At 70.3% G+C, this 83,954-nt stretch carries 61 protein-coding genes and 1 tRNA gene; 35 read left to right on the top strand and 27 right to left on the bottom strand.

Translation table 11 applies throughout. The features are described 5' to 3' along the window. Window positions 1-229: 229 nt before the first annotated feature. From WG209_RS11720 to WG209_RS11695, 6 genes are all read left to right on the top strand, one after another. Window positions 230-1,582 (top strand): hypothetical protein, encoded by a 1,353-nt coding sequence (locus WG209_RS11720; protein ID WP_337175228.1) that lies wholly within the window; start codon window positions 230-232, stop codon window positions 1,580-1,582. 240 nt (window positions 1,583-1,822) lie between these two features. Continuing rightward, a complete protein-coding gene (locus WG209_RS11715; protein ID WP_337175227.1) occupies window positions 1,823-2,269 on the top strand; it encodes a hypothetical protein in 447 nt (148 codons plus the stop codon). A gap of 377 nt (window positions 2,270-2,646) precedes the next feature. Next, window positions 2,647-4,365, top strand: a complete 1,719-nt coding sequence (locus tag WG209_RS11710; RefSeq protein WP_337175226.1) for a DNA repair helicase XPB — start codon at window positions 2,647-2,649, stop codon at window positions 4,363-4,365. A 50-nt stretch (window positions 4,366-4,415) separates the two neighbouring features. Continuing rightward, window positions 4,416-4,640 (top strand): hypothetical protein, encoded by a 225-nt coding sequence (locus tag WG209_RS11705; protein WP_337175225.1) that lies wholly within the window; start codon window positions 4,416-4,418, stop codon window positions 4,638-4,640. 19 nt (window positions 4,641-4,659) lie between these two features. Then, complete coding sequence (locus WG209_RS11700; protein WP_337175224.1) at window positions 4,660-6,924, top strand: helicase-associated domain-containing protein; 2,265 nt, start codon at window positions 4,660-4,662, stop codon at window positions 6,922-6,924. A gap of 107 nt (window positions 6,925-7,031) precedes the next feature. Continuing rightward, the gene (locus tag WG209_RS11695) at window positions 7,032-7,214 is read left to right on the top strand and encodes a hypothetical protein (protein WP_337175223.1); all 183 of its coding nucleotides are present in this window, start codon (window positions 7,032-7,034) and stop codon (window positions 7,212-7,214) included. 386 nt (window positions 7,215-7,600) lie between these two features. On the opposite strand, the gene WG209_RS11690 is transcribed toward WG209_RS11695, so the two are convergent. Further along, a complete protein-coding gene (locus WG209_RS11690) occupies window positions 7,601-10,090 on the bottom strand; it encodes an MMPL family transporter (RefSeq protein WP_337175222.1) in 2,490 nt (829 codons plus the stop codon). Window positions 10,091-10,397: 307 nt separating this feature from the next. On the opposite strand from WG209_RS11690, the gene WG209_RS11685 reads away from it, so the two are divergent. Next, complete coding sequence (locus WG209_RS11685) at window positions 10,398-10,787, top strand: hypothetical protein (protein ID WP_337175221.1); 390 nt, start codon at window positions 10,398-10,400, stop codon at window positions 10,785-10,787. A gap of 83 nt (window positions 10,788-10,870) precedes the next feature. On the opposite strand, the gene WG209_RS11680 is transcribed toward WG209_RS11685, so the two are convergent. The 3 genes from WG209_RS11680 to WG209_RS11670 all read right to left on the bottom strand — a co-directional run bounded on the left by WG209_RS11680 (window position 10,871) and on the right by WG209_RS11670 (window position 13,927). Next, entirely contained in the window at window positions 10,871-11,773 is a 903-nt protein-coding gene (locus WG209_RS11680; protein ID WP_337175220.1) for a reverse transcriptase domain-containing protein, read from the bottom strand. Next, window positions 11,770-12,486 carry a slipin family protein gene (locus WG209_RS11675; protein ID WP_337175219.1) on the bottom strand — a complete coding sequence of 239 codons (717 nt, stop codon included), beginning with the start codon at window positions 12,484-12,486 and terminating at the stop codon, window positions 11,770-11,772. Before WG209_RS11675 ends, WG209_RS11680 begins: the two co-directional genes overlap by 4 nt. Before the next feature lie 403 nt (window positions 12,487-12,889). Beyond that, on the bottom strand, window positions 12,890-13,927 hold the full coding sequence (locus WG209_RS11670; protein ID WP_337175218.1) for a radical SAM protein: 1,038 nt from the start codon (window positions 13,925-13,927) through the stop codon (window positions 12,890-12,892). A gap of 333 nt (window positions 13,928-14,260) precedes the next feature. Here WG209_RS11670 and WG209_RS11665 point away from each other — a divergent pair, with 333 nt between their 5' ends. From WG209_RS11665 to WG209_RS11655, 3 genes are all read left to right on the top strand, one after another. Next, window positions 14,261-15,823 carry a trypsin-like peptidase domain-containing protein gene (locus WG209_RS11665; protein ID WP_337175217.1) on the top strand — a complete coding sequence of 521 codons (1,563 nt, stop codon included), beginning with the start codon at window positions 14,261-14,263 and terminating at the stop codon, window positions 15,821-15,823. 484 nt (window positions 15,824-16,307) lie between these two features. Then, complete coding sequence (locus tag WG209_RS11660; RefSeq protein ID WP_337175216.1) at window positions 16,308-17,558, top strand: aminotransferase class I/II-fold pyridoxal phosphate-dependent enzyme; 1,251 nt, start codon at window positions 16,308-16,310, stop codon at window positions 17,556-17,558. A 141-nt stretch (window positions 17,559-17,699) separates the two neighbouring features. Next, the gene (locus WG209_RS11655) at window positions 17,700-18,665 is read left to right on the top strand and encodes a class I SAM-dependent methyltransferase (RefSeq protein ID WP_337175215.1); all 966 of its coding nucleotides are present in this window, start codon (window positions 17,700-17,702) and stop codon (window positions 18,663-18,665) included. A 30-nt stretch (window positions 18,666-18,695) separates the two neighbouring features. Here WG209_RS11655 and WG209_RS11650 read toward each other — a convergent pair whose 3' ends face one another. The 6 genes from WG209_RS11650 to WG209_RS11625 all read right to left on the bottom strand — a co-directional run bounded on the left by WG209_RS11650 (window position 18,696) and on the right by WG209_RS11625 (window position 25,419). Beyond that, window positions 18,696-19,787, bottom strand: coding sequence for a PIN domain-containing protein (locus WG209_RS11650; RefSeq protein ID WP_337175214.1), 1,092 nt, complete (start codon window positions 19,785-19,787; stop codon window positions 18,696-18,698). A 91-nt stretch (window positions 19,788-19,878) separates the two neighbouring features. Beyond that, the gene (locus WG209_RS11645; protein ID WP_337175213.1) at window positions 19,879-20,397 is read right to left on the bottom strand and encodes an HIT domain-containing protein; all 519 of its coding nucleotides are present in this window, start codon (window positions 20,395-20,397) and stop codon (window positions 19,879-19,881) included. Window positions 20,398-20,587: 190 nt separating this feature from the next. Beyond that, entirely contained in the window at window positions 20,588-21,220 is a 633-nt protein-coding gene (locus WG209_RS11640; RefSeq protein ID WP_337175212.1) for a hypothetical protein, read from the bottom strand. 343 nt (window positions 21,221-21,563) lie between these two features. After that, window positions 21,564-22,391, bottom strand: coding sequence for a polysaccharide deacetylase family protein (locus tag WG209_RS11635; RefSeq protein ID WP_337175211.1), 828 nt, complete (start codon window positions 22,389-22,391; stop codon window positions 21,564-21,566). A gap of 15 nt (window positions 22,392-22,406) precedes the next feature. Next, on the bottom strand, window positions 22,407-25,010 hold the full coding sequence (locus WG209_RS11630) for a DUF4132 domain-containing protein (protein WP_337175210.1): 2,604 nt from the start codon (window positions 25,008-25,010) through the stop codon (window positions 22,407-22,409). A gap of 4 nt (window positions 25,011-25,014) precedes the next feature. Then, window positions 25,015-25,419, bottom strand: coding sequence for a hypothetical protein (locus WG209_RS11625; RefSeq protein WP_337175209.1), 405 nt, complete (start codon window positions 25,417-25,419; stop codon window positions 25,015-25,017). A 382-nt stretch (window positions 25,420-25,801) separates the two neighbouring features. Here WG209_RS11625 and fusA point away from each other — a divergent pair, with 382 nt between their 5' ends. The 6 genes from fusA (at window position 25,802) to WG209_RS11595 (ending at window position 36,468) form a co-directional block, all read left to right on the top strand. Beyond that, complete coding sequence (fusA, locus tag WG209_RS11620; RefSeq protein ID WP_337175208.1) at window positions 25,802-27,880, top strand: elongation factor G; 2,079 nt, start codon at window positions 25,802-25,804, stop codon at window positions 27,878-27,880. A gap of 772 nt (window positions 27,881-28,652) precedes the next feature. Continuing rightward, the gene (locus WG209_RS11615) at window positions 28,653-29,546 is read left to right on the top strand and encodes a DUF3179 domain-containing (seleno)protein (RefSeq protein ID WP_337175207.1); all 894 of its coding nucleotides are present in this window, start codon (window positions 28,653-28,655) and stop codon (window positions 29,544-29,546) included. A gap of 327 nt (window positions 29,547-29,873) precedes the next feature. After that, window positions 29,874-32,558, top strand: coding sequence for a pyruvate, phosphate dikinase (gene ppdK / locus WG209_RS11610; protein WP_337175206.1), 2,685 nt, complete (start codon window positions 29,874-29,876; stop codon window positions 32,556-32,558). Window positions 32,559-32,755: 197 nt separating this feature from the next. Then, entirely contained in the window at window positions 32,756-34,072 is a 1,317-nt protein-coding gene (locus WG209_RS11605; RefSeq protein ID WP_337175205.1) for a sorbosone dehydrogenase family protein, read from the top strand. Next, window positions 34,056-35,063 carry a DUF1559 domain-containing protein gene (locus WG209_RS11600; protein WP_337175204.1) on the top strand — a complete coding sequence of 336 codons (1,008 nt, stop codon included), beginning with the start codon at window positions 34,056-34,058 and terminating at the stop codon, window positions 35,061-35,063. Before WG209_RS11605 ends, WG209_RS11600 begins: the two co-directional genes overlap by 17 nt. A gap of 91 nt (window positions 35,064-35,154) precedes the next feature. Beyond that, the gene (locus WG209_RS11595) at window positions 35,155-36,468 is read left to right on the top strand and encodes an MFS transporter (protein WP_337175203.1); all 1,314 of its coding nucleotides are present in this window, start codon (window positions 35,155-35,157) and stop codon (window positions 36,466-36,468) included. Here the strand turns inward: WG209_RS11595 and glpK are convergent. Further along, window positions 36,447-37,952: a glycerol kinase GlpK gene (gene glpK / locus WG209_RS11590; RefSeq protein ID WP_337175202.1), complete on the bottom strand. Its 1,506-nt coding sequence runs from the start codon at window positions 37,950-37,952 to the stop codon at window positions 36,447-36,449. The two genes, WG209_RS11595 and glpK, sit on opposite strands and share 22 nt — an antisense overlap. A gap of 121 nt (window positions 37,953-38,073) precedes the next feature. Here glpK and WG209_RS11585 point away from each other — a divergent pair, with 121 nt between their 5' ends. Next, a complete protein-coding gene (locus WG209_RS11585) occupies window positions 38,074-38,520 on the top strand; it encodes a hypothetical protein (RefSeq protein ID WP_337175201.1) in 447 nt (148 codons plus the stop codon). Here WG209_RS11585 and WG209_RS11580 read toward each other — a convergent pair. Beyond that, on the bottom strand, window positions 38,464-39,834 hold the full coding sequence (locus WG209_RS11580) for a hypothetical protein (protein WP_337175200.1): 1,371 nt from the start codon (window positions 39,832-39,834) through the stop codon (window positions 38,464-38,466). The two genes, WG209_RS11585 and WG209_RS11580, sit on opposite strands and share 57 nt — an antisense overlap. Window positions 39,835-40,175: 341 nt before the next feature. On the opposite strand from WG209_RS11580, the gene WG209_RS11575 reads away from it, so the two are divergent. The 4 genes from WG209_RS11575 (at window position 40,176) to eno (ending at window position 47,202) form a co-directional block, all read left to right on the top strand. Next, window positions 40,176-43,940 (top strand): hypothetical protein, encoded by a 3,765-nt coding sequence (locus WG209_RS11575; protein ID WP_337175199.1) that lies wholly within the window; start codon window positions 40,176-40,178, stop codon window positions 43,938-43,940. Between the two features lie 109 nt (window positions 43,941-44,049). Continuing rightward, window positions 44,050-44,814 carry a sugar phosphate isomerase/epimerase gene (locus tag WG209_RS11570; RefSeq protein WP_337175198.1) on the top strand — a complete coding sequence of 255 codons (765 nt, stop codon included), beginning with the start codon at window positions 44,050-44,052 and terminating at the stop codon, window positions 44,812-44,814. Window positions 44,815-44,824: 10 nt separating this feature from the next. After that, entirely contained in the window at window positions 44,825-45,850 is a 1,026-nt protein-coding gene (locus WG209_RS11565; RefSeq protein WP_337175197.1) for an aminoglycoside phosphotransferase family protein, read from the top strand. Window positions 45,851-45,879: 29 nt separating this feature from the next. Further along, the gene (gene eno, locus WG209_RS11560; RefSeq protein ID WP_337175196.1) at window positions 45,880-47,202 is read left to right on the top strand and encodes a phosphopyruvate hydratase; all 1,323 of its coding nucleotides are present in this window, start codon (window positions 45,880-45,882) and stop codon (window positions 47,200-47,202) included. Between the two features lie 7 nt (window positions 47,203-47,209). Here eno and WG209_RS11555 read toward each other — a convergent pair whose 3' ends face one another. Continuing rightward, entirely contained in the window at window positions 47,210-48,841 is a 1,632-nt protein-coding gene (locus WG209_RS11555) for a fumarate hydratase (RefSeq protein WP_337175195.1), read from the bottom strand. Window positions 48,842-49,542: 701 nt separating this feature from the next. Here WG209_RS11555 and WG209_RS11550 point away from each other — a divergent pair. The 7 genes from WG209_RS11550 (at window position 49,543) to WG209_RS11520 (ending at window position 58,090) form a co-directional block, all read left to right on the top strand. Then, the gene (locus tag WG209_RS11550) at window positions 49,543-51,462 is read left to right on the top strand and encodes an ABC-F family ATP-binding cassette domain-containing protein (RefSeq protein WP_337175194.1); all 1,920 of its coding nucleotides are present in this window, start codon (window positions 49,543-49,545) and stop codon (window positions 51,460-51,462) included. 7 nt (window positions 51,463-51,469) lie between these two features. After that, on the top strand, window positions 51,470-52,324 hold the full coding sequence (locus tag WG209_RS11545; protein WP_337175193.1) for a metallophosphoesterase: 855 nt from the start codon (window positions 51,470-51,472) through the stop codon (window positions 52,322-52,324). A gap of 81 nt (window positions 52,325-52,405) precedes the next feature. Continuing rightward, a complete protein-coding gene (locus WG209_RS11540) occupies window positions 52,406-52,735 on the top strand; it encodes a transposase (protein WP_337175192.1) in 330 nt (109 codons plus the stop codon). 654 nt (window positions 52,736-53,389) lie between these two features. Further along, window positions 53,390-54,352 (top strand): hypothetical protein, encoded by a 963-nt coding sequence (locus WG209_RS11535; protein ID WP_337175191.1) that lies wholly within the window; start codon window positions 53,390-53,392, stop codon window positions 54,350-54,352. A 210-nt stretch (window positions 54,353-54,562) separates the two neighbouring features. Continuing rightward, window positions 54,563-54,793 (top strand): hypothetical protein, encoded by a 231-nt coding sequence (locus WG209_RS11530; protein ID WP_337175190.1) that lies wholly within the window; start codon window positions 54,563-54,565, stop codon window positions 54,791-54,793. A 361-nt stretch (window positions 54,794-55,154) separates the two neighbouring features. Further along, complete coding sequence (locus tag WG209_RS11525) at window positions 55,155-56,711, top strand: oligosaccharide flippase family protein (protein WP_337175189.1); 1,557 nt, start codon at window positions 55,155-55,157, stop codon at window positions 56,709-56,711. A 59-nt stretch (window positions 56,712-56,770) separates the two neighbouring features. Then, window positions 56,771-58,090, top strand: coding sequence for a glycosyltransferase family 4 protein (locus WG209_RS11520; protein ID WP_337175188.1), 1,320 nt, complete (start codon window positions 56,771-56,773; stop codon window positions 58,088-58,090). Between the two features lie 7 nt (window positions 58,091-58,097). Here the strand turns inward: WG209_RS11520 and WG209_RS11515 are convergent, their stop codons facing one another. The 4 genes from WG209_RS11515 to WG209_RS11500 all read right to left on the bottom strand — a co-directional run bounded on the left by WG209_RS11515 (window position 58,098) and on the right by WG209_RS11500 (window position 62,065). Next, window positions 58,098-58,739, bottom strand: coding sequence for a hypothetical protein (locus WG209_RS11515; protein WP_337175187.1), 642 nt, complete (start codon window positions 58,737-58,739; stop codon window positions 58,098-58,100). A 70-nt stretch (window positions 58,740-58,809) separates the two neighbouring features. Next, window positions 58,810-60,543 (bottom strand): hypothetical protein, encoded by a 1,734-nt coding sequence (locus WG209_RS11510; RefSeq protein WP_337175186.1) that lies wholly within the window; start codon window positions 60,541-60,543, stop codon window positions 58,810-58,812. A 191-nt stretch (window positions 60,544-60,734) separates the two neighbouring features. Then, entirely contained in the window at window positions 60,735-61,502 is a 768-nt protein-coding gene (locus tag WG209_RS11505; RefSeq protein WP_337175185.1) for an SDR family oxidoreductase, read from the bottom strand. Further along, on the bottom strand, window positions 61,484-62,065 hold the full coding sequence (locus WG209_RS11500; RefSeq protein ID WP_337175184.1) for a cob(I)yrinic acid a,c-diamide adenosyltransferase: 582 nt from the start codon (window positions 62,063-62,065) through the stop codon (window positions 61,484-61,486). The genes WG209_RS11505 and WG209_RS11500 overlap by 19 nt, the downstream gene beginning before the upstream one ends. Window positions 62,066-62,134: 69 nt before the next feature. Between WG209_RS11500 and WG209_RS11495 the strand changes: the two genes are divergently transcribed. The 4 genes from WG209_RS11495 to WG209_RS11480 all read left to right on the top strand — a co-directional run bounded on the left by WG209_RS11495 (window position 62,135) and on the right by WG209_RS11480 (window position 65,927). Continuing rightward, on the top strand, window positions 62,135-63,214 hold the full coding sequence (locus WG209_RS11495; protein ID WP_337175183.1) for a hypothetical protein: 1,080 nt from the start codon (window positions 62,135-62,137) through the stop codon (window positions 63,212-63,214). Continuing rightward, window positions 63,211-63,699: a DinB family protein gene (locus WG209_RS11490; RefSeq protein WP_337175182.1), complete on the top strand. Its 489-nt coding sequence runs from the start codon at window positions 63,211-63,213 to the stop codon at window positions 63,697-63,699. The genes WG209_RS11495 and WG209_RS11490 overlap by 4 nt, the downstream gene beginning before the upstream one ends. A 77-nt stretch (window positions 63,700-63,776) precedes the next feature. Beyond that, window positions 63,777-64,844, top strand: coding sequence for a Gfo/Idh/MocA family oxidoreductase (locus WG209_RS11485; RefSeq protein WP_337175181.1), 1,068 nt, complete (start codon window positions 63,777-63,779; stop codon window positions 64,842-64,844). Between the two features lie 96 nt (window positions 64,845-64,940). Continuing rightward, on the top strand, window positions 64,941-65,927 hold the full coding sequence (locus WG209_RS11480; RefSeq protein WP_337175180.1) for an endonuclease/exonuclease/phosphatase family protein: 987 nt from the start codon (window positions 64,941-64,943) through the stop codon (window positions 65,925-65,927). Between the two features lie 103 nt (window positions 65,928-66,030). Here WG209_RS11480 and WG209_RS11475 read toward each other — a convergent pair whose 3' ends face one another. The 3 genes from WG209_RS11475 to rbsD are packed head-to-tail and all read right to left on the bottom strand — an operon-like array spanning window position 66,031 to window position 67,137. Then, window positions 66,031-66,450, bottom strand: coding sequence for a PIN domain-containing protein (locus WG209_RS11475; protein WP_337175179.1), 420 nt, complete (start codon window positions 66,448-66,450; stop codon window positions 66,031-66,033). Then, window positions 66,443-66,682 (bottom strand): hypothetical protein, encoded by a 240-nt coding sequence (locus tag WG209_RS11470; RefSeq protein ID WP_337175178.1) that lies wholly within the window; start codon window positions 66,680-66,682, stop codon window positions 66,443-66,445. Before WG209_RS11470 ends, WG209_RS11475 begins: the two co-directional genes overlap by 8 nt. A 59-nt stretch (window positions 66,683-66,741) precedes the next feature. Then, window positions 66,742-67,137, bottom strand: coding sequence for a D-ribose pyranase (rbsD, locus tag WG209_RS11465; protein WP_337175177.1), 396 nt, complete (start codon window positions 67,135-67,137; stop codon window positions 66,742-66,744). A gap of 206 nt (window positions 67,138-67,343) precedes the next feature. On the opposite strand from rbsD, the gene WG209_RS11460 reads away from it, so the two are divergent. Next, window positions 67,344-69,488: a hypothetical protein gene (locus WG209_RS11460; protein ID WP_337175176.1), complete on the top strand. Its 2,145-nt coding sequence runs from the start codon at window positions 67,344-67,346 to the stop codon at window positions 69,486-69,488. A 120-nt stretch (window positions 69,489-69,608) separates the two neighbouring features. Next, a tRNA-Cys gene (locus WG209_RS11455) sits at window positions 69,609-69,679 on the top strand. Between the two features lie 257 nt (window positions 69,680-69,936). Here WG209_RS11455 and WG209_RS11450 read toward each other — a convergent pair. The 7 genes from WG209_RS11450 to WG209_RS11420 all read right to left on the bottom strand — a co-directional run bounded on the left by WG209_RS11450 (window position 69,937) and on the right by WG209_RS11420 (window position 78,360). Then, the gene (locus tag WG209_RS11450; protein ID WP_337175175.1) at window positions 69,937-72,228 is read right to left on the bottom strand and encodes a DUF4340 domain-containing protein; all 2,292 of its coding nucleotides are present in this window, start codon (window positions 72,226-72,228) and stop codon (window positions 69,937-69,939) included. A gap of 27 nt (window positions 72,229-72,255) precedes the next feature. Then, the gene (locus WG209_RS11445) at window positions 72,256-74,076 is read right to left on the bottom strand and encodes a GldG family protein (RefSeq protein WP_337175174.1); all 1,821 of its coding nucleotides are present in this window, start codon (window positions 74,074-74,076) and stop codon (window positions 72,256-72,258) included. Between the two features lie 28 nt (window positions 74,077-74,104). Beyond that, window positions 74,105-74,872: an ABC transporter permease subunit gene (locus tag WG209_RS11440; RefSeq protein WP_337175173.1), complete on the bottom strand. Its 768-nt coding sequence runs from the start codon at window positions 74,870-74,872 to the stop codon at window positions 74,105-74,107. 3 nt (window positions 74,873-74,875) lie between these two features. Further along, complete coding sequence (locus WG209_RS11435; RefSeq protein ID WP_337175172.1) at window positions 74,876-75,826, bottom strand: ATP-binding cassette domain-containing protein; 951 nt, start codon at window positions 75,824-75,826, stop codon at window positions 74,876-74,878. A 12-nt stretch (window positions 75,827-75,838) separates the two neighbouring features. Next, window positions 75,839-76,585 (bottom strand): polyprenol monophosphomannose synthase, encoded by a 747-nt coding sequence (locus WG209_RS11430; protein ID WP_337175171.1) that lies wholly within the window; start codon window positions 76,583-76,585, stop codon window positions 75,839-75,841. Between the two features lie 130 nt (window positions 76,586-76,715). Next, on the bottom strand, window positions 76,716-77,681 hold the full coding sequence (locus tag WG209_RS11425) for a hypothetical protein (RefSeq protein WP_337175170.1): 966 nt from the start codon (window positions 77,679-77,681) through the stop codon (window positions 76,716-76,718). A 55-nt stretch (window positions 77,682-77,736) separates the two neighbouring features. Continuing rightward, window positions 77,737-78,360, bottom strand: a complete 624-nt coding sequence (locus WG209_RS11420; protein WP_337175169.1) for a sigma-70 family RNA polymerase sigma factor — start codon at window positions 78,358-78,360, stop codon at window positions 77,737-77,739. A gap of 397 nt (window positions 78,361-78,757) precedes the next feature. On the opposite strand from WG209_RS11420, the gene WG209_RS11415 reads away from it, so the two are divergent. Then, on the top strand, window positions 78,758-83,954 hold a 5,197-nt coding region (locus WG209_RS11415), incomplete at its 3' end, for an NPCBM/NEW2 domain-containing protein (RefSeq protein ID WP_337175168.1).

Raw genomic sequence — 83,954 nt, 5'->3', positions numbered from 1 at the left:
GTGGGAGAAGGTGCCCCGGAGGGGCGGATGAGGGGGCGCGCGACCGAGGGCCGTGGGCCCGTCTCTCGTGGCGCGGGCCTTGCCCGAGGGACGCCGCCGGTCGCCCCCTCATCCGGCCTTCGGCCACCTTCTCCCACGAGGGGTGAAGGGGGGAGATTCGTGGCGGGAACCCGCTTCGCGTCCATGGCGGAAAAAGTGTCGGGTCGTCAGGCCGACGTGAGGGGGACGGATGGCCGCTCCGTGGCGCGTCTTCTGGCTGTTCGCCCTGCTCGCCCACGCCTCGGCCGCGGCCGGGTGGTGGTGGCTGTCGCCGGGCGGATTCGCGGTCGCGAGCCCGCGATTCTGGACGAACCGCGTCGCCCCTCCGCTCGTGCTCGTGGCCATGGCGACGGCGCTCTGGGCGGCCCGTGCCGACCGCCGATCCCTGTTTGTGGCGGTCCTCGCCGGGCTCCCCGCCGCATGGATCTCGGGGACGGCGACGGCCGTCCTGGCGTTCCCGGTCACCTTCGCGCGGCTTTCGATCGTCACGCTCCTGGGCGCGTCGGCGATGGTCGCGGGCGTCCCGGCCGCTTTCCGGGGAGGAGCCGGACCCCCGCGTCGATCCCTCGCGATCGGGGCGCTCGTGGGATTCCTGATCGGCGGGGCGATCCCGATCGGCTTCAGGCCCCCTCCCGCCGCGACCGTCCCGTCGGGTGCCGTGGCGATCACCGCCATCGACGCCCTCGCGGAGCCTCCCCGGGTGCTAGGCGACCGCGTCTTCATCAGCCCAGGCGACGGCTCGACGACGATCCGGGCGAAGCCGCTCCGGATCACGGTGCAACCGCTGCTGCGTTTCCTGGCCCGCTCCCCCGACGGCGCGCCGACGGTCCTGGTGCCGGCGGTGCTCCGCGAAGGCCCGAGGCCGCGGCTCGTCGGGGCGGCGACCATCCCGGACGGGCTCGACCTCCGGTATCGGGCCGACTACGAGGCCGCGCTTCGAGTCGAGGGAGTCGATGGCGAGGTGTCCATGGAGTCGAGGGCCGACCTGCCGGCGACCGTCTGGTCTCACCTCAACAGCTTCTGCGACGTCGACGTTTCGGGGCATCGACGGCTGGCGCTGGGGTTCTCGCCCTGTCCGGACGCGCGTGTCGAGGTGGTGCCGGCGGATTATCCCGTCGGCCGCCCCCTGCGCTTCGCCTTCATGGACGCCTCGGGGCGATTCCGCGTGGTCGAGGCGACGGACGGCGAGAAAGGGCCTTTCCGGGAGCTTGCGTCCGGTCCCCTGAGACGCGGCGACCCGTTGACGATCGAGCTGTTCGACGAGGACCGGGCCGTCGCTCGGATCGTCCTGGAGGACTGGTCGGCCCAGGCTGACGTCCAGCCTTCACCGACCGCCGGGTGGGGCGTCCCCGCCAACTCGATCGAGTTCAGCCTGTCTGGCGACCGACCATCCTCCGCCGCTTTCATCTATATTTCGCTCGCGTCGACATCCGTCGGCCGTGGCTGGGACTGTCTCGGGCATCGCCCCGGGGTCTATCGCAACCGCGTCCGGGTGATACCGAGTCGAGAGAGCGGCGAAACGTCCCCGACGCCCAAGGATTAGCCCCCCTGGAGGCGTCCATGTCGGGCCCCCGGGGATTTTTGCCTCGGCCGGGAGATTTGTGAAATCGCGAGGAGTCGCCCGCGGAGTCTACCGAAGATCGATGGCCGCGCTCCTTGGCAACTCGATTTCGGACATGGCCGGACGGCCTACGGTCCGCCGCCGGCTCGACACGCCGGACCGTGGCTCGGAGCGTTTAGGGCGGTCGAGCGTCGAGTGTCGGCGACGAGGACGGTGGGTCACATGAGGCGCGTTCTGGCGGTTTCGATCACCCTCGGCTCGCTGACTTCCTGCGTCAGCATCATCCATCACGACCAGGACATGGCGGCCGAGGCGGCAAGGGCCTTCGCGCAAGCCGCGTTCGTCGATCGCGACGAAGCGAAGGCGCGCGAGCTCCTGTCGCCGACGTTGGCCCAGGAGTTCACGCCCGAAAAGCTGCCCGGGGCGATCGCCCGCCTGCACCCTGAGTCGTTCCCCACGCGGGTCAGGGCGACCGACTACGAGCCCATGATGGGGCAAAGGGCGATGATGATCTATCTGAAGGGGGCGAACGACGGGGAGGACTTCCATTACCGTTTCGTCATGGAGGGAGACTCCACCTCGGGCTATCGCGTCGCCGGGCTGTTTCGCGGCGTCGGCCCCCATCCACCGAGCAGCCGGCGGCCCCTGGGCCATGCGTCTGGCCCCTGAGAATCATCCGCGTCCGTCCGGGGCGCGGGCGGCTCGCGATTTCCTCGATCCCCTGGCGATTGAGGAACCACATCGAATACGACGAACGAAGCCAACTTCGACGCGGCGCAACCCCTTGATGAAGTGACGTTTAGGCGTGAATCGCCGGGATGGGGACGCGACGAACGAAGCCAAGTTCGGGCGGTCGGTCGGTATACTTGGGCCATGGGGGAGTTCGACGGGCCGCCGCCCGCGCCGTCGGCGGTTCGTGACCTTGCGAGTCCGGAAAGGGGCGTCTACCATGGAGCGTTCGCGGTGGTAGGTCCCGGTCTCGATTCACGACGGACGGCCCGCTCGACTCGCCTGGATCCGATTCGATACGAACCGGCAAGGAGCCCATGCAGTACAACCCGGCCAACCCGCTGATCGTCCAGGGGGACAAGACGATCCTCCTGGAGGTGGACAACCCGCTGCACGCCGAGGCCCGCGACGCCGTCGCGCCGTTCGCCGAGCTGGAGAAGAGCCCCGAGCACATCCATACGTATCGCCTCTCCGCCCTGTCGCTCTGGAACGCCGCCGCGGCGGGGATGTCGGCCGACGAGATGGTCGAGCGGCTGGAGAAGTACTCCAAGTTCCCGCTGCCGACGAGTCTGCCGGCCGACCTGCGCGACCTCGTGGGCCGCTACGGGCGGGTGAAGCTCCGGCGCGTCGACGGCAGCCTCCGGCTGGTCGCCTCCGACAAGCCGCTCATCGAGGAGCTGGCCCGCCAGAAGGGCGTGCGCGAGTATCTCGGCGAGCGCCTGGACGACGTCAGCTTCGCCGTCGAGGCCCTGGATCGCGGGGTGCTGAAGCAGGGGCTCATCGCCGTCGGCTACCCGGCGGAAGACCTCGCCGGCTACGCCCAGGGGGCGGCGCTCGCGGTCAACCTGCGCGAGACGGCCAAATCGGGCCGCCCGTTCCAGGTCCGCGACTACCAGCGCGGGGCGGTCGACACCTTCCACGCCGGCGGCGACGTGAAGGGGGGCTCGGGCGTCATCGTCCTCCCCTGCGGCGCGGGCAAGACCATCGTGGGGATCGCGGCCCTGGCCCAGATCAAGACCGAGACGCTGGTCCTGACCACCAGCACCACGTCGGTCGAGCAGTGGCGCCGCGAGATCCTCGACAAGACCGACCTGGACGAGTCGATGGTCGCCACCTACACCGGCGACTCCAAGGCCATCGCCCCGGTCACGCTGGCGACCTACCAGATCGTCACCTACCGCCCCAAGAAGAACGGCGACTTCCCCCACTTCGGCCTGTTCAACAGCCGCGACTGGGGCCTCATCATCTATGATGAAGTCCACCTGCTGCCGGCCCCGGTCTTCCGCGTCACGGCCGACATCCAGGCCCGGCGAAGGCTCGGCCTGACCGCCACGCTCGTCCGCGAGGACCACCGCGAGGAGGACGTCTTCAGCCTCATCGGGCCGAAGAAGTACGACGTCCCCTGGCGCGTGCTGGAGTCCAGGGGCTGGATCGCCGAGGCCCAGTGCCACGAGATCCGCCTCGGCCTCGACCCCAACCGTCGGATGGAATACGCCGTCGCCGAGTGGCGCGACAAGTTCCGCCTCGCCAGCGAGAACCCCGGCAAGGATGACGTCGTCGAACGCCTCCTGGAGCGTCACGACCACCCCGAGGATCGCGTCCTCATCATCGGCCAGTACCTCAAGCAGCTCAGGCGGATCGCCGATCGCTTCGACCTCCCCCTCATCACCGGGTCCACCGGCAACGCCGAGCGCGAGGAGCTCTACGCCCGGTTCCGCCGCGGCGAGCTGCGCCGGATGGTGCTGTCGAAGGTGGGGAACTTCGCGATCGACCTCCCGGACGCCAACGTCATGGTCCAGGTCTCCGGGACGTTCGGCAGCCGCCAGGAGGAGGCCCAGCGCCTGGGGCGGATCCTCCGGCCGAAGGAGGGGGAGCGCCCCGCCTGCTTCTACACCCTGGTCACGCGCGACACCCGCGAGACCGATTTCGCCCACCACCGCCAGCTCTTCCTGACGGAGCAGGGGTATAGTTACGAGATCCTCGACGAGGCCGACGTAATCGCCGAGGTCCACGAGTCGTCGAAGTCCGCCGGCTGACGCCGAGGCCCGGCCCCGCCCGATCCGATCCGCACCCTTGAGAGACCCCGATGTCGCGAGCGAACGCCCGGATTCCCGTCAAGATGCACCGCAACGTGACGTTGATCCGGACGTCCGAGCCAGTGATCGCGGAGGAGCTGCTGGCGCGGAAGTCGCTGTCCCGGCTGATCCTGGCGCGGCTGTCGGACACCGTGCTGCTGGTCAAGCCCGACGAGGCCGACGGCGCCGTCGAGGAGCTTCGGAAGATGGGCCACACCCCGCGGATCGCGCGCTGAGGCGAGGGACGACGCAGACATGGCCTCGACGCCCAGCCCCGCCGCCGGCCCCCCGGCCCCACGACCCGCCAGCCCGTTCGCGGACGACGCCGACCCCCGGTTCGTCTTCCGCACCCTGCTGGGGCGGCTCCCGCTCGCCACGCTCCGACTCGTCGCCCAGGCGCGCGGCCACGAGTCCGAAGCCGCGCGCGCGCCGACGCTCGCCGGCGAGTTGACCGACCTGCTCGACGACCCCCTGGGGAGCCGCGAGGCGCGTCGGGAGCTCTCCGACGCCGACCGCGCTGCGCTCGGGCTGTTCGGGCTGACCGAGGCGAGGTCCTGGCCGCTGGCCGGGCTCCGCCTGGCCCTCGCCATGCTGGGGGTCGACGCCGACGCCACGCTCGCCGGCCTGGCCCGTCGCGGGCTGCTGGCCGTGGAGATCCCGCCCGACCGCGAGGCGACCGACATGGCGGCGCTCGTCGTGTCCGACGCGGACGGAGAGCTGGAGGTCTGGGCCCACCCGGCGCTGACGCAAGGGGGGCGGCTCCCCATCGCGGCGGCGGCGCCGGAGGTCGCGGGGACGGTCTCGCGGGCCCGCGAGTCCGACGGCCTGGAGCCGGTCATCCGGCTGGCGGCCCTCTGGCAGCGCGCCGGCGCGGGGCCGCTGCGGCGGACCCAGCAGGGCGTCCTGTACAAGCGCGACCGCGAGCGGATCGAGGAAGGCGGGCTGCTGGCGGCGCCGGTCGACGACGCCCTCGCCGAGCTGCCGGACCTGCCGTCGCTCTGGATGGGCCTGGCCCGTCGCGTCGGCCTCCTCGCGGTCGACCGCTCCGACGATTCGCTGCGGGCCGCCCCCGCCGAGTTCTGGGCCGAGAACGCCCTGCACCTCCCCCAGATGCTCGCCTCGGCCTGGCTCGGGCTGCGTTCCTGGGACGAGCGCGGCGAGCCGTCGCCGGAATCGCCCCCGACGTCCGACCCGCCGTCGGCCTGCCTGCGGCCCGCCGTGCTGCTTCGCCTGGCGGCCCTCGACCCCGAAGCCTGGACCACCATCGACGCCCTCTTCCAGTCGCTCAACGCCGACGCCCCCGGCTGGGATCGCCTCGGCGCGCCGGACGAAGCGGCGACGGGCGGCCGGCGGGCCAGGGGGGGGGCGAGGAAAGGCCAGGGGCACGCGCGAGCGGCCCAGATCCTGGAGCGGATCGTCCTGGGCGGGGCCTATGCCCTCGGCCTGGTCCGCGCGGGGGAGGAGGAGGGCACGCGACGTCGCGCGGTCCAGCTCACCCCGCTGGGCCGATACGTGCTGGCGACGGGGCCGCCGCCTCCCCCCCGGCCTTCGTTCGACCAGTTCCTGTTCGTCCAGCCCAACCTGGAGGTCATCGCCTACCGACAGGGGCTCACCCCGCCGATCGTCGGCCTGCTCAGCCGCTTCGCCTGGTGGTCGCGGATCGGCGCGGCGGTCGAGCTGAAGCTCACGCAGGAGTCGGTGGCTCTCGGCCTGGAGTCGGGGATGACGGCCGCGGACATCCAGGAAGTCCTGGCGAGGCATGGCCAGCGCGCCCTGCCGGGGAGCGTGAAGGACGCCGTCGACCGCTGGGCCGGCCGCCGCGAGCAGGTGACGTTCCACCCGGCCGCCACGCTCGTCGAGTTCAGCTCTCGCGAGGATCGAGACCGGGCGCTGGAGTCGTGGATGGCCGAGGCGTCGACGCGACGACCGTTCCTGGCCGTGGCCGACCGCTACATCCTAGCCGAGGACGCCCAGGACGTCCCGACCGCCCGGATCAGCACCACGGCCGCCCGCGACTACCGCCTCCCCCCGGATCGCTGCGTCGCCGTCGAGGACGACGGCGTCACGCTGACCCTGGAGCCATCGCGATCCGACCTCCTGGCCGAGGCCGAGTTGGGGAGCTTCGCCGACGAGGACCGCGCGACGGCCGGCAGGGGGGGGCGTCGCCGGTTCATCGTCACTTCCGCCTCGCTGGACCGGGCCCTGGACGCCGGGCTGACCCCCGCCGCCATGGCCGACTGGTTCCGCCGCCGCACGGGGCAGGAACTCTCGCCGGCGATCCGGCTCATGCTCCGGTCGACGACCGACCTCGACCCGCGTCCCGATCCCTGGCCCGCGCGACGGCTCCTGGTGCTGGCCGCCCCGTCCGCCGAGACGCTCGACGGCGTGATCCAGCACCCCGACACCCGGGATTTGCTGGGCGAACGCCTGGGACCCACGACGGTCGTGGTCCCCGAATCCGGTGTGGAGGTCCTGCGCCAACGACTGGCGCGGTTCGGCATCGCGTTCACCCTACCCTGAATTTCGCCCCCGTCGCGGCGGCCCGATCCCTCGCCCCGGGCGAGAATTGTGGTAAGTTGTATGCGACGAGGGCCGTTTACCATCCCGACCGAGCGGAGCGTGGCGTCATGGAGCTAGAGAAGGTCATCACCTATTGCGCGGTCGCCGTGGCGGCGATCATCGTCCTGATCTTCTCCCTGGATCTGGCGGCCGGGATCTTCGGCCGCTTCATCGCGATGGACGTCCTGTTCATCCTCGGCGGCGGCTTCCTGCTCTGGCAGGGGATCGAGACGCTTCTCGAACTGCGCTGAGGCGGGGAGCGACGGCCGCCGACGTGGGCGCGCCGACGGATCGATCGCGCGGCCGACGTGGACCCGCGCCAAGCCTACCCAGCCAGCATGAGCCGGAGGCCCGGAGTCGTCCAGCGACGCCCTACGCTCAGCGTCCGTGCAACGCGCCTCCGTCTCCCGCCGGGCCGACGTCCCGAGCCCGCGTCGGCGGTGGTCGCGAGACGCGCCGACGTCCGACTCGGCTCATGGTTCACGCGCTCCTGCTCTCGTGAGGCAGGGGGACGCGTGCGTGGCTCCGCTCGGTGGGCCCACGCGACCATCGCCGCCGCGGAGCCGTCGCCGGCATGGCGTCGGTCCCCGTCGGCTCGCCAGGAAATGGGACCGGGATCGAGCCGGCCCGGGCATCCTTAGTCCTCGTAGAACTCTCCCAGGCAGGAGTCGACGGCATCCGGCACGAGCGCCGCGTCGGTCTCCTGGTGGTCTCGCGCCTTGCCGTTGGCGGAGGGGTCGAGCAGGGCGGCCGGAGCGGCTTTCGCCCTGTCCGGGCCGACGTCGTTCCAGAGCTTGCCCGCGACGACGACGAACGCGGGCACGAGGATCGGGCGGACGAGGAAGGTGTCCAGCAGCACGCCCAGCCCCAGCGAAAAGCCCAGCTCCCGCAGCGAGGTCAGGCTGCCGGTGAGCATCGAGCCGAACGTGCCGGCCATGATGAGCCCGCACGAGCTGATGATGCCGCCGGTGTGCGCGACCGCCCGGCGCGTCCCCTCGACGACGCCGTGCTTGGCCTCCTCCTCGATCACGCGGGCCATCAGCAGGATGTTGTAGTCCTCGCCCACGGCCACCAGGATCACGAACAGGAAGAAGCCGACCGTCCAGTCCAGCCCTCCCCACGGCTCGGGCCCGCGGTGCAGGTTGCTGAAGACCAACTCCGTGATCCCCAGCGACGCCAGATAGCCAACAACGACCGTGAAGATGAGGTAGAGGCAGGTCCCCGGGCGCCGCAGCAGGCCCACGAGGATGATGTAGACCCCCAACGTCACCAGGACGTACATCCTGCGCTCGTCGCCCGTGGTGACGCGCATCAGGTCGTTGACGGCGGAGGTCGACCCGGCAAGGCCGATCGCCGCGGCGCCATGGATCGGCCCGCCGGGCATGGCGGCGGTCTCCAGCGACTCCCGGACGGCCGAGAGCGCGTCCATGCTCGGCTTGGAGAACGGATCGCTGCCGAAGACGACGTCGAACCGCGTGATGTGGTTCGGGGTTTCGTCCTCCTTCGGCTTCACGCTGACGTATCGGCCGTCGGCGGCGACGCGGAGGGCGCGGTCGGCCATCTTCTGGAGGAGGTTCATCTCCGACTCGGGGATCGGCGGCTGGCCGAGCGGCTGGCTCAGCGAACGCACCTCGTCCACGCCGGGGACCGCGAGCAGCCGCTTCGTGACCTCGGCCACCTTCTCGCGCCCCTCGGGCGAGCGGAAATCGACCTTCGCGTGCTCGACGACGGCGATCGTCGGGCTCAGCTCCCCCACCGCGAAGTAGCGACGGATCACCGACGCCCCGACGACGCTCGGCCGGTCGGGCGCGAGGTCGGCGAGCTGGCTGTAGTTGGACGTCGTTTGGGCGCCGATCACCGCCAGGGGCGTCAGCGCCGCCAGGCTGATGGCCAGGATCCAGAGGGGATGCTTCACGACCAGCGTCGACACGCCCACCCAGAAGCGGGACGTCGGCGATTCCTCCAGGCCGTCCATCTCCCCGTCCTCGCCCGTCGCGCGCCGCGGGGGTCGAAAAGGCCAGAAGATCACCCCCCCCAGCCACGAGAGCATCAGCGGCGCCAGCGTTAGGGCCGCGATCAGGGCGATGCTCAGGCTCATGGCGATCGCCGGGCCGGTGTAGCGGATCTTGGCGAAGCTGGAGAAGATCAGCATCCCCAGGCCGATGATCACCGTCCCCGCGCTGGCCACCAACGCACCGCCGACCTGCTCGATCGCCTCGCGGAGCGCGTCCTTGCGGGTCCTGCCTCGGTTCAGCTCCTCGCGGTAGCGGGCGATCAGGAACAGGCAGTAGTCGGTCCCGGCGCCGAAGAGGACCACCACCACGAAGACGCGGGTGATGTTGATGACCTGGAACGACATCCACGGGGCGTCGAACTTCTCGGCGAAGTGGGTGGAGACCGCCGCGAGCGACGCGATGGCCTTCATCGAGAAGACGACCGAGAAGGCGATCGTCAGCAGCGGGACCATCGCCAGCAGGGGCGACCGGTAGACGATCAGCAGGATCGCCACGACCAGGATGATCGTGGCCGTGGTGGTGTTCTCGACGCTCTCGTTGGCCGCCGTGTTCATGTCGTGGCCGACGACCGCCGACCCCGAGACCGCGCGGACCAGCCCCGACGGCGGGGCGGGCTGGCGGTCGAGGTACTCGAGGATCTCGTCGACGGCGATCCGCGTCCTGCGCGAGAGGTACGTCCCGTGCAGCGAGGCGATCGACAGCACCGCCTGGCCGGGGCCGTCGTGCGCCCGTCCCACGAGCCGGGGGCCGATCACCGGCGAGCGATGGGTGTCGATCTTCTTGACGCCCAGCGTCGGGACCGTCTCGCTCCACCGATAGAAGTCGGCGGCGTGCTTCTCGACGTAAGCCAGGTCGTCCGGCGTCAGCGGTCCGTCGGCGCGTTCGAAGACGAATACCACCTGCGAGCTGGACGCGTCTCGGGGGAACCCCCGCTCCAGCAGCTCCTGGCCGACGACGCTCGAGTAATCCCTGGGGAAGAACCGGACGTCGTCGTCCTTGGTCACATCGTCCCAGCGCGGTGCGTAAAGAAACAGCAGGGCTGTCGCTGAAATCCAGAGCAGCAGGACGATCCAGGATCGGCGCTGCACCAGGCCGGCGAGGAAAGGGAACATGGTCGAACCGGTGTCCTGTTCGGGGACCGACGGACGACTTCCGCCCTGAAGTCGCCGACCGGGAGGCCGTCGGCCGCCCCCAAGTCGTCCAGCGGCAAGCTGTTTCGTGGGATTTCGCGAGTGTATCCGGCTGCCGTCCGGCTGTCAAAGCGAAACGAAGCGGCCGAGCCCGCGGGGCCCTCGGGGGTTTTCGGCGAGAACCGCCCCGGGACTTGGCCTGAAACTTGCCCTGAGCACTCCGATCCTTTAGAAATTGAGAAGGGGCCGTCGAAACCGGCCCCTTCATGCGTCACCGAGGAAACCTCTCTTGTCCGCCCCATCGCCTCGCGAAATTGCCACCTTCTGGAACGGCCGCCTGGCCCACTACAACGCGCATCGCAATGACGAGCACCTGAACGCGCTTTACGAAGAGACCCTCCGCTTCGTCGGCATGCACCTGGAGAACGACCTCTGTCGCTCCGACTACTGGTCGAGGGTCCCGCTGCAACGCCGCCTCGTCGTCTTCCTCTACCTCGTCGACCAGGGCGTCGTCGAAATGAAGGCCCGCCTGGGCCGCCACCAGTACGTCGTCGCGCCGGACGCCGACGAGTGGGTCGCCCAGACCTCCGCCATGCGTCCGTTCGCCAAGGCCACGCTGGAGCTGATCGCCGCGGTCCGCCACCACGCCGCCCGCCTCGCGCGTCCCCGCAAGGGTTGATCGCCGGGCCGACAGGCCGAGCAACGTCCCGGAGGCGTCGGCGCCACAGCCCGACGCCTCGTCGCGTTTCGAAGCCCCCGGGCTCAACGGAATCGCGACATCCGGTCCACCATCTTGATATAGGCGTCGAGCCCCCGCGCCCTCGCCGCGACGGCGGCGTCGCCTCCGAGCCTCGCATTCCAGCGGAGCAGCGTGGCACGCCAACGCGACGACCGGGGGACGCGAATCCGGCCGTCGCCGTGGACCGTCAGCCCCACCAACTCGAATCCGTCGCGGGCCGTCCCCACCCGCCATCCCTTGCGGGGTTGGACCTCGTAGCCCGACCTCGCAAGGATGTCCTCCACCGCGGCCGTGAAGCCGCCCGGCGGGGCACTGTCCGGCCAGGAGAACGCCAGGTCATCCCCATATCGGGTGTAGACTCCGCCGGTTCTCCCCGTCAGCGTCTCGATTCGCTCGTCGAGCCGGTAATTGACGAGGTTGCTCAGGCAGGGGCTGGTCGGCGCGCCTTGCGGCAGGCCGTCGCGGAAGACGCAGAGGCGCATCAGGATGCGTCGAGTGTCCGGGGCCCATCCCTCGGCCGCCAGCCATCGCGCCACGCGACTCCCCCGGGTCGATTCGAAGAAATCGCGGAGGTCCACCGCGGCGATAGTCCGGTTCCGGGCGTGCGGCAGGACGTGCGCCAGGGTCGAACCTCCAGGTCGGAATGCCGTCGCCGCCGGGTGGACCTGATTATGGGCGAGTTGGGCGTCGAGGAACCGGCGCTGGAGCGTCTTCAACGCCGGCGACGGGGCCAGGATTCGGCGCTCGCGGCCGTCGGGCTTGGCGGCGGCGATTGGCCGATAATAATAGCGCGAGCCCATCCGGATCGCGTCCAGCTCGCTCGTCTCGACCCCTAGTAGGCCCGCCAGGAATTCGCGATGCATGCCCTCCCAGACGACGTGTCTCCGGCCCGAGAACAGGCCGGCGAGCCGCTCGGCCGGGGTCATGACGACGAGCCCGGATCCGACGCGGGCGGCCCGCCGAAGAGACGATCCAGGCCGGGGATCACCACGACGTTCCCCGACTTGGACGCGAGCTGCGACAGCGTCTCCAACTCCTGGAGCCGGAGCATGATCGGGTTTTCCTGCACGAGCTTCGCCGTGTTCGCCCGGGCCCGCGCCGCGGCGACCTCGTGCCGGGCGGCGGCCAGGCCGGCCCGCCCTTTCAGGTCGGCCTCGACTTCCTGGAGGAAGACCGCGCGGACCGTCCCCGGCAGGATCATGTCCTTCACCCCCACTCGCGCCAGCTCGACGCCGTAGGCGAGGGCGCGCGGGGCGACTTCCTCGCGGAGTTGCTTCGAGAGGGCGTAGCGCTCCTTCAGCAGGTCTTCCAGCGTCCGGCCGGTGATGGCCTCGCGCAGCGTAAGCTGGAGGTCCTGGTAGAGCTGAGAGCGAAAGTCGCTGACCTGATGGCGAGCGGCGACGGGGTCGACCACGCGGAACTGGGCGATCAGCGTGACGCGCACGCCGATCTTGTCGGCGGTCAGGATCTCCTGGCCCTCGACGGTCTGGCTGACCTCGCGGACGTCCACGACGTCGACCTTCCAGTCCTTCCACCGCCAGTATCGATACCGACCGGGCGGGAGCACGCCCGCGAAGCGGCCGTCTTGATAGTGCAGGCCGCGCTCGTACTCGCGGACGACCACTTTCTCGCGGAACATGATCGGACGCCTCCCGGTCGGAGGAAGGGAGCTTCGCGATTATTGATGGATCGTATGATGGCGAGTCGGGGGACTGGTGCCGGACGGATCGACGACCACGGGACGATCATTGACGCCGATCGGCCGAGGACGCGAGGCCCTCGGCGAGACCGGCGGGTATCCTGACCGTCGCAAGGCGGTCGCGGACCGCGGTTTCCCGCGGCCGGCGGCGAGGTCGCGTCGCCCGAAGGCGATGGCCCCGCGTCCGCCCCCCGACGTTGGTCCGCGCCGCTCGCGGCGTGGACCATAATGAAGCCCCGACCGCGGTACGCTCGTCCCCAACAGGGGGAGCGCCGCCTGGGCATGGGCGAGGATGAGTGTACGGATTCTCAGGCCAGTGTCAAGGCCCCGCTTCCCGCCCGCGTCATCCCGCCCCGGCCAGCGTCCCGCAGGCGGCCTGGATGTCCTTCCCGCCGGAATATCGGCGCACGATCGGCTGGCCGACGTGCCGCGTCAGGGCGTCGCGGAACGCCTGCAATTCCTCGGTCGAAGGGGGCTTGTAGCGCCCGGTGGGGTCAGTCACCTCGATGAGGTCGACGCGGACCCGGGTGTCGCCGATCAGCTCGCCGAGCGCGCGGGCGTCGTCCTCGTCCATGTTGACGCCGGAGATGCAGACGTAGGCCAGCGTGACGCGCGTGCGACGGGCGATGGCATGCCGCCGCGCCGCGGCGACCACGTCGGCGACCGGCCACCGCGCGGCAACCGGGACCAATTCCTTGCGCTTGGCGTCGGTGGCCGCGCCCAGGCTGATCGCCAGGCGGTAGCGCTGGCCCTCCTCGGTGAAGCGGTCGATCTCCGGCACCAGGCCGACGGTGCTGATCGTGATCGCCTTCGCGGCGACCGCCCCGGCAGACGAGCATCGCAGCAGATCGGCCGCGGCCATCACGTTGTCGTAATTCAGGAACGGCTCGCCCATCCCCATGAAGACGACGCCCGTCACGCGCCGGCCCTGCTCCTGCACGATCGCGCGGGCCTGGAGGAACTGGTCGATGATCTCCCAGGTCCGCAGGTTCCGACGCATCGTCATCCGCGCCGTGGCGCAGAACGTGCAGCCCATCGCGCAGCCGATTTGCGATGACAGGCAGAGGCTCACCGCGCCTTCCTTGTGGAGCGGGATGAGGACCGTCTCCAGCGCCAGGCCCTCGGCGGCGCGGAAGCGGAGCTTCTGGAAACCGTCGACGGGGGACGACACGGAATCGTCGAGCTTCAGCCGGGGCAGGGGGGTGGGAGCGACCTCGCGGCTCAGCCGCTTCGGGATCCGCGACTCCGCCGTCCAGCGATCGGGGTCCAGCACGCCTTCCTTGAAGACAGTCGACAGCAGCCGACGGACGACCCCCGCGTCGCATCCTCGTTCCGCCGCCCAGGCTTCCAGCTCGCCCGGCCGGGCGTCCCTCGGATCCATCGTCGCGCGTTCCCCCGCTGGTGCATGACCCAGAATCAGCCGGTCCAGGATACCGAATCGCCCCCGGTCGGGCGATATTCAAACGCTTGCGCGCGGAGGCCGCGCGCGATCACGAGCCGGGCGAGGCGGCGGCGCGTCCTCGCCGAATTCGAACGAGATGAAGAAACCAAAATCCGGAGAACAAACCTTTGGCGCGGGGGCGTCGTAGGAATCCAAGGATCGCGAGTTGGCGAGCCGACGGGCGCGATCCCGTCGAAATGCATGCTGGATCAGGAGTTGAGGCGTCGCGATTTCCGCGGTCGCATTCCAGTAAAGTGTGAGGAGAAGTCGAGGATGAAGCGAAACCCAGTCGCCTGGGCGGCCCTCGTGGTCTCGACGGCCGCGTTGGTCAACTCGTCGGGCGTTCTCAGGCCGATGCCGGCGGCCCCCAAGCTGCCCCCCAAGAGCCAGGAGGTCGCCCAGGCGCTGTCCCAGGCCTACGAGGCCGTCGCGGAGTTCGTGAAGCCGTCGGCCGTGCAGATCAGCGTCCAGAAGAAGGCCGCGGCCGGCCCCGACATGCGGAACTTCCGGTTCCCGATGCCGGGCAATCCCCGGAACGGCCCGCAAACGCCGAACGACATGAAGGACCTCGAGGAGATGCTGAAGAAATTCTTCGGCCCCGAGGGGAGGGTTCGGCCCAACCAGTTCGGCGGCCGCGGCGGCGGCGTGGGCTCCGGGTTCGTCTATGACGACAAGGGGCACATCCTGACGAACTACCACGTCGTCGAGGGCGCCGAGAAGATCGTCGTCGCCTTCAGCGACGGGGTCGAGTTGCCCGCCACGGTGGTCGGCACCGACGACAAGTCGGACGTCGCCGTCATCAAGGTGGAGAGCACCAACTACCCGCCCCTGCCGCGTGGGAACAGCTCCAGTGTGAAGGTGGGCGACCTGGTCATGGCCGTCGGCTCGCCGTTCGAACTGAGCCAGAGCGTGACGACCGGGATCATCTCGGCGACCGAGCGGAACAACGTCCGCATCAATGAGTACGAGTCGTTCATCCAGACCGACGCGGCGATCAACCCGGGCAACTCGGGCGGGCCGCTCGTCAACATGGCCGGCGAGGTGGTCGGCGTGAACTCGGCGATCGTCACCGGCAGCCGCGGCAACGACGGCATCGGCTTCGCGATCCCGATCGACATGGCCGCCGAGGTCGCCGATCAGCTCATCGCCAGCGGCAAGGTCCAGCGCTCGCGGATCGGCATCCAGCTCGCGCCGCTGACCCCGATCCTCGCCAAGCAGCTCGGCGTGGAGGACGCCAAGGGCGTGCTGGCCGAGCAGGTCCTCCCAGGCAGCCCGGCGGAGAAGGCCGGCCTGAAGCCGGGCGACGTCATCGTCGGCTTCGGCGGCGAGAAGGTCGACAGCGTCCCGATCTTCCGGCTGAAGGTCGCCTCCAGCAAGGCGGGCCAGGAGTTCCCCATCGAGTACTTCCGCGAGGGCAAGCGCCAGCAGGGGACCATCGTCCCCGCGCCTTCCGAGGAGGTGGTCTTCAACATCGAGCGCGAGCGGAAGGAGGCCGAGGAGGAAGGCTCGACGGCCAAGGAGTCCGAGAAGTCGCCCATCGCCGACTTCGGGATCGACGTCCAGCCGCTGACCCCCGAGCTGGCCGAGTCGCTGGGCATCCCCAAGGACGTGAACGGCCTGCTCGTGGCCTCCGTCAAGGAAGGGAGCCCGGCCGAGGCCGAGCAGATCCGCGAGGGGGACGTCATCACGAAGGTCGTCCGCGACAAGAGCGTCCAGCCCGTCGGCGACGTGAAGTCGTTCCAGGAGCTGGCCGCCAGCGTCGACACCCTGTCGATCTACGTCCAGTCCGGCCAGGGGCCCGGACGCTTCGTCTCGCTGGCGAAGCCGACGAAGTAAGCCGGCCTCGGCCCCTAGCGGGCGGGCCGCCAGGCTAGGTGGAAAAGGAGAAAGGGCGTCCAGGCGCGAACCTGGACGCCCTTTCCACATCTATCAATGATCCAGAGTGACCTGGGCTCGCGGGGTCAATCAGGAGGCGCGTGCGACGTTGTCGGCGGGTCGCCTGGTGGTAGGAGTATTGATCGGCGCGCGGGCCGGCCGCGCTCACCGAAAGTTCGCCCGACCGCCGGATTCAGGGCGACGTCGCCGATCGCCGAAACATCCTCCGGTCCCGACGGCCCGCCGGGCCCCCCGGACGCTCCCGGCGGAACCGGGGAAAAAGGGCCTGCCGGATTCGCCGCCTCTGAAGTATTGTAAATGCGGCATCGGGCCGACGCGTGGCGACGGCCCGACGGCCGGTATCACGCAGCGAGAGCCCGCCGGGGGGTCCGATGGACGGCGGGTGCTCGCCACTTTCCACCGCGGGCCGAAGGCGAAGTTCTCGATGATCGATCCGACAACCAATCCCGGTTCCGAAGAGCATGAATCGACCGAACGGTACGACATCGAGGCGGCCCCCCGGGTGCGCAACCTCCCGCCGTACCTCTTCGGCAAGATCAACGAGCTGAAGTACCGCAAGCGCAGGGCCGGGATCGACGTCATCGACCTCGGCATGGGCAACCCGACCGACCCTCCCCAGGACTGGGTCATCGACAAGCTCTGCGAGGCCGCCCGCGACGAGCGGAACCATCGCTACAGCGTCGCCAACGGCGTCTACAACCTCAGGCGCGAGGTCGCGGCCAAGTACGAGAACCGCTTCGGCGTGACCCTCGACCCCGACCACGAGGTCGTCGCCACCATCGGTTCCAAGGAGGGGTTCAGCCACATGTGCCTGGCCCTCCTGGGCCCCGGCGACACGGCGCTCGCCCCCGCCCCCACGTTCCCCATCCACATCCACTCGATCGCCCTGGCCTCGGCGAACGTGATCTCGCTGGACGTTCGCGACGAGCGCGCCTTGCTGGCGAACATCGCCCGCGTGTGCGAGAGCCTCCACCCCCGGCCCAAGATCCTGGTCCTGAACTACCCCCACAACCCGACCGCCACGGTGGTCGAGCCGGCCTTCTTCGAGGAGATCGTCGGCCTGGCGAAGAAGTACCGCTTCTTCGTCATCCACGACTTCGCCTACGGCGACATCGGCTTCGACGGCTACCAGCCGCCGAGCTTCCTCTCGGTGAAGGACGCGATCAAGGTGGGCTGCGAGTTCACCACCATGTCCAAGGGCTACAACATGGCCGGATGGCGCGTCGGCTTCGCCGCCGGCAACCGCGACATGCTCGGCGCCCTCAAGGCCATCAAGGGCTACTACGACTACGGGCTCTTCCAGGCCGTCCAGATCGCCTCGATCGTCGCCCTTCGCCACGGCGAGGAGGCCCGCGCCGCCCAGGTCGCCGAGTATCAGGAGCGCCGGGACGTGGTCGTCCGCGGCCTCCGGCGGCTGGGATGGGAGATCGAGTCCCCTCGCGCCGGGATGTTCGTCTGGGCGGACATGCCCGAGCCCTGGCGGAGCCAGATGGGATCGATCGACTTCGCCATGAAGCTGCTGGAGGAGGCGAACGTCGCCGTCAGCCCCGGACGCGGCTTCGGCGAGCCGGGCGAGGGCTCGCTCCGCCTGGCCCTCGTCGAGAACGATCAGCGCCTCCGCCAGGCGGTCCGCCAGATCGGCCGCTGCCTCCGACCGGAACACGCCGCGAGTTAAGTTCGCTGCCGAATCGGCCGGTAGCGATTTTACAACATCCTGTTTTGCGATGGAATCATTTTCAGCAGGAGGGGTGTCGCCTGATAAAATGCCGGAGTTCGCCCCAAAAGGGCGCTCTCCGCGGCATTCCTCGAGGCGACAATGCGAAACTGCCCGATTTGCGCCCATGCCTCCGCCGAACCATGGCTCCTCGTCCCGGACATCGTCACCTCCTCCCCTTCGAGGGGGGCGTACGAGCTCTTTCGGTGTCGGGACTGCGATTACGGCTTCGTCGATCCGCGGCCGACGCCGGAGGAAGCTCGCGGCTTTTATCCGGACAACTACTACACGCACGCGCCGAACGGGAGGCCCGCGGGGGGTCGCCTCCCGTTTCCCGATCGCCTCCTGCACAACCTGGCGTGGCGGTTCGACCGGAGCGTCCCGATGACCGACGCCCTCGGGCGATACTGCGCGGGCCGCCCTCGCGTCTGCGACATCGGGTGCGGTTCGGGAAAGTTGCTTGGCTTGATGCGCGACGCGGGCGCGGACGTGGTGGGCGTCGAGATTGACGAGAAGGCCCGAAACACCGCCCGGTCTCTCGGCCTTGAGGTGTATGCCGGGACCGCGGAGCAACTCCCCCCGGAGGTGGAGCCGGGGACGTTCGACCTGGTCTGGATGTGCCACGTCCTGGAGCACTGCATCGATCCGGTCGCCGGGCTCGCGAGTGTCTCAGGACTGCTGAAGCCCTCGGGCCGACTGGTCGTCGAGGTCCCGAACAACGAGTGCCTCGGCATGCAAAGGTCGGGCATCGCCTGGCGGTGGCTGGACGTCCCCAGGCATCTGAACTTTTTCACGCGAAAAAGCCTGACCGGGGTTTGCCGCCTGGCCGGCCTGGAGGTCGAGACGGTCGAGTTCTCGGGCTACGGCCGCCAGTTCCATCCCGTCTGGGCCGCGGCGGAGGAAAGGCTGCGGCTCGCCTTCGCCGCCGCCAACGCCGCCGCGAGCACGGGGGCCTCCACGCGGGGCGTCGGCGCCCCGTCCCGCTGGTCGCTGCTGCTGGCCACGGCGGGTGCCCAGGCCGGGAGGAAATACGACTCGGTGCGCGTGACGGTCCGTCGGCCGGCGTAGTTCGACCGCCGGCCGTCAGGGCCCCGGAGATCAGGCGTCGCGATGCCCGCGGCCGTGGGGCGGCTCGTGGTGGGCCTGCTGGTTCGGCCCGGGCGCTTTCGGCGGGGGGGGGGAATCTAGCCGGCCGAAGATCATCCGCCCGGCGCTCGTCTGGAGGACGCTCGTCACCGTCAGGCGGACGATCTCCCCGAGGTGGTACGCCCCCTGCTCGGCGACGACCATCGTGCCGTCGTCGAGGTAGCCGACCCCCTGGCCGGACTCCTCCCCGCGCTTGATGAGCTTGACGTTGAGGTTCTCGCCCGGCAGGACGATCGGCTTCATCGCGTTGGCCAGGTCGTTGAGGTTGATGACCTCGACCCCCTGGAGGCGGGCGATCTTGTTCAGGTTGTAGTCGTTGGTGACGACCTTCCCCCCCAGGTGCTTCGCCAGGATCACCAGCCGCTGGTCGACCTCGCGCACGCCGGCCAGCTCGGGGATCTCCGCGTCGTCGATCCGGACCTCGACCCCCGGCGACTTCTGGAGCCGGTTCAGGATGTCCAGCCCGCGTCGGCCGCGGTTGCGCCGAAGCTTGTCGGAGCTGTCGGCGATGCCCTGCAACTCCTGGAGGACGAACCGGGGGACGACCATCGGCTGGTCGATCACCTTGGTCTCGGCCACGTCGGCGATCCGGCCGTCGATGACGACGGAGGTGTCCAGCACCAGCGGCCTGGCCCCCTTGACCTCCTTGGAGAACTCGACGTAGGGGATGATGAACCGGAAGTCGTCCTTGGTCTGGAGCAGCGTCGACATGCAGATGTAGGTGATGAACAGCGTCAGGACGCTGGCGATGGTCGGGTGCGTCTTCGGGTTGATGTACTGCTGGAGCGCCGGCTGGATCGCCTCGCTGACGAGGTTGCTCAGGAAGATGCCGACGATGACGCCGAAATAGATGGCGGAAATCGTCTGGATCCGCTTGCGAGGGGTGAGCCAGTCCGCCACGACGAACGCGATGGCCGCCAGCATCAGGCCGGTGAAGAAGACGTAGGGGCGGCCCAGGTCGTTCTCGCCCACGACGCCGGCGATCCGCACGCCCAGCGCCGCGACCACGAGCAAGAAGATGATCCGGATCAATACGAGCAGCATCGACGACCTCGCGGGAGGGAAGGAGGGGGCGGGATGATCCGATGATCGGCCGCGAGACGGCCGGTTGCAAGACTAGGCCTAACGAATTCCTTCATGGAAGCGCCCCGGCCGCCGCGTCGGCCTCGATTTCGGCCCGCAGTCGCTCTCGGAATCGGTCGAGGCTCTCGGTGACGACCTTGGTCTCGGCCAGGACGGGCATGAAGTTGGCGTCGCCGTCCCAGCGGGGCACGACGTGCCAGTGCAAATGCCCCGGGAGTCCCGCGCCGGCCGCCCGGCCCTGGTTGAGCCCGACGTTGTAGCCCTGCGGTCGCATCATCCGGTCGAGGATCGCGGTCATCCACCGGATCGTCTCGATCGGCTCGACGAGGTCCGCCCCCCGGAAGTCCTGGAGGGTCCCCAGGTGCCGCATCGGGGCGATCAGGAGGTGCCCATTGTTGTACGGATAACGGTTCAGGACGACGACAGTGGACCGACCCCGCCAGGCGATGAGGTTCTCGGCGTCGCGATCCTCGGCCAGCCCACGGCAGAGGAAGCACGAGGGGCCGTCGCCGCGATCGAGCTCGCCGGAGACATATTGCGCGCGCCAGGGCGCCCAGATTCGATCGATCACGATAGGGAGTCTCCGACCGGCCATCGCGCGCGAGGAGGACGCGTCCCGAGGGGGCGATCCAGGGCGCGGGGACGCGCCGCGGGCGGGCGCGCCGCTTCGGTACGGATCCGCGCCGTCCGATGATGGATCATACCAGCCGCGGGGGCGGCGTGTCTCGCGGTGAGCCGGCGGAATTCCCGATCGGATCAGGTCAGAGGAGGCGACCCTCCCAAAGCGGGCTTCGCGCCCAGACCCTACCCGTGATGTGCCCGCTCTCCACCATGATGAGCTGGGCGCGGTCCTCGCCGGGGCGGGCGCGGGTCTCCGGGTCGATCAAGACGTGGTTGCCGGGGACCCGGAAGCTGAATGGGCGGGGATAGACGGGCTGCCCCGCGGACGGCCCGAGCGCGGCGGGCTCGCCGTCGACCAGCCACCGTCGACCGGTCCACTGGACCTCCTGTCCCCCCACGGCCACGACCCTCGCGGCGCTCTGGATGCCCGTGACCGAGCCGTCGAGCCAGACCCACTGGCCGCGCTCGGGCAGGCTCTCCTTGTAGGCCAGCCGGTTGACCAGGTATGAGCCCTCGTCGGGATCCGGCCCGTAGCTAGGCCAGGCCACCAGCGAGAGCAGGCCGAAGAGGGGGGCGTGCAGGGCCAGGCCGAACCCCACGCCGGTCGCCGCGAGGACGGGCGTCGGGGTCATGCCGCAGAACGGGTTCAGCCGCGCCGCGTCGACCCATCCGAGCGTCTGCACGGCGATCGCGGCGACGAGGAGGAACCACATCGACGGGGTCCCCCACAGCACCACGGCACCGGCCGCCGCGCCGACGTAGGCCGCCGCCATCGTCGCGCCGCGGGAGCGTCGCCCCGCCGACCATTGCGCGAGGCCCGGGACGAGGGCCCACGGGCTCGGCACGTTCGTGGAAAAAGCCGGAGTCGTCGCGATGCGACGACCTGACCTCGCGGGGGGTTCGGCGGACTTCATTCCGGGGCCTGGGACTGCGGGGAGGATGGAGCCCCCGAATCGCGGCTCGCGGGGGACGCGACCCGGCTCGGGGCGGACTTTCTTCGAGATCCTCGCCGTGGGTCCGGCAAGGGGGCGGATACAGAAAGAGTACACAATCCCCCCCAAATTTCGCCCCCGATTTCCGGAATTCCTGAAATCGTCGATCCGCGCTCCCGGGGACTCACCGGCCGGCGGCCTCGCCGGGGGCGAGCAACTCGTCCACCCGGGCGAAGGCGTAGCCGCGATCCGCGAGGCGGTCTAGCAGCTCCCCGAAGCGGGCGGAGAACTTATCGGTTCGCTTCGGACTGGTCCCGACGTGGAGGAGCAGCAGGAAGCCGTTCAGGCCATGCGGATCGTCCCGCTCGCGACGGAGGATGCTTTCGAAAATCTCCCGCGACGGCACGAAGTTCCGGGCGTCGTCCTCGGTGTAGTCGGCGTTGGAGCGGGTGCCGGTCGTGAAGTTAACCAGGCGCATCCCCCTCGCGGAGGTCCAGCGCGCGATCTCCGCGTCATAATGCTCGTAGGGAGGGAGGAAATAGACGGGGGGCTCGGGCGCGAAGCGGGCGACCTTCGCCAGGTTGGCCGATAGATCGGCGTCGAACGTCTCGCGCGACACCAGCCGCTTACGGTCCGGACCCCAGTCGCAATAGAGGAGATGCTTGTCCGAGTGCGGGCCCAGGTAGTGCCCCTCGGCCACGATGCGCTTGACCAGCGGCTCGAACCTCGGGTTCGCCAGGAAATCGCCGGTGAGGAAAAACGACCCCCGGGCGCGGTGCCGGGCCAACTCGTCGAGGATCGTCTCGCATCCCTCGGCGAACTCATGCCCGGTGAAGACCAACGCGAGCCGCTTCGCCGAAGTCGGCCCGCGCGTGATGCCGCCGTGGGCGATCGCGCAGCCATCCGCGACCGCCGGCCCATCGCCGTCGCCGGGGGCGAGGCCCGTCGTCGCCAGGCAGGCGCACGCGACGATCGATAAAAGTCGAGCCTTCCGCCCCGTCCAGGTCGTCATGTCGTCGCGGCCTCGTTATCGCTTGATCTGGCTGACGATGGTCGGGTCGGCGATCTTGCGATCGTCGGCGAGCATCATCGCCTTGCTGAGGATGATGGAGAGGGTGGCGTCCCCCTCGAACGGGAGGAAGACGCCGCCGTCCGGCTCGGCGGCCGAGCGCTTGGGGACGATGCAGAGGTACTGGTCGTTGGGCTCCATCAGGATGTTGCCGCTGCCGAGGTGGATCTTGTACGTCCGCAGGTCCCCCTTGACGACCAGGAACCTGTCGCTGAACGAGCATCGCGGGCCGATCTTGAGCCGGGGGATCAGTCGCTCCAGGACGGCCTTGCGGGTCTGGCCGTTGGCTGTCAAGTCGCCGAAGCTGTAGCGTTGCCAGTAGTCGACGTGACGCCCTCCGGGGCCGCCGTCGGCCCAGGTCGGGTCGTTGCCGACGCTCGCCACGCCGACGAACAGGTCGACGTCCCGCAGGACTTCCGACAGCACCAGCGGCGGCACGCGTTCCAGCGGCACGGGCTCGGCGTCGTCCCGGCCGTTCCAGCCCGTCGAATACCCGCCTCCCCCCGCGTGCGCTTGACGCTGGGGGGCGGCGATCTCGTAGAACCGGACCTGATCGGTCGACAGGTGCAGATAGGCGCCGGACTCGGTCGAGTCGCGGCCGTATTCCTCGCCGATCCCCTCCACCCAGAACTCGGCGCGCAGGCCCCACTCGGGGAGATCCTTGCTGGTCGCCGGGTAGGAGTCGTCGACCATAAGCCGCAGGCGGTTCTTCCAACCCCGGTTGGCGCAGAGGGCGTGGTACTGATGCTGCCGCAGGACGTGCGCGGCGAAGCGGTTGGAGTAGACGCGCGTGTTGCGCTCCGCGTCGGTCAGGACGTAGACCTCGCGGTGGGCCTGCTTGAACGGCTGGCGGATCTGGTGGCGGTCGAGCCAGTCGCGCCAGGCCGTGACCTCCTCGATCGTCCGGCCGATCGGGTGCCACAGGCCGACCGTCGACGCTTCCAGGCCGTCCAGCGGCCAATCATGCGCGTCGACCATCCGGCCGTCGAGCCAGGCCCCGTCGACCGTCCGGTCGTCGGATTCAAACCGCCAGATCAGCCGCCGGGCGATCACGCCGACGAGCGGGTGATCCCGGTAGCGTCCCCGCCACGCCTCGAACGGCCAGGGCTTGCGGACCAGGAACAGGCCGTCGATCCGCTCGCGCTGGGCGGTCAGCATCTTGCCGATGTCCTTGACCGCCCCCTGTAGCTCCTTCAAATCGTCGGCGTGCTCCTTCTTGACCGCGGCGGGGACCGACTTGAGGGGCTTGCCGTCGGCCGCCTTCGACCACCTCAGCGAGGCGTCGCGCCCCTCGGCCAAGATCTCGGCGACGTATTCCCCGAGTTCCTCCCGACGCCGCCCGACCTCCTCCATGCCGTACGCGGGGACGGCCATCTCCTCGACCTCGTCCCGCGGCAGCCCCTCGCGCCTCGCGGCGGCGTCCAGCGCCTTCTCGACCTCCTTCTGGGCGGTGCCGAACTTGATCTTCACCTTCAGCAAGGCGAGCTGCCCGACGGCGTCCAGCCCAGGCATCATCCCGAGCGCGGCGACGGCCGCGTTCCCCAGCGAGACCAGCCGCGGCCCCTTGCCCGGAACCTTGCGGTAGCTGGAGAGCGCCAGCCCGGCGAGCGACCGCGCAAGATCGCGGTCGGCGGACATCGCGGCGCACCAGGCCAGGCCCTTGAGCATATTGACATGATGGGGCTCGATCAGGTCGTCATGGGACGGTTCCCATGCCTGCCCGCGCGGCCTCGATTGAGTCCGGGGCCGATCGACCAGCGGCAGCCACGTCAGGAGCCGCCCCTTGAAGTCGTCGAAGCCCACGGCCTCGACCAGCGCGGGGACGCCCTTCAACCATCTGGCGGTCGGCTTGCCTCCCCCGGCTTCCTGGCAGGAGATCAGGAGCGACGACCATCTCTGGCGACGCTCGGGCTCCATCGCGGCCAGGTCGGCGATGGCGACGTCGGACCAGGCCTCGCCCAGGATGAGACGCGCCCCGGGCTCTCGCCCGGTCAACCTGGCCAACCGGTCGGCGGCCTTGCGGCAGCCGGCGTCGCGCGTGTCGGCGGACAGTTTGGCGATCGCCGTCTCGACAGCGTCGGCCAGTTCGTCCCCCAACGGCCCGGCGGCGGCCCGATCCTCGAAGGCCGACGCGATGCCTGCCAGCGGGATCCAGTAGGAGTTCACCGCGTAGGACGTGGTCAGCCAGCCCAGGATCGCCTTCAGCGTCCCGTCCGAGAGCGGCAGCTTGCGCCGGAGCAGGGCCCTCAAGGCGACCTCGGCGAGCTGACGACGGATCAAGGCCGGCCCCCAGCGCGCGTCCGAGTGCGGATTGCGCGGGTTGCCGGCACCGGCCCGAATCTCCTCCAGGCTTCGGTCGGCCTCGGCCAGCCGCTCCAGGAGGCGGCCGACGGCCGCGGCCTGCGTGTCCCTGTCGAGGGCCAATAGCCCCGGCCCGACCTGGGTGTCCTTCAACTCGATCCCGTATGTGTACCCGTACTTCCCTCTGCACTCCTCGGCGAGCAGAGCGTCGATCAGCCCCTCCACGACCTCTTCCGGGGCGGTCGCCTGGTCCTGGCCCATCGGCTCAGCCCCCCACCAGCAGGGTGAGGCGGAGGAAGGTGACGACGGACTTCGGTCCGATGGTGAAGGTCTGGTCGAGCGATTCGGCCTGGCGGTCGTCGATCAGGATCAAGATCTGGTTCGCGTCGAACGCCCCGAGCGCCCGCTCGTATTGTTTCTTCCAGTCGATCGGGCGGGGCTTGCCGCCGGCCCTCGGGCCGTTGAGGGCCTGCTCATACCCCTCGGGCTGGACCAGGCCCCGGTAGGGGCCGGCGGCTCGCTCGCGGGCGTTGTGATCCTGGACCTCCTGATAGACTCTTTCGCGGATCAGGTCGCGGACGGTGATCGTCTCGTTCAGGAATTCCAGGGACCATTCTTGCGAGACGCCCCCGGCGGGGGTCTCGTCGCGGACTGTCAAGGTCGCGGGCATCGGCGTGGCCTCCCGAAATGGGGACCGGGGCGGCGAACGGAGTGAATCGGGCCTCCATGCACGGTAACGGGGCGACGGGCCGTTCGCCAGGATCGAATGATTCGAATCGTCCGCGCGTCGTGAATCCGCCTTGACGACCCCGGAGACGTTGATAGGATTGTTCGTCTTGAGCGCTCGACCTCCCCGGATCCCACCCGATCCCGTATCAGGCGGCCTCGGCCTACCGTGCCTGGTGCGCCTTGCTTTCCCCCGGCTGGCCGCCGCTTCGTTGCTGGAACAGACGAATCGGACCGGTCCCGTCTCGATGAGAACGATGTGTGGTTAAACAGGTCGCGGGACGGGCGTTCCACCCATCCCGCGACCGTTGAGACGTAATCGGACCATGGAAAATCTGCGAAGCCTGCGGAACATCGGCATCTCGGCCCACATCGATTCGGGCAAGACCACACTCACCGAGCGGATGCTGTATTACACCGGCCGGACCCACGTGCTCAAGGAGGTCAAGGGCGAAGGCGCGGTGATGGACCACATGGAGCTGGAGAAGGAGCGCGGGATCACGATCTCGTCGGCGGCCACCACGGTCCGCTGGCACGACAACGTGATCAACATCATCGACACGCCCGGCCACGTCGACTTCACCGTCGAGGTGGAGCGGTCGCTGCGCGTGCTCGACGGCGCCGTCCTGGTCCTCTGCTCCGTCGCCGGCGTGCAGTCGCAGTCGATCACGGTCGACCGCCAGATGAAGCGGTACAACGTGCCGCGGCTGGCGTTCATCAACAAGATGGACCGCACCGGGGCCAACCCCTCCAACGTGATCGGCCAGCTCGAGTCGAAGCTCGGCCTGACGACGCTGCCGCTGCAGCTCCCGATGGGCGCCGAGTCCAACTTCCAGGGCGTGATCGACCTGATCAATCGCAAGGCCCTGTACTTCGACGGCGAGAAGGGCGAGGAGGTCCGCTCGGAGGAGATCCCGGCCGAGTTCGCCGCCGAGGCCGCCCGCGCCCGCCAGGGGATGCTGGAGGCCCTCTCGATGATCTCCGACGAGATCATGGAGCTGCTCCTGGAGGAGCAGGAGGTCCCTCTCGAGCTGATCCACGACACGATCCGCGCCGGCACCATCGCCCAGCAGCTCTGCCCGGTCCTGGTCGGGACCGCGTACCGCAACAAGGGGATCCAGCCCCTGCTGGACGCCGTCTGCCGCTACCTCCCCAGCCCGCTGGACCGCGAGGTCAGCGCCAAGGACAACGACAACGAGATGCAGGAGGTCCCGCTCACCACGGACCCCGAGGCCCCTCTCGTCGCCATGGCGTTCAAGCTGGTCGAGGAGGCGTTCGGCCAGGTCACGTACATGCGGATCTATCAGGGCACGCTGAAGAAGGGGACGTTCTACTACAACTCCCGCCAGAAGAAGCGCGCCCGCATCAGCCGCATCCTCCGCGTCCACGCCGACGAGAAGGAAGACATCGACGCCGCCACCGCCGGCGACATCGTCGCCGTCATGGGGCTCGAGTGCGCCACCGGCGACACGTACTGCGCCGAGGGGTCGAACCTCTCGCTGGAGAGCATCTACGCCGCCGAGCCGGTCATCGACCTGTCGATCCAGCCCCACAAGCGGGGCGACTACGACAAGCTCTCCAAGGCCCTCAACCGCTTCATGCGAGAGGACCCCACGTTCCGCGTCCATGTCGACCCGGAGACCAGCGAGACGATCATCTCCGGCATGGGCGAGCTGCACCTGGAGATCTACGTCGAGCGCATCCGCCGCGAGTACAAGGTCGACTGCACCGTCGGCATGCCGAAGGTGAGCTATCGCGAGGCCCCGACCCGCGAGACCCCGTTCAACTACAAGCACAAGAAGCAGACCGGCGGCTCCGGCCAGTACGCCCACGTCGTCGGCAAGCTCGTGCCGCTCGACCCGCAGAACCCCGAGCCCTTCGTCTTCGAGAACAAGGTCACCGGCGGCCGGATCCCGAACGAGTACATCCCCTCGGTCGAGAAGGGCTTCCGCGAGTCGATGCGCAAGGGCCCCGTCGCCGGCTACGAGGTCATGGGCGTCCAGATGACCCTGGACGACGGCTCGTACCACGACGTCGACTCCTCGACCATGGCCTTCGAGATCTGCGCCCGCGACTGCTTCCGCGAGACGTTCCGCAAGGCCGAGCCGGTCCTGCTGGAGCCGATCATGATCGTCGAGGTCGAGATCCCGACGGAGTTCCAGGGCCCCGTCACCGGCGCCCTCTCCTCCAAGCGGGGCGTCATCCTCGGCACCGAGAGCCGCTCGGGCTACACCGTCATCTCGGCCGAAGTCCCGCTCAGCGAGATGTTCGGCTACTCCAACGACCTCCGCAGCATGACCCAGGGGAAGGGGGGCTTCAGCATGGAGTTCCTCAAGTACCAGAAGCTCCCCTCGCGGCTCCAGGAAGAGGTCGTCAAGAAGGTGCAGGCCGAGGCCAAGGCCTGAGCCTCGCCCCGATCCTTTCCGAAATCTCGACCCATCGCGAGGCCGCCGGCACCCCCGGCGGCCTCGTCGCGCGTCTGGAGCGTTCCCGGAGCGATGAATCCGTCTCGTCTCGCTCTTTATATCAAATTCCGGGGAATTCTCGAAGTCGTAAGCCACGGTCCGGCAATTATTTAGGTCGATCGGGCTGGATCGCGGATTTTCTCCTCCCCATTCGTATGCATGGACAAGGTGGAGAGCTTCACTCCGCGGATCCTTGGCAATTCGAATGAAGGGAATCGACAAGCCGAAGCCGCGCGCCATGTCGGCCCTCGGCCGTGATCGGGCTGTCCGCGATGGCCTCGATGGTCTTTCGGGTCGCGACGCGTGGCCCCGACCCGGCTGGCGACGACGACCGCTCCTGAGGGCGGGGGAGGATTTCGGGCCGGTTGAGTGACATTGCGAGGGAGCCGTGGCGACCATTCCCCGCCCCGCGCGACCGGCGACGGTCGCCGGAAAACATGTTCGAAATCGACGAACGAAGCCAAGCCGACACGCAGGTCAAAGGTTTGAGGATTAAGGAGTTAGGTCCGACGCTGCGCGAAGCTCGTCCCGACGAACAAAGCCACCGAGCCTCGTCGCGGACGGGCGCGATCAACGGAGGCGCGTTCGGATTCCTGGCATCGAAATGCGTTCGATCATTGACGCCGAGGGGGCGAGTCTGGGATAACGACGCGGCTCATCTCTCTCCAAACGCGGCGAATGCTCGTCCGGAAGGCTTCGGAGGGCTCCTGTCATGCGACCGCACGCATCGGCCTCGTCTCCCCTCGACCCGCGACACACCCTGGGCGCGACGGCGCCCCCCCGGAACCTGGCGCGATCCGCCCTGGCGGCCGTGCTGATCGTCGCCCTGACCGCGACGGCCGCGACCCTCGGCCGGCGAGTCTGGCACGAGTGGTCGATGTTGATGGAGGAGGAACGCTACGTCGCCTCGAGCGCGGTGATCGGCTTCCGCAACATCTACCCGGCGATCTCCAAGGCCATGCCTCCCGATCCATGGCGTCGGACGGAGGGCACCAACCTCTTCGTCTGGGCGGGGTGGAAGGGGGCCCAGGGACACCAGTGGTTCAAGCTGGCGGTGGGGGACTGCGACCCGGCGGCGCTGGGGCTCCCGATCGGCCGGGACGTGGCCCGCGCCATCGACGATCCCGACGTCGAGGCCGACGGCGGCGAGATCTGGGCCCGCATGCCCGAGGAGGCCGACGTGGCGGGGCTGACGATCGGGAAGAGCGCCCGCGCCTACCCCAGGATCGTGCTGGGGAAGGTGCTGGTCGTCAACGACGTCATCGACGGCGTCCCGCGGCTCGTCCACCACGACCCATTCCGGGGCGCGGAGGGGGCGGCGGACGTCTCCGTGTACGACGCGAGCGTCGACGGCGGCCGGATCCTGCTGGCGTCCAGCGGGTTCTCGCTGGGCCGTCGGCACGTCCTGTACGACCGCGGCACGGAGAGCCTGTGGGTGGAGCGAGGCGATGCCCTGGCCGCGTTCAGCGGCAAGCTCAAGGGGAAGACCCTCCCGCTGGTCCAACGGCTCCCCACCACGTCGTGGAGCGACTGGCGATCCGACAACCCCGAGACCCGGCTCCTCGTCGGGGCGAGGATGGGCCCGGCGAGGCTTGCGGGCCGGTGAAGGGGGGAGCGAGGGACCGACCGGCGGTCGGGCCGGATCGCCGGGGGTCCCCGCTTGACGGGCCGGGCTCGGGACGCTAACTTGGATTTTGACAAGACGATACGATCCTGAACGTCCCCGGTGGCGGGCGGGCGCGGCCTCGTGCCCGCGGTTCGCCGTCGTTTCCTCGTTCAGCGGCCCCACCCGAGTCGGCGTCCCCGCCGGACGGATCCGGCTCCTTCCTTCTCGACGTCGAGGCGATCAAGCGGGCTCCGAGGCCCCGGCTTCGGCCTCGTCCACGGCCGTTGGGCGCCCTTGTCTGGCCCAGTCCAGGAGTCTCCCAGTCCGATGTCCACGTCTACGTCCACGCCCAAATCCAAGTACGTCTATTCCTTCGGCGGCGGCAAGGCCGAGGGCAAGTCCGACATGAAGGAGCTGCTCGGCGGCAAGGGCGCCAACCTCGCCGAGATGAGCTCGATCGGCATCCCCGTCCCGCCGGGGTTCACGATCACCACCGAGGTCTGCCACGAATACTACGAGACCGGCAAGAAGCTGCCGGAGGCCGTCCGGCCGCAGGTCGAGGACGCGCTGAGGCAGGTCGAGTCGCTGACGGGCAAGAAGTTCGGCGACCAGTCCGACCCGCTGCTGCTGAGCGTGCGATCCGGCGCCGCGCTGTCGATGCCGGGCATGATGAACACGATCCTCAACCTGGGCCTGACCGACGTCTCGGTCGAGGGCCTGGCGAAGAAGACCTCGAACCCGCGGTTCGCCTACGACGGCTACCGCCGGCTGATCGACATGTTCGGCTCGACGGCGATGGGCGTGGACCACGAGCACTTCGAGCACGAGCTGACCGCGCTGAAGGAAGAGAAGGGCGTCAAGCTCGACACCGACCTCTCGGCCGACGACCTGAAGGAGCTGGTGAAGCGGTACAAGGCCGTCTACACCAAGCACGTCGGCGAGGAGTTCCCGCAGGACGCCAAGGACCAGCTGTGGAAGGCCATCATGGCCGTCTTCAACAGCTGGATGGGGAACAAGGCCGTCCAGTACCGGCGGATCGAGCGGATCACCGGGCTGAAGGGGACGGCGGTCAACGTCCAGGCGATGGTCTTCGGCAACACCGGGCAGAACTCCGGCACGGGCGTCGCGTTCACCCGCGACCCGAACACCGGCGAGAACGTCTTCTACGGCGACTACCTGATCAACGCCCAGGGCGAGGACGTGGTGGCCGGCATCCGGACCCCCGAGCCGATCTCCCAGCTCAACGACGAGATGCCCAAGGTCTACGGGCAGCTCATGGAGATCCGCGAGAAGCTCGAGCGGCACTACAAGGAGATGCAGGACGTCGAGTTCACGGTGGAGGAGGGCGTCCTCTACATGCTGCAGACCCGGACCGGCAAGCGGACCGGCTCCGCCGCGGTGCGGATCGCCGTGGAGATGCTGAAGGAGGGGCTGATCGACGAGAAGACGGCCCTGAAGCGCGTCAACCCGGACAGCCTGAACCACCTGCTGCTGCCGCAGCTCGACCCCAAGTCGAAGGTCAAGCCGGTCGCCCAGGGGATCGCCGCCAGCCCCGGCGCCGCCAGCGGCGTCGTGATCCTGTCGGCCGAGGCGGCCGTCGCCCACCACGAGGCCAACCCGGGCGTCCCGATCATGCTGGTCCGCCGCGAGACCAGCCCGGAGGACGTCGCCGGCATGCACGTCGCCAACGGCATCCTGACGTCGACCGGCGGCAAGGCCAGCCACGCGGCGGTCGTCGCCCGCGGCTGGGGCAAGCCCTGCGTCGTCGGCTGCGAGTCCGTGGCGATCGACGAGAAGGGCGGCAAGATCACCATCGGCGAGACCGTCGTGAAGGTCGGTGACTACCTGACCATCAACGGCACGACCGGCGACGTGATGGTCGGCCAGGTGGAGACCGTCGACCCCAGCATGTCCGGCCACTTCGCCGAGCTGATGGGCCTGGCCGACAAGCACCGGACCATGAAGATCCGGACCAACGCCGACGCCCCGGCGGACGCCCTGAAGGCCCGCGAGTTCGGCGCCGAGGGGATCGGCCTCTGCCGCACCGAGCACATGTTCTTCGAGGGCCAGCGCATCGTCGACATGCGCAAGATGATCCTCGCCGACGACCTCGCCGGCCGCCAGAAGGCCCTCGCCGCCCTGGAGCCCTACCAGCGCGAGGACTTCATCGGCATCTTCGAGGCGATGGACGGCCTGCCGGTCACCATCCGCCTGCTCGACCCGCCGCTGCACGAGTTCCTGCCGCACGACGAGGCCGGCCAGTCCGAGGTCGCCAGGCAGCTCGGCATCCCGGTCGAGAAGATCAAGCGCCGGGTCGAGCAGCTCCACGAGGCCAACCCGATGCTGGGCCTCCGCGGCTGCCGCCTGCCGATCAAGTTCCCCGAGATCGGCGACATGCAGGTCCGCGCCATCCTCGAGGCGGCCGTCGAGGTCGTCAAGCGTGGCAAGAAGGTCCTGCCGGAGATCATGATCCCGCTCATCGGCACGGTCGAGGAGCTGTCGATCCTGAAGAAGCGGGCCCTGGAGGTCGCCGAGCAGGTCTTCGAGAAGGCCGGGACCCGGGTCGAGTTCCTCATCGGGACGATGATCGAGATCCCCCGCGCCGCCATCACCGCCGACCAGGTCGCCGAGGAGGCCGAGTTCTTCTCCTTCGGCACCAACGACCTGACGCAGCTCACCTTCGGGTTCAGCCGCGACGACATCGGTTCGTTCATGCCGACCTACGTCGAGCAGAAGATCCTCCCGGTCGACCCGTTCCAGACGCTCGACCAGTCGGGCGTCGGCGTGCTGGTCGAGATGGGGACCCAGAAGGGCCGCGCCGCCCGCAAGGAGAAGCACGGCCAGCACCTGAAGGTCGGCATCTGCGGCGAGCACGGCGGCGACCCGGAGAGCGTCGCGTTCTGCCACAAGATCGGCCTGGACTACGTCTCCTGCTCGCCGTTCCGCGTCCCGATCGCCCGCCTGGCCGCCGCCCAGGCCGCCCTGGGCGCCATCGGCCAGCGCGACAAGTGACGACATGACGCCGGGCCGCCGGCGACCCTGAAACCGTGACGACCACGAGGGCCGTCGGACCCACCGTCCGGCGGCCCTCGCGCGTTCCCGGGCCGACGGGACCCTGGAAATCGGCCCGCGATTCGCACACGATGGACCCCGTCCACCCTCGCCGTTCAACGCCGTTCACACCCTCACGACCCCGACGGGACGACCCCATGACGACCCGCCTCCGCGACGTGCTCCCGCTCGCCATCGCAGCCTGGATCCTCGCCGGCCCCGGTGCCCTCGCCTTCGACGAGCCGCCGGTCCTCGCGGGCAAGGACGCCCTCGGCGACTGGACCACCGACGCCCCCGGCGTCCGCCGCAAGATCACGCTCGACGACCTGGCCACCCCCTACGACACCCCGTCGGCCCAGAACGGCCCGAAGGTCGTGAAGCAGCCCGAGGGGGCCTGGCCCAAGGCCCCGGAAGGCTTCGAGGTCACGAAGTTCGCGACCGGGCTGAGCGAGCCCCGCGTCATCGTAACCGCCCCGAATGGCGACCTGTTCGTGGCCGAGAGCCGCGCCGGCCGCGTCCGCGTCCTCCGCGACGCCGACGGCGACGGCCAGCCCGAGGTGAACGAAACCTTCGCCACCGGCCTGACCCGTCCCTTCGGCATCGCCTTCCACCCCGTTGGCGCGGAGCCGGAGCACGTCTACGTCGGCAACACGGATTCCGTCGTCCGCTTCCCCTACAAGAACGGGGACCTCAAGGCGACTGGCGAGGCCGAGACGATCGTCGCCGACATTCCCAGCGGCAACGAGTCCGTCGGCGGTGGCGGCCACTGGACCCGCGACCTCCAGTTCTCCCCCGACGGCAAGACCCTCTTCGTCTCGGTCGGCTCTCGATCGAACGTCACCGACGACGAGACCGAGAAGCGTCGGGCCATGATCCTCGCGTTCGACCCCGACGGCAAGAACGAGCGGGTCTACGCCTGGGGCATCCGCAACCCGGTCGGCCTGGCGATCGACCCCGCCACCGGCACGCTCTGGACCTCGGTGAACGAGCGCGACGGCCTGGGCGACGACCTCGTGCCCGACTACATCACCCACGTCAAGGAAGGGGGCTTCTACGGGTGGCCGTGGTACTACCTGACCGGCGACCATCAGGACCCGCGACACGAGGGGAAGCGGCCGGAGCTGAAGGACAAGGTCATCACGCCCGACGTGCTGGTCCAATCTCACTCCGCCTCGCTCGACCTGGCCTTCTACGAGGGCGACGCGTTCCCCGAGGGTTATCGCGGCGACATCTTCGCCGCCGAGCACGGCTCGTGGAACCGCGCCAGGCGCACGGGGTACAAGGTCATCCGCGTCCCCGTCGAGGACGGCAAGGCGACGGGCGTTTACGAGGATTTCCTGGTCGGCTTCGTCACCCCCGAGGGGAACGTCTGGGGCCGTCCGGTGGGCGTCGCCACGGCGAAGGACGGCTCGCTCATGGTGACCGACGACGGCTCGGGGACCATCTGGAGAGTCGCGTATGTCGGCGCGAAGTGACCGGCGCGCCGGCTTCACGCTCATCGAACTGCTGGTGGTCATCGCGATCATCGCGATCCTGATCGCGCTTCTCCTCCCCGCGGTCCAGGCCGCGCGGGAGGCGGCGCGTCGCGCGACCTGCGTCAGCCAGCTGAAGCAGGTCGGGATCGCGCTGCACAATTACCACGACGCCATGGGCGGCTTCCCGGTCGGCTTCCTGGTCCCCTCGCGGCCCGTCCCGGCGACGACATCGACGTCGCAATACCGCTGGTCGGTCCTGGCGCAGCTCACGCCGTTCCTGGAGCAGCGGGCGCTGTTCGACGCGCTGAACTTCGAGTTCGCGGTCGGCTATCGGCCGTCGGGGGCGTCGGCGTTCTGGCCGTTCCACCCGGCGAACGCCACGGCCATGGCGACGCAAGTCGCGCTTTTCCTCTGCCCCAGCGACGGCGCGCCGCCGCCGATGCCGGACTCGGGGCCGACGAACTATGCCTTCTGCTCGGGGGACGGGGGCAACGGCGGCGACGCGGCCGGGGCGAACGGCATGTTCGTGATGGGGCCGTCGCTCTCGATCCGCGACGTCCTGGACGGGACGAGTTCCACGGCGGCGGCCTCGGAGCACCTGCTGGGGATCGCCGGGCCGTACACGCAGGCGACGCCCACCCCCCGGCCGTCGGAACCCGGGCGGGCCTTCGCGCGGGCGTCGGCGCCGCTGACCGACGAGGCCTGCGCCGCGGCCCCGCTGGGGTGGCTGTTCAACAAGGGGGCGGGGTGGTGGGACGGCAACTACTTGAACACCCTCTATAATCACCACGAGACGCCCAACGGCCGGGGCCTGGACTGCATCACGTATCACAACCCCGGCTGGATGGCCGCCAGGAGCAAGCACCCGGGGGGCGTGAACCTCCTGTTCGGCGACGGCCACGTCGGCTTCATCGGCGACCCCGTCGATCGGGCGGTGTGGCGCGCGATCTCGACCAGAGCCGGCGGCGAGATCGTCCCGTCGTCCCCCTGATCTCGGGCCCGCGCGAGAACCTCGCCCGCCGTCTCGGGTCTGTCGTGGCGGGGCGGGGGTGGGACCGGTAGGGGCCGAGGGGTAATTCCGAATGGATGGCGTCGCGACGGAGCGGGGGGCGGGTTCGATCGCCTCCGAGGCGGGCCGGGATGGCGGGTTCGGGGACCAGCCGGGGGGAGGGCGTCGAGAGCTGGCGCTGATCCTCATGCTGGCGTCCGTGCAGTTCACCAGCATCGTCGACTTCATGCTGGTGATGCCGCTGGGTCCGCAGTTGGAGCGGGTGCTGGGGCTCTCGCCGCATCAGTTCGGGCGGATCGTGTCGTCCTATACGATCGCGGCGGGGGTGGCCGGATTCGTGGCGTCGTTCCTCATGGATCGATACGGGCGGAAGGCGGCGTTCCTCACGCTCTACGCCGGGTTCCTCCTGGGGACGTTGCTCTGCGGGCTGGCGTGGAACTACCCCACGCTCCTCGCCGCGAGGGTGGCGACGGGCGTCTTCGGCGGCATCCTCGGCGGCCTGGCGCTGGCGATCGTCGGCGACGTGGTGCCGGAACATCGCCGGGGCTGGGCGACGGGCGTCCTCATGACGGCGTTCGCGCTGGCGTCGGCCCTGGGGGTGCCGGTCGGCTTGAAGCTCGGGACCGATCACGGCTGGCAGACGCCGTTCCTGGTCCTCGCGGCTCTCGGGACGCCGGTGTTCTTCGTGGCGATGGCCGTCCTGCCGCCGCTGCGCGGGCACGTCGCCAGGGTCGAGGGGGTCTCGCTGATCCGTCGCCTGGTGGACATGTTCGGCCATTCCGACCACATCCCGGCCTTCCTGCTGACGGTCGGCCTGATGTTCGGCGGCTTCACCGTCTTCCCGTATATCAGCGTGTATCTCGTGGCGAACGCCGGGCTCCGCGAGGAGCAATTGTTCTGGATCTACATGGTCGGCGGGCTGCTGACGCTGTTCGGGATGCCGGCGATCGGCCGGGCGGCCGACCGCTTCGGCAAGCTGCGCGTGTTCCGGCTGATGTCGCTGTGCACGATGGTGATGCTGCTGGTGGTCACGAACCTGGGGCCCATGCCGCTGTGGATCGTGGCGGCGGTGTTCGGCGTGATGATGCTCGTCAGTTCGAGCCGATCGGTGCCGGCGATGGCGATGATCACCTCCAGCGTGGAGGCATCCCGGCGCGGGGGATTCATGAGCGCGAACTCGGCGGTGCAGCACCTGGCCGCCGGTGTCGCGGCGGACGTCGGCGGCCGGATGCTGGCGAACGGGCCGCGGGGAACGATCCTCCACTTCGACCGCGTGGGGTGGCTGGCGGCGGCGAGCACGGTCCTGTGCCTTTGGCTGGCGGGCCGCCTTCGCGCGGCCCGTCGAGTCCCGGCGGTGGTGGCGGTTCAGCGGCCTCCGAGCCGGTAGTGACCCCGGGTCGTCTCGACGGCCCGCCTCCAGCGTCCCAGCGCGACGGATCGCCAAGCGGCGTCTCGAGTGGGCTTGAACGTCCGTCCCCCCGAGGCCAGGAGCGCCAGCGCGGATTCGCGATCGGGCCAGAGGCCCACCCCCAGCCCGGCGAGGAGCGCCGCCCCCAGCGCGGTCGACTCGACCTCGGCGCTCCGGACGACGGGGCGACCCAGCACGTCGGCCTGGAAGCCGAGGAAGGCGTCGGATCGGGACATGCCGCCGTCGACGTTCAGCGCGGGGAGCAACTCCGAGAGGTCGTCCTCGATCGCCTCGATCATGTCGGCCACCTGGTAGGCGACCCCTTCGAGCGCCGCGCGGGCGATGTCGGCGAGGGTCGTCTCGCGGGTCAGGCCGAACATCGTGCCGCGGGTGTCGGGCAGCCAATGGGGCGAGCCGAGCCCGGTGAAAGCAGGGACGAAGACGACCTCGGTCTCCGGGTCTCCCTTCAGGGCGAGGTCGCCGATCTCCGAGGCCGATCGGATGACCTTCAGGCCGTCGCGGAACCACTGGACGGCCGCGCCGGCGATGAAGACGCTCCCCTCCAGGGCGTACTGGGCCGGCTCGTCGCCCACGGTGGCCGCGCGGGTGGCGAGCAGCCCGTGCCTGGACTGGACGATCCGATCTCCGGTGTGGGCCAGGAGGAAGGCCCCCGTGCCGAACGTACACTTGGTGAGGCCGTCGCGGACGCAGCCCTGGCCGAACAGGGACGCCTGCTGATCGCCCGCGACGCCCGTGATGGGGATCCCGTCGGGCAGGTAGTCCAGGCCCCGCGTCTTGCCGAAGTCCCCGGCGCTCGGGCGGATTTCGGCCAATAACGAGCGGGGGACGCCGAAGACGTTGCAGAGTTCGTCGGACCATTGGTCCGTCTCGAGGTCCATCAGCAGGGTGCGGGAGGCATTCGTGACGTCGGTCAGGTGCTCTCCGCCGGTGAGGTGGCGGATCAGGAGCGTGTCGACGGTCCCCGCGGCGAGCTCGCCGGCCTCGGCCCTGCGCCGGGCCCCTTCCACGTTTTCGAGGAGCCAGGCGATCTTTGTGGCCGAGAAGTACGGATCGATGACCAGCCCCGTGGCCCTGGAGATCCACTTCTCCTCGCCGCGCAGGCGGTCGCAGATGTCGGTGGTGCGGCGGTCCTGCCAGACCAGGGCGGGGGCGATCGGCTGGCCATTCTCCCGATCCCAGATGATGGTGGTCTCGCGCTGGTTGGTGATCCCGATGGCCGCGATCTGCTCGGCCCGGACGCGGGCGTTGATCAGGGCCGCCGTGACCTGGGCACCCACGGACGCCTCGATCGCGGCCGGGTCGTGCTCGACCCATCCCGGCCTCGGGTAGGAGAGCGGGACCTCCTCCTGGCCGATCCCCTTGGACTTCAGATCCCGGTCGTAGACGATGACGCGGGTGCTGGTGGTTCCCTGGTCGATGACGAGTAGATGATCGCGAGACATGGGAGAGGGCCTCGTTCCGGGAATGCTGGTCGCGGGGCTGGCTTCAACTTACCATGAGTCGCGCCGGCGGTCGCCAGGCCGGGCCGGCGCGAAAGTCTTTGCACCCGAGGTTAAGATGGTCATGGCTTGGATACCCCTGCTCGGCATCGCCATCCCGATGGTGATCGTCCCGGCCGCCCTGTTCGCCAAGCATGTCGGAAAGGCGCGGCAGTACAGCCACCTGGAGCGGATGCAGGCGCTGAAGGCGGGCGTGACGTTGCCCCCGACCGTCTCGCTGCCGGGGCCGTTCTCGCTCGTGGCGATCGGCGCGGGGGTGCCGATGGCCTGCGTGCTGGGGGCCTTCGCGGCCACGGAGTCGGTGAGGCATCAGCTCCCGTACACTCCGACCCCGTTGGTGATCATCTGGGTCGCGTGCGCGGCCCTCGGGGTGTGCGCGCTGGCGACCGCCCTGATCCTCGGCCTCCTGCTCCACCGCGCCAACTCCCGCACCCAGGCGGCGACCCGCGAAGCCTCAGCCAAGCCGGCCTACGACCCCGACATGTTCGACTCCGCCCATCGCGCTTATTGATCGCGACCGCGCGGCGCGGGCCGTGGCGTCCACGATCCACGTCGCCCCCGCGCCGGCCCACACGGCCATCAGCGGCTCGATCGGGACGTGGAAGCGGGCCGAGACGATCGTCAGGGCGTGGAACAGGCTGATCGCCGCGACGGTCGCGATCAGCGGGGCCGAGCGGCGACGGAACCCCGCGCCGGCCGTCGCCAGGCCCACCAAAGCCAGGCCGGTGAGCGCCAGGTGCGAGGCGCGATAGACCGTCGCGCGGGTCTTGGGGTTGGTCTCGTCGAACAGCCAGAAGTACCGGAGCCGTCTGAGGCTCAGGCCGACGTAACGCGCGGGATCGGCCTGGATGTCGGCCACCGCCATCCGCAGGAGCACCCGCGACCGCTCCGCCTCCGGGAGCGTGCCCAAGTATCGCTTGAACTCCGGGGAAAAGGCCACGTCGTCGATGTACCCGGCGGTGTGGCGGGCCTCCCAGAGCGCGCGGTTGTACTCGACCAGGCCGGTCGCCGCGTTCGCCCCGTCCATCACCTCCTCGACCGACGCCCGGACGACCTTGTCCGTCCCCTGGCTGACTGCGCAATTGCCCTGCCAGAAGGCGTAGCCGAACGTGCTCTTGATCGGCACGAACTCGCCGTGGACCATCGCGTTGCGGGCCACCCACGGCGCGACGGCCAGGGCCGCGACGGAGAGGGGGACCGCGGCGGGCCTCCAGATCGATCGGCCCTCGCCCGCCAGCCGGAACGCGAACGGCAACCCCACGACGACCAGCGCGAGGATCGGGTCGGTCAGCGCGCACATCCCCAGCAAGAGGCCGGCGACGGCGGCGTCGCGTCGCGAGCCGGAGGCGCCCAGCCTCGCGCCCCAGACGAGCGTCCAGGCGACGAGCGTGGCGGCGAGCAGCGCCACCTGCACGTGGGTCGCCGCGTAGACGAGCGTCGGGTGGAACGCCGCGACGGCCGCCCCCCACCACGCCACCGATGGCCGATCGGGGGCGACCCAGGAGGCCAGGCGAAAGACCCCCAGCACCATCACCCCGCCGAGCAACGCCTGGGCCAGCTGTAGGATCAGGAGCGATTCCGGCGTCTCCACCCCCCCGACCGCGTAGGCCGCCGCGACCAGGAACGGGTACATCGGCGCCTGCTGGGACGTGGGGCCGTCGGCGCCCAGGAAACGCATCGAGAATCCGCGGCCTTCCACCAGCGAGGCGGCGATCTCGCCGTGCTCGTAGGTCGACGTCGGGACGCGGTGGCTCTGCAGCGCGAACACCGCCGCCCCCCGGGCCAGAACCGCCAGCAGCAGCAAGGCGGCGAGCCTTCGATCCATCCCCTTCACGGCGTCCCTCCCGATTCCGCCAGGGTCGCGGCGCGCGGCCCCGTGCGCGGCGGATCATGCGGCGAATCGCCGCCCGGGTCAACGCCGATCCCCGAGGGCGCGGCGGAGGGGCGGGAGCGGCCTTGCCGGATTCTCCGATTTCGATTGAAGTGCCGGCGACCGATCCCCGATCAAAGATCACTGGTGCATCTCTCAAGGCACGCCTCGCTCGGCTTCGTTCGAAGCGAGCCGGGGCGGGTCGAGGATCGGTCGACCCGCTCGATCGCGCGGACACGGCAGGGAAGCCGGGACGCGAGGCCGAGATTCGGACAATCGGGGGCGAGCAGGCGCTCATGCGCGGACGAGGACGCGAGGTCCTGGTGATCCTGGTCGTGGCGGCCGCGGCGACGCTGCCGAACGCCGCCGCGCCGGCCCGCGCCCAGTCCCCGCCGCCGCCGCCGAGCGTGATGACGGTCGAGCTGGAGTGGAACCTGGCCGTCCCCGGCGATCACGCTCCGACGCTGGAGCCCCCCTCTCAGGACGTGATGCTGGAGGTCGTCGGCGGCCGCGTCGTGGAGGGGGTCGCCTGGCCCTGGGACGCGGACGCGAAATCCCACCCCGGCCCCGCGGCCGACGGCGCATGGCGGCTGGGCTCCGAGGCGCGCGGCAAGGTCCGGGCGCGCATCGAGGCCGGCCCGGGCTCGGAGCTGATCGTCCGCCGCGGCGATCAATCCGCCCGGCTGGACGTCGCCTCGCTCCTGGAAGGGGAGCCGACCATGCCGGCGGCAGGGCTCGGCCTGGTGGCGCGGCGACTGCCTTGGGACGTGCTGGCCGTCGACTTCGGCCCCGGCGCCGAGGGGGGCGTCGCCGCTCCCGGCGCGACGGTCCCGGTCACGATCGGCTACAACATCATCCAGGCCGACGCCGCCGAGGCGACCGTGAGGACGACGGCCGTGCTCCGGCTCGCGGGCCGTCGGGAGAACGTCTGGGAATTCGAGCAACGCGAGGTGCTCCCGACCAACCGCCCCGACCCGCCGGCGCGGCTCTGGTCGATCCCGGCCCCGGAGAAGGAAGGGACGTATGTCCTGGAGATCCAGGCGACGTGGGAATCGACGCCGCCTCGGGAAGGCTCGCGGATCGGGCGGCTGATCCGCCGCCGCAAGGCGCCGGGGGCCGTCGGCACCTCCTCAAGGCGCGTGGCGCTCGTGGTCCTCGGCACGCAATCTCCCGGCGCCCCGGCGATGCTGGGCGGCGAGCCAGGCCCGAGGGAGACGGAGGTCGACTCGCTGGACCTGGGCCGGATCCGCAGCGCCCGGTTCTCCACGTGGGGCCGGTCGCCCACGACTCCGGGGGGCTCGGCCTGGGACCTGCCGTCCCAACTGCTGGCCGATCCCGCTCGCCGCGAAAAGGAGCGAGAGTGGCTCCGCGGCTTCATATCCAAGGCCGGATCGGAACCGGCGCGGATCGCGAAGGCGGACGGCTCGACCCTGGCGTGGTCGGCCGTCTCGCTGCGTTGCGCCCGGCCCGGCCGGCCGCATCGCCTCGTCGTCACGGCGACCGCCGGCGACCCCGCGTCGATCGGGGCGGTCCTCGTGGACCCGGGGACCTCGGAGCGCCGGCCTCGGATCGCGCTCGACGCCTGCGGCGGGTCGTCCTCCGGCGGCGACGGGTCGATGGAGTGGATCGTCTGGCCGGGCTCGGCCGAGCCGATCCTGGTCCTGCTCAACCGCGACGCCGAGGCCGACGCGACGATCGGCTCGATCCGCCTGGTCGAGCTGGAGGCGCCGACGGGCGTCGCGGCCCCGTACAAGCCCGACGGCCGTTCGGTGGGCCTCCACCTGGCCGGGCCGGACCCGCTGGCCCGGTTCGCCGTCGACGCCGAGCCGGGGATCGTCGACCCGATGGCCACGGCCGAGAACCTGGCGAGCTACATGGCCACCTGCGGCGCGACGTTCGTCGTCGTGCGGGAGGCGCCCTCGGCGCGCGGGTTCCGTCGTCGCCTGGCCGGCCGGCTGGTCGAGGACGCCACCGGACCAGAACCCATCGACGTGTCGCTCCGCGTGCTGAAGCGCCACGGCCTTTCAGCCTGGGTGGAGCCCGACCTCGGCCGACCCGACGCGCTCCCCGGCCTCCCGCCCGCCGGGTCGGAGGAGGCCGCGACGAGGGGCTTGGTCCTCGTCGGCGCTGACGGCAAGCCGGACGGCTCGGCCTACCAGCCGCTCCATCCCAAGGTGCGCGAGGCCCTCCGCCGCCGCGTCGTCGACGTCCTCGCCGGGCCCGGCGGCTACTCGGGCGTCTTGATCCGGCTCGGCGACGGCCCCACGCTCCTCGGCACGCCCGACACGGGGCTCGACGACGTCACCTTCGAGCGCTTCGTCCGCGAGACCTTCGGCCCGGACGTCGCCCGCGAGGTCCCGGGGCTCGACACGTCGGACGCGGGACGTCACGAGGCGCGGGCGAAGTACGTCGCCGGCGTCGGCCGGATGCCCTGGCTCTCCTGGCGGTCGAAGGCGGTCGCCGCGCTCTACGAGGAGCTGGCCGCCGCGGCGAGGGAGGCGGCGCCCGGCTCGGTGCTGGCCGTCGCGACCCCCACGCTGGACGACGGCCCCGCCGGCTCCGAGGCCCGCCGGGTCGACATGGCCGGGCTGGCCCCGAATCACGCCTGGCGGGCCCTGGGCCTGGACCTCGACGAGTGGCGGACCGGCCCTGATGCGCCCGTCGTCCTGCGCGGGGCCAGCCTGTCCGGCGAGGGCCTGGCCCGCGACCTCGCCGGCCACCCCGACCTGGATTCCCGGCTCGCCAGGTTCGACCGCCGGGGCTTCCTCCTGCTCGGCGACCCGACGAAGGGGGACGCGCCTCGGGCCTCGGCCCTGTCGCCCGGCGATGGGGCCACCGACGACGCCCCGTTGGCCCACGCGGTGGCGGCGCTGGACGCCCGCTGGCTGGTGGTCGCGGAGACCGCCGCCTCGGGGCGCGAGGACCGCCTCAGGCGCTTCGCCGACGTCTTCCGCCGACTGCCCCCCTCCCAGGGGGCCCTTGCCGATCCCGCGTCCTCCGCGAAGGACGCCGGGGTCGCCGTGCGGACCTTCCAGGACCAGGGGGGCGCGCTGATCGCGATGGTCAACGACACCCCGTACACCATGCGGCTCGCGGGGGTCCTGAAGGGGGACCCGAAGGCCGTCGTGGAAGACCTCGGCCGGGGGGTGAAGCTCGCGCCGCAGTCCGTCGATGGGGGCCGTAGGCTCGTCGTGGACGTCGCGCCGTTCGGGCTCTCGGTGGTGCGGGTGGCGGGGGACTCGTCGCTCGACGGCGCGAAGCTCTACCCCCCCGAAGCGGCCATCGCCACGATGGAGGAGCAATCGCGCGCCCTCTCCGAACGCCTGGCGACGCTCAACCAGGGGGGGGGGAGCCCGATCGTCGAGCCCCCGAACGCCGGCTTCGAGCAGGAGCCCGTGACCCCCGCCGCGATGGGAGAGCCGGGCAAGGCCGCGCCGGGCGGCTGGCGGGTCGACCCGGCGTCCAGGTCGGCGGAGCTGGCGATCGACGAGAAGGATCCCCACTCCGGCGGTCGGTGCCTCCGGCTGGACGCCGTCGACGCCCCGGCGGCGGTGGTCAGCGGCGACTTCGAGCCCGGGGCGGGGGGGGGCCTGATGGTCCAGGCCTATCTCCGTGGTGACAAGGAAGGCGCGTCGGTGCGGGTCTGGGTCGAGGGCGAGGCCGAGGGCAAAACGTTCGCCCGCCGCGCCGAGTTCACCGCGACGACCGAATGGAAGCCGGTCCTCGTGCGGGTGGCCGACCTGCCGCACGGGGGGCTCGACGTGGCCCGGCTCCGCTTCGAGGCGACGGCCCCCGGCAGCCTGTGGGTCGACGACGTGCGAGTCCGGGCGGAGGCCGCGCCCAAGGCCGTGAGGCTCAACGCCCAGCGCACGCTCCTGGCGGCGCTCCAGGCGTTCCGCGAGCGGCGATACGCCGAGTTCGCGCGGCTGGCGGAGTCGCACTGGGCCCGGCACCCGGGCGTCCTGGCCCTCGTCCGCGGCGAACGGGCGAGGCGGGAGGCGGCCGGGGGGCCCGAGGCGGCCGAGGCTTCTGCCCTACCCCCCGACCGCGCCTTGCGGTAAGATCGTCGCGCCCGGCGCGGGAGTGCCGGGGCCGCCCCGCGCGCCGACCGATCCTCGGCGCCGACGGATACCCACGCGGGCCGGCGGCCGGAAGAAGGAGGAGACGCCGGTGTTCGTAGCCTGTAGCACGCTCTGCTTCGCCAACGAGCCTCTCGAAGCCGCCCTGCGGCACATCGCCGAGCTGGAATTCGACAAGGTCGAGCTGGCCATCGTGGAAGAGGGCCAGCACCTGCGCCCCTCCGAGGTCGGCGAGGATCCCGAGGCCGCCTACCTGCGCCTCCGACGCGGTCCCGCCCTGATCCCGTCCGCCCTCCACCTGGATTTCGGCCCGGTCGATTGGGCCGACCCGGTCCAGAAGAAGCGGTTCGACAACCACTGCCGCCTGGCGAAGGCCCTGAGCGTCGCCGTCATCACGATGACCGCCGCCCCCGCCGGCACGCCGCTGGAGCGGGAGATCGCCCGGCTCACCGCGCTGTCGAGCACCGCGATGCGCGAGGGGCTGGTCCTGGCGATCCTCACCCAGCGAGAGGCCGTCACGTGCGACCCCGCGACGGCGCTGAAGCTCTGCCAGGAGGTGCCCGGCCTGAGCCTGACCCTCGACCCCAGCCACTACGTCGGCTTCAAGGACTCCGAGGTCGACCACCTCTTCCCGTATGTGCAGAACGTCCACCTGCGCGACACCGGCAAGGGGCCCGACGAGTTCCAGGTCCGCATCGGCCAGGGGCGGATCGAGTACGCCCGGATCGTGAACCTGCTGAATCGCGGCGGCTACAAGCGCTCGCTGACGGTCTCCATCCTCGACCGCCCGGACAACGCCTTCGACCGCGAGGTCGAGGTCCGCAAGCTCCGGCTGCTGCTCGAAACCCTCCTCTGATCTCCCCCCCATGCGCGAGCTGACTCCCGACACCACGGCCGACTACCTACGCGAGACCGGCCGGATCGCGCCGGGCGTCGCGGCCTCGGTCCGCGAGCTGAGCGGCGGCGTCTCCAACGTCGTCCTCCGGGTCGACGTCGATGGCCGGCCGCCGTTCGTCGTCAAGCAGTGCCGCGAGCGGCTGCGCGTCGCCGTCGAGTGGCGGGCGCGGCTCGATCGGATCTGGGTGGAGCACGCCGTCCTCCGCGTGCTCGGCTCGCTTCTCCCCGCCGACGCGGTCCCGTCGCTGCTGTTCGAGGACCGCGGCGAATACCTCTTCGCCATGACCTGCGCCCCGGACGACGCCGAGACCTGGAAGGCCAGGCTCCTCCGCGGCGACGCCGACCCCGCCGTCGCCGCGACACTGGGAGACCTCCTGGCGACGATCCACGTCGACGCCCCGGGCCACCCTGGCTTCGACCCGACGCTCGCCGACACGTCCCTGTTCGACGAGCTTCGCGTCGACCCCTACTACCGCGCGACGGCCCGCGCGCATCCCCGGCTGGAGTCGCGGTTCGACGCCCTCATCGCCGGGATGGACTTGCCTCGCGAACGCCGGGGCCTCGTCCTTGGGGATTTCAGCCCCAAGAACATCCTGATCCACGCCGGCGGCCTGGTGCTGCTGGACTTCGAGTGCGCCCACCTCGGCGACCCGGGGTTCGACCTGGGGTTCTTCCTGAGCCACCTGGCGCTCAAGCGGATCCACGGGGCGATCGACGATCGCGCGTTCCACGCGCTGGTCGATGGCTTCCTCGGCGCCTACGAGGCTCGGCTGGGCGACCGCCTGGGGCCGGCGGGGGAGGTCAGGACCCGGGGGATCGCCCACGCGGCGGCCTGCCTGCTGGCGAGGGTCGACGGCAAGAGCCCCGTCGAGTACCTTGACGCTCCGGGGCGCGACGTCGCGCGGCGGTCGGCCCTGGCCCTGTTCGACGCGGTCCCCGACGGCTGGGACGCGATGATCCGCGTCCTCGACGCCGAGGCGAGGCGGCGGGGCTGAGCGAGGGCCGCGCTCGACGAGGTGACGGGATGCCGACTCTCCGGGCGCTGAAGGCGCGACAGGTCCTCGATTCGCGGGGCAGGCCGACGGTCGAGGTCGACGCGATCGCGGATGGGGGCGCGCGGGGCCGGGCCATCGTCCCCTCGGGCGCGAGCACGGGCCGGCACGAGGCCCTGGAACTCCGGGACGGCGACCCGTCCCGTTACGCCGGCCTGGGGGTGACGAAGGCCGTCGCGAACATCGGCGCGACGATCGCCCCGGCGATTCGCGGCATGGACCTGGACGACCAGGCGGCCATTGACGCCGCGCTGCTGGCCCTGGACGGCACCGCCAACAAGTCGCGGCTGGGGGCGAACGCGCTGCTGGGCGTCTCGATGGCCGTGGCCCACGCCGCCGCCGCCGCGCGGGGGGAGGAGCTGTTCGCCCACGTGAATCGGCTCTGGAAGGCGAAGGCGGCCGGGCTCGACCCCTCGGTCCCGCGCGAGCCGACGATGCCGCTGCCGATGGTCAACATGATCTCCGGCGGCCTGCACGCGGGGCGGAACCTGGACCTCCAAGACGTCCTGTTCATCCCCACCGGGGCCGACGGCTATTCCCAGGCCCTGGAGACGATCGTCGCCATGTACCGGGCCGTCGGCGACGTCCTGCGGAAGATGGGGGCCGAAGCCAATCTGGTCGGCGACGAGGGGGGTTATGGGCCGAGGCTGGGCGACGACGAGCAGGCGCTCAAGGTGGTCGTCGGCGCGATGCTCGCGTGCGGCCTGACGCCGGGGGTCGACGGGCACATCGCGCTGGACGTCGCCTCGACGCACTTCCACGACCCGGCGACGGGGACATACAAGCTCTCGAACGTCCCCCGGCCGATGGACGCCGGCGCGATGGTCGACATGCTCGCCGGCTGGGTCGACCGCTACCCGATCATCTCGATCGAGGACGGCGTGGCCGAGGACGACTGGGAGGGCTGGAAGTCGCTGACCGCCCGGCTGGGGGATCGCGTCCAGCTCATCGGCGACGACCTGTTCGTCACCCAGACGGCGAGGATCGAGCGGGGGATCGCCTCGGGGGCGGCGAACGCCGTGCTCATCAAGGTGAACCAGGTCGGAACGCTGACCGAGACGCTCGACGCGCTGGCCCTGGCCCGCCGCGCCGGCTTCCGGCCGGTCGTCTCGGCGAGGTCGGGCGAGACCGAGGACGCGACGATCGCCGACCTGGCCGTGGGGACGGCGGCGGGGCAGATCAAGATCGGCTCCGTCGCGCGGTCGGAGCGGCTGGCGAAGTACAACCGCATGCTTCGCATCGAGGAAGACCTCGGCCCGCGCGCCCCGTTCGCGGGCCGAGCCACGCTCCCCTGACCTTGGCTCAGTTCAGGACCGGGAGCTGCGAGAAGAACTCGTTCCCCTTGTCGTCCACCAGGATGAAGGCGGGGAAGTCGACGACGTCGATCTGGTAGACGGCCTCCATCCCCAGCTCGGGGTATTCGAGCAGCTCCACCTTCTTGATGCTGTCGTGGGCCAGCAGCGCGGCGGGCCCGCCGATGGAGCCGAGGTAGAAGCCGCCGTGCTTCTTGCAGGCGTCGGTGACGGCCTGCGATCGGTTCCCCTTGGCGATCATGATCATCGACCCCCCGCGCGACTGGAACAGGTCGACGTAGCTGTCCATCCGGCCGGCGGTGGTGGGGCCGAACGAGCCCGACGGCATCCCCTCGGGCGTCTTGGCGGGGCCGGCGTAGTAGACGGGGTGGGCTTTGAGATACTCCGGCATCCCCTCGCCGCGATCGAGACGTTCCTTGATCTTGGCGTGGGCGATGTCGCGGGCCACGATCATCCGGCCGTTGAGCTTCAGCGGCGTGGATACCGGGTACTTGGTCAACTCGGCCAGCACCTCCTCCATCGGCCGGTTGAGGTCGACATTCACGCCGTGCTCCGCCCCCATCCCGGCGCGATGATGGGCCGGGATATACCGCGCGGGGTCGCGTTCCAGGACTTCCAGCCAGACGCCGTCGCGGTCGATGCGGCCCTTGACGTTGCGGTCGGCCGAGCAGGAGACCCCCAGCCCGACCGGGCACGACGCGCCGTGCCTCGGCAGCCGGATCACGCGGGCGTCCAGCGCGAAGTACTTCCCGCCGAACTGGGCGCCGATGCCGCTCTGGCGGGCGATCTCCATGACCTTGGCTTCCATCTCCAGGTCGCGGAACGCCTGGCCGAGGCGGTTCCCCCCGGTCGGGAGGCCGTCGAGATACTTGGCGCTGGCGAGCTTCACCGTCTTCATCGTGGCCTCGGCCGAGGTCCCGCCGATGACGACGGCCAGGTGGTACGGCGGGCAGGCGGCCGTCCCCAGCGAGCGGAGCTTCTCCTTCAGGAACTTCTCGAGGCTGGCGGGATTTAGAAGGGCCTTCGTCTCCTGGTAGAGGTACGACTTGTTGGCCGAGCCCCCCCCCTTGGCGACGAATAGGAAGTCATACGTCGCCCCGTTGGTCGCCATGATGTCGATCTGGGCCGGGAGGTTCGTCCCGGAGTTGACCTCCTCGAACATCGTCAGGGGGACCGTCTGGGAGTACCGCAGGTTCTCCTTCTGGTAGGTCTCGAAGATCCCCTTCGAGATGTACTCCTCGTCCTTCACCCCGCCGGTCCAGACGCGCTGGCCCTTCTTGGCGACGACGGTGGCGGTGCCGGTGTCCTGGCACATGGGGAGCTGGAAGCCGGCGGCGACCTGGGCGTTCTTCAGGAGCGCCATGGCGACGCCCTTGTCGTTGGGCGAGGCCTCGGGGTCGTCCAGGATCGCGGCGACTTCCTTCAGGTGGGCGGGGCGATACAGGAACGAGACGTCGCGGATCGCCTCGCGGGCCAGCAGCGTCAACGCCTCGGGCCGGACCTTCAGGATTTCCTGGCCTTCGAAAGTCGCGGTGGAGACGAGGTCGCCGGCGAGGCGGCGATACTCGGTGGCGTCATCGCCGAGGGGGAAGGGGGGCTGGTACTCGAATTCGGGCATCATCGGTTCCTCCAGCCGACCCCGGCCGCGTTCGCGGCGCGAGACTGCCCGCGTCGCGCGGCCGGGACGCTGATGAACCCCCATTCTAGACGTTCTCCGACCGCCGCGACAGCCGGCCCCCACCTCGCCGAGTCGTGATCGCCGGCCGAATCGCTACTCGGATGACACTGAGGACGGGCCTCCAGGAGTTGGCTTCGTTCGTCACGTCGAGATCGCCGCTGATCGGTCGCATCTATTGTGGCCTCGTGGCTTTGGGGAGAAATCGAGTTGGCTTCGTTCGTCATTGTCGAATAGGTTTCGCCGTCTTTCCACCGGCCATCCGGGGGGACGGGCCGCGATACACCAACGTTGAGCTTCGGGGGGGGCGGGCCGACCGTTGCCCCGGCCCATGGGGCCATGCGGGCCGGTCGCGAGCGGACGCGTGAGCCCATCCAGCCGTCCTGGCGGGCCTTGACCGATTCCGGGATGCCAAGGAGCGGGAGCATCGAACAACCGCATGATCCGCGGGGGGCCGGTGGAGATTTCAGGTTCTCCGATTTTTTTATCGCGGCCCGTCTGGCCTGGTCGAAAGGCGTCGCCCGGCGTCGATCCGGGTGGTCGAGGGGGGAGGGGCGGGGGTATGATGGCGGAATCTCGCGGGGCCGAGGCGGCCCGCGTCGACGGCCGCGAAGGCCGTCCGGATTCCCCCAACCCTCGCGAACCGCATGATCCTGATCTCCGCCCAGGGTTTGGGCCGACAGTACGCCGGCGACCCCATCTTCACCGACCTCGCCTTCGAGGTCCGCGCCGGCGACCGCATCGGCCTGGTGGGGCCGAACGGGGCCGGCAAGACGACGCTCATGAAGCTGCTCGACCGGAGCGAGCAGCCCGAGTACGGCTCGGTCAACGTCCGCGCGGGGGTCCGCGTCAGCCTGCTCCGGCAGCAGCCCGATTTCACGCCCGACCAGACCCTGATCGACGTCGCCCGATCCGGCCTCGCCTCCCTGCTGGAACTCCAGGAGGAACTGGAGGAGGCCGCCAGGGAGATGGCCGAGGCCGACGACGAGGCCGATCGGGATCGCGCCGGCCGCCGCTACGACCAGATCCACGAGCGGATCATCCACCAGGACGCCTACGACGTCGACTATCGCGTCGAGGAGATCCTCTCCGGCCTGGGCTTCACGAAGGAAGATTACGATCGACCCGCCGGGACGTTCTCCGGCGGCCAGCAGTCGCGGCTCATGCTCGCGAAGCTGCTGCTGGAAGCCCCCGACCTGATGCTCCTGGACGAGCCGTCAAACCACCTGGACATCGAGACGACCGAATGGCTGGAGGACTATCTGTCCCGCCAGCCGGTCGGCATGGTCATCGTCAGCCACGACCGCTACTTCCTGGACAAGATCGTCACCAAGATCTGGGAGCTGCACGACGGCTCGCTGGAGGTCTACCCCGGCAACTACTCGCAGTACTGGCGGCTCCGCGAGGAGCGGGCGAAGGTGCTGGAACGCCAGGCCGAGCGGTTCGAGGAGAAGACCGAGAAGCTGGAAGCCTACATCCGCAAGTACGGCGCGGGGCAGCGGGCCAAGCAGGCCAAGGACCGCGAGCGGAAGCTCGACCGGCTCCAGTCCGATCGCGTGGAGACCATGCGCGACATCGTCGGCCCGGTCATGGGCTTCGACGAGGTTGACCGGTCCGGCGACATCGTGATCGAGGCCCGCCGGCTCTCCAAGGCGTTCGACAAGCCGCTGTTCCAGGAACTCAACCTGACCGTCGAGCGCGGCCAGTGCATCGGCGTCCTGGGGCCCAACGGGGCGGGGAAGACCACGCTCATCAAGACGCTGATCGGCCGCGAGAAGCCCGACTCCGGCGACGTGAAGCTCGGCCACAAGGTGATGGTCGGCTACCACGACCAGGGTTTGCAGTCGCTCTCCCACGAGACCACCGTCGTCCGCGCCGTCTGGCCCGAGGACGACACCGACTGGGCCGAGGGGGACGTGCGGTCGCTGATGGCCCGGTTCGGCCTGACCGGCGACCAGGCGTTCCGCCAGGTCGGCAAGCTCTCCGGCGGCGAGAAGGCCAAGGCGGCGCTCGCGCGGCTCTGCGCCACCGGGGCGAACCTGCTGGTGATGGACGAGCCCACGAACCACCTGGACATCTGGTCGTGCGAGGCCCTGGAGCGGTCGATCCGCGAGTTCGAGGGGACGGTCCTGGTCGTCAGCCACGACCGATACTTCCTCAACAGCGTGGCCGACCGGATCCTCGTCGTCGCCGGCGGCGGCAAGGTGAAGGTGGTCGAGGGGGATTACGAGGCCTACACCGCGCTCGTTAAGCGGGAGAAGGAGGCGGCCGAGAAGGCCAAGGCCCGCGCCGTCGCCGCGGCCCCGCCCCCGCCGCCCAAGGCCGCGGCGTCGAAGCCCAAGTCCAACAACAAGAAGAAGTTCTCCTACCGCCCGGCCGTCGAGCTGGAGGCGGAGATCGGGAGGTTGGAAGCCGAGGTGGCGGAGGTCGAGGACCAGCTTGGCCAGCCCGCAACCTGGCGCGACCCGACCAACGCCATGCGCGTGCAGGACCGGCACATCGAACTGAAACAGAAGCTCGAGACGCTCTTCCAGCACTGGGAGTTCGCGGTCGAGTCCGAATGGTGAGGCCGCGATGGCCGACGTCTACAAGATCCTCGCCACCGTCGCCAGGGCCGGCGAGCTGATGCGAAACGCCCCCGGCCGCTCGGGGTCGGTGGTGCGCGCGTTCGCCGACGAGATGATGGTCGTCGGCGACCTCCACGGCAACCTCCGCGCGTTCAAGTGGGCGCTGGCCGAGGCGGCCCTCGACGAGCACCCCAACCGACACCTGGTCCTCCAGGAGCTGATCCACGAGATCAACAAGCACGACGACGACCGCCCCGACCTGTCGCATCGGCTGGTGGACGTTGTCTGCGCCCTGAAGTGCCAGTACCCGGCGCGGGTCCATGTCATCCTGGGCAACCACGAGCTGTCGGAATTGACCGGCCGGGTGATCGGCAAGGACGGGAAGGTCCTCAACGCCCGATTCCGCGCGGGGATCGCGCGCTCGTACGGCGACGCGGCCGACGAGGTGTACGCGGCCTACCAGAAACTCTTCTCCGACATGCCCCTGGCGGTGCGGACGCCCAACCGCGTCTTCTGCTGCCACACCCTCCCCGACGGCGACTGGCTGGACGACTTCGACGCCTCCATCCTCGACGCCGACGCCTGGCCGGCCGAGGCGATGAAGCGTCGCGGCGCCGTCTACGCGATGACCTGGGGCCGCGACACCTCCGAGGAGACCGCCGACCGCTTCGCCGCGATCGTCGACGCCGACCTCTTCGTCACCGGCCACCAGCCCTGCGACGATGGATTCCGCCGCGCCAATCATCGCACCCTGATCGTCGACGGCACCGATCCCTACCCGACCTACTGCCGCTTCCCCGCCCGCACCCCGATCGGCATCGACGAACTGGTGGCGTCGGTGAAGGTGATGGGGATGGATTGAGGCGGGGGACCGGCTCAGAAGCGACCTCGAAACCCCGGTCGGAGCGGGTAGACTCCGGTTGCCTTCCCGGAGGGTCCTATCATGCCCGTCCTTCTGACCGACAAGTCGTGGGAGGCTGATTGCCCCACATCTGCTCGAGCATCCTCCGGACCCGAGGGGAGGCCGCCCCGGGTCTCCGATCGCCGGGGCCTCGCCGACATCCCGTTTGTGCTCCGCGAGGGGCTGCGATGGCAGTCGCTGCCGGCCGGGATGGTCTGCGGCTCGGGGAGCACGTGCTGGCGGCGATTCGCCGAGTGGACCGCCGCCGGGGTTCGGGAGGCGGCCTACGCCCACCTGCTTGTTGCCCTCGGCGAGCGGGGGCTCCTGAACCTGGAGCGCGCCGTCCTCGACTCGGCCTCGACGCGGCCGTAAAGGGGGGGCGCACACCGGCCCGAACCGACCGATCGGGCCAGGCGCGGCCTGAAGCGCCACCTGACCGTCGGTACCGGCGGGACGCTCCTAGAGGGCCCGGTCAGGCCGGCGGAACGCCGCGACGAGGAGCCTGTCGGGCCTCCGCTGTGGCTGATGCGGGCGGCCCTTCTCGCAGCGGGGCAGCGCCTCCCGGCCGCCGTGCAGGCCGACTGCAGGTACGGCTTCCCGTGGACGATCGCCCTGATCGTCTCGCGGGGGATGCGGGCCCTGATCGCCCCGCAGGGCTCTCCGCACGGCAGAAGCATGATCCGGAGCGGCTGCGTAGTCGAGCGGACATACGCTTGGTTCTCGCGATTCGGCCGCCTGATCAAGTGCTACGAACGGCTGCCCGGGGACGCCAGGGCTTTCGTTCGCTGGTCGCCTGCGTCATTTGCGCCCGCCCCCGCCCCCTCCGAGTCGACCGGCCGCGGTGGGATTAGTCGGCCTCCCGACTCGCGGCTTGACTGGGTTTTGAAACCATGTTTTAGCAGAGTGCCCGCCCGCACTCCTCTTGACAGATCTCTTGCAAGCAGGAATTCTTTGCGTTCTCCGTGCCTAAGGGTTGTGTATCTTAACTCGAATCATATTGACTAGCAAGAATTCAAGGAAATTATCTTGAAGGTGCTGAACGAGATCAATGTTCGTCTGGAAACCTTGCGGCGCTTAAAGAGACTGCTTGAGTCGCCCTACGCTCAAGAAGCAAGGGTCGCAATTGCTGCGATGGCGTGCCTGACGCTTGCGTATTATTGGGGAAGTAATATACCATACTGGGTAAAGACGAGCGAGCGCTTCCCAGGGATAGATGTAGATCAAAAAAGAAACATATTCTTTATTCTGGAATGCTTGACGCTTTTCATGGTGTTTGCGACGCAGGCTGCGGGGCTTAAGGTGCAGCGGGGCGGCAAGAAGCTTTTGCCAAAGCAGAGGGGCATAGCAGAATTAAGTATATTTGCTGCTTTGTTTTCGTTGACGCTTGGTTACGGGTTGTCAAGTGTTGGGCCCGGTGAACCTGCCTGCATAAGAGTGTTTTATTCGTTGTTTAGTTGTCTTATTTTGACAATTTGGTACGAGAATTTGAAATCGCTTTCCGTCGCGGTCGTCAAACCGTTCTTGGATCTGATTTACTCTCTGGAAGAAAACCCTGAGGAGTTGCACTCGCGAAGTCCGGATATCACCGTGGCTGTCAACCTCGTAGTGCTCTGCACTATCATCATGATCGCGCCCATCTTGATCTGGCTTCCTACCCTGGTCGCAGGTCCGATAAATCCGAGAAGCATTGCGTTCTCCGCAGGCATCGCCACCTGCCTGATTGTGCTTCTGGCACCTGGATTTGCTCATTATAAGATCGAGCGGATATTTCACAGAAGCTTGACCCCGCTCTCCCGTCAAATTTCCTGGAGGATAGCTACTCCACCAGCAAATAAAGAAGAAATCGATTATCTAAAAGGACTGATCGAAGTAAAGGATAGCTTAACCAAATCTATCCTCTCTCCCGCCAAGGCGCTATTTCTTCCTCTTGTTCAGGTGGTCACGACTATTACAGCTCTCATCGCAGCATATCGCGGAGTTATCAAGTAATCGCGCTATTGGTGTGTCGACCGGCCGCGGCGGGATTAGTCGGCCTCCCGACTCGCGGCTTGACCGGGTTTTGAAACCATGTCTTAGCGTCCTGGGTCCGTTATGCTCACGAGAGAGAGGACCGCGACTCGTTTGGAGGCGGCCGTTCGGCCGGTTACACTCGGGCTCGCGACGAAATGGCTCGGCGCGATAGGGGGAGGCGGTTCGGCCATGCACGACGAGGATCAGGTCCCGATCTGGCTGTTCATCGGCGGGATATTGCTGCTCTACGGCGTCTTGATCTTCGCCGCCGGGCTGTACGCCGTCTTTTCGCCTCCCCCGCCGGAGCGGCGGGTCGCCCTGTTCCACCTGCACGCGGACGTCTGGTGGGGGCTCTTCATGGCGGGGGCCGGCGCGTTCTACGTCCGTCGGTTCCGGCCGGGGCATCGACGCTCGGCGTGAGGCGTCGGGGATCGACGCTCGCGCCGGGCAAGCTTCGATTGACAGCGGGGCGACGCACACCTACGATGCCGGCCATCGGTGAAGGTGGAGCATGTTCCGTCGCCCCGACCACGATGCAAGGATGCGTCGCCGGGCCGCGGATATCGGGATGCTCCCGGGGCGATCGCGATCATCAGGGGCCGCAAAGGCGCAAGGATGGGAGCGGACGGACCCACGGGGGCGACTCGACGACGCGGGATGGCGAAGCCCGCTAAGGTGGAGGAGACGAGAGAGCCGATAGATCCCGGCGATCAATCGGCGAGCCGATGGAGCTCACACGGAAGCGAGCTTTGCTCGAGCCTTCAAGGAAGCGCCTTCTCGAATGGCTAGCCCGACACTCAGCAAGCGGAGGCGGCGTCCGTCGGCGTCGTCGATGCCTCCCCGGCCGTCGCGCCGGGACGAGCGGGCCCCGGAGGCGTGCCCCCGGGCACGAGGCCGCCGGATCGCTTCCAACGTCGCCTACCTCAGCCTGGCGGAGCTGTTCTGCCGGGCCTGCTCGGTCTTCGTCACGATCGCGTTGATGAAGCGGCTCGGGGGGGGCGGCTACGGCCGGGTCGAGTTCGCGTTCAGCGTCGTCTTCTGGCTCGTGCTGCTGGTCCGCGACAGCAGCGACGTGATGGTCGCCCGCGAGCTGTCGCGGCACCCCCGGCTCATCAAGCCGCTGGTGGACCACGTCCTGGCGTTCAAGGCGCTGCTGGCGTTGTCGCTCTTCTCGGTCCTGACGGCCGTGGGCTGGCTGACCCTGGAAGACCCGGCCGACTGGACGATCCTGACGCTCTACGGCCTGATGCTGTTCACGACGGCCATCGGGCTCGACTTCGTTTATCGCGGCACCGAACGCATGGGCCTGCTCGCGGTCTCGCTCTGCCTCCGCACGATCCTCTACGGCGCGGGGGTTTTGGCGTTCGTGGGCGACGCCTCGCGGATCTCCTGGGTGCCCATCTTCCTGGCGCTCGGCGAGGCCGGCGGCATCGGCCTGATCTGGCTGAGCTACCTGCGGACCTACCGCATGCCCCGGTTCCGATTCAGCCCGCGATTCATCGCGATCCTGGTCAACCGGGGCAAGACGGTCTGCGCCATCCAGCTCTCGCAGGCGCTCATCATCGCCGCGGACGTGCTGGTCGTCGGCGTGACGAGCAGTTGGAACGACGTGGGCCGATACGGCGCGCAGTACCGGATGGTCACGGTCATCCTGACGTTCGGGCTGATCGTGCAGCAGGCGACGTTCCCCACGCTGGCCAGGCTCTGGCGGCATCGCCCGGACGCGGGCCGGGACGCCCTGGACTCGCTCGTCGAGATCCTGATGACGGCGCTCATCCCGCTGGCGGTGGGGGCCACCCTGCTGGCCGAGCCGCTGGTCGGGCTGCTCGGCTCGCCCGACTACGCCGGCGCGGGGCTGTTGCTGGCCGTCGGCATCTGGCGGGCCCCGCTGTTGACCATCGCCTTCGGGTATCAGACTACGCTCATCGCCCTGAACCGCGAGACGGTGGGCGTCGGCTCGCTGGTGCTCGCGGCGCTCGGGATCGGGCCGCTGATCTACCTGATGCGGCTCCAGTTCGGGCTGGTCGGGGCCCCGGCGGCGGTGCTGCTCATCGGCCTCGCCCTGGTGGCGGCCGGCTACCACAGCCTGGCCCGCGAGGGGAGGCAGCCGGCGTGGCACCATCACCTGGGGCGGCCGTTGCTGGCCTCCGTCGTGATGGCCCCGGCCTGCCTGTTCATGCTCCGGTGGGGCGTCGCCGCGGCGGTGGTCGCCGGCGCGACGGCCTACGTCGCCGTGATCGTCGCGACCGGCGGCCTGGAGCGGACCCGGCGATGGCGGGCGGCGTTCCACCCCGCCATCGACGCCCCCGCCCGCGAGCCGGTCGCCAAGGCCGCGTGAACCAGAGAGAGAACCACGCCGGGCGGGATGCCCGAGCGACCGAGACAGGAGGTCACCCCTTGAAGTTCTGCATGATCACCACCTTCTTCGGCGCCCACAGTTTCGGCGGCGACGCCGCCTACGTGGACCGGCTTTGCCAGGCCCTCTGCCGTCGCGGCCACGAGGTCCACGTCTTTCACTGCGTCGATTCCTTCAACGCCGTCCGCGGCGAACACCCCCTCCGCCAGTACACTCCCACGCCCGGCCTCCACCTCCACCCCCTGGAGAGCGGCCGGGGCATCGTCTCGCCGCTGGCGACCCAGGCGACCGGCCGGCCGCTGTTCAAGTCAAAGGCCCTCCGCGAGATCCTCGACGCCGACGACCTGGACGTCGTCCACTTCCACAACATCTCGCTCGTCGGCGGCCCCGGCGTCCTGGGACTGGGGGCGAACCGGCGGGCCGTCCGGGTCATGACGGCCCACGAGCACTGGCTCGTCTGCCCGATGCATCTGCTCTGGAAGTACGACCGCGAGGCCTGCGACAAGGAGGCCTGCTTCCGCTGCCAGCTCGCCGGCAAGCGGCCCCCTCAAGCCTGGCGGTACACCGACGCCATCCCGCGCGGGCTGGGCCATCTCGACGCCCTCGTCTTCCCCAGCCGGCACGCGCTTGAGGAGCATCGCCGTCGCGGGATCGGTCGGTGGGCGCCGCTGGTCCACGTCCCGTACTTCCTCCCCGACGACTGGTCGGGCGGGGTGGAGGACCACGAACCCCCGCCGACCGAGCGTCCTTACCTCGCCGCCGCCGGCAGGCTGGTGGCGATGAAGGGATTCCAGCGGCTGATCCCCCTGATGAAGTACCTGCCGGAGGTCGACCTGCGACTCGCCGGGACCGGACCTTACGAGCCGGAGCTGCGTCGGCTGGCCGAGGGGCTGCCGAACGTCCGGTTCGAGGGCCTGCTCGGCGGCGACGCCCTGGCCGGGCTGTTCCGCGGGGCGCGAGGGGTCGTCGTGCCGTCGCTGTTCCCGGAGACGTTCGGATACGTCGTCCTGGAAGCGTTCGCGACCGCGACCCCGGTGATCGTCCACGAAGGGGGGGGCGCGATCCGGGAGACCGGCGCCGAGAGCGGCGGCGGCCTGTCCTACCGCACCGACTCGGAACTGCTCGGCGCCATGCGTCGGATCGTCCACGACGAGGATCTGCGCTCGGAACTGGCCGCGCGCGGATTCGCCCGGCGGATTGGCCCGTGGTCGGAGAGCGAGCACGTCCACCGCTACATGGACCTGATCGCCGACTGCCGCGCCGCGAGGGGGGCGGGCCGTCGGCTGAGGGCCGACGAGGCCGAGGCGGGGCAGGGGCCGGCCGTCCCCCGCGCCGAGGGGCGGCGGTCGCGGGTCGTCTGATCCGGCGTCAGCTCGCGGCTGGCTCCCTGGGGGAGACCCGGATGTCGAGGCCGATCCGCGTCGTCTGGATCTCCCAGTCGTCGCGGTTCCAGCCGACGATGATCCCCGACCCTTCGAGCCGGTCGAACATCTGCTCCACGTAGGCCGGGACGCGGTCCTCGTACTCGGAGACGAGGTCGAGCTTGCGGCCCATGAGGCTGAGGAGGCCGCGGATCGACGACGGCCCCTTCTCCAGGATCCGGGCCCGGCCCTCGGGAGAGGCCGGGTCGGGGCCGTCGAGACTCAGGCTCATCGAGCGCAGCAGGCGGCCGAACTGGCCGAACCAGGAGTCGCCGAAGCCGAAATATTCTTGGTGGACGATCACCAGCTCGCCGCGGCGAACGATGGCGGCCTGGTAGACCGACTCCAGGTAGTTCTCGCCGTAGTCGGTCTGGAAGGCGATGTTCACCGCCTTGGCGAGGTTCTGGAGCGCGGCGGGGATGCCGACCTTGCGCGGCGAGACCTCCAGCCCCATGTCACGCAGCTCGCCGGCCTTGCGGGCCGTGACGACGCCCCCCGGCCCGGCCGCGGTCGAGACCGCCACCCCGACCGGCACCCCCCTCGAACCGCCCTTGTGCCCCGTCCCCTGATCCGGCGTCGTGCCCGACATGTTCGGCCCTCTCTGGAGACTTGTCCTTGGGCCGGCGCCACCGTCCCGGCCGAGGTTCATGCTGGCGGCCTCAGGGGGCCGCCGTCCTCGCGGGGACGGACGCGGCCCCGAGGATGGACTTGTCGAGGTCGTCCTGGACGAACGCCGCGACGCCGAGATTCTCGAGGGCCACGTCCGGCGTGACGCCGAAGAAGGGGCGCTGCTCGGCCTGCTCGGCGACGTAGCCCTCCAGGGACTTGCGAAGCTCGGCGAGGTCGACCTTGATCTCGACCTTGCCGCGGCCGTCCACGAGCGCCGTCCCCTCCGCGCCGCCGGGGAGCGCGCGGACCACGTGGTGGTGGAATCGCAGCCGATTGCCGCCGACGTAGCGGACCGATTCCTCGGTCAGGGCCAGGCGGAGCTTGATCGACGACTTGCCGGCCTTCTTCGGGGCCTCGCCCTTCGATGCCCAAGGCATGGCGGCCTCGGCGACGACGGAGATCACGTCGCCGGAACGCTCGGCCGTGACGGTGACGTCGGCCTGCTTCTTCTCCTCCAGGATCGGGTCGATCGCGCGGCGGTACTCCTGGTACTTCGACTCCGACGCCGCCATGCCGCCGCCGCCCGGGGCCACGGTGCGTCCGTTCACGAACGTGGTCGGGGTGCCGCCGATCTGCTGGCCGTAGTATTGTTGACGCTCGATCGCGTCGGGGTTGGCGAGCGGGTCGGGGCCGGGGATGTGCAGGTGGTACTGGAGGCCGATGAACTCGGTCGGCTCGAAGCTCTTGAGGAGCCCGTCGAAGGCGACGTCGGCGGCGACGCAGGGGGGGCACTGGGCGCCGGTGAACAGCTCCATCACCACGGGGCGTCCCGCGTCTGGCGACTTCCGGCCGGGGTAGGGGGGGGCCTCGAACGGCGGGACGACCCGGTGATATTCCTCGTCCAGCTGGGCCTCCAGTTTGGCGACCCGCCCCTCGGCCTCGGCGGCGACGTCGGCCTCGCCGGCGTTGCGGGCGGCCGTGGCGAGCAGCCGGGCGAGCCCCTGGCGTGCCGCGGTCGGCGTGTCGTCGGGGAGCGTCTCGTCCACGCGCTTCGCGAGCTTCAGGGCCGTCGCGGCGAATGACTTCTGGGGCGCCAGGGCCTCGGCGGCCTTGGTGTCGACCTCACGGACCCAGTCCGGGCCGTAGGTCGCGGCCCCCTCGCGCCAGGCGTCGATCAGGGAGTCCACGTCGGCGGTCGAGAGCCCGGCGTCGCCGGCGGATTCGAGGAGGTCGGTGTAGGGGAAAAACACCACGGGAGAATCGCCGAGGCTCTTGATCAATCCCCGCAACGCCCGGGCGCGGGCCTTGGGGTCGGCCAGGCCGCGGGCGACGAAGTATTCCCGGCCGATCAGCGGCTGCTTCGGGGCGCCGATCCGCTCCTGGAGGGTCCGCTCCATGCGGGCGGGGAAGACGCTCCCTTGCAATGCGACGGTCCCGACCAGCCGGCCGGCGTTGACGCCCTCTTTCGCCTCGACCCCGGAAAAGGAGAGCGTCAACCGCTCGCCCTTCAGGGTGAAGCCGGCCTTGCCGTCCTCCAGGCGGACGTCGGCGACCGCGGCCCGTTCGAACATGTTCTTGCGGCCGTCGAGCAGCACGCCGCGAGGGTTCCCGTCCTGCCGATGCAGGTCGACGATGGCGTATTCGTCCTCGCCGATGCCCAGCACGACGAGCGTCCAGATTCCCGCCGGTTCGGCGGCGCCCGCGGTGTGGGCGGCCAGAACCGCCAGCCCCAGGCCGGCCAGGACGGCGGCGATCCGGGAGGAACGGAGGCGATAAACCTTCATGCGAATCCCTCGGCGGCCGGGATGAGTCCGATCAGCGGTCGAGTGTAACCCCGGGGCGACCCCCGCCACAAGGAGCGGGGCGTCGACGGGGCCGGGGGCGATCAGGAGGGCCCGGGCCTCGTTTTCGTCGTTGCCTTCCCCACGAATGGCGGGAAGAACCCTGAGACGCGAGCGTCCGCCGGGGCGTCTCGTCAGCCATTCCCCAGGAATCGGCCGCCGTCGACGCGGTAGCAGACTCCGGTGACGAAGTTCGTCTCGTCGAGCAGGTAGACGATCAGGCGGTTCACGTCGCCCGACGAGCCGAAGCGTCGCAGTGGGGTGGCTTCCAGCACCGCCCGCTTGTCCTCCTCGGTCAGGTCGGGAGGCGGGTCGATCATCGCCGGCTGGATGGTGGCGACGGGGATCGACGGGGCCAGCTCGACGGCCAGGGCCGTGGCGAGCGTGGTCATCCCCCCCTTCGCGGCGAGGTAGGGGAGGTATCCTTTATAGGGCCGCTCGGTGGCCCAGTCGCCCAGGAAGACGAGCTTGCCGCGGATGCCGTCGACCGGCTCCTGGGCCAGCATGGCGCGCGCGGCGGCGATCGCCGCGTGGTAGGGCGCGGCGAGGTTGGCGGCGACCATCGCGTCGAAATCGGCGGGGGTCAGGTCGGCGAGCGGGGTGCGCCGGTAGATGCTCGCCATGTTGACCAGCGCGTCGATCCGGCCGAAACGGGCGACGGTCGCGGCGACCGCGGCCTCGGCCTGCTCCGGGTCGGTCAGGTCGGCCCGGATGGCGAGGCCCTCGGACCCGGCGGCCTCGACGTCGGCGACGGTCGCCTCGATGACCTCGCGGCTGTCGCGGTAGGTCATGGCGACCCGCCAGCCCAGCCCGGCGAGGGTCCGCGCCAGGTCCGAGCCGACTCGACGCCCGCCGGTGACGAGGACGGTCTTCCCCCCGGCCGTCACTTTTTGAAGACCCACGGCACGTCCGGCGTGCCGGCGCGGTGGTTCACCATGCGTGCCATGACGAACAGCAGGTCGCTCAGGCGGTTGAGATAGATCAGGAGCGGCGTGGGGACGTGCTCGCCGGGGAGGTTCGCCAGGTGGACGACCAGGCGCTCGGCGCGTCGGCAGACGGTGCGGGCCAGGTGGAACTGCGCCGCGCCCGGCGTGCCGCCGGGGAGGATGAAGCTGCGCTGCGGCTCGAGTTCCGCGACGCGCTCGTCGATGGCCCTCTCCAGCGCCTCGACGTGGGCGTCGGTGACCTGGTTGTGGAAGGGGCCCTCCGGGTTGGGGTCGGCCAGCGCCGCGCCCAGGGTGAACAGGTCGTCCTGGAGCCGCGCGGCGAGTTCGTCCTCGGGCGCGTCGAGTCCGTGGGCGCGGGCCACGCCGAGGGCGGCGTTCAGCTCGTCGACCGTCCCGTAGGCCTCGATCCTCGCGTCGTCCTTGCGGAGCCGCTGGCTCCCCAGGACGCCGGTCATCCCCGCGTCGCCCGTCTTGGTGTAGATCTTCACGTCGTCCCCGCCGCGTCGCCCAATGGTCATCCCTCGCCGGTTGACCTATACTAGCCGGTCGATCGTGGGCCACCAAGGAAGAATCGGAGACCGCGCCTCATGACCCCCACCGTCACGTCCGCCCTGATCCTGAGCGTCGCGCTGGCGTGCCAGCCCGGCGGCGGGGGGCAGCGCCCGCTCTCGCCGGAGGAGGTCGCGAGGCGGGAGTCGAAGCACCTGACGAACATCCGGCAGGCGACCTTCGGCTTCTTCCGCGCCGGCGAGGGGTACTTCAGCCGAGACGGCAAGAAGATTGTCTTTCAGGCGGTCCCGAACCTGCCGGAATCGATCTTCCTGGAGCCCGGGGCGAACCAGTACGAATACCAGATCTACGTGGCCGACCTGGAGGCGGGCGCGAAGCCCAAGATGATCAGCACCGGCGAGGGCGCCTGCACCTGCGCCTACTTCGCGCCGGACGGGAAGTCGATCATCTTCGGCTCGACCCACCTGAACCCCGCGCCTCCGTCGAGGCCCCAGTCGGCGTACAGCCGGTCGGGGAGTCGGTATCGCTGGAGCTTCCCGGACGGCATGGACATCTTCCGGTACGACCTGGAACGCGGCGGGCTGACCCGCCTGACCGACGCCGACGGCTACGACGCCGAGGGGAGCTATTCGGACGACGGCAAGTCGATCGTCTTCACCTCGATGCGCGACGGCGACGCCGAGATCTACATGATGGACGCCGACGGTAAGAACCAGCGGCGGATCACCGACGCCAGGGGATACGACGGCGGCCCGTTCTTCTCGCCCGACGGCCAGCGGATCATCTACCGCAGCGACCGCGCCGGGAACGACCTGCTCCAGATATTCGTCAACAACGTCGAGGGGTCCGAGGAGCGCCAGCTCACGGACAACGAGGCGGTCAACTGGGGCCCGTTCTGGCATCCCGACTCGAAGCACATCGTCTATTCGACCAGCCGCCACGGCCATTCGAATTACGAACTCTATCTGATGGACGTGGACTCCGGCGACGAGGAACGGCTGACCTACCACGACGGCTTCGACGGCCTCCCCGTCTTCAGCCCCGACGGCAAGAAGCTGATGTGGACCTCGAACGCCCGCGGCACCGACCGCAACAGCCAGCTATTCATCGCCGACTTCACGCTCGACCCCGCCCCCGAACCGAAGGAATCCCGATGACGGCGAAAGACCTGATCCGCGGCGCGCTGGCGACCTCCGAGATGATCATGGCCCGCTACCTCGAGGGGCTCGGGAAGGACGACCTCTTGATCCGCGCGGTGCCCGGCATGAACCACATCGCCTGGCAGGTCGGCCACCTGATCGACAGCGAGCGGGGGATGATCGAGGCGATCCGCCCCGGCTCCTCGCCGGCCTTGCCCGCGGGATTCGCCGAGGCCCATTCCAGGGACAACGCGTCGGACGACGACGCGACGAAGTTCCTCGCGCCCGAGGAATACCTTGCGCTCTGGAATGCGCAGCGGACCGCCACGAAGGCCCTGCTGGAGTCGCTGCCCGACGAGGAGTTGGATCGGGCCGATCCCAAGTTCCCGTCGTTCACGCCGACGGTCGGGCAGCTCCTGCACCTGGCGGCCAATCATCCGGTCCTGCACGCGGGACAGTTCGTCGCCGTGCGTCGCAAGCTGGGGCTGCCGATCGCGTTCTGACGGGTCATGGGAATCCGCCGGGCGGCGGCGAGGTCCGCGCCGCCCGGCCATCGCCGGCGCACGGATGGGGCTCGATAATGTCGCGCGGGAGGATTCGCATCGCGATCATCGGGGCCGGCGCGGTCGTGCGGTCCAGGCACGTCCCGGGCTTCCGGGCGATCCCGGGGGTGGAGCTGATCGGCGTCTGCAACCGGCGGCGCGAGTCGTCGGCCAGGGCGGCGCGGGAGCTGGGGCTCCCCACGATCTACGGCAACTGGGAGGAAGTGATCCAGGACCCCGACGTGGACGCGGTCCTCATCGGCGCCTGGCCCTACATGCACTGCCCGGTGACGCTCGCGGCGCTCGACGCCGGCAAGCACGTCCTGACGCAGGCCCGGATGGCGATGAACGCCCGCGAGGCCCAGCGCATGCTCGACCGGGCGCGCGAGTCTCCCGACCGGGTGGCGATGGTCGCCCCCAGCCCCTACGGGCTGGTCGGCGAGGCGTTCGTCCGCTCGCTGATCGAGGGGGGCTGGCTCGGCGCGCTCCGCGAGGTCCACGTCGACGGCCTGACGAATGAACTCGCCGACCCGGCGACGCCCATGGGATGGCGGCAGAAGACCCGCTACTCGGGCTTCAACATGCTGACCCTGGGCATCCTGCACGAGACCGTCTCGCGATGGATCCCGCAGGCCAGGCGCGTCCTGGCCTACGCGTCGAAGCTCGTCCCCGAGCGACTCGACCCCGAGAACCGGCGGACGAAGCCCGTCGGCACGCCCGACAGCGTCCAGGTGCTGACGACGCACGAGGACGGATCCGTGGGGACGTACCGCCTCAGCGCGGTCCTCTGGGGGGGGAACGCCATGAGCGTGGCGCTCCACGGCTCGGAAGGATCGCTTTTCTACGACCTTCGCACGGACCAGATCCGGGGCCTCCGGCGCGGCGAGGACGCGCCTCGCGCCCTGCCGATCCCCGACGCCCTTCGTGGCGGCTGGCGCGCCGAGGCCGACTTCGTCGCGGCCATCCGCGGCGAGCGTCCCGTCACCCACAACGATTTCGCCACCGGCGCCCGCGGGATGCAGTTCACCGAGGCCGTCGCCCGCAGCTCCCGCCACCAGGTCCCGGTGTCGCTGCCGCTGAAGGAGTTCTCCAACCCGAGCCTCTGAAGTCCCTCCTCCATGGCCGATCGGGCCAGCCGGGCCCGAATCCGCGCCGCGCCGCGGCGGCGCGATCGAAACGTATTCCAGGATTGGTGCCTCCCCATGACACAGCTTCCGCGTCCGAAGATGCTTCGTCCCCTGCTGTCGGCCGTCCTTCTCGGCGCCGCGTGCCTGGCGGCCTCGCCGGCGCGGGCCGACGGCCCGGAGTCGGTCCGGGTCATGAGCTTCAACCTCTGGCACGGCGGCGACGCCGGCAAGCAGCCGCTCGACGCCACGGTCGAGGTCATCCGGCGATCGCGGGCCGACGTCGTGGGCCTCCAGGAGACTGGCGGGACGGCCCCCAAGGGGGAGGAGCGTCCCGACCGCGCCGCCGAGATCGCCGAGCGGCTGGGGTGGCACTACCTGGATCAGGGGGGCCGCACCGGAGTCATCAGCCGCTTCCCGATCGTCGCCGCGACGCCGAGGAAGTGGGGCGCGAAGCTGGCGCTCCCCTCGGGCCGCCTGATGTACGCCTTCAACGTCCACCTGGCCCACGCTCCCTATCAGCCGTATCAACTTCTGCGCATCCCCTACGCCGACGGCGCGTTCCTGGGCACGGCGGACGAGGCGGTCCGCGCCGCCCGCGAGGCGCGGGGCGGCCAGGTCGCCGAGATGCTGGCCGAGGTGGCGGCCGTCGCCGCCGAGGGCCTCCCCATGGTCGTCACCGGCGACTTCAACGAGCCCTCGCACCGGGATTGGACCGACGCCGCCGCGAGCGCCGGGATCCACCCGCTGAGGGTGGAATGGCCGTCGACCCTGGCGGTCGAGGCCGCGGGGTTCGTCGACGCCTACCGCGAGGTCCACCCCGACCCGCTGGCCAGCCCCGGCGTGACGTGGACCCCGATCACGCGACCCGACGACCCCAAGGACCACCACGACCGCATCGACTTCGTGTTGGCGACCCCGAACGTCCAGGTCAAATCGGCCGAGATCGTCGGCGAATCGCGCGAGGCCGCCGACATCGTCGTGACCCCGTACCCCTCCGACCACCGCGCGGTCGTCGCGGAGCTGCTGTTCCCCGAGGTCGCGCCGTCCACTCCCGGGGAGTAAGCTGGCGTGAGCGAGTGCCGCGAGCGTGTAGTGACGGGGGATCGCAGAGAATGGAGATAATCAACAATACGAATGTATCGCGCCCGGGGCACCTCCCCGTCCGCTAGGCTCTCCAGTCTCTTAAGGCGAGCGGGTGCCCGAGCCGTTGAATTCGCTCGTAGTGGGCCGTATTGCCCGTGACCAGCTCCAGCCCATGCGTAAGGGCGATGGCGGCGATCATCGGGTCGGCTCGTCCGATCGGGAGCCCAACCCGCTCAAGCTGCCCCTGGATGTGACCGGCGAGTTCGGCGGCGGCCTGGTCGAAGCTCAGGACCTCCACCGACGGGATCCCCGACAGAAAGGCCCCAGGTTGCTTGGCGGCCTGTTTCTTAACGAGCCCCCGAACGACTTCCATGACGCTGATCACCGTTAGCGTGTACCGGCCATGCAAAGCCAGATAGTCAGCCCCGTTTCGAGCGACATTTGGGTCGACCGCCTTGCCGAGTTCCGAAAGCGTATCCGTATCGAGCAACGCCTTATTCACCGGCAGGGAGCCTCCAGGGGCGCTCCTCGCGAATAATCATCGCCTCCTCGACGACTTCGTCGAGGAGGTCCGGGGCGTCGTTGAAGATTCCGAGGATGGGGTCCGGCGGCCGGGTTCCGGACTCGGGAGGGGCGGGGTCGTCCAGTACGGTGACGCGGACTCGGCGACCGACCAGTTGATCGGCATGGCGGGTGACTTCCTCCCACAGCCCTTCGATGGTCCCGCGATCCATGGTGACACCTCGATTCTCGCACGACTCTGGGCCCGCGAATCGCACGGGACGCCCGTCGCTCAGTACGCGCTGCCGGCGAGGATCCGGACGCTGGCGTAGGGGCTGAATTCGGCGGTGCGGATGATGCCCTTGGCGTCGAGGGCCTGCTCCTTGAACTCGTGGTAGGGGAGCTCGTCGATGTCGACGTCGCCCACCAGCTTGAGGAGTTCCTGGAACAGGCGGGGGCTGTGCTCCTTGATCTCGGCGGGGACGGCGATGGCGTCGATGACCAGTTCCTCGGCCACGGCGCGGACGACGTCCAGCAGGCGGGGGATGCCCGGAGTGAGGGTGAGGTCGATGACGTGGGCGTCGCTGGGGAGCGGGTAGGCGGCGTCAACGATGAGGAGTTCGTCGGTATGGCCCAACTCGGCGAGGAGGGAGCAGATCGCCGGGTTGAGGATGCCGCCGCGTTTCATGGGAGCCCCTTCGTGGCTGTCGTCCGATTCGATCGCGCGGACGCCCCGGCGTCGCGATCGGCGACGTCGGCGGGCGTCCTTATTCCGTCCAGAGGGCCGGGGGGATTGGAGTCCCCCCGACGTCGCTAGTATAACGGTTGTGGAAACCGGGCTCCACCCAATCGACCGCACGCCGCCCACCCCCAGCCGCCAACGGACGAGGCGCGATGCCATCCCGCCGATCAAGCCTCCTCGTCCTGATCGCGATCGTCTCGGCCGCGCTCGGCTGCGGCCGAGACGAGCCCGACGGGTCGATCGTCGGCGAAGCCCCGGCCGCCGTCGCCCCCATCGAGACGACGGACGACCCCCGCCTCGCCCCCCTGCTGGACGCCGCGAAGACCTGGCGGCAGTCCGGCGGCCCGACGCGCGCCGTCGTGGACCAGGTCGTCCTGGTGGGGGACATCCCGGGCTTCCTCGACGCCCTTTCGACGTGGGACGCCCGGTCGTACTTCCCGATCCTGATCGACGACCCGCGCTGGACGATCCCATTCATCCGGGCGTTCCGGCCCTCGCAGATCGTGCGCTGGCCCGCGACGCCACGGCGTTACGGCGAGGGCCCCGTCGACGAGTGGGGGGCGGCCGGCGAGGCCGTGGCGCGGGCCTGGCGGGGCGACGCGGCGGAGACCGAGGGGCTCCCCCCTTCGGGGATGCGGCCGCGCGGGCTCGGGCCGACGCCCCCGGGGCTGGTGCTGTCGCATTACGGCAGCCCCTCCCTGGCGGGAGCCGCGGCGCTGGCGGCCGGGCGGTTCCAACCGCTCGTCAGGGTCGGCAAGGTCGTCGCCGAGGATCGCCAGGCCGAGCCGCTGGGGTTCGGGTCGACCCTCACGGAGCGGCAGGCGCTCGCCTTCGCCCGAAGGGTGGAGGCTCGGGTGGCGTCCGTGACGAGGAGTTACCGGAGCCTTGGCGACGAGGTCGACTTCCTCACCCTGGCCGGCGACTGGCCCTATCGCTACAACGTCGACCAGAAGGAAGGGCTCGCCCGGGGGGACCGGGCCGTCGACGACCTGGTCGGCCGCGACATGGACCCGCGCCGGGCCGAGGAGCAGGGGACCTGGGGCCGCTGGGCCTTCACCGGGCGGCTCCTGGGGGACGCCCCCGCGTCGGTGTATCGGGCGATGTCGGCGCTGTTCCTCCAGCCGGAATCGGCCCTGCTGTGGAACACCTACGGCGGGGGCGCGCCCTGGTCGGACTACGACGTGACCGGGGCCGTCGCGACACTGGGGCTGATCCGCCCCGGCGCGGTCGTGGCCCGCGCCGGCTCCCGCGCGGACCTCGCCGCCTGGCATGAGTTCGCACGCCCGCCCTGGGGCCGCGACCTCCTGATGATGAACTCGTCGGGCTCGCCCGAACGGTTCTCGATCGCGGGGGGCTCGGGCCTGGTCGGCGACGTGCCGCTCTGGGGGTCGGCGGCGGTCGTCATGATCCACAGCTTCTCCGCCGCGGACCCGACCAACCCCGACACCATCGCCGGGAGGTTCCTCGAGCGCGGCGCGTTCATCTACTACGGGTCGATGAACGAGCCTTACCTGATCGCCTTCCGCACCCCCTACATCGCGTCTCAGCTCCTGGTCGCCGGGCTGCCGCTCTCCGCCGCGCTGCGGCAGGAGCCCGGGGAGGCCCTGGGCCTGCCGTGGCGGCTGGTTTACCTTGGCGATCCGCTCTACCGTATCGATCCAGAGACGGCGCGAAGCCGCCCGCCGAGGACTCCGCCCGACCCGCCGCCCCCGGACGCGTTGGTGCTCGCCGCGAGCCCGGGGCCCGACACCGACGACGCCGCGCGGTTGCTCGATTGGTGCTACGAATCGTCGCTGATGGCCGCGGCGACGTTCGGCGTGGCGGCCACCCCCGCGGTGCTCCGGGCCCTGGACGGCCTCGATCGGGGCGGCCTCGACGCCGGCCGACGGGCGAAGCTCGACGCCTTGCTGATCGACCGCTCGCTCGCGGCCGGCGACATCGGCGGGCTCCTCGACCGCCTGCTTCGCATCGCCCCCGACGATCGGTCGCCGGTCGTCTGGCGCGCCATCGAGACGGCGGCCTTCGATCGACTCGACGCGTCCATCCGAGACGGCCGCTTCGACGACGCCCTGAACCTCTGGGCAAGGATCGCGTCTGGTCCATGGGGGCTGGAGACCGACCTCCCCGGCGAGCTGACCAGCCGGCTCGCCGACTCGCTCCCCCCGGAGCGGATCCCGGAGTTCCGGCGGCGGCTCGTCGAAGTCCGGGACGGGCTGGACCCGACGCGGATCCCCATCGAACGTGCGAGAATGCTGGAGGAAGCGTCGCGGAAGGTCGATAAAGATCGGGCGAGGTGAACCCGCCCGGCGAATCCCGACGGGCGGCGGCAAGTCTGCTTGCCCTCGCGCCGGGGTTAGGGTAGTTTAGAACGCCTGCGACGGGGGGAGCCAACCTAACCCCTCCCAGAAACATCGATCGGCGCCGTAGCCAAGTGGTAAGGCAGAGGTCTGCAAAACCTCCACCCCGAGTTCGAATCTCGGCGGCGCCTCTCTCCAAATCAGACGACGAGACTCCACCCTCGCCCGATATTCACGGGGCCGCCGAGCGATCGGGCGGCCCCGCGTTATTTCGAAAGCTCCCCGTGAATCCGTACGGGGCCACCGTCGCCCGAACCCATGGCGCTACCCCATGCGCTACCCGGGTAGCCGCGCCTTCGCGGCCAGGACCCAGGCCGGGTCGCGCGGTCCGACAGGCGATCCGGGCCGCTCGATACTCCGTCGGCGGGGCCGGCGCGGGTCGTGCCTTTCAGGGGGTATCCGGCGGGGCGAACGGGTCGTCGGGTATTGGGGGCAGGCCCCCTTCGACGTCCAGGATCAGCCCCTCCCAGGCCGCGCCGTGGAGCAGGAAGGCCGCGCCCTCCGACCCCTCGGAGGTGGCCGCGCAGACCCAATCGGAGAGGAACTTCGAGCCGAGGATGAGCCGGACCGGTTCGTCACGGCCATCGATCTCGGCGACGATCGTCAGCCGAGGGTGGAGCAGGCCGGAGCCGGGGGGGAACGGCCCTGCGTACTGGATGAAGCGGATAGCTCGCAGTTCGGACAGGGCGCGCGTCAGGCTATCGAACCGGGAGAGGTCGACGCCTCCCGTCGGGGTGCCTGCCTCCGCGATCCAGTCGGCCGGGCCCCCCTCCGGTCGGGCCCGGTGGCGGTAAGCGAGCCGCCGCGTCTCCGATTGGAGGACCAGGCGACGGACCGCCTCGGGGCGGAACGAAAGGACGCGCGTGTCGTGGAACTCGGCCGCGAGGGGCGCGAGGGCCTCGGCCTGGAGGGTGAACACGGCGGGGAAGTCGGCGAGGACGGCGTAGTGCCTGGAAGGGTCGTCGGCCGTCGCCGAGCCGACGAGGAGGCTCCCGGGCGTCCGGCCTTCCCAGAGGACTTCCAGCAGCGGCGACGTCAGGCCGAATCGCGTCAGGTCGCCGTCCGCGTCGGCGACGAAGCTCGACGCCCGCAGCTCGGCGAGCCGAGCGAGCGCCGAGGTGACGGCGGCGAGGTCCGCGTCGGCCTCCACGGGCCGGGTCATCTTCCATCGGTTCGGCGCGCCGGAGGGGTCGGCGGGCTCCAGGACCGTCGTCCTGCCCGGCCTGACGATCGTCAGCCGGGTCACGGCCGTCGGCTGGGGCGTCGGCAAGGCCGTGTCGCGGAAGGCGTGCCGTGACTTCGGCAGGGCCGAGACGAACAGATCCGGCAGCGCGATGATCGCGTCGTCTCCCTCCACCTGGGCGAACACCACCTTCCGCAAGGCGTCGTGCCGGCCGATCGCCAGCGAGAGGGCCAGCTCGGGGGCGGCGTCGGACGCCCCGGAGTCGCCCCCGTCCCGCCAGATCCGCAGCCGGAGCGCGGGGGGATCGACCCCCGGGGCGCCGACGGTCCCGGGCTCTTGGAAATCGAGCGCGTAGAGGTCGTTCGCGGCCTTCAACAGCGCTTCGACCTGGTCCTGGTCGGTCCGCGAGGCCACCGGCGAGGTCAGCGACCACCCTCCCGCGTCGCGCTCCAGGTGGAACGGCCCACCGGGGGCGTCAATCTCGACCCGGACGACGGCCGACGGGTCGAACTCAGCAAGGCGATAGTCGCGCAGGTCCTTGAGGGCCTCGGGCAGCCGGCGGACGAATCGGCCGTCCACGGCCATCACGTCGTCGCGCCCTCCAAGCCGTATGTAGACCTGGTCCGGGCGGTCCGGGGGGGACGAGCCTATCATCAGGGTCAGCGGCCCCGACCCGGGCGCGGCGGGCTTCAGCTCGACCGTCGCGGCGGGGGGGGCGAGCCCGAAAGGGGCATAGTCCTCGGGGCGATCGGCGACGAAGCCCCCCGCGTCGGGGGCGACCCGGAGGTCCGCGAGCGCCTCGCACAGCCGGTCGATCCGGGCGCCGTCGGCCGGGAAACCCACGGGAGAGGTGAGCCGCCACTCGCCGCGACGGCCGCGCTCGGCCTTGGCGTCGAGCCCGTCGCGGTGGATTGAGATGGCGGAGATCGGGAACGTCCACGGGGGGACCGGGGAGGTCTCCCGCCAGTCGACGGCCGGGCGGTCGACGTCGGCCAGCGCCCGCGCCGGGACGACAGCGACGGGGCCGTCGGGCCCCGGCCTGACGAATCGCTCCTGGCCGATCTCGCGCCCCACCTCCAGCGTCGCGACGGGGGGGGCGTCGGGATCGGTCCAAAGTCTCGCCACCGCCGCGGGGGGGGCGAGTCCGAAGGAAGACGGCCCCCCATCGAGGACGCCGGCTTCGGGGGACTTGCGCAGGCCCCGGATCGTCCCGACCAGCCGCGCCACCTCCTCGGCGGAGGCGTCGACCCCGCCGGCCTCGGCGATCGTCCAGCGGCGAGGTCCCCGGCGTTCGAAGGTCAGCCGCTCGTCGCCCCGGGCGAGTTCGACCTTCCTCACGTCGGCCGGGTCCAGGTCGATCAGCTCGGGCAGCACCCTATCTCGACGCCGAAGGCGCTCGGCCTCGGTGAGCACGCCCGCCCGCTCCAAGCCCCAGAGGGCCAGCAGAGCCGCGAGGAAGGCGGCGGCCAGGACGTATGTCGATCGGGCTCGGCGCATGGTCCCTGGGTCCGACGGGTTCGTGGATCAGTCGCGGCGGACGAAGTAGACCAGGGCCCCCAGCGCGCCGATGGTCGCCGAGGCCACCAGCGTCGGCGCCAGGACCAGTCGCCACCGCAAGCCGGGGTCGGCCACGAGGGTCAGGGCCGAGTGGACCTTGGCGGGGACCCCGACGGAGTCTCCGCGGCCCCGAAGCCACGCGGCGGCGTTCATCAGCAGGTCCAGATTCGTCGGCTCGGCCTCGACCACGGCGTCCTCGCCGAACGATCGGCTCGAGATCAGCACCAGCCTGGGAGAAGGGGCCGGCGTCTTGCGCTCGGCGACGGCCGTCGCCACGATCGCCGGGCCCGGCCGATCCTTCTCCGGCTCGAGCTCGGGCGACGCCGCGGCGGGGTCGAAATCGGACTCAACCCACGACGTCGGGCCGCTCCGCAGCATGGGCTCGGGGACCATCCGGGGGTTGATCGAGGCGGGCGAGTCGTCCGCCGCCCCTGGCGTCCCGACGACATGGATCGGCGAGGCGTCGACGATCAGCGCGGCGCGATCGCCGGGGATGCCGTCGGTCGTCGGGTGCCGCAGCGTCGGCTCCAGCGGGCAGAACGCGAACGAGGCTCGCCCCCTCAGGTTGAGCCGAGGGTCGACGATCGTGCCCGGCCCCAACTCCAGGTTGAACGACTTGAGGAGATCCTCCAGGCCGGTCGGCGCCGAGCCGTCGAGGCAGGCCAGGATCGGCGCGCCGGAATCGACGTACTCCCGGAGCCGCGCGACCTCCTGGGGCTTGAACGCCTCCCTCGCCCCCGCGATGACGATCAGCTTCACATCTTTCTGGATCTCACCATCCAGCAGGCTGAGAGCCGCCGGCTCGTACCCCGAGGCGACCAGGCGCGCCTTCCAGAGTTCCAGCGCCGGGCCACCTTCCCTCGGCCGGCCGAAGCCCGGCTCGCCGTGCCCGGTGGTGAAGCCGACCTTCACCACGGTCTTTCGGCGGAGGCGGATCAGGGCCGAGGTGATCGCGTCCTCTCCCCGGAAGGTCGAGGCGTAGACGCCCGCCCCGCCGCCGGGAACGGGCCCTTCGGACTCGAACATCTCCTGATTGCCGATCGCCGCGAATCGCGGCCCGTCCTCCGCGGCGTACTCGATCAGGACGCCGCCGCCGGGCATCATGCCCAGCTCCGGGGCGCGTCGGGCCAGCTCGTCCCCCCGCGACAGCTCGGCGTAGCGGTCGAGCCGCTCGACCCGCACGAGGTCGGGCCGGGCCGAGCGGTAAAGCTCCAGGAGCTGCGCGACGCGGTCCTCCTGACGGCGGGCCAGGGCGCTGCGGCCGTGGACGAGATGGAACGTCACGGGGACGTTCAGTGACTCCACCTGATTGCGGCTCAGGCTGGCGAGCGAGTGGGTCCGCTCGCGGGTCAGGTCGACGACGTGGCCCCCGTATCGGAACGCGATCACGTTGACGACGATAAGGATCCCGGCCGCGAGCGTCGCGTTCAGCGCGGCCCGCGAGAGCGTCACCGTACGCCGCAGCGACGGGCTGACGTGCCGGTAGCGGTCGTTCACGACGACCAGCGTCGCGACCAGGCCGAACCCCATCGCGAACGCCGGCAGCGACCACGCCACCCCGTGATACGCGGCGAGCACGGCGCCCAGGACGATCAGCGACAGCCCGGCCGCCACCCCCGCCGTCACCTTGTTGCGATACGACGCCGTCGGCGCGACGGCTTCCGCCTCCGCCTCCGCCGGGGCCCCCCGGAGGATCCAGGCGAATAGCGGCCCGGCGATCGCCGCCGAGACGACGAGCCACGGCTCGGGACGCCCCAGCGGTCCCCATGCGTCGACGGGCGAGATCATGGGCGAGGCCCCCCCAGAACGTCGAGGCTCAACATCCCCGCCTCGCGGCCAGGAGCGTCGTCGTCGCGTACAGGGCGAAGACGCAGGCGGAAAGGTGCAAGGCGACCGCCCGGAGGTCCAGCCGGCCCAGCGCGAAATCGTGGATCTGGCGGATCACCGCGACGTGCCGCGCCGCGTCCGACCAGGCCGTCCACCCCCGCGCCGCCGGCATGTACGCCGCCAGCAACGTCATCACGACGAGGACGAACAGCGCCACGAACGTCCAGATCGCCGCGACCACCTGGCTCCTCGTCAGCGAGCTGAAGAACAGGCCGATCGCCACGAAGGCCATCCCCATCGTCGTCAGCCCGACCCCCAGGCTGATGAACGGGCCGACGTCGAAGGGATACCTCCCCTGATGGTACAAAAACGGCAGGTAGATCGCGAACGGGACCAGCAGCGCAAGGTACATCACGACCCCGGCCAGCCACTTCCCCACCACGATGTCCGCCTCGGTGATCGGCGCCGTCGCCAGCGTCTCGATCGTCCCCGAGCGGTTCTCCTCCGCGAGCATCCGCATCGTCAAAACCGGCACCGCGACCAGGATCCCGAACCAGAACGGCGTGCTGCCGGAGATGTAGGCGCTCATCGGGTCGCGCAGGCTGGAGAACTCGACCTGCGGCCGGGCCAGCGACTCCACCAGCTCCCAGAAATTCAGGAAGGCGACCACCTGGAAGCCCAGCATGACGAGGTACGCGGTCGGGCCGAGGAAGTACGCGGCCAACTCGCGGGCGGCGATGGTCGGGACGTGTCGCATGGCTCAGACCGCCTCCCGATTCATGGCGTCGAGATCCGCGCGGTTCACGGCCTCGACGAACAGCTCCTCCAGCGAGCGTCGCCGGCGCTCCAGGGCGCGGATCGGCCAGCCGCCGGCCGAGAGGCGAGACGAGAGGCCCTCGCGCGGGTCCTCGCCGGGGCGCGGGGTCACGTCGACGGAGGCGACCCCGTCCCGCTCCCACTCCAGACGGGCCGCCGCGACGCCGGGGACGACCGAGGCCGCCTTGCGGATCGCGTCGCCGGGGCCGCGGGCCTCCACCCGGATCGCGTCGTCGGCGCGGAAATCCTCCAGGCGGCCGTCCAGCGCGATCCGGCCGCGGGCGATGACGACGACGCGGGAGCAGACCGCCTCGACCTCCGACATGATGTGCGTGGACAGCAGGACGGTGTGCCGCTCCCCCAGCTCGCGGATCAGGGCGCGGACCTCGCGGACCTGGATCGGGTCCATGCCGGCGGTCGGCTCGTCCAGGATCAGGATCGGCGGGTCGGCGAGGATGGCGTCGGCCAGCCCGACCCGCTGCCGGAACCCGCGCGAGAGCTTGCCGATGGTCCGGTCCTCGACCTCCCCCAGCCCGCATCGCGAGACGGCCTCGGAGACGGCCCGGCGGCGGATTGACCGCGGCACGTCCTTCAGCTTGGCGCGGAAGCGGAGGAACTCGCGGACCCGCATCTCGGGATAGAGCGGGACGTTCTCGGGCAGGTAGCCCACGGCTCGGCGGGCCTCCAGCGGCTCGTCGAGGACGTCGCGGCCGTTGACCAGGGCCCGGCCGCTCGTCGGGGCGATGTACGTTGTCAGGACGCGCATCGTCGTGCTCTTGCCGGCCCCGTTGGGGCCGAGCAGGCCCGCGACCTCGCCGCGGCCCAGCTCGAACGAGATGCCGTCGAGGGCCCGCACGGGGCCGTATGTCCTGGTGAGCCGTCGCGCCTCGATCATCGCGCCCTCGCCTCAGACGCGGCCAAGGAGCCGCCCCAGCCCCAGCCGGAAGATGATCCAGAGCGCGGTGGCCGCCTCCCGCGAGTTGATCTTCGAGACCCCCGCGCGGCGGTTCTCGAACAGGATCGGCGTCTCGCCGAAGCGGCAGCCGACCTGCCGGCACCAGAACAGGATCTCTTCCTGGAACGAGTAGCCCCGGGAGCGGACCCGGGAGAAGTCGATCTCGGCGAGCTTCGAGACCCGGTAGCAGCGGAACGCGCCGCTGTTGTCGCGGGTCTTCAGCCCGAGGAAGGTCCGGGCGTACAGGTTGATGCCCGTGCTCATGAACTTCCGCTTGAGGTTGAACCCCCCCTCCACGCCGCCGCCGGGGATGTAACGCGAGCCGATCATGACGTCGCGGTCGACCATCCCGGCCAGGAGCGCGGGGATGAATCGCGGGGGGTGGCTGAAGTCGGCGTCCATGTTCAACAGGTAGTCGAACTCGTGCTCGATCGCGTAGGCCATCGCCTCCAGTGTCGCCGTCCCCAGGCCGAGCTTGGCGGGGCGGTGGATGACGGCCACGCCCGGCAGGGTATCGACCAGGCGGTCGGCGATCGCGCCGGTGCCGTCCGGGGAGTTGTCGTCGATGATCAGGACGGAGGCGTGGGGGGCGAATTCCCGGATGCCGGCGACGAGGGGCTCGATGTTCCCGGCCTCGTTGAAGGTTGCGAGGGATACGACGAGCCTCGGCGGGGCGGTCGCCGACGGTTCAGGGGTCATGGACACGGCGCTCTCTTCTCCGGGCGCGACGGGGGCCGGCGCGTCGCGGCCCACTTCCCTCGGACGATGGGATAGTATGCACGATCCCGGCGGTCCGGGGAAGTCGGGCGCGACGACGGGCCGCGCGAGGTCAGCCGCCGGCGGCCGGGAGCCAGATGAGCAGCACCGACGAGCCTTCGGCCTCCTTTGGGTCGGCGTCCGGGCCGATCGCCGGCGGGGGGGGAGCCTCGTCGGCCGTCGCGGGGGCTTCGCCGGGGACGCGGAGCGCCATCTCGCGACGTGGCATGAGGATCTCGGCCGCGGGATCGCCTCGCAGGGTGGTGGCGGTCCCGGCCCGGCCCAACTCGGCGAGGAGCGGGGGGCCGGACTCCTGTTCGACGAGACCGTCCGGGAAGGCGTCGGCCAGCCGCATGCGCAGGGTCTTCAGCTCGCCGGGGTCCAGCTCGGCCGCGAAGACCGCGGCCCCGGGCCGGCCGTCGGCGGCGGGGAGGTCGAAGCGGTGGAAGTCGCGGCGCGAGGAGAGGCCCACCAGGCGGGCCACCTCCGCCAGCTCCGCGGCGTCGGCCGGCCGCCCCCGATTCGCCAGCAGGAGGCGGACCGGGCCCGCTCGCTCCAGCAGCCGGCGCGCGATCAACGGCCGATCGTCCGGCGGCCCGACGAACTCGCGCGTCGCGACGGGCACCGAAGCCGGCGTGGCGGCGACCTCCGCGACCGGCTCGGGGGACGGGAGCGGCGGGGCGGCGATCGACGCGACGACCGGCGGGGCGATCGCGGGGGTCGCGGCGGGCGGGGTCGGGCGCGGACGCGCGACCGAGTAGGCGGCCAGACCCCCGGCGAGCAGCACGACGGCCGCCGCGGCGCGCGAAGCGAGCCGGGCCCGTCGCCGCGCGGCGATCCGGCGGAGCACCGCCCCGGAGAGATCCGGCGGGGAGGGCCGGGAAAGGCCGGCGACCAGGTCGCGGACGGCCGAGATCGACCGGAGTTCCTCCGCGAGCGCCGGGTCGGACGCGGCGGCGGCCTCGGCGGCCCGCCGCCGCTCCGGGGGAGGCTCGTCGTCCAGGAGATCCAGGATATCGAGGGGCGGTTGGTCGCTCATGTCTGCCCTGGGGTCGGGGGGGCTTGCGGGGGGGAGGGCGTCTGGGCGCGCCCGATCAGGTGATGATCCGCTCCACGTCCTGGGCGTCCGCGTCGGACGCCTCCTCGTCGGCCAGCGGGAGCAGCCGCCGCCGGAGCTGCCTGCGGGCCCGGTGGAGCCGGCTCCGGACCGTGCCGACGGGGATCCCGAGCAGTTCGCCGATCTCCTCGTAGCGACGGCCCTCGAAGTCCTTCAGGACCACCACGGCGCGGTGGTCGGGCTCCAGGGCGGCCAGCGCCGACTCGACCAACGCCTCGCGCTCGGCCCGCTCGGCCCGCTCGGAGGGGACGCTGGAGGGGGACTCGTCGGGGGGGTCGTGGGCCGGCCCGGCCCCGATCGGGCCCGTCAGGCTCAGCGCCCGGCGGGATCGCCCGCGCCTCAGCCGATTCATCGCCAGGTTGACGGCGATCCGGTAGATCCACGTGTAGAAGGAGCTCCCGCCTCGGTACTGGTCCAGCTTCTCGAACCCGCGGACGAATGCGTCCTGGAGCACGTCCAGGGCGTCCTCGCGCGACCCGACCAGGCGCAGCACGACCGGGTAGAGCCGGTCCTGGCACCGGGCGACGAGCTCGCCGTAGGCCTCGGTCCGTCCGGCGCGGCAGGCCGCCACCAGGCTGGAGTCGTCGCGGTCGCTGGTCATTTGATGGGTTGGACGCCCCGGGGCCGCGGAAAGTTCCCGGGGTTTCGCCGTTCGGGCCGGGTTCCGCCGCGCCGTATGGGTTGATTATGGCCCGCCCGGCTCCCCGCGCCAAACCCCGCGGCCTCGCGCGTGCGTGGGTGAATAGGCCTATGAAGTCACGGATCGAGAAAAATGGCGGCCTCCTTGCCAGCCGCGTGAGGATTGATAGACTCGAATACTCCAATCCGTCTTCAACATCAATGACTAGCAACTGATAATATGTTTGATGCGCCCGCCGCGTCGGCGGGCGCCCTCGCGCGACGGTCGACGTCCGACCGACCCGGCCCCGGCGGCCCCGACGGCCCCGGGGCCGACGCGCGAGCCCATCTCGCCCCGCCCGACACCCGAGAGACACCCCATGAGAACGCCGAGGCGTGCCGTCGGCTTCAGGCCGTCGTTCGATCGCATGGAAGTCCGCGCGTTGCTGAGCGCGGCCGGCGCCGAGCCGCCGAATCTCGACCGATCCTCCCCGGGAGTGGTGTTCTCCGACGTCGCGCAGCTCATGGAGGGCTGGGGCCGGCTGACCGCCGACCAGTGGGTGAGGGACGCCTCGATCCCCAGGTCCGCCGCCGGCTACGCGAAGGCCCCGGCGACGGCCTTCGCGTCCCTGCGGAGCTACCCGGACGGCCTGTACCAGGTGAGCTACCGGGGGAGGGCCACGGTCCAGTTCTCCGGGATCGGCGCCCTGATCGGCCCGATGACCACGGGCCCCGACGGCGTGACCCGCGGGATCGTCCAGGTCGGGGGCGCCGCGGGCGCGGGCTCGGCGGAGCGCCAGCTCTACATGACGATCACGTCGACCGACTCCGCCTCGCCCATGTCCGACCTCCACGTCTGGGCGCCGGGGTACGAGGACGGCGAGCGGCTCTACATGCAGGAATACGTCGCCGCGCTGGAGCCGTTCGACTTCCTCCGGTTCATGGTCTGGAGCTACACGAACAACTCGACCGACTCCCGGTGGTCGCAGCGGACGCCCTCGGACAGCTTCGGGAAGAACGGCGCGGTCGCCTCCTATGAGGAGATGATCGCCCTGTCCAACGAGACCGGCAACGACGTCTGGCTGACGGTCCCCGCCCTGGCCGACGACGACTACCTGCGCAACCTCGCGGCGCTGGTGCGGCGCGAGCTCGACCCCGGGCTGAAGGTCTACATCGAGTACAGCAACGAGACCTGGAATCCCATCTTCACCGCCTACCACCAGATCCTGTCGATGGCGAGGGCCGACTCCAGGGTGACGGCGACGTCCGATCGGGGGCGGGTGGCCCAGAAGACGGGGCTCGAGGCGGCCCGCGTGGCCCGGGCCTTCTACTCCGAGTTCGGGGCCGATTCGGACCGGGTGATCCCGGTCTTCGCCGGCTGGACCATCTACCCCGACGTCCTCGAGCAGGGGCTGTCGGCCGTGCAGCGCGTCTACGGCGACGCCTCGGAGGTCTTCAAGGCGACGGCCATCGCCCCCTACATCAACGTGGACCCGTCGCACAAGAACTCCACCGACCCGAGGGTGCTCGTCGCGTCGATGGAGGCCCATATCGAGTCGCAGGCGACCTTCGTCCGGCGCAGCGCGGCGGTCGCCGCGGCGTACGGCCTGCCGCTCGGCGCCTACGAGGCGGGCGTCCACCCGTCCCGCGTGACCGACCTCGACGTCCGCTACGCGCTGGTCACCGACCCCGTCATGTACGACCTTTACCGCAAGTACGACGCGATGTGGAAGGCGTCGGGCGGCGACTTCATGTCGTACTTCACCGCGTTCGATTCCGGGGAATTCTGGGGCCTGAGGCGCGACGCCACGGTCCCGGGCGGCCCGAAATGGGACGCCGTGATGAGCCTGATCCTGTCGCCGGGCGACGCCGACGGCGACGGCGTCGTGGGATACTCCGACTTCCAGATCGTCGCGGCGAACATGGGCCGGGACGGCCTCTGGTGGTCGCAAGGCGACTTCAACCATGACCGGAAGGTGGACGAGCGCGACCTGGCGTTGCTGAGGGCGAACCTGGACCCCGGCTCGCTGACCGCGGCCCAGGCCGCCGAGATGGCGACGCGGCTCGCGCCCACGGTCGTGACCCCGGGTCAGGCGACCACGATCCGGGTCTATCCCGAGAAGGCGGCGGCCGACCTCTCCCCGTCCGGCGGACCGTTCGTGAGGGATGGCGTCTACAACGGCGGGGCCGGCGCGGGCCGGATGAGCCTCGGGGGCGTCACCTACTCCAGGGGGCTCGGGGCGTCGGGCCAGTCCACCATCACGATCCCGATCGGGCGGGGGTACACGAACTTCTCGGCCGTCATCGGCGTGGACGACCGGGCCGGCGCGGGCGCGGGCGCGGCCGTGTTCCGCGTCATCGGGGACGGCCGCGTCCTCTACACGTCGCCGACGATGGCGGTCGGGGTCGCCCTGCCGATCTCCGTCGACGTCTCCGGCGTCTCCAACCTCACGCTGGAGGTGAGCTCCCCCGCCGGGTCGAACTCGGCCATCCCCGCCGACTGGGCCGAGGCCCGGCTCGTCGACGCGCGGTCCGCGACCGGGACCGCGCCGACGCTGAGGTGGACGGTGAAGAAGGGAAGCGCGACTGTCGCGACCGCGACGGGCCCATCGTTCGTGTTCGCCCAGGTCGCCGCCGGGGATTACGTCGTGACCGTCGACGCGACCGACTCGCGCGGCGTCACCTCCCGAGCGTCCGCCCCCATCCGGGTCGCCGCGCCCGCCCCCCAGGCGACGGTCGCCTATCGCGGGGCCGAGGGGACCTCGGGACGCCGGGTGTCCATCGCCGGCCGCTCCGGCGCGATCGTGGCCGGCGACTCGGGGATCTACCCCGCGTACGCCTCGCTCTCGGTCGCCGGCGCGACCACGACCGTCTGGTCGCGGAACACGAAGGATCATCGCGCGCTCGCCTCGTTCCTGTCGAGCAACCGGATCGCCACCGCCTGGACGGGCGGCTCGTTCACCATCGCGGTGAACCTGGACGACGGCGCCGTCCATCGGGTCTCGCTGCACATGATCGACTGGGACTTCGGCCGTCGGGCCCAGCGGATCGACGTCGTCGACGCCGTCACGGGCGCCGTCCTGGACTCCCGTAGCTTCTCGAGCTTCGAGGGGGGGACTTACGCGAGCTGGGACGTCGCCGGAAACGTCGTGTTCCGGGTCGTCGGCACGGGGGGCGCCGGGGCCGCCGTCAGCGCTGTGTTCATCGACGAGGTCGCCGGCACCAATGCCTACGCCGGGTCCGACTCGATCACCCGCGGCGCGTGGCGGGGGACCTACGGCAGCGGCGGCGCCGTCCTCCCCGAGGCCGCCCCCGTCCTGCCGGCCTACGCCACCGTGTCGGTCTCCGCGGCCTCGGTGAACAGCAACACGCGATCCGGGCCGGATGGCCGCGGCCTCGAGCTCCCCAACGGCATCGCCCGCAAGCCCATCTCCTGGACCGGGCGCCAGATCCTCGTCGACGTCAACCTGACCGATGGCCGCCCCCATCGGGTCTCCCTGTACATGCTGGACTACGCGACGAACGAGCTCGTCCAGAGGGTCGAGCTCGTCGACCCGGCGACGGGGAAGGTCCTCGACGTCCGGGAGGTCACGCAGTTCAACGAGGGCGTCTACCTGTCGTGGAACGTGAGCGGCCGGGTCATGTTCCGGATCGTCTCCGAGACGAACTCCCCCGCGGTGCTCGGCGGCGTCTTCATCGACCATGAAGCCGGACCCAACCCGGGGCCGACCCCGGCCCGCGTCCCGGCCGACGCCGACTTCCTGGGGACCGACACGGTCTCGAAGGGCAACCACGCCGGAGCCCACGGGAGGGACGGGAGCTTCGCGCCCGACGCCACCTATTTCCCCGCGTCCTACGCCGACTGGTCCATCTCGGGTGCCCAGCGCCGTCGCTGGGCGAACGGTTCGAGCGACCCGCGGGCCCTGGGCTCGGGATCGCAGCGCAACCTGGCCGGCTGGCACGGCAACACGTTCACGATCGACCTGAACCTGACGGACGGGCGTACCCACAAGGTTGCCCTCTACATGGTCGACTGGGATTCGTCGTCCCGGGTCCAGCGGGTCGAGCTGATCGACGCGGCCACCGGCAACGTCCTCGACTCGCGGTCGGTCTCCTCGTTCAACGGCGGCGTCTACCTGATGTGGAACGTCACCGGCCAGGTGCGGTTCCGCGTCACGCGGATCGGCGGCGCCGACGCCGTCGTCAACGGCATCTTCTTCGACCAGGAGACGCTCCCGACCCCCAGCGTCGGGAACCGCTTCCTGAGCGTGGACACGTCCACCCAGGGGACGTGGCGCGGGAAGCTCGGCATCCAGGGCGCGCTGATCCCCGCCAACGGCAACACGCTCCCGTCCTTCGCCAGGGCGGAAGTGACCGGCGGCGAGCGGATCTGGGCCTCGACCACCACCGACCCTCGCGCCTCGACCCTGATCTCGGGGACCTCGCGGCGGGCGTCGGCTTGGGAGGCCTCGACCGTCACGATCTCGCTGAACCTCACGGACGGCCGGGCCCACAAGGTCTCCCTTTACTTCCTGGACTGGAGCCGGGCCAACCGCGTCCAACGCGTCGAGATGATCGACCCGGCGACCGGCCGGGTCATCGACTCCCGCGACGCGTGGTCGTTCGGCGAGGGGGTGTACCTGTCGTGGGTGGTCAGCGGCAAGGTCCAGTTCCGGGTCACCTCCTCCGGAGGGGCGCCCGCCCTGGTCAGCGGGCTCTTCATCGACGAGGCCCCTAACGCCACGACCACCGCGACGGCCCGGTTCCAACAGTCGGACACGTCCACCCAGGGGACGTGGCGCTGGGCCTACGGCTCCCAGGGCGCCCTGATCTCCGGCGTCGGCAATAGCCTCCCGTCCGACGCTCGGGCGGAGGTGTCCGGCGGCGAGCGGATCTTCGCCTCGTCGACCACCGACCCCCGCGCGTTGTTGTTGACCTCGGGGACCACGCGGCGGGCCGCCGCCTGGAATGACTCCAGCGTCGGGATCACGATGAACCTGACCGACGGCCAGGCCCGCAAGGTGTCGCTCTACTTCCTCGACTGGTTCCAGTCGAACCGCGTCCAGCTGGTCGAGCTGATCGACCCGGCGACCGGCCGGGTCCTCGATTCGCGGACGGTCTCCTCGTTCAAGGACGGCGTGTACCTGACCTGGGAGGTCAGCGGCAGGGTCGAATTCCGCGTCAGCGCCGCCGGCGGCCTCTCGGCCCTCGTCAGCGGGCTGTTCATCGACCCCGCCACCGGCGGCGGCACCGACCCCGGCGACGGCGGCACCGACCCCGGCACGGATCCCGGCGACGGCGGCACCGACCCCGGCACGGACCCGGGCGACGGGGGTGGGACCGACCCCGGCACGGACCCCGGCACCGACCCCGGCACCGGGCCCGGCGACGGCGGCGGCTCCGAGGGGGGCGACTCCCGCTTCCTGGCGTCCGACGCGGCCACCCGGGGCAGCTGGCGCGGGGCCTACGGCTCCCAGGGCGCCCTGATCGCCGGCGACGGCTCCTCGCTCCCGTCCCAAGCCCGGGCGGAGGTGGCCGTCGGCGACCGGGTGTTCGCCGAGTCGACCACCGACGCCC

The organism is Paludisphaera sp. (assembly GCF_037189885.1).
In the GTDB taxonomy this organism is placed as follows: Bacteria; Planctomycetota; Planctomycetia; order Isosphaerales; family Isosphaeraceae; genus Paludisphaera.
This window is presented reverse-complemented; position numbering and strand designations above follow the sequence as displayed.

Excerpts from the sequence above, each read along its gene's own strand:
- WG209_RS11720 (WP_337175228.1), top strand. The coding sequence starts at position 230 with ATGGCCGCTCCGTGGCGCGTCTTCTGGCTGTTCGCCCTGCTCGCCCAC.
- WG209_RS11715 (WP_337175227.1), top strand. The coding sequence starts at position 1,823 with ATGAGGCGCGTTCTGGCGGTTTCGATCACCCTCGGCTCGCTGACTTCC.
- WG209_RS11710 (WP_337175226.1), top strand. The coding sequence starts at position 2,647 with ATGCAGTACAACCCGGCCAACCCGCTGATCGTCCAGGGGGACAAGACG.
- WG209_RS11705 (WP_337175225.1), top strand. The coding sequence starts at position 4,416 with ATGTCGCGAGCGAACGCCCGGATTCCCGTCAAGATGCACCGCAACGTG.
- WG209_RS11700 (WP_337175224.1), top strand. The coding sequence starts at position 4,660 with ATGGCCTCGACGCCCAGCCCCGCCGCCGGCCCCCCGGCCCCACGACCC.
- WG209_RS11695 (WP_337175223.1), top strand. The coding sequence starts at position 7,032 with ATGGAGCTAGAGAAGGTCATCACCTATTGCGCGGTCGCCGTGGCGGCG.
- WG209_RS11690 (WP_337175222.1), bottom strand. The coding sequence starts at position 10,090 with ATGTTCCCTTTCCTCGCCGGCCTGGTGCAGCGCCGATCCTGGATCGTC.
- WG209_RS11680 (WP_337175220.1), bottom strand. The coding sequence starts at position 11,773 with ATGACCCCGGCCGAGCGGCTCGCCGGCCTGTTCTCGGGCCGGAGACAC.
- WG209_RS11675 (WP_337175219.1), bottom strand. The coding sequence starts at position 12,486 with ATGTTCCGCGAGAAAGTGGTCGTCCGCGAGTACGAGCGCGGCCTGCAC.
- WG209_RS11670 (WP_337175218.1), bottom strand. The coding sequence starts at position 13,927 with ATGGATCCGAGGGACGCCCGGCCGGGCGAGCTGGAAGCCTGGGCGGCG.
- WG209_RS11665 (WP_337175217.1), top strand. The coding sequence starts at position 14,261 with ATGAAGCGAAACCCAGTCGCCTGGGCGGCCCTCGTGGTCTCGACGGCC.
- WG209_RS11660 (WP_337175216.1), top strand. The coding sequence starts at position 16,308 with ATGATCGATCCGACAACCAATCCCGGTTCCGAAGAGCATGAATCGACC.
- WG209_RS11655 (WP_337175215.1), top strand. The coding sequence starts at position 17,700 with ATGCGAAACTGCCCGATTTGCGCCCATGCCTCCGCCGAACCATGGCTC.
- WG209_RS11650 (WP_337175214.1), bottom strand. The coding sequence starts at position 19,787 with ATGCTGCTCGTATTGATCCGGATCATCTTCTTGCTCGTGGTCGCGGCG.
- WG209_RS11640 (WP_337175212.1), bottom strand. The coding sequence starts at position 21,220 with ATGGCGGCGGCCTACGTCGGCGCGGCGGCCGGTGCCGTGGTGCTGTGG.
- WG209_RS11635 (WP_337175211.1), bottom strand. The coding sequence starts at position 22,391 with ATGACGACCTGGACGGGGCGGAAGGCTCGACTTTTATCGATCGTCGCG.
- WG209_RS11630 (WP_337175210.1), bottom strand. The coding sequence starts at position 25,010 with ATGGGCCAGGACCAGGCGACCGCCCCGGAAGAGGTCGTGGAGGGGCTG.
- WG209_RS11625 (WP_337175209.1), bottom strand. The coding sequence starts at position 25,419 with ATGCCCGCGACCTTGACAGTCCGCGACGAGACCCCCGCCGGGGGCGTC.
- fusA (WP_337175208.1), top strand. The coding sequence starts at position 25,802 with ATGGAAAATCTGCGAAGCCTGCGGAACATCGGCATCTCGGCCCACATC.
- WG209_RS11615 (WP_337175207.1), top strand. The coding sequence starts at position 28,653 with ATGCGACCGCACGCATCGGCCTCGTCTCCCCTCGACCCGCGACACACC.
- ppdK (WP_337175206.1), top strand. The coding sequence starts at position 29,874 with ATGTCCACGTCTACGTCCACGCCCAAATCCAAGTACGTCTATTCCTTC.
- WG209_RS11605 (WP_337175205.1), top strand. The coding sequence starts at position 32,756 with ATGACGACCCGCCTCCGCGACGTGCTCCCGCTCGCCATCGCAGCCTGG.
- WG209_RS11600 (WP_337175204.1), top strand. The coding sequence starts at position 34,056 with ATGTCGGCGCGAAGTGACCGGCGCGCCGGCTTCACGCTCATCGAACTG.
- WG209_RS11595 (WP_337175203.1), top strand. The coding sequence starts at position 35,155 with ATGGATGGCGTCGCGACGGAGCGGGGGGCGGGTTCGATCGCCTCCGAG.
- glpK (WP_337175202.1), bottom strand. The coding sequence starts at position 37,952 with ATGTCTCGCGATCATCTACTCGTCATCGACCAGGGAACCACCAGCACC.
- WG209_RS11585 (WP_337175201.1), top strand. The coding sequence starts at position 38,074 with ATGGCTTGGATACCCCTGCTCGGCATCGCCATCCCGATGGTGATCGTC.
- WG209_RS11580 (WP_337175200.1), bottom strand. The coding sequence starts at position 39,834 with ATGGATCGAAGGCTCGCCGCCTTGCTGCTGCTGGCGGTTCTGGCCCGG.
- WG209_RS11575 (WP_337175199.1), top strand. The coding sequence starts at position 40,176 with ATGCGCGGACGAGGACGCGAGGTCCTGGTGATCCTGGTCGTGGCGGCC.
- WG209_RS11565 (WP_337175197.1), top strand. The coding sequence starts at position 44,825 with ATGCGCGAGCTGACTCCCGACACCACGGCCGACTACCTACGCGAGACC.
- eno (WP_337175196.1), top strand. The coding sequence starts at position 45,880 with ATGCCGACTCTCCGGGCGCTGAAGGCGCGACAGGTCCTCGATTCGCGG.
- WG209_RS11555 (WP_337175195.1), bottom strand. The coding sequence starts at position 48,841 with ATGATGCCCGAATTCGAGTACCAGCCCCCCTTCCCCCTCGGCGATGAC.
- WG209_RS11550 (WP_337175194.1), top strand. The coding sequence starts at position 49,543 with ATGATCCTGATCTCCGCCCAGGGTTTGGGCCGACAGTACGCCGGCGAC.
- WG209_RS11545 (WP_337175193.1), top strand. The coding sequence starts at position 51,470 with ATGGCCGACGTCTACAAGATCCTCGCCACCGTCGCCAGGGCCGGCGAG.
- WG209_RS11540 (WP_337175192.1), top strand. The coding sequence starts at position 52,406 with ATGCCCGTCCTTCTGACCGACAAGTCGTGGGAGGCTGATTGCCCCACA.
- WG209_RS11530 (WP_337175190.1), top strand. The coding sequence starts at position 54,563 with ATGCACGACGAGGATCAGGTCCCGATCTGGCTGTTCATCGGCGGGATA.
- WG209_RS11525 (WP_337175189.1), top strand. The coding sequence starts at position 55,155 with ATGGCTAGCCCGACACTCAGCAAGCGGAGGCGGCGTCCGTCGGCGTCG.
- WG209_RS11515 (WP_337175187.1), bottom strand. The coding sequence starts at position 58,739 with ATGTCGGGCACGACGCCGGATCAGGGGACGGGGCACAAGGGCGGTTCG.
- WG209_RS11510 (WP_337175186.1), bottom strand. The coding sequence starts at position 60,543 with ATGAAGGTTTATCGCCTCCGTTCCTCCCGGATCGCCGCCGTCCTGGCC.
- WG209_RS11500 (WP_337175184.1), bottom strand. The coding sequence starts at position 62,065 with ATGACCATTGGGCGACGCGGCGGGGACGACGTGAAGATCTACACCAAG.
- WG209_RS11495 (WP_337175183.1), top strand. The coding sequence starts at position 62,135 with ATGACCCCCACCGTCACGTCCGCCCTGATCCTGAGCGTCGCGCTGGCG.
- WG209_RS11490 (WP_337175182.1), top strand. The coding sequence starts at position 63,211 with ATGACGGCGAAAGACCTGATCCGCGGCGCGCTGGCGACCTCCGAGATG.
- WG209_RS11485 (WP_337175181.1), top strand. The coding sequence starts at position 63,777 with ATGTCGCGCGGGAGGATTCGCATCGCGATCATCGGGGCCGGCGCGGTC.
- WG209_RS11480 (WP_337175180.1), top strand. The coding sequence starts at position 64,941 with ATGACACAGCTTCCGCGTCCGAAGATGCTTCGTCCCCTGCTGTCGGCC.
- WG209_RS11470 (WP_337175178.1), bottom strand. The coding sequence starts at position 66,682 with ATGGATCGCGGGACCATCGAAGGGCTGTGGGAGGAAGTCACCCGCCAT.
- rbsD (WP_337175177.1), bottom strand. The coding sequence starts at position 67,137 with ATGAAACGCGGCGGCATCCTCAACCCGGCGATCTGCTCCCTCCTCGCC.
- WG209_RS11460 (WP_337175176.1), top strand. The coding sequence starts at position 67,344 with ATGCCATCCCGCCGATCAAGCCTCCTCGTCCTGATCGCGATCGTCTCG.
- WG209_RS11450 (WP_337175175.1), bottom strand. The coding sequence starts at position 72,228 with ATGCGCCGAGCCCGATCGACATACGTCCTGGCCGCCGCCTTCCTCGCG.
- WG209_RS11445 (WP_337175174.1), bottom strand. The coding sequence starts at position 74,076 with ATGATCTCGCCCGTCGACGCATGGGGACCGCTGGGGCGTCCCGAGCCG.
- WG209_RS11440 (WP_337175173.1), bottom strand. The coding sequence starts at position 74,872 with ATGCGACACGTCCCGACCATCGCCGCCCGCGAGTTGGCCGCGTACTTC.
- WG209_RS11435 (WP_337175172.1), bottom strand. The coding sequence starts at position 75,826 with ATGATCGAGGCGCGACGGCTCACCAGGACATACGGCCCCGTGCGGGCC.
- WG209_RS11430 (WP_337175171.1), bottom strand. The coding sequence starts at position 76,585 with ATGACCCCTGAACCGTCGGCGACCGCCCCGCCGAGGCTCGTCGTATCC.
- WG209_RS11425 (WP_337175170.1), bottom strand. The coding sequence starts at position 77,681 with ATGAGCGACCAACCGCCCCTCGATATCCTGGATCTCCTGGACGACGAG.
- WG209_RS11420 (WP_337175169.1), bottom strand. The coding sequence starts at position 78,360 with ATGACCAGCGACCGCGACGACTCCAGCCTGGTGGCGGCCTGCCGCGCC.